This window comes from Okeania sp. SIO2C9 (assembly GCF_010672455.1).
Taxonomy (GTDB): Bacteria; Cyanobacteriota; Cyanobacteriia; order Cyanobacteriales; family Microcoleaceae; genus Okeania.
This window is the reverse complement of record NZ_JAAHGO010000027.1, coordinates 1-87,186: the sequence shown is the minus strand read 5'-3', so window position 1 is coordinate 87,186 and position 87,186 is coordinate 1. Positions and strand designations below refer to the sequence as shown.

Annotated in this window: 74 protein-coding genes and 2 pseudogenes; 26 read left to right on the top strand and 50 right to left on the bottom strand. The window is 35.7% G+C overall.

All coding sequences use genetic code 11. The features are described 5' to 3' along the window. The 9 genes and pseudogenes from F6K23_RS21065 to F6K23_RS21035 all read right to left on the bottom strand — a co-directional run. Positions 1-203 (bottom strand): annotated as a pseudogene (locus F6K23_RS21065) (ribonuclease III); the annotation flags it as partial. 29 nt (positions 204-232) lie between these two features. Further along, positions 233-919, bottom strand: coding sequence for a ribonuclease III (gene rnc, locus F6K23_RS21060; protein WP_293159444.1), 687 nt, complete (start codon positions 917-919; stop codon positions 233-235). Positions 920-1,596: 677 nt separating this feature from the next. Continuing rightward, positions 1,597-1,758 (bottom strand): putative dsRNA-binding protein, encoded by a 162-nt coding sequence (locus F6K23_RS41965; protein ID WP_367267767.1) that lies wholly within the window; start codon positions 1,756-1,758, stop codon positions 1,597-1,599. A gap of 48 nt (positions 1,759-1,806) precedes the next feature. Continuing rightward, entirely contained in the window at positions 1,807-2,211 is a 405-nt protein-coding gene (locus F6K23_RS21055; protein WP_293159468.1) for a ribonuclease III family protein, read from the bottom strand. A 75-nt stretch (positions 2,212-2,286) separates the two neighbouring features. After that, entirely contained in the window at positions 2,287-2,580 is a 294-nt protein-coding gene (locus F6K23_RS41960; RefSeq protein ID WP_367267766.1) for a Swt1 family HEPN domain-containing protein, read from the bottom strand. A gap of 27 nt (positions 2,581-2,607) precedes the next feature. Further along, positions 2,608-2,751: a hypothetical protein gene (locus tag F6K23_RS21050; RefSeq protein WP_293159443.1), complete on the bottom strand. Its 144-nt coding sequence runs from the start codon at positions 2,749-2,751 to the stop codon at positions 2,608-2,610. Between the two features lie 346 nt (positions 2,752-3,097). Next, on the bottom strand, positions 3,098-3,592 hold the full coding sequence (locus F6K23_RS21045) for an NYN domain-containing protein (RefSeq protein WP_293159441.1): 495 nt from the start codon (positions 3,590-3,592) through the stop codon (positions 3,098-3,100). A 994-nt stretch (positions 3,593-4,586) separates the two neighbouring features. Further along, positions 4,587-4,997 (bottom strand): thiol-disulfide oxidoreductase DCC family protein, encoded by a 411-nt coding sequence (locus tag F6K23_RS21040; protein ID WP_293159439.1) that lies wholly within the window; start codon positions 4,995-4,997, stop codon positions 4,587-4,589. Positions 4,998-5,043: 46 nt separating this feature from the next. Further along, positions 5,044-5,946, bottom strand: coding sequence for a DALR anticodon-binding domain-containing protein (locus F6K23_RS21035; RefSeq protein WP_293159437.1), 903 nt, complete (start codon positions 5,944-5,946; stop codon positions 5,044-5,046). Between the two features lie 218 nt (positions 5,947-6,164). Here F6K23_RS21035 and F6K23_RS21030 point away from each other — a divergent pair, with 218 nt between their 5' ends. Together F6K23_RS21030 and F6K23_RS21025 are read left to right on the top strand one after the other, a co-directional pair. Then, positions 6,165-6,881 carry a Crp/Fnr family transcriptional regulator gene (locus tag F6K23_RS21030; RefSeq protein ID WP_293159466.1) on the top strand — a complete coding sequence of 239 codons (717 nt, stop codon included), beginning with the start codon at positions 6,165-6,167 and terminating at the stop codon, positions 6,879-6,881. Between the two features lie 1,683 nt (positions 6,882-8,564). Beyond that, positions 8,565-10,448 carry a diguanylate cyclase gene (locus F6K23_RS21025; protein ID WP_293159435.1) on the top strand — a complete coding sequence of 628 codons (1,884 nt, stop codon included), beginning with the start codon at positions 8,565-8,567 and terminating at the stop codon, positions 10,446-10,448. A gap of 256 nt (positions 10,449-10,704) precedes the next feature. On the opposite strand, the gene F6K23_RS21020 is transcribed toward F6K23_RS21025, so the two are convergent. The 7 genes from F6K23_RS21020 to F6K23_RS20990 all read right to left on the bottom strand — a co-directional run bounded on the left by F6K23_RS21020 (position 10,705) and on the right by F6K23_RS20990 (position 18,413). Next, positions 10,705-10,890, bottom strand: coding sequence for a hypothetical protein (locus F6K23_RS21020; RefSeq protein ID WP_293159434.1), 186 nt, complete (start codon positions 10,888-10,890; stop codon positions 10,705-10,707). A 366-nt stretch (positions 10,891-11,256) separates the two neighbouring features. Further along, positions 11,257-13,938 (bottom strand): ABC transporter substrate-binding protein, encoded by a 2,682-nt coding sequence (locus F6K23_RS21015; RefSeq protein ID WP_293159432.1) that lies wholly within the window; start codon positions 13,936-13,938, stop codon positions 11,257-11,259. Between the two features lie 173 nt (positions 13,939-14,111). Then, positions 14,112-14,327 (bottom strand): hypothetical protein, encoded by a 216-nt coding sequence (locus F6K23_RS21010; RefSeq protein ID WP_293159430.1) that lies wholly within the window; start codon positions 14,325-14,327, stop codon positions 14,112-14,114. A gap of 189 nt (positions 14,328-14,516) precedes the next feature. Continuing rightward, on the bottom strand, positions 14,517-14,783 hold the full coding sequence (locus F6K23_RS21005; protein WP_293159428.1) for a hypothetical protein: 267 nt from the start codon (positions 14,781-14,783) through the stop codon (positions 14,517-14,519). 81 nt (positions 14,784-14,864) lie between these two features. Further along, positions 14,865-16,103 carry a DUF1822 family protein gene (locus F6K23_RS21000; RefSeq protein WP_293159426.1) on the bottom strand — a complete coding sequence of 413 codons (1,239 nt, stop codon included), beginning with the start codon at positions 16,101-16,103 and terminating at the stop codon, positions 14,865-14,867. A gap of 443 nt (positions 16,104-16,546) precedes the next feature. Then, positions 16,547-17,923: a hypothetical protein gene (locus F6K23_RS20995; protein ID WP_293159424.1), complete on the bottom strand. Its 1,377-nt coding sequence runs from the start codon at positions 17,921-17,923 to the stop codon at positions 16,547-16,549. Continuing rightward, complete coding sequence (locus F6K23_RS20990) at positions 17,883-18,413, bottom strand: DUF3592 domain-containing protein (protein WP_293159422.1); 531 nt, start codon at positions 18,411-18,413, stop codon at positions 17,883-17,885. The genes F6K23_RS20995 and F6K23_RS20990 overlap by 41 nt, the downstream gene beginning before the upstream one ends. A 452-nt stretch (positions 18,414-18,865) precedes the next feature. Here F6K23_RS20990 and F6K23_RS20985 point away from each other — a divergent pair, with 452 nt between their 5' ends. The 3 genes from F6K23_RS20985 (at position 18,866) to F6K23_RS20975 (ending at position 24,355) form a co-directional block, all read left to right on the top strand. Beyond that, positions 18,866-22,267, top strand: coding sequence for a tetratricopeptide repeat protein (locus tag F6K23_RS20985; RefSeq protein ID WP_293159420.1), 3,402 nt, complete (start codon positions 18,866-18,868; stop codon positions 22,265-22,267). Positions 22,268-22,552: 285 nt separating this feature from the next. Beyond that, positions 22,553-22,756, top strand: coding sequence for a hypothetical protein (locus tag F6K23_RS20980; RefSeq protein ID WP_293159418.1), 204 nt, complete (start codon positions 22,553-22,555; stop codon positions 22,754-22,756). Positions 22,757-23,227: 471 nt separating this feature from the next. Continuing rightward, positions 23,228-24,355 carry a DUF2207 domain-containing protein gene (locus F6K23_RS20975; RefSeq protein ID WP_293159416.1) on the top strand — a complete coding sequence of 376 codons (1,128 nt, stop codon included), beginning with the start codon at positions 23,228-23,230 and terminating at the stop codon, positions 24,353-24,355. Positions 24,356-24,646: 291 nt separating this feature from the next. On the opposite strand, the gene F6K23_RS20970 is transcribed toward F6K23_RS20975, so the two are convergent. Together F6K23_RS20970 and F6K23_RS20965 are read right to left on the bottom strand one after the other, a co-directional pair. Next, positions 24,647-24,874: a hypothetical protein gene (locus F6K23_RS20970; protein ID WP_293159414.1), complete on the bottom strand. Its 228-nt coding sequence runs from the start codon at positions 24,872-24,874 to the stop codon at positions 24,647-24,649. Between the two features lie 403 nt (positions 24,875-25,277). Continuing rightward, positions 25,278-26,918 carry a Ppx/GppA phosphatase family protein gene (locus F6K23_RS20965; RefSeq protein WP_293159412.1) on the bottom strand — a complete coding sequence of 547 codons (1,641 nt, stop codon included), beginning with the start codon at positions 26,916-26,918 and terminating at the stop codon, positions 25,278-25,280. Positions 26,919-27,137: 219 nt separating this feature from the next. On the opposite strand from F6K23_RS20965, the gene F6K23_RS20960 reads away from it, so the two are divergent. Then, positions 27,138-28,019, top strand: a complete 882-nt coding sequence (locus tag F6K23_RS20960) for a 4-hydroxybenzoate solanesyltransferase (protein WP_293159410.1) — start codon at positions 27,138-27,140, stop codon at positions 28,017-28,019. Positions 28,020-28,331: 312 nt separating this feature from the next. Here the strand turns inward: F6K23_RS20960 and F6K23_RS20955 are convergent, their stop codons facing one another. From F6K23_RS20955 to F6K23_RS20935, 5 genes are all read right to left on the bottom strand, one after another. Then, positions 28,332-29,093 carry an SH3 domain-containing protein gene (locus F6K23_RS20955; protein ID WP_293159408.1) on the bottom strand — a complete coding sequence of 254 codons (762 nt, stop codon included), beginning with the start codon at positions 29,091-29,093 and terminating at the stop codon, positions 28,332-28,334. Positions 29,094-29,343: 250 nt separating this feature from the next. Next, on the bottom strand, positions 29,344-30,369 hold the full coding sequence (locus F6K23_RS20950) for an ABC transporter permease (RefSeq protein WP_293159406.1): 1,026 nt from the start codon (positions 30,367-30,369) through the stop codon (positions 29,344-29,346). 309 nt (positions 30,370-30,678) lie between these two features. Continuing rightward, entirely contained in the window at positions 30,679-31,542 is an 864-nt protein-coding gene (folP, locus tag F6K23_RS20945; RefSeq protein ID WP_293159404.1) for a dihydropteroate synthase, read from the bottom strand. A 558-nt stretch (positions 31,543-32,100) separates the two neighbouring features. Then, positions 32,101-32,826 (bottom strand): triose-phosphate isomerase, encoded by a 726-nt coding sequence (tpiA, locus tag F6K23_RS20940; RefSeq protein WP_293159402.1) that lies wholly within the window; start codon positions 32,824-32,826, stop codon positions 32,101-32,103. Between the two features lie 274 nt (positions 32,827-33,100). Next, positions 33,101-33,286, bottom strand: coding sequence for a PCP reductase family protein (locus F6K23_RS20935; RefSeq protein WP_124145495.1), 186 nt, complete (start codon positions 33,284-33,286; stop codon positions 33,101-33,103). A 737-nt stretch (positions 33,287-34,023) separates the two neighbouring features. Between F6K23_RS20935 and F6K23_RS20930 the strand changes: the two genes are divergently transcribed. Further along, positions 34,024-35,598, top strand: a complete 1,575-nt coding sequence (locus F6K23_RS20930; RefSeq protein ID WP_293159399.1) for a peptide ligase PGM1-related protein — start codon at positions 34,024-34,026, stop codon at positions 35,596-35,598. 373 nt (positions 35,599-35,971) lie between these two features. On the opposite strand, the gene F6K23_RS20925 is transcribed toward F6K23_RS20930, so the two are convergent. Together F6K23_RS20925 and F6K23_RS20920 are read right to left on the bottom strand one after the other, a co-directional pair. After that, a complete protein-coding gene (locus F6K23_RS20925) occupies positions 35,972-36,550 on the bottom strand; it encodes a TIGR04376 family protein (protein ID WP_293159397.1) in 579 nt (192 codons plus the stop codon). A 390-nt stretch (positions 36,551-36,940) separates the two neighbouring features. Then, positions 36,941-38,308: a hypothetical protein gene (locus tag F6K23_RS20920; RefSeq protein ID WP_293159395.1), complete on the bottom strand. Its 1,368-nt coding sequence runs from the start codon at positions 38,306-38,308 to the stop codon at positions 36,941-36,943. A gap of 468 nt (positions 38,309-38,776) precedes the next feature. On the opposite strand from F6K23_RS20920, the gene F6K23_RS20915 reads away from it, so the two are divergent. The 4 genes from F6K23_RS20915 (at position 38,777) to F6K23_RS20900 (ending at position 43,633) form a co-directional block, all read left to right on the top strand. Continuing rightward, positions 38,777-39,892, top strand: a complete 1,116-nt coding sequence (locus tag F6K23_RS20915; protein WP_293159393.1) for a hypothetical protein — start codon at positions 38,777-38,779, stop codon at positions 39,890-39,892. A 47-nt stretch (positions 39,893-39,939) separates the two neighbouring features. After that, positions 39,940-41,835 carry an Hsp70 family protein gene (locus tag F6K23_RS20910; protein WP_293159391.1) on the top strand — a complete coding sequence of 632 codons (1,896 nt, stop codon included), beginning with the start codon at positions 39,940-39,942 and terminating at the stop codon, positions 41,833-41,835. 189 nt (positions 41,836-42,024) lie between these two features. Further along, entirely contained in the window at positions 42,025-43,440 is a 1,416-nt protein-coding gene (locus F6K23_RS20905) for a hypothetical protein (RefSeq protein ID WP_293159389.1), read from the top strand. 16 nt (positions 43,441-43,456) lie between these two features. After that, the gene (locus F6K23_RS20900; RefSeq protein WP_293159387.1) at positions 43,457-43,633 is read left to right on the top strand and encodes a hypothetical protein; all 177 of its coding nucleotides are present in this window, start codon (positions 43,457-43,459) and stop codon (positions 43,631-43,633) included. On the opposite strand, the gene mnmG is transcribed toward F6K23_RS20900, so the two are convergent. After that, a complete protein-coding gene (mnmG, locus tag F6K23_RS20895) occupies positions 43,630-45,534 on the bottom strand; it encodes a tRNA uridine-5-carboxymethylaminomethyl(34) synthesis enzyme MnmG (protein ID WP_293159385.1) in 1,905 nt (634 codons plus the stop codon). The genes F6K23_RS20900 and mnmG overlap by 4 nt on opposite strands. 402 nt (positions 45,535-45,936) lie before the next feature. Here mnmG and F6K23_RS20890 point away from each other — a divergent pair, with 402 nt between their 5' ends. From F6K23_RS20890 to F6K23_RS20870, 5 genes are all read left to right on the top strand, one after another. After that, the gene (locus tag F6K23_RS20890) at positions 45,937-46,146 is read left to right on the top strand and encodes a hypothetical protein (RefSeq protein ID WP_293159383.1); all 210 of its coding nucleotides are present in this window, start codon (positions 45,937-45,939) and stop codon (positions 46,144-46,146) included. A 130-nt stretch (positions 46,147-46,276) separates the two neighbouring features. Beyond that, positions 46,277-46,471 carry a DUF6883 domain-containing protein gene (locus F6K23_RS20885; protein WP_293159381.1) on the top strand — a complete coding sequence of 65 codons (195 nt, stop codon included), beginning with the start codon at positions 46,277-46,279 and terminating at the stop codon, positions 46,469-46,471. A 140-nt stretch (positions 46,472-46,611) separates the two neighbouring features. After that, complete coding sequence (locus F6K23_RS20880; RefSeq protein WP_293159379.1) at positions 46,612-46,863, top strand: DUF4926 domain-containing protein; 252 nt, start codon at positions 46,612-46,614, stop codon at positions 46,861-46,863. Positions 46,864-46,955: 92 nt separating this feature from the next. Further along, positions 46,956-47,867 carry a hypothetical protein gene (locus F6K23_RS20875; protein WP_293159377.1) on the top strand — a complete coding sequence of 304 codons (912 nt, stop codon included), beginning with the start codon at positions 46,956-46,958 and terminating at the stop codon, positions 47,865-47,867. Further along, positions 47,864-48,607: an HIRAN domain-containing protein gene (locus F6K23_RS20870; protein ID WP_293159375.1), complete on the top strand. Its 744-nt coding sequence runs from the start codon at positions 47,864-47,866 to the stop codon at positions 48,605-48,607. The genes F6K23_RS20875 and F6K23_RS20870 overlap by 4 nt, the downstream gene beginning before the upstream one ends. Before the next feature lie 210 nt (positions 48,608-48,817). On the opposite strand, the gene F6K23_RS20865 is transcribed toward F6K23_RS20870, so the two are convergent. From F6K23_RS20865 to F6K23_RS20835, 7 genes are all read right to left on the bottom strand, one after another. Beyond that, the gene (locus F6K23_RS20865) at positions 48,818-50,353 is read right to left on the bottom strand and encodes a hypothetical protein (protein ID WP_293159373.1); all 1,536 of its coding nucleotides are present in this window, start codon (positions 50,351-50,353) and stop codon (positions 48,818-48,820) included. Between the two features lie 87 nt (positions 50,354-50,440). After that, positions 50,441-50,968: a DUF29 family protein gene (locus F6K23_RS20860; protein ID WP_293159371.1), complete on the bottom strand. Its 528-nt coding sequence runs from the start codon at positions 50,966-50,968 to the stop codon at positions 50,441-50,443. Between the two features lie 36 nt (positions 50,969-51,004). Continuing rightward, positions 51,005-51,532 (bottom strand): DUF29 family protein, encoded by a 528-nt coding sequence (locus F6K23_RS20855; protein WP_293159369.1) that lies wholly within the window; start codon positions 51,530-51,532, stop codon positions 51,005-51,007. A 159-nt stretch (positions 51,533-51,691) separates the two neighbouring features. After that, positions 51,692-52,219, bottom strand: coding sequence for a DUF29 family protein (locus F6K23_RS20850; protein ID WP_293159367.1), 528 nt, complete (start codon positions 52,217-52,219; stop codon positions 51,692-51,694). A gap of 36 nt (positions 52,220-52,255) precedes the next feature. Continuing rightward, positions 52,256-52,783: a DUF29 family protein gene (locus F6K23_RS20845; protein ID WP_293159365.1), complete on the bottom strand. Its 528-nt coding sequence runs from the start codon at positions 52,781-52,783 to the stop codon at positions 52,256-52,258. Between the two features lie 176 nt (positions 52,784-52,959). Further along, positions 52,960-53,430 carry a DUF3368 domain-containing protein gene (locus F6K23_RS20840; protein WP_293159363.1) on the bottom strand — a complete coding sequence of 157 codons (471 nt, stop codon included), beginning with the start codon at positions 53,428-53,430 and terminating at the stop codon, positions 52,960-52,962. After that, entirely contained in the window at positions 53,427-53,714 is a 288-nt protein-coding gene (locus F6K23_RS20835; protein ID WP_293159361.1) for a UPF0175 family protein, read from the bottom strand. Before F6K23_RS20835 ends, F6K23_RS20840 begins: the two co-directional genes overlap by 4 nt. A gap of 76 nt (positions 53,715-53,790) precedes the next feature. Between F6K23_RS20835 and F6K23_RS20830 the strand changes: the two genes are divergently transcribed. Then, the gene (locus F6K23_RS20830) at positions 53,791-54,174 is read left to right on the top strand and encodes a hypothetical protein (RefSeq protein ID WP_293159359.1); all 384 of its coding nucleotides are present in this window, start codon (positions 53,791-53,793) and stop codon (positions 54,172-54,174) included. Positions 54,175-54,212: 38 nt separating this feature from the next. On the opposite strand, the gene F6K23_RS20825 is transcribed toward F6K23_RS20830, so the two are convergent. Then, positions 54,213-54,380: a UPF0175 family protein gene (locus tag F6K23_RS20825; RefSeq protein ID WP_293159464.1), complete on the bottom strand. Its 168-nt coding sequence runs from the start codon at positions 54,378-54,380 to the stop codon at positions 54,213-54,215. A gap of 152 nt (positions 54,381-54,532) precedes the next feature. Here F6K23_RS20825 and F6K23_RS20820 point away from each other — a divergent pair. From F6K23_RS20820 to F6K23_RS20800, 5 genes and pseudogenes are all read left to right on the top strand, one after another. Further along, positions 54,533-55,033, top strand: a pseudogene (locus F6K23_RS20820) (element excision factor XisH family protein). After that, positions 55,003-55,338: a XisI protein gene (locus F6K23_RS20815; RefSeq protein WP_293159357.1), complete on the top strand. Its 336-nt coding sequence runs from the start codon at positions 55,003-55,005 to the stop codon at positions 55,336-55,338. Before F6K23_RS20820 ends, F6K23_RS20815 begins: the two are co-directional and overlap by 31 nt. 190 nt (positions 55,339-55,528) lie before the next feature. After that, positions 55,529-58,990 (top strand): phospholipid carrier-dependent glycosyltransferase, encoded by a 3,462-nt coding sequence (locus F6K23_RS20810; RefSeq protein ID WP_293159355.1) that lies wholly within the window; start codon positions 55,529-55,531, stop codon positions 58,988-58,990. Between the two features lie 352 nt (positions 58,991-59,342). Then, entirely contained in the window at positions 59,343-59,582 is a 240-nt protein-coding gene (locus F6K23_RS20805; protein WP_293159353.1) for a photosystem II protein, Psb35-related, read from the top strand. 380 nt (positions 59,583-59,962) lie between these two features. After that, positions 59,963-60,202 carry a photosystem II protein, Psb35-related gene (locus F6K23_RS20800; protein WP_287519238.1) on the top strand — a complete coding sequence of 80 codons (240 nt, stop codon included), beginning with the start codon at positions 59,963-59,965 and terminating at the stop codon, positions 60,200-60,202. A 112-nt stretch (positions 60,203-60,314) separates the two neighbouring features. Here the strand turns inward: F6K23_RS20800 and F6K23_RS20795 are convergent, their stop codons facing one another. The 5 genes from F6K23_RS20795 to tmk form a co-directional block, all read right to left on the bottom strand. Further along, positions 60,315-60,584 (bottom strand): hypothetical protein, encoded by a 270-nt coding sequence (locus F6K23_RS20795; RefSeq protein WP_293159351.1) that lies wholly within the window; start codon positions 60,582-60,584, stop codon positions 60,315-60,317. Then, complete coding sequence (locus F6K23_RS20790; RefSeq protein ID WP_293159349.1) at positions 60,581-61,540, bottom strand: DNA polymerase III subunit delta'; 960 nt, start codon at positions 61,538-61,540, stop codon at positions 60,581-60,583. Before F6K23_RS20790 ends, F6K23_RS20795 begins: the two co-directional genes overlap by 4 nt. Positions 61,541-62,550: 1,010 nt before the next feature. Then, a complete protein-coding gene (locus F6K23_RS20785) occupies positions 62,551-64,017 on the bottom strand; it encodes a family 10 glycosylhydrolase (RefSeq protein ID WP_293159347.1) in 1,467 nt (488 codons plus the stop codon). Positions 64,018-64,554: 537 nt separating this feature from the next. Further along, positions 64,555-65,157, bottom strand: coding sequence for a glutathione S-transferase family protein (locus F6K23_RS20780; protein ID WP_293159345.1), 603 nt, complete (start codon positions 65,155-65,157; stop codon positions 64,555-64,557). Positions 65,158-65,753: 596 nt separating this feature from the next. Continuing rightward, positions 65,754-66,419: a dTMP kinase gene (gene tmk / locus F6K23_RS20775; RefSeq protein ID WP_293159343.1), complete on the bottom strand. Its 666-nt coding sequence runs from the start codon at positions 66,417-66,419 to the stop codon at positions 65,754-65,756. 971 nt (positions 66,420-67,390) lie between these two features. On the opposite strand from tmk, the gene F6K23_RS20770 reads away from it, so the two are divergent. Next, the gene (locus F6K23_RS20770; RefSeq protein WP_293159341.1) at positions 67,391-67,558 is read left to right on the top strand and encodes a hypothetical protein; all 168 of its coding nucleotides are present in this window, start codon (positions 67,391-67,393) and stop codon (positions 67,556-67,558) included. Between the two features lie 278 nt (positions 67,559-67,836). Further along, positions 67,837-68,175, top strand: a complete 339-nt coding sequence (locus tag F6K23_RS20765) for a hypothetical protein (RefSeq protein WP_293159339.1) — start codon at positions 67,837-67,839, stop codon at positions 68,173-68,175. 547 nt (positions 68,176-68,722) lie between these two features. Here the strand turns inward: F6K23_RS20765 and F6K23_RS20760 are convergent. The 8 genes from F6K23_RS20760 to F6K23_RS20725 form a co-directional block, all read right to left on the bottom strand. Beyond that, entirely contained in the window at positions 68,723-68,857 is a 135-nt protein-coding gene (locus F6K23_RS20760) for a hypothetical protein (protein WP_293159337.1), read from the bottom strand. Between the two features lie 19 nt (positions 68,858-68,876). Continuing rightward, positions 68,877-71,207, bottom strand: a complete 2,331-nt coding sequence (locus F6K23_RS20755) for a cation-translocating P-type ATPase (RefSeq protein WP_293159336.1) — start codon at positions 71,205-71,207, stop codon at positions 68,877-68,879. Between the two features lie 1,572 nt (positions 71,208-72,779). Further along, positions 72,780-73,406, bottom strand: coding sequence for a Uma2 family endonuclease (locus F6K23_RS20750; protein WP_293159334.1), 627 nt, complete (start codon positions 73,404-73,406; stop codon positions 72,780-72,782). Positions 73,407-74,235: 829 nt separating this feature from the next. After that, the gene (locus F6K23_RS20745) at positions 74,236-75,012 is read right to left on the bottom strand and encodes an RDD family protein (RefSeq protein WP_293159332.1); all 777 of its coding nucleotides are present in this window, start codon (positions 75,010-75,012) and stop codon (positions 74,236-74,238) included. 49 nt (positions 75,013-75,061) lie between these two features. Further along, positions 75,062-76,171 carry a hypothetical protein gene (locus tag F6K23_RS20740; protein WP_293159330.1) on the bottom strand — a complete coding sequence of 370 codons (1,110 nt, stop codon included), beginning with the start codon at positions 76,169-76,171 and terminating at the stop codon, positions 75,062-75,064. Between the two features lie 227 nt (positions 76,172-76,398). Further along, a complete protein-coding gene (locus tag F6K23_RS20735; RefSeq protein ID WP_293159328.1) occupies positions 76,399-77,349 on the bottom strand; it encodes a hypothetical protein in 951 nt (316 codons plus the stop codon). Between the two features lie 141 nt (positions 77,350-77,490). Beyond that, positions 77,491-78,240, bottom strand: coding sequence for a hypothetical protein (locus F6K23_RS20730; RefSeq protein ID WP_293159326.1), 750 nt, complete (start codon positions 78,238-78,240; stop codon positions 77,491-77,493). A 189-nt stretch (positions 78,241-78,429) separates the two neighbouring features. Continuing rightward, positions 78,430-79,374: a hypothetical protein gene (locus F6K23_RS20725; protein WP_293159324.1), complete on the bottom strand. Its 945-nt coding sequence runs from the start codon at positions 79,372-79,374 to the stop codon at positions 78,430-78,432. Between the two features lie 81 nt (positions 79,375-79,455). Here F6K23_RS20725 and F6K23_RS20720 point away from each other — a divergent pair, with 81 nt between their 5' ends. Then, positions 79,456-80,436, top strand: a complete 981-nt coding sequence (locus tag F6K23_RS20720; RefSeq protein ID WP_293159322.1) for a stage II sporulation protein M — start codon at positions 79,456-79,458, stop codon at positions 80,434-80,436. 917 nt (positions 80,437-81,353) lie between these two features. On the opposite strand, the gene F6K23_RS20715 is transcribed toward F6K23_RS20720, so the two are convergent. From F6K23_RS20715 to F6K23_RS20705, 3 genes are all read right to left on the bottom strand, one after another. Beyond that, positions 81,354-81,623 (bottom strand): cupin domain-containing protein, encoded by a 270-nt coding sequence (locus F6K23_RS20715; protein ID WP_293159320.1) that lies wholly within the window; start codon positions 81,621-81,623, stop codon positions 81,354-81,356. A 542-nt stretch (positions 81,624-82,165) separates the two neighbouring features. Further along, the gene (locus F6K23_RS20710; protein WP_293159318.1) at positions 82,166-82,786 is read right to left on the bottom strand and encodes a PAP/fibrillin family protein; all 621 of its coding nucleotides are present in this window, start codon (positions 82,784-82,786) and stop codon (positions 82,166-82,168) included. A gap of 362 nt (positions 82,787-83,148) precedes the next feature. Further along, a complete protein-coding gene (locus tag F6K23_RS20705) occupies positions 83,149-85,344 on the bottom strand; it encodes a DHH family phosphoesterase (RefSeq protein WP_293159316.1) in 2,196 nt (731 codons plus the stop codon). Here F6K23_RS20705 and F6K23_RS20700 point away from each other — a divergent pair. Then, positions 85,339-85,467, top strand: a complete 129-nt coding sequence (locus F6K23_RS20700) for a hypothetical protein (protein ID WP_293159315.1) — start codon at positions 85,339-85,341, stop codon at positions 85,465-85,467. The genes F6K23_RS20705 and F6K23_RS20700 overlap by 6 nt on opposite strands. The last annotated feature ends 1,719 nt before the right edge of the window (positions 85,468-87,186 follow it).

The following is an 87,186-nucleotide window of genomic DNA, read 5'->3' as shown; positions in this document are numbered from 1 at the left end:
GTAAGTTCTTTAGGTTTTAAATCATATTCTTCTTTATAACGTCTATAGAGTAGTTCTCCTACTAGAAAACCTAACACAGCATCCCCCAGAAATTCGAGACTTTCGTTATCTTCTTCTCCAGAATTTTCGTTTAAAAAAGAGCGGTGGGTTAGAGCTTGTTTTAAAAGTTCAGGATTTTTAAATTCAGGTAGTTTCTTTGTCATTTGCCAATCTTACATTTATTGATATTCGTCTATATTAATCCTTCTTGTTTCAATTTAGCTAGGGCATTTTCAGCAGCAAGTTTTTCTGCATCTTTTTTACTATCTCCTTCACCTTGAGCATACTTTATATTATCCACAAGTACTTCAGACAAAAAAATAGGTTTATCGTCTGAACCACCACATTTATTAGATTCATATCTAGGAATTTTTTTAATTTCTCCTAATGCCCGCTGTTGAAATTTAGCTTTAGTATCTACTAAATCATTCTCTGAAAAAATTATTTCATCTGCAACGGGTTGAAAAATGTTGTTTACAAAAGGGCAAACTTTCGTTAAATTTGAGTCTAGAAAAAAGGCTCCAATTATTGCTTCAAAAGTGTCACTAAGTAAAGCCGGGTTTTGACGACCTTCATCTTTTTCTGCTCCCCTACCAAGCCGCATTAATTCACCTATTTCTAGTTGAGCTGCAAATTTTGCCAATTGTTTTTCATCTACTAAAAGTGAACGGAGACGCGTAAGTTCTTTAGGTTTTAAATCATATTCTTCTTTATAACGTCTATAGAGTAGTTCTCCTACTAGAAAACCTAACACAGCATCCCCCAGAAATTCGAGACTTTCGTTATCTTCTTCTCCAGAATTTTCGTTTAAAAAAGAGCGGTGGGTTAGAGCTTGTTTTAAAAGTTCAGGATTTTTAAATTCAGGTAGTTTCTTTGTCATATTACAAATTTTAATTTCTTGATAAGTTAGGTGAGCATAAATAAATGTTGAAACGAAGAATCTGAAAATTAAGCCAGCAAGAAGTTTTCCATAAATTTTCCAAGTTTTAAATTTCCATCACGATTTTATGGATAATTAAACCCACCTACTTATAGCAGTTTACTACTCTCTAGAAGTACTTATGTTGATGATTTTAGGGAGTAGGGAAGAGCAGATAAGGCAAAAAATATTTGCCGTATCAGTTGTACCAGATTAATTGCCGAATATGCTGTATTTACAGCAAGCAAATTTTAGGATAGTTAGCGACAGTTGAAAATTAATCTATAAATTTTATTCCCTATTTCCATATCTGGTGTTCCCTATTCTCTAAAAGCATAAAAATTTGTACCTCCAAGATTCGAAAACTGCTTTATCTATATTAATCTTCTTTGTCTCAACTTAGATAGTGAATTTTCTGCAGCAAGTTTTTCAGCCTCTTTTTTATATCAAGTCTCATTAATTAGACAAGGGTAAAAATGCTTTTTTCAACAGAATTGAGAATCTCCCAAAATTCTTCCTATTCCTTGCTCTGCTATCCCTGCTTTGATCTCCCTAACAACTTTTTTTTATTTGTGGGTATTTAAAGAGACATTATATTGCTTTCTCCTTGACAACTGATAACTGATAACTGATAACTGTTAACTGAAATGACCTTCGCCATACAGTCTATTAGCTACAAATACCCGAGATATAAAACTTGGTTCATGGTCAGAACCGCCACATTTTTCAGTTTTATATCTTGGCACATCTGTACTATTTTTTAGTACCAATTCTTGAAATAAACCTTTAAAATTTTCAATATTAAGAGATTCATTTTCCGGCTCTAAATCAACAGATTTTTCTAGAGCTTAAGCAAAAATTGGTACTAAAAAATTGCGAACTGCCTCAATACCATAATCAATATAATAAGCACCAATAATTGCTTCAAAAGCATCACTTAATAATGAATTATTTTCACGCCCTCCCTGTGATTCTTCCCCCTTACTTAGTAGAATAAATTGTCCGAGGTTTAAATCTATGGTAAATTTTGCTAATTGTTGATTATCCACTAAACTGGAACGTTTTTGAGTCATTTCACCTTCGGTCATTTTTTGGTATTTACGATATAGATACTCGCCACTAAGAAAATTTAGCAAAGCATCACCAAGAAATTCTAAACGATTATTATCTACACTTACTTCTGTAGGGTTTTCATAAAGATAAGTCCGGTGGATTAAAGCAAGTTGTAAAAGAGAAGCATCTTGGAAAGAAATTTTTTCCAGTAATTCGTTTAATTGCTCTCTAATTTGTCTTTCTTCTTCTTCAGAAACAGAATAACTATGAGGAGTTTAACCACGAAATTGTTGTTGAGATAAAAGTCGTAATACTTCTTGCTTTTCTTTCTCTACTTCCTCCACTTCCTCTGCATTGATAATTTTAAGAATCCGAGTAATATTGTCAAGATATCGATAGGTGTCATCTACAGAGAATGGAGAGCCATGTGCCCAGTCATTTCTGACTTCTATGAGTTCTTCTACTATTAATAAAAATGCTTTATCCAGTTTTATTTTAAATACTTTATCCCACTGCTTCTTGATTAATTTAAGTTGTAGAGATACATCTTCAATTAAAGCCTTTTCGATGCTTTTCTTCCTTTTGAGTTGTCTAATTTAACCCTTTAATGTCTCTTGTACTACTTGCAACCAATTTTCTTGATGAAATTCCTTAATTACATCTTCTATATATGGATATAAATTATTACTCAAAATATTCAAAGCTTTACCAATTATCTCGTGCTTATTATGGATAGTCATCTCAAGTCTACTCCTACATTTTTTATCAAATTATATCAACTAATTTTTTTAATTTTCTCGACTAATCTTTGGTTAATAGTACTTAATTAAAGTTGAAGTATAAACATAATAAATAGATAAATTTTATCGAAAACCCAGTTAATTTCCCTTTTTAATATAGAAAAGAAACTGGGTTTTTATATTTAGACTTTACCTAAAAAAATTTTCCACTTTATCAACCGGGGGAGATAAAGATTATTACCAGGACTCTTATTGTACTTCAAACAACTAAATCGTATATTTTCTGGAATCATAACCTCTCTGAAGTTGATTTACAAATTGCGCCAAATCAAATGGAAAATCCTAATTATGCCATTTGTATAAGCCTAGTTTTTACTTCCAATAATTCTGGTAGTTTTTTGTCTACAAAATAATATTCGTCAGCAACACTAAGTAATTTTTGATTGGCTCTCTTTGAGTGGGCAAAAATGATGACTTTTTTACCTTTAGCTTGCCATTGACGAACAAGATTTTTATAGTCTCCATCTCCAGTAATTAAAATTAATATGTCAGTAGATGGAATAGAATAAAGTTCTCTTTCACAGTCAGCTATTAATTTTCGATCAACACTCTGTTTTTCTGTTGTAGGAATGTCAATACAATCAAAACCTAGTTCGTATAAACGTTGTTCATTACTTTGATTTTCCTCTCGCCAATTGCTATATACTCTTTGGCTAGATAAGCTACCATGTAAGTTGGCAAAAGTTTGAACATATCGCGCAAAATAAGGATTGAAACTGTTATTAATACGAACGTTTTGATAATCCCAATATAGTGAGATAGAGAAAACTTTACTTTTCATTTTTTTGTTCCTCAAACTGAGTTTAAACAACAGCATTGGAACATCAGATATCTATCACTAACAGTGAAATAGTGAGTTACTCAAAAAAAAGTCCTTTATCTTGATAGAAACTCCTCAAAAAATAGGAGTTAATAGTGACAACTAATACCACTTTTGACTCACTAATAATATTGGGATACTTTTTTACAGGGAATTTCATAAAATGAGCATTACTTCAACTAAATAAGCACTATATTAAGTGGTACTAGCTTCAGCTAATGTCTCATAAATGGTAGAGTCCATATATTTACTAACTCGTGTATCTGAAGTTTGTAGTGTAGTAATCTGTAGTAAATCTTGATGCTTGTAGATATTTAGTTCTTTGGGGGTTGGTGATTTGAAGTATGAAATCAGTAATTTAGATAAATTAAGAGTAATTCTTTGAGTGGCAAGATTAGATATTGTCTTTACATTAGATTAACCGAAAAGTACTTTTCTTTCTCCTGACTTCTGACTCCTAAGTAATTCAAATTAATGTTATATACGGGTTTCACCAACGCCGTCTTTTGTACTACTAACTTAGCAAACAGCTATTTATACTAAAGATTAATTACAAATCGAGGTATACGAGTGAGTATATATGTCTACCATCGATGAGACAGCAGCCAACAACAGACCATAGATACTAATATTCTATGTTATTTTCCTGAGTATAGCAAAGACATAAAATTATTGTCAATAGTTTTGATATTTATTTTTTGGACGCTACATATAGCAAGGGCATTTTGCTCCGCAACATATAAAGCGGAGCTTGGCGTTAGCCAATGTTATTTGCTTCGCATAACTATCGTTAACGCCCCTACTTTCGTGAAACAGCATCAGAGACTCCGTTTAGCAAATTCACTTCATTTTCTACTCAGATAAAAGACCTCTAGCAAAAGTTTTAATCAAATCAATTCAAGATATGAAATTAATAACTTCATCTCCCTATTCCCTATTCCCTATTCCCTGACTTCTACAAGTCTAAAGAAGCTTTACAACCAAAAGGATAGGGTGAATTATAAGTAGTAGAACGTTTACCAAATATTGTATAACGATTATCTCGAATCTGCTCATAAAAGCGATCGCCCATCCATTTTGCCCCTGGTAAACCCCGATATGCGGCCACAAACACATCCCCCACAGGCAAAAGTCGCCCTATTTCTTCCGCTGCATCACTACCTTGCCATCGACATTCTGGTGCATTACCATCAATCAAAATCATACCCATTTCGCAATCTTGAGCAGTAATACCAAATTGATTGAGTTTTTCTAAATCTTGCATAGGAATATATTCAAATAGCTCACCTTTATCTATACTTTCCAACACCTGCACCAACGTTACACATAAATTGCAGTTGCCGTCATAAATTACAATATAACTCATACGTTTTAGTTTTATTTTAAACACAATCAAAATTGTAACACCAAAATTAAAGCTCTACAGGTGCTTCCCCACCTAACCTTTCTTCTAATAAAAATCTAAGTACAGACTGAGTAAGCAAAACCAAACCTAATCTAGCTTGTGCTAACTTCGGTTTTTTCACCTTCACCTCACCCCAAATACGACAATCACTGTAAAAATTTTGAAAAGCTACACTCATAGCATCAGCTACTTTTTGCCAATTTATAGGTTTCTTGCTGCTAGAAACACAATAGATACTATCCAGAGTAGAAGCAATTTGAGCAATTAATTGATATTCAGAATTATGTGAAAATTGTAATTGTCCGTTCGGTTCTTGCCAGGATATAGGTTGAGAAATTTGAAACAGCAAAAATTGACCGCTAGTATCTGCATCCGTGGGAGTAAGATTAATTAGGCGATCGCGTATACCCATCCGTAATAACGAACAACAACGAGCATGACTATACTGAATTGGAAACAAATTTGTAGTTTCTAAAGATTTATAGCTACCACCAACCCGTAATTTTTGTTGCTCAAAATTCAGGGGAAAAGAAGTTAGATAATGTAACCAATTAGCGATACTCAAATCAGTCAAATAAAAGTAAATTATCCCAGATGAAATTACCTCAAACTCAAAAAAATCTGTATCTTTCTTAATATCAGTATCGACTATTTCCTGACAATATTTAACTAACTCATTAGCAATATATATAGCTGGTTGTTGACAAACCGAAGCTAATTTCAGAGCGATCGCTGACTTATATACAATTGATCTATTATTTATAGTTTGATTCATGGGAATTTCATCCTTCCTTTCCCAAACTTCTAATGTATTTTCATACCCGCAAAATAATTTCAATTGCTCTTGGTATAAATTGATAGCTTTTTGTAAAATTTGTATAAAACTACACTTAAATGATAATTTTGTCAATATTATTACCACCTCAAATAAATTTTATCTGGAATATTCCGAATTATATGTGTTTTTTGCTACACTGAAACTAAGGATCAAACTGGTATAAGTAGACAGATAAAAATCTGCTTCTATTCCTTTTACCAAAATGATTTGAACTCAAGGCAAACTATTACTATAAGAGAGTACCAATGCAACTATCATCACATCCAGAACTACCAGAAATGTCACTGAATATGCAACCTACCAGCACTTCTACACCTACCAGCAGGCCATTTCTGACTTGGCAACTAATCATAGATTGGGCAGAAGAACACTACCGTAGCAGAGCTTTTAGCAAAGATGAACGTATTCCTGCCCGTCCAGGTTTGCTGTATCTAGTACAAAAAGGGTCAATTCGTTTAGTAGGTAATGCCCACATTAGTGCCAGTCGCAATAAGTCTAGCAAGTCAAAAACGAGTGATATTTCAGATGAAGCTTTCCTCGGATTTGTCGGTGCTGGTCAACCATTTGAACTAATAGCTCAGTCACCATTTACACTTCAAGCTTATGCTCATGCAGATCAAACAACTGTGCTTTGGATGTATTGGCATGACCTAGATAATTGGCCTCACTTTCGCAGAGAAGTCCTAGATGCCTTTAGATACCAACATCAACGGAAGCTTCTGTGGCTAAGTACCCTAGGCCAACGTCGCACTATTGACAGATTATTCGGATTTCTGACGCTATTAATTGAAGAATATGGGGAACCATGGATCGCCCAAGACAAACCAGAAGTAACAAGTGGTTATTATTTGCCTTGGCCTTTGACCCATGCTCAAATTGGCAGTGCTATTGGTTCAACCCGCGTAACTGTGACTCGTCTAATGGGTAAATTACGTCAGCAAGGCTTAATATTTATCCAGAATGATAATCTGATTTGCTTACCAACACAGTCTGAACAGTCACAATAGTTAAATAATTTTTGGGTAGTTAGTTTTGGGCGATTATCAAACTTGGATATTAATACATATCCAACCATAAATTGCTATTTTGCATATTATAATATTATGCATTAAATAGATGATTTTATCTATATAATAATCCTAATTTAGTTAGCCTTTATTATCAGATCAAATGATTTGATTGTCATTGCTTACTACTCTATCCTTCTGATGCTAATTTATGTTAAAGAAGGAATTTTTCTTTTCTTTATTATCTTCCCTTATCTTCCGGCAATTAAGTATTTTGATGCTCGCCTGTAGCCAAATTTATGTATTCACAATGTGGATATAGAGAACGCAAATATTAAGAACTGCAAAAGTAAAGTAAAGAGTTGAAAATTATGGGTAAAGACTTTACTACACCAAAGTTAAGCACATTATCCTAGTATAATTATTAGCTCCAATCAATATATCGATCGCGTTCAAGCAGATGGAATTTTACTTTAAAACGTACTGCTATACATATAGCAGTCGTCATTACTGTATTTGATATATCAAAAGCTTAAAACTAAGACAAAGAAAGATTTTTCCAACTTCGGTTCTTCCTTCTTCCTTCTGCTATATAAAACTCAAAAGCAACAATTTATTGCTAAATAATCACATAAAACTTTACGAACAAAAGGTTGTCATATAGAACCCCTAAGCGTATCTTCATAAATATTAAATTTTTCTAGCTAGGAGACAGGAGACAGGAGACAGGAGACAGGAGACAGGAGACAGGAGACAGGAGACAGGAGACAGGAGACAGGAGACAGGAGGGAAGATGTGGGGAGAAATAATACAAAAAATTCAACACTCCTTTTCAGATTTTTCCTCACTCATTGATGCGCGAAAAGACTTGGCTACCATAATTATATAGATCTCAAATGGGTTCTATAAAATCCGGTTATACAGTTATCGTACTCTCTACTTCCATTCAATGCACACATAAAATGCCGGAATATCCCCAGATAATTCCCACTCTCATCCTTCCTTTCTCCTAACTCCTGAGTTATACGATATATTTCATATCAAAGATAACCGAATATTTTACTTGACACAGAGAAAGTCCCCATAATTTAATATCAAGAATCAAAAAATAAAAAACTAAAAGTCTAGTGCCGCTACGCGGAAGTCAAAAGTCAAAAGTCATGCATCGAGTGTGTAATTCTGAGGTCCCCTCAGAATGTAAGACACACTCAATACAGTCAAAAGTATTGATTGGTAAGGCTTTTAGGATTTTTAACTGGTTAGTTATTTCTGCCATCCTGCACTAGTCAAGATATAGAAGAATATGATACTTATCACAAAAGTTTACTCATCTACTTCACTCGATCTTAGTTGACTAACTCACCTGATCGACGTTCAATGACTCACTTTATCAATATCAAAAAATCACCAGTAACTTCATTCATAAATCACCACAATAACTAGAAAAAAAACAGATAATATAAAGTATAAAGTCCGCAGTTAAAAGTAAAACAATGATTATTAAAGCTCTCAAGCAAATCATATTTGCTCCCACAAAAACCTGCTGAATTGGCCTTGATAGTATCACTAAAACTCAAGCTGCGACTTTTTCCAGTACTTTAGGCAAGATAATATATGATTTTTTATTAACTTTTAAATACTCATATTTAAAAAAAACTTTGTTTGTAAAAACTAATTTATGAGATGAAGAAAGATTTAATTAAAGTCCTTTTAATAGAAGACAATACAGACGATTTTATTCTGATCTATGACTTACTGTCACAGGTAGAATCACCAAAAATCTTACTAGACTGGGAAAATACTTACGAAACAGGATTAACAGTAATGAAAAAAAATCAACATGATATTTGTTTGCTTGACTATAACTTCGGAGAAACAAAAGGGTTAGAAATACTTCAAACAGCAATTAATCTAGGTTGCCAAACGCCAATAGTATTACTCACAGATACAGAAAATCAAGAATTAGAGATGGATTTAATGAATAAAAGAGTAGCAGATTACTTGAATAAATCAGAAATTAACGAATATACATTAAATCGAATAATTCGCTATACACATGAGAAGAATCAAAGTTTAAACGCTTTAAAAGAAAGCAAAGCAAAACTACAAGAAGCACAAAAAATTGCTCATTTAGGGAACTGGGAATATGACTTAAAGACGCAAAAAATAACTTGGTCAGATGAAGTATTTCGCATTTTTGGTCTCAACCCTAGCAGAGGAGAACCAACTTATCTAGAATGGGTTGAAATGTTTACTCTCGAAAGCCAAAAAATATGGGATAAAAATGTAATTTTGATCTTAGAAAAGGCAGAAAGTTGTGAATGTGAATATCAAATCATTCGACCAGATGGTACATTAAGGTATATTTATACTCAGGCTACTTTAATTGTTGATAGTAACTCAGAACCTATAGGCATATTCGGCACAGTTCTGGATATTACAGAGCGTAAAAAAGCAGAATTAGCTGTGGAAGAACTTAGAGAAAAAGAGCGTTTATTAGGACTAACTCTAGACCGGATTCATCGAACTTTAAATTTGGATGAAATATTAGAGACTACAGTAGAGTCAGTACGGTTTTTTTTGGAGTGCGACCGCGTCTTAATTTATCGTTTTTTGGAAGATGGAAAAGGTATCGTAGAAAAAGAATCTGTAGCAGCAGGTAGCAATCCAATTTTAGGTAAAATTATTGACGATCCATGTTTCCCAAATACAGATATTATAGAGCGCTATAAGGAAGGTTATATTAGTATAATAGAAGACGTTGAAAACCCAGATATAAACAAATGCCATGTCGATCTACTCAAACAGTTTCAAGTCAAAGCAAGTATGGTATTGCCAATTTTAATTAATCAAGAAGGGGAAAAACAAGGTTCAGAAACTACTGCATGGGGATTAATAGTAGCTCATCAATGTACTCACAACCGACAATGGCGAATCTCAGACACCGATCTATTGAGACGCTTGGCAACTCAGATAGCGATCGCTATTCAACAAGCTCAACTTTATCATCGTTTAGAAAAACTAAATCAAGAATTAAAGGAAATAGCTTATATTGATGGTTTGACAGGAATTTGTAACCGTCGCCACTTTGAAGAAAAACTAGACCAAGAGTGGAAAAGACTAACACGGGATAATGCTTCTATGTCGATAATTATGGTGGATATAGATTATTTTAAACCCTACAACGATACTTACGGCCATCAACAGGGAGACAAATGTTTGCAACAGGTAGCTCAAACTATTAGTGCTGCAGTGAAACGACCAGGAGATTTTGTTGCTCGATATGGGGGAGAAGAGTTTGTGGTTGTACTGCCAAATACTCCCATAGAAGGAGCACTGAAGGTTGCAGAAAATATTAGAACACAAATTGAAGCTTTAAGAATTCCCCACAGCGCTTCGGCAGTCAGTCAGTTTGTAACAAGTAGTTTAGGAGTAGCAAATAGCAGCTGCCTTACTGACTCTAATCCTAAAATATTGCTAGAAGCAGCAGATATAGCTCTATACAATGCTAAAAACGCTGGTAGAAATCAAGTTTATATTGATGATTCATGTATAAAAAATTTGTAGTAGCAAAAGCAAGAAATTCATTTAGTCATACAACTATATAAATCTGGTTTCTCGGTAACCTTGATCGAGTGCTGATTAAATCTAAAAGTATTTACAGATAAAGGTATTGGCCTTTTTGGGGTCGAATTGCAGTGCCTGGTATCACGTCTAAAACCCTCAAAAAGTGAGTATTTTAGGCGCATAGTTGGGCAGAAAAATCATTCTTACAATTGTTATATCAAATCCGTTTAATTCGGTATACAAAAATGTTCCATCTTCAACCATTACCAAATATTTCTCTCACTCCCAATCTCCCAATCTCCCCATCTCCCCATCTCCCCATCTCCCAATCTCCCAATCTCCCAATCTCCCAATCTCCCAATCTCCCAATCTCCCAATCTCCCAATCTCCCCATCTCCCCATCTCCCCATCTCCCCATCTCCCCATCTCCCCATCTCCCCATCTAATTACACCGATGCTACCGGATTTGATATTACTCCTACCTCCTCGCTCGTTCCCATTTCTCCTGTCTCCTGTCTCCTACCCTCACCCATAAGACTAGTGAAGCGCAAACCCTAATTATTCCTTCTACTATACAAATTGTCTGAATAACTCATTGTTGATCGTCTTTTTGATCTAGTAAGCTTTTTTCCCACCATACGTCGCTCTATTCTCGATTCCCGACTCCCCACATTTAGCACTATAGCGCTACGCGCAAGTCAAACGCAAGACTTTTCCTTCTCTCCTAAAAAACTAAACGTCTTCTTCCTTCTTCCTTCTTCCTTCTTCCTTCTTCCTTCTTCCTTCTTCCTTCTTCCTTCTGCGATACTTATTTAAACGAACATTTCAAACCTGCCGCTTCAGGAGTTGAATATTTCATAGGGAGAAATGTGAGACCGAACACCTCATTTTCACAAGGAACAACCCTAACCAAATCAATGTATTCTTCTTGGCGATCGCCAGTCTCAGGTATAAACTCAATTCTTCCTGTCACCCCGTCAATGCTAAAATTTTTATCTGCCAGAGTCTTCTGAATTCCCCTCCGAGTAGGTTGTTGGCGAATCCCTTGGAATAGTACCTGAGTGGCATCATAGGTCGAAACTGTGCGACTACTGACCGCTCCTCCCCAAAGCTGCTTAGTGGTCTGAGAAAAATAAGATTTTGGATTGCTTAGAGGATGCCAAGGAACAGTCAAAATTAGTTTTTCCAAAAGTTCTGGTTGAGCAATATTCAGAGTTTTAGGACTATAAACCGACCAATTACCAACTATCCAGTTTTGACCACCATTTTCTTTAATGATTTTCAGAGCATTAACTAAAGCATTACTCACTTGACCATCTGGAATTAAAACAATTGCGAATTCCCCAGAGTTTCTAATTTGTTGCATGGTACTTTTAGCATTAAAATTAGAGTCAGAAATATCAAATGAATCAATGATATATCCTCCTTTTGCTAAGAATTTTTCTTTAAATCGTTTTTTGTAATCACTGGAATACGCACTGCCAGGGTTATCAAAAATCGCAACTCTGTTTTGATTAACTTGATTCAAAGCATCAACCACTGCACCCGTCCGCACATAATTACTTGTGGTAGTTCGGAAGAAAAATGATCGAGGTTCTCGAGTGAGTTCAGTCGTGGTTGTACCTGGAGAAACTAATACTAATTTTTCTCGGTTATAGATATCTACAGTTTCCATAGTCATCTCACTTGCCCAATGACCAATAATTCCTAAAATATCTGACCGTTTGACCAGGGTTTCAGCAACCTTCTTTGCCTGACTCTTTGAGTTGGCATCATTAGCAACGATCACTTTCAAGCCTTTTCCATTCAGGTTCTTATGGTCTAGAAAATCTGAACCCGGTAAAGTAACATTGGGGAATTTATCATCATTGAATACACTCAAATTAACTTCTGTTTGAGCTTGAGCAACTCCCCGCAAAATTTCTTGGGCGAGTTCTGCATCTTTTTCTAAAATGGGTACTATGACTGCAATAGTATAATAATCTACTCCTGTCGCTGCCAAAAGTGCATTATTGAGATAAATTAAAGTTTCTGGGTCTCTTCGTTCTTCCTGCCAGCTTTTCTGAAGATTTTCAACGGCCAGTTGATAACTTTTCTTGGTGACAAAACAATCAACCCACTGTTGTCGAATATGACCATTCCAAATAGCGAGAAAATAATTCAAAGGTTTCTGGCATTCGGTAACTGACCTCACACCGTTTTGTTTGTCTCGTGGTGAAGACTGTGTTACCAAAATCTCTTCACCTGCACTAATATTATCTTCAAGTGCTTCAGGTTGAGGATAAAACCAACGGCAAATTCCGGAAACACCAATTATCATCAACAAAAACGAAATTATGTGCCAGGGTTTTATTGGAGGTATAGATTTACGATCTGGTTCGGGTAGAGGTGGGGGTGAAGGCCAATAAAGTTCAGGTGTAGCTGGGTTTTGGATTAGTACAGGCAGTCTAGATGCTCTTGGATAAAACAATTCATTGGGAATCGGAATTTCCAGTTGTTGCAAATGTTTGCGTGCTTCTCTAACAGCAGTGTGGAGAGGTTTTCCTTGGGTAAATTCTTCGAGGAAAAAATGCAAAAAACGCCGTGCTACTAAATCGGGAACTCGTTCTCGCATCACAATCAAATGTGGAATATCAAAATCAGCTAAATATTCTGCAATACCAAGTCCATCACAGGAATTAAAGATTGCCAGCTTTATTCTTGGGGCAGCTCTGTTTAGAGCTTCTTTTAAAACACTAATTGATAAATTTAAGGCATTATTAACATGAATAGTTTTATCGGAACTGTGTCCAGCATAAAAAAGAATATCCCACTTTTTGATCCAGAGAGTATCAAATAGTTCTTGAGGAGTCAGAAAATCTCCTTTCTTGGGAATAGAAGTAATTTTTGCTCCATGTTTTTTTAAATTTTCAATCAGTTCCCGATCCTCTTGCAGTTGTAATCCCCCTTTATCGCTCCCAAAGATTGCCAAAATATTAATTGGTTTCTTTAGCTCTTCTGTGGGTTTAGCGTATTGAGACAAAAGAGCAAATTCAGCTTGGGGTAAAAAAAATGATTTCTCAAATAAATCCCAACAATCCCAGGATAACTTACGCAGATAATCATTTGATGTGTCAATGATAACTCGTACTGATTCATTTGGATTTCCATCTCTGAGTGGTCCTATAATTTGCCCGATAATTGCTCCAAAGGCAAGTTGTCCCAACCAATTTCTTACATTAGATTCCAGAGTTTGAGTGACATTTTGACAGTCTTCCAAAATCGAGGAATTAGTAATTTGTGCTTCTGGGAAATCGAACCCTCGTCCTCCTAATTTGATATAAATCTCTTTCCATTCGTCATAAATTCTAGGAAAATTTGGGTTAGCTGGCAGTTGAGGACAATTCTGCTCAATTGCAATAATTCTACCGTCTTGCCAAAATTCTAGGGAAACAGCAAAACCAAATTCAAAACTTCCTTCTTCTATTTTGATAACAACTTGTTTTGTCATTTTAACGTATAATTTTTTTATTGTAATATCATATCAAATCCGGTTAAACAGCCATAGAATGGTTAAGTTAAGAGGAGTCAGGAGTCAGGAGTCAGGAGGAGAAAGAATTACAAAGATGAGCGTAGTTATGACGATTGAAGAATTTTTTTATGTCCAATTAAACGGATTTGATATCATACTATTTTGTTAAATTTATTCAAAAATGAAGCTTTGTAGTGGACTGACACAGCTAAAACTGTGCAATAGATTTTTGTATTATAGATATCTTTTTCTCCCCACCCTCCCCACACTTCCCACCCTCCCCACACTCCCGATCTAATGCACCATTTAAGGTGTGTCAGTCCAGTAGGTTGGGTTGAGGAACCAAAACCCAACAGCAGTTTTTTCAATCTATGGTTGTTGGGTTGCGCAGTTAGCTTAACCCAACCTAATAGACATCTCCAGAAAAGAGGCAACAGGGGGAAATAATTGATAATTTATGGATAATAATTGATTCTATTTTTGATTTTTGGAGATGTCTAATAGACTGATATCAAATCCGGTAGCATCGGTGTTATTCAGTCTTTAAAGATAAGAGTCTATACTGTAGGGGCGAATGGCCATTTGCGTTCCGCAAAGCTGCCGAATCGCGCCCTTACCGATTGTATGACTATCAACAGAATTATATTACTCCGAAGCCAACGGATTTGATATGACACATCTAAAACTATGCAATAGATTTTTGTTTCTAGGTGTCTTGATCTCCCCATCCCCCCATCCCCCAATCTCCCAATCTCCCCATCCCCCCATCTCCCCATCCCCCAATCTCCCAATCTCCCCATCCCCCCATCCCCCCATCCCCCCATCTCCTATCTAATGCACCATTTAAGCTGTGTCAGTCCACTACAGTATTATAACTGCCATCTAAAACCTACAATATTCTTCAATCAAATAATGAAGTGCTTTGTCACCATAGCAGAATTGAGACCAACTTGAAGACTAAAGCGATCGCCTGAATCTGCGGTAAATTTGAACTGAATATAATCATCTCTTTCTCTAGCACGAATTTCGAATAAAGATTGCCCCATTTCATCTAAACCAATTAGTTTTAAATTAGCTGGTAAAAAACATTGGTCTTGTAGAGGATAAACTCTGGAAAGAATGGCAAATCTCTGATTTGGTTTCGGTAAAATTGCTACTATTAATGCCACAGAAACTCCTGCTAATTGCATTCCTAAATCAATGCCTCGTCGCACACCTGTAGCTGGATGATTAGGGTCAATTTCCCACAACAATTCTGCAGCTTGCCAGCGTGTTTCTTCATCTTCTGTTGTTTGTAAAATTTTCACCAGAGCGTTATTTATTTCTGTTTGTGAGAGTTCAGGTTGAGATAAATCTATCTGTATTTTATCTCTTGCTTTTTGAGTCATTTGGAATTGTCTAAGAAATGTCTGAGCTACTTTGAGAGATAATGTTTCTGTTGTTTCATTCACATTAGCCATTTGCACAATAGGTCTGCGATTTCTCAAAAGTTCTTCAACAGGTTGCCAACTTTCTGTAAAAATACACTCTAACCAGCTTGTTAATTTTTCTGTTAAGGTATTTTCTGGCAGTTTAATAGCTGCTGGGCTCAAATATTTTAGATTCAAAATTAAGTGACTGGGGTCAGATTTAAATTCTGCAAAAGAAAGTTTGTATTTTTCTTTTTTTATCTGTTTCAAAGACTTATTTATTAATTGATCGTAACGTAAAAATCCAATCAAAATAGCCTCTTTTTCTTCTTCTAATACTTGTATTAATGTATAGAAATGGGCTGCTAATTCTGGGGAATAAATTATTTCTTCGGGAATTTCAATCCCTTGTTCTACTATACTTTCATTGGTTAGCAAACAGAGTTTAAAACCACCGACTTGGAGAGGGCTTATTGCTCCGGAATTTATCATTTGAGTAGGTAGCAGAGAATCAATTTTATCCTTTAATATTAAATGGCGATCGCCCAACCATTTTTTTAGGGCAAATAGAGCCAATATATTTAAATAAGCTTGCCATTGTTGGGCTTCATTACTAAAGTGATTACTCAAGAGAGTTGCTTGTTCAAAAAAACTAGGTTCTAAATCAATTGTTTCTAACTGTAATTGTCGATAGTCTTGCCTATTTTTTTGTTCGCGGTCGGAATTAATATTCATATCAATTTTTCTGGTTAATATTATGGATTTAATTTTTTTTTGTTAGATTCAGACTAATTAGTTATAGTCAAAAATGTTATTTTTTCTATTAATATTTCAATTTACAGGAAATTTCAATAAGCGTGAGGTACAGTTTAAGACTAATCTATAATTTTTATTCATTCCCTGTTCCCTAAAAGCATAAAACTTTGTACCTTATCAACTATAAAACTGCTGTATATCCCACATTCCGCACCACAAAATGTAGCAACCGAAGAAGGAGTTAGGAGACAGCTATACTGGAGACAGAATTGTAGAAGAAAATTATAGCTGCCGTGATTGAGTCATCATCAGAGCAAGTATTTATGCGTAAATTATTTACTAGGAATTTGATGAACGAAAAAAGTATTGAGATGATTTGCATAGTATAAATACCTGCCAAGCTACAGATTCATATACTACTTTTAATGATACAAATTGAAGTGCAAAATGTGGGGTATATGACTAGAATTAAGATAATTACACATTTTTTTTGCAAACAAACTTGTCATATTTCGGTGTATTTTTGCTGTGGAAATTTCCCGAGCTGCTTCTATAAAAACAGTTTCATCTAAATACTGACTCAATAGTTGAATTAGAGAATCAAAAACATTCGTATCTACAACTCCTTGAGTTGAATTTAATTCCATTTTCTCCAATAAAATCTGAAGCAATTGCTCCATTACTTGTTCTCTAATTTGGTTGAGCATTTGCTTGAGTTTTAACACTCGACTAACTTGAGATTGATTACTCATATTCAATCGTCGAGCTACTTCAGTTTGAGATTTATTTTCACAATAAATTAGTCGTAAACTCGGTAAAAAATGAGCAGCAAATTCAGCATACCAAGCACTGTTTTTTAGTTTCTCCAGACGTTGAGAAAGCACCCGCTCAATTGCATCCATAATAGCTCGATCGCGATGTCGGTCTAGAAAATCTAGTTCCATTTTTGAAGGAGTAGAGGAAGGTGAAACTGGAGTAGAAGTCAATACTTGTTCCTGTAGAAACTGAGCAATAGTTTTTAATCTCTCAAGTAGTTCCACCGAAGAATAATATACATTTCCTTTTTGACGAAGGCGATCGCCCATTTCCTGAAGTTGAGACTTAGACGGTTCTGGACATTTGCCCCTTGCCCCTTGTTTTCGCCGATCGCGCCGATATACCCCATGAAAGACTTCGACCACATCGCGTTCGTGGGGTGAAAGAGTTTCCCATTGGTAAGCTTTAATATCATTTAGTTTTGCCCAGGGGGTAGCAAGTGACAAACCAAATTCTACCCATAATGTTCGAGTCAACTCTGGGTGGCGACGGGTGAGTAAAACAGTCCAATTCCAGAGTCCTGCTTTCTCAGGATTAAACTTTCTGAGAATCTTCATCCAGAAATAGGGATAAGAAAGTTGAGATTTTGCCCGAACATCTTGAATACTCTGAGTTTTACCATCATCAGTAAGTACCAGGTGCAACAAATCTAAGTGAGAAAAACCATAGCGATCGCCAAATTGTTGAGCCAGTTTTTGACAAGCAGAAACAATGGCATGGGAAATATAGCAACGCAAAGAAAGTCCTGCCGTTATTCCCTGAGCGGAATGTTGTTCTAGAAACTGAGATAGCAAGGTTTCTTGAATTCTTCGCTCATCTTCGGAGGATAATGTCTGAGTTTCAGCAAGAGAAGGGAAACAGACTTGAAACTGTTTTTGAACAGATGATAGTTCTATTTCTCGATATCCCTTCTGAGAACTAGACACATCATAACTGGTTAAATCAATTCTGCGTAGTGTCCAGTAGTTCCTGCTGAGAATCATTTTTTACCTCCCTTGAAAACCTCATTAAAACATAACTGACACTAACTGCGATCAACACAATAACTACAAACGGTAATGTAAAAATTCCCAACATAATTACACCAAAATAAAGGTCATTAACCGAATCAATACGAACCTTGTCAGAATTTTCTCGGTCAATTAGGATAGTAACTGTATCCCCCTCATTGTAAGGTTTAGGGTAACTAGAAACGTTTGAAGTATATGTTTTAATCTCTCCTTTATACTTATATTGTACTACAGGTGTATACATAATACCATTCGTTTCATTTTCGACTTCTAATAATTCTTTAACTTTCCCGTCTACTCTTTTTGCCGAGTCTACCCATGATTTAGTTTTATAGTACCAATAACCTCCGCCAACTGAACAGGATGCTGGAAATATTGAGATTATAAGTGATATCAGAAATATTAGTTTAAAAGTATGTTTCATGCTTAAACCTCTAAAAATATATTTTTGGGTAAAAATCATACTCTGTCTTCACCTTATATAGAATCCGGTTATATAGTATATGTTCATTATTCAATCTCCCCATCTCCCCATCTCCCCCAACAATACAATTAAGTATTCAACTGGATTTGATATTACTCGTTACTCGTTACTCGTTACTCGTTACTCGTTACTCGTTACTCCTTACTCCTTACTCCTTACTCCTCAGTAATACGATAACTAATTACCCGGATTCTATATTAGTAGTAACTAAGACAGTAAACATTTAAAAACCAAACATTTTTGCATAAATCTGGTTGATTAATCCAACTGGATATCAAAATTTATCCTCTTCAAGGTTCTATTTCACTATAGTCTCTGATGAATTTAACTTATGCAGCTTTGAGAAATAATTGGCAGAAACTGCATAAGTTCCTTGAAACTGGAAATATAATGATCTTAAGATTTCTAGTTGTGAGGAAAGGGTCAAATTTATGGTTTCTCCTAAGAGATACTTGTCTATTCTCAGTGTTAATAGTCTGATGTTATTTAATGTCAGTTTTCCTGTATTAATGTTGCCCAATATTATCAATGGGGGAGAAGTTATTGCTCAGACAGACAAGAGTGCTAAAGCAGATAGATTATATAAGCAAGGAGTTGAACTATATAAGCAAGGTACAGCAGAATCTAGGAGAGGAGCTATTGCTAAATGGGAAGAGGCACTATTACTATTTAGAAAGACGGGCAACCTTAGTGGGGAAGTAAGCACACTGGTTTGGCTTGGTTATGTCTACGATAGCTTAGGAGAAAAACAAACAACACTCAATTACTACCAGCAAGCTTTACCTTTATTTCAGCAAGTAGGTGCTCGAGGTAGGGAAGCAACTACACTCATTCGTATTGGCCGTGTTTACGATAGCTTAGGAGAAAAACAAACAGCACTCAATTACTACCAGCAAGCTTTATCTCTAAGACAACAAATAGGCGATCGGAGTGAGGAAGCAAGCACTCTCAATAATATTGGCAGTGTCTACGATAGCTTAGGAGAAAAACAAACAGCACTCAATTTCTATCAGCAAGCTTTATCTCTAAGACAGCAAGTAGGCGATCAGAGTGGGGAAGCAACCACTCTTAATAATATTGGCGCTGTTTATAGCGACTTAGGAGAAAAACAAACAGCACTCAATTTCTTCAATCAAGCTTTATCTTTAAGACTAAAAGTAGGAGACCAGAGTGGGGAAGCAACCACTCTCAATAATATTGGCGGTGTCTATAGTGACTTAGGAGAAAAACAAACAGCACTCAATTACTACCAGCAAGCTTTACCTCTATCCCAGCAAATAGGCGATCGGGGTGGGGAAGCAATCACTCTCAATAATATTGGCGGTGTCTATAGTGACTTAGGAGAAAAACAAACAGCACTCAATTTCTATCAGCAAGCTTTACCTATACTTCAGCAAGTAGGCGATCGGGCTACGAAAGCAAGCACTCTCAATAATATCGGCAGTGTTTACGATAGCTTAGGAGAAAAACAAACAGCACTCAATTACTACCAGCAAGCTTTAACTCTATCCCAGCAAGTAGGAGACCGGAGTGGGGAAGCAACCACTCTCAATAATATTGGCCTTGTCTATAGTAGCTCAGGAGAAAAGCAAACAGCACTCAATTTTTTCGAGCGGACTTTACTTATAGTTCGGCAAGTAGGAGACCGGAGTAGGGAAGCAACCACTCTCAATAATATTGGCGCTGTCTACTATAGCTTAGGAGAAAAACAAACAGCACTCAATTACTACCAGCAAGCTTTACCTCTATCCCAGCAAGTAGGCGCTCCAGGTAGGGAAGCACTCATTCTCAATAATATGGGCCTTGTCTATAGTAGCTTAGGAGAAAAACAAACAGCACTCAATTACTACCAGCAAGCTTTATCTCTATTTCAGCAAGTAGGAGACCGGAGTGGAGAAGCAACCACTCTCAATAATATGGGCCTTGTCTACGATAGCTTAGAAGAAAAACAAACAGCACTCAATTACTACCAGCAAGCTTTACCTCTATTTCAGCAAGTAGGCGATCGGAGTGGGGAAGCACTTATTCTCAATAATATTGGAGTTGTCTATAGTAGCTTAGGAGAAAAACAGACAGCACTCAGTTTCTATCAGCAAGCTTTACCTATACTTCAGCAAGTAGGCGATCGGGGTACGGAAGCAACCACTCTCTCTAATCTCGCTGGACTCAAACGAGACCAAGGCCACCTCATCGAAAGTTTAACATTCATAGAAAAATCCCTAGAAATAATTGAAGACCTCCGCACCAAAATAGTTGCTCAAGACCTCCGTACATCCTACTTTGCCACAGTTCAAGATTACTATCAATTCTACATCGACCTCTTAATGCAACTCCACAAACAAAACCCCAACCAAGGTTATGACCGCAAAGCATTAAACGCCAGCGAACGCAGTCGTGCCAGAAGCTTACTAGACATCCTAGCAGAATCAGGAGCAGACATCAAAACCGGAGTAGACCCCGAACTCCTCGCCCAAGAAAAACAACTACTGCAACAACTCAACACATTAGACCAAGCACGACAACTCAACACCCCTGGATACAACCTGGACGAACTCAAACAACAAATCGAAACCCTCAGCAACGAACTCCAACAATTAGAAGTAAAAATCAAACAAAGCAGTCCTCGTTACGCTAACCTCAAATATCCAGACCCCCTAACTGCCTCAGAAATTCAACAACAAGTTATCGACAAAGAAAGCATACTTTTACAATATTCTCTGGGAAAAGACGCCAGTTATTTATGGTTAGTAACTCCCACAGAAATTAGTAGTTATGAACTACCTCCAAGAGCAGAAATAGAAAAATTAGCTAAACAATTTAGAGAAGAAATAATCTCCCTTTCCCCAGTACCAGAAACCGGAAATAAATTAAGTGAAATATTATTGTCGCCTGTAGCAAATAAATTAGAAAATAAACGACTATTAATAGTAGGAGATGGAATATTACAGACCATTCCCTTTGCAGCATTACCACTACCACAAAATCTCAATCAAACCAACTATCAACCCTTAATTGTCAACCATGAAATAGTCACCTTACCTTCAGCTTCAAGTATTGATATCCTCAGAGAACAAGTTAAAGGTCGCAGCCTCGCTCCGAAAAAAGTAGCAGTTATTGCTGACCCAGTATTTCAGGATAACGACCCCAGATTTCAAACAGTTTCTCTACCAAAAAAAGAAAGGGAAACCGAAAATAATAATTTAACCAGAATGGCATTAAAACGTTCCCTAGAAGATTTTCTGGGTTCATCATTCTCTCGCTTAAAAGGAACTCGTCAAGAAGCAGAAGCAATATTAGCATTAGTTCCAGATAATTTTTCTAAATTATCATTAGGCTTTCAAGCAAATCGAAAAACTGCAATAAATCCCGATTTATCCCAATATCAAATAGTACATTTAGCCACCCACGGATTATTAAATGAAACTCAACCAGAATTATCAGGATTAGTACTTTCCTTGTATGATAAAACAGGCAAAGAAACACCAGGTTTTTTACAATTAAACGATATTTTCAGCTTAGAAATTCCAGCAGAATTAGTAGTATTAAGTGCTTGTGAAACAGGAATAGGAGAAGAAATAAGAGGAGAAGGGTTAGTCAGTTTAACCAGAGGATTTATGTATGCGGGAGCTAAACGATTAGTAGTAAGTTTATGGAGTGTCGCAGATAATTCCACTTCAGAATTAATGCAAAATTATTATCATAAAATGTTAGAAACAGGTAAAAATCCAGTAGAGGCGATGAGAGAAACACAGTTAGAAATGTTGAGTTCAGAAAATTGGAATGCGCCTTATTATTGGGCACCTTTTATTGTGCAGGGTGAGTGGAATGATTAGTTTTTGTAGTGGACTGACACAGCTAAAACTGTGCAATAGATTTTTGTCTTCTATAGATGTCTTTTTCTCCCCACCCTCCCCACGCTCCCCACACTCCCCATTTAATGCACCATTTAAAGTGTGTCGGTCCAGTAGGTTTTGTTAGACCCTTCGAGGATCTGTTATTTCTTCAAGATATTGTTATTATGCAGCTTTGATAAATAATTGGCAGAAACTGCATAAGTTCCCCCCGATAGAAATTAGTAGGAAATGAGAATACCACATCAATTAAGGTAAAACACAATCTTGAAAATAGGCGAAATTTTAATCCGAAGACAATTAATTTCCTCAGCTCAACTAAAGGAAGTAATAGAAATTCAGACTGCCTCTAGTCAAAAATTGGGAGAACTGATGATGTTTAAAGACTGGATTTGGATTGAAAAAAAGGATTTAGAAGCAGCTTTAAAGAAACAATATTGGCGAAAAAATGGTTATTGGATAATTGATTAAGTATAAATTTCAGGTAAAAAGCTGAGAATAAATTGTTTTTACCGAATTATTAATAATTAGTAATTAAATAATTCTGGTTTAAAGCCTCCCCTTTTAAGGGGAAAAAAGCGGTCGAGGGATGGCGAGGTCCCGGAGCCATATCCAATCGACCAAGACAGCGGTCGATCTTCGCAGCTTCCCCGTTGGGTGGGATGGCGAGGTCTCGGAGCCATATCCAATCGACCAAGAAAAGAAATAATATTTCCTTATATTCAATACTCTCGGTTTTAACCAGAGGTAATTATCAATTATCCATTATCAATTAATGAATAATTTATACTTCTCCAAGGATTAGTATGAGGCTTGAGTAGCAAAAAATTTATTGAGAATATTATATTTCTCTACAAATATTTAGGAAATAAATACAATTTAATCTTAGCTCTGTATTTGTTGAAAACAAAATTATTAAACTATACGGTGGACAAGAAAAATATGAACTATTTACCAAGTTTAATCAAACCATACTCCCGGATAAAAATCCGAATAAAACTGCGAAAAATATTGACATTTTTTGTGGCTATATTGATTGGTTTATCTCCAGCATTACAAACTATTGCTCAGGGAACCTCTCCTTTTTACTGGGATTTTATCAATGTGGAAATAGATGTTCAAAAAAATGGAGATATGCTGGTAAGCGAAACCCAGAAATATGTCTTTACGCAATCTCATACAAACCAACGATATCGATATATTCCACTAGACAAAGTAGATAAGATTACCGATGTCACAGTTTGGGAAAATCAGGAACAGATTCCTAGCCAAACTGGAATAAAAAATAACCAGATATGGATTAAATGGCAACATCAACTCAATGCACCTGAAGCCCATACTTTTGTCTTAAAATATCGCGTAATAGGTGGTTTACATATTAATGAAAATGGAGATAAGGTTTATTGGAAAGCAATATTTGCCAACCGTAATGCTCCTATACAAAATGCCAAAATCATAGTCCGACTACCGGAAATTTTATCAGAAAAAATCCAAACTTTTAAAAGTTTTGGCACACCAACTAACCCTAGAAAAATAAATTCCACTGTTGTTGAATTTGTCGCTAAAAAAGCAATTCCACCGCAACAAGAAATAGAAGTTATGGTGCAGTTTCCCCATAATATTCTTGATGTTTCAACACCTAATTGGCAGCGCATTCAAGCAGTTAGTTCTATTTCGCAACAAGAAATAGAAGTTATGGCGATGTTTTTCCATAATGTTCTTGATGTTTCAACAGCTATTTTGCACCTCACTCAAGCAGTTAGTTCTCTTTTTTCAGGACTATTAGAGCTAATCTCTTCGTATCCAATAATGTTTATAGTGCTTTTATACATCGCCTTATTTGTTGTTAGTAGTTGTAGCAGCAGTGGCCGTGGCCGTGGCCGTGGCCGTGGTCGTGGCCGTGGTGGCCGTGGTGGCCGTGGTGGCGGTTGGGATGGTTACGGTGGTTACGGTGGTTACGGTTGCGGTGGTGGCGGCGGTGACGGTGGTGGTGGTGGCGACGGTGGCAGTTGGGGCGGCGGTGACGGTGGTGGCGGTGGCGACGGTGGTGGCGGCGGTGACGGTGGATAGTATCAATTTAACAATTAGATATCTCCAGAAAAGAGGGAGTAGGCAGTAGGCAGTAGGCAATAGGGAGAAATAATTGATAATTTATGTGTGAGAATTGATTTTATTTTTGGGCGTTGGTGATTTGAGATATGATATCATGTCCGGAAAAGTCTTTCATTATTTTACCTCCTGAGATATTCTGGGGATAGGGAACTAATACCGTTTAACGGAAGTCAGAAGTCAAAAGTCAGATTTGAATGGCTTAAAAGTTCAATTATACAGAAATTTCTGGTTATTATTTAACATTATCAGTTACCAACTATTTGTGACATTGGCGTTGGTGATTTGAAGTATGATATCATGTCCGGATAAGAGCGCGAACAAACAACTTTCTTCTTCTACTACTCTTTCTTCTTCTTTCTTCCCTCCTGACTCCTGAATGCCCCTCCTGAGAGGGGTTAGGGGTGGGTTGACTCCTAAATAATTAAGATTAATATCATACACTAATTCGACATTTTTAAAGTGAATTGGTATAAGCATTTTATTTGTTCATTAACTTTAATATATTACACAATTGTTTGATAAAAATGTAGAGACATTCGATGAAACGCCTCTACTTTGACATCCTCCCGACGTTGCGCATGGCGCGACAACGCGGGATTCCTAAACCTCGCGGTTCAGGACTTTCTGCTTCCTCTTGACAGAGGAGCTGCGCTAACGTAGCACCTGCCTCCGAGGCCAAACCTCTTTTTGGTCTAAAGGCGCGCTTCACAGACTGACACTGCTAGCCCAGCAGCCTAATTGTGTTTAGTATAGCATACCCTTGTAAAAACCGCAATATTGATTGGTTTTTCCTGCGGAATGCGCTCGCATTCATCCCGACGCTCCCCTTCGGGAGAGCGCGGGTCTTCAACCAACCTTGAGATCAAAATATCAAACTTACCTAAAACGATACAGAGACCATCACAGGTTCCAACTTTGCTATCAACTTCAAAGCAAACTCTTCTTCAAACGCCTCCTTCTTGTAGTCTAAATTCCACAACTCCAAAGCACAGTCATCTTCAGGGTTAGCTGGTCGTAACCACATATAAAATTCCTGTTTATTTTGACTGAAATCACATTTCACATCAGCGATCGCTCCTTTTTGTCGTCGGTCTAAAGCGATCGCTAACCGCAACAACGCACTCAACTGAGATACCATATGCTGATATTTTTTTGGTAAATTTTGATAATTTTCGTGCTTTTTCTTCGGTAAACTTTTGCGGTGATAGCGAGCCAAATTAGCAATTACTTCAATCTCAATCTCGCTATAACCCAATAATTCTCCATTCCTAATCAAATAATAAGAATGTTTATGGTGGGATGCATGACTCACATATAAACCACAGTTATGCAAAATTCCGGCTGCCCATAATAACTCTCGTTCATCATTCCCCCACTCATGTAGCACTCCTTGAGTTTGGTCAAATAAATGTAACCCCCAAGAAGCAACCCGCTCGCTACATTCCAAATTTACTTGGTATTTTTGAGCAATTTTTAGGGTATTACGCTGACGAATGGAACTTTGGAAACGGAGGCGGTCGTATATCAAACTATGATTCAACATCCAGTCAACTATTACTCCCTCCCGCAAACTACGTTCGCAAACAGTTATTGACTCCATTCCCAATAAACTCATTGCCTCTTGTAATACTAAAGCACCTGCCAAAATAATTTCCGAGCGCTTCTGTGACATTCCCGGTAACTCTTGTCGTTCGGAGACTGACATTTTTTTCAGCTTATTAACTAACCCTTCCAATTCAGCTAAACTAAACTGATAACCTGCGAGGGAAGTCGGTGCATTCCCGAATTGTTCATAAGCATGAATAGTCGCTAATGCTTCAATAGTGCCAGAAGTACCAACTAACTTTGGTTTTTCGCCTTCCTGGATATTAGCTAATAACTCCTCTGTCGGACGTTCCAATAAACCCCTAATATAAGCTCGCAGATAGGCAAATTCTATTTTGCTAATGGGGTCAGTAGTGACAAATTCTTTGGTCAAACGTACTGCACCTACCTTGGTACTGCTTAGAGTCCGCGCTGCATTACCGTCACCTAATATTAACTCTGTGGAACCCCCACCAATATCAATAATTACATGGGGTTTGTTGTTAAACTCCATTGCTGAGAGCACTCCTAGATAAATTCGGCGTGCTTCTTCTTGACCAGAAATTAAGTTAACGTATAAGTCTAACTCATCAGCAATTTTATTCAGAAATTTTGTGCCATTGGGTGCTTCTCGTACAGCACTGGTAGCGACAGTAATAATTTGCTCGGCATTGGCACTTTTAGCAATTTTTTGGAAGCGGTCTAAGGTAGCGATCGCTCTATTCATTACTTCTGCTTTCAAATTACCATTCGCTTCACAGTCTCCGAGTCTTACCGTTTCTTTGTCTCGGTCAATAATTGTAAAAGCAGGTAAAGTGGGGTCTATTTTCACTACTACCAAATGTAGAGAGTTAGTACCCATATCTATTGCTGCTAATATCTGTTCTCGGTTATCCGATATCAAAGGTATTTTTACTAAAGGAACAGATGTAACCATATTTTATAAATGTGTTTAAATTTACAAGTTGCATAAATTTTAAATTAAATAATGTCATCTTTTTGATTATGATTGAAAATTAGTAATATGGCCTTTAACCCTTGACAAAATACCATTATTTAAGGTAATAAAGGAAATAAAAAAATAAACTTCAGTATTTCAAGTTTATGGCTGAAGCTAGAGGTACTGATAACTGATAACTGATAACTGATAACTGAAATGACCCAATCTCATGCTCCTCAATCAGAATCAACTTTGATGAAAGTAATCAGGCTTCTAAGATGGGATAAACCTGCCGGACGCTTCATTTTAATGATTCCTGCCCTATGGGCTATATTTTTGGCTACTCATGCAACGCCACCCTTACCATTAGTCGGAGTAATTATTGTCGGGACTTTGGCCACCAGTGCAGCAGGTTGTGTAATTAACGATTTGTGGGACCGAGATATTGACCCAGAAGTGGAGAGAACTCGCGATCGCCCTCTGGCGTCCCGTGCCTTGACTATTAAAACAGGTATTGTTATTGCCATTATTGCTTTTGCCTGTGCTGGAGTTATAGCACTTTATCTCAACCGACTTAGTTTTTGGCTCTCCGTAGCAGCAATTCCGGTAATTATTTGTTATCCCCTGGCCAAACGATTTTTTCCAGTACCTCAGTTAGTATTATCTATTGCTTGGGGTTTTGCTGTATTAATTAGTTGGAGTGCTGCAGTAGCTGAGTTGGACACTGCTACCTGGATTTTGTGGGGCGCTACTATTGTTTGGACTTTGGGTTTTGATACGGTTTATGCCATGAGCGATCGGGAAGATGACCGAGTTTTAGGGGTTAATTCGAGCGCTCTATTTTTTGGTGAATATGCAGCTAATGCTGTAGCTATATTTTTCTTTTTGACTGCCGTTTTATTGGGAGTATTAGGAATAGAAATGGAGCTACATTTTGGCTTTTGGATAGCTCTTGGTATTGCTACAGTTTTCTGGTCTATTCAATATGGAAAATTACGGCAAGAAGAAGTTTTAAAACCCTACGGTCAGATATTCAGACAAAATGTTTGGATTGGTTTTATATTATTGGCTGGTATGATTACGGGGTTAATTTTTTAAGGAAGAGGGAAGAGGGAAGAAGGAAGAAGGAAGAAGAAAGAAGGCAGAAGGAAAAATCCCCTCTTGCCCCCCGATGATGCGAGGGGAGGAAGAAGGAAGTTGATATTTTATATTAGTATCTACCAAATTAAATCTTTGTTTGTTTTATCCGGCGTTGCATAATCATGGGATGATATGAATAATATCAGATTTTGTATTATATAGAATCCGGTTACATAACATAAGTTGATAATTCTATAGTTTATTCAATCTCCCCCACTCCCCCACTCCCACACTCCCAACTACAGAATAAGTATTTAACCGGATTTGATATTAATCCCCTGCCACAAAAAAAACCATTTTCCATGTATCATTCTTCTTTTTAAAACCAACACGATAATCTAATAGTTGGCGGAGATATTTTCCATAAACATATCCTTGAATACCTTCTGCTGTTTGTACTTTTAACCAAGGATATGTTTCTCCATCTATTGTTTCTAACGGCGGGTTTGTTTGGCGTGTTTCTATATCAGACTGTGTCGGAGAAATCAAACTCACAACATCATAACTAAGTAAGCCCAAAATTTCTCCTTCTGATGAAGGAATATTTCTCATCGCAACATCTGTGTCGGTGACAATTATTTTAGAATAAAAATCGCTAATTCCTGGAGTAAAAAAAGTATAAGGAGCAATAAAAAAATTGAAATTATTATCTTGAAATTTTCCCCCCAATTTAATCGTATCTTCTAAAGTTTTCCATAGCCTGGACTGTTGTGGCTGTTTATCAAGTTCCCAAAAATTCATAAAAGTGTCTATTCCTTGGTAGGTTCCAAAAAGTTGAATATTTTCATCTGTATGTTTGATTAAAAAACCCAAATCTTTATTAGTTATAGCCTGCTCTAATTCTTGCCGAAATTTTAAAAAATCTGGGTTTTTACTAGCTTCATCAACTGGATAAACTTTGATTCCTCCTTCGTTGAGGTATGTCGGAATATTTACCTCAGTTTGAGCATTCACCCTGTGGTCAGTTACATAAAAATGACTAACCTGAATTAGACAAATAGCAGCTATAAGATAAGTAAAAAATTTCTGCATTTTTTAACCTTCAACTCCTTCAAAATGTTTGATTTTTTGTAAGCATTTCCTGCGGAATGCTGCGCAAACAGCACCTCAGCTATCAGCTTTATAGAATTAAAAGTATGAGTAAAAGCCTATTATTTAACCTTATAGGACATAGATTGATAATTAACCTTGGACAGAGAAATGCTTTTCCCACTGTTCCCTATTCCCTATTCCCTATTCCCTGCTTTTCTTAATCAAACAGCAAAAAATTTTTCCAATAACTTTAGTACCTAATTCTCGGATCGATATAAGCATTTAAAATATCAATAAAAATACTAACTACCACAACAATTCCGGCAAAAAATACCACAATTCCCTGTACTGTAGGATAATCTCGCGAACTAATTGCCTCATATAATCTATTCGCTAAACCAGGCCAAGAAAAAGTTACTTCAGTTAATATTGCTCCTCCTAATAAAGCAGCAAAAGTCAATCCTAAAATTGTAATTACTGGAATCATGGCATTTTTGAAAGCATGAGCAAATAGTATTTTCAATTCGGGAATACCTCTAGCTCTAGCAGCTTCTACATAATCAGATTTTAGTGTTTGTTTGAGATTAATTCTGACTATTCTTTCAAAAATACCACTAAGCAAAATTCCTAATGTTAAACTCGGCAAAGCTAAATAATATATAGAGGTGAAAAAATGATTTATATTACCATTAAAAATACTATCAATTGTATATAAACCTGTAATGGTTGGAGGCGGATTTTCAGTAATAGGAAAACGAGTACCTAAAGGAAACCATTTTAACTGTACTGCAAAAATTAATTGTAAAATCATCCCAGCCCAGAAAGGTGGAACTGCATAAGTAATAATTCCGAATAAACGCCCACCAATATCTAACTTCGTATCAGGGTTAGAAGCAGCAATAGAACCAACAGTAATACCAACAATTAGAGCGATCGCCATACTAAATACTGCTAATTCTACAGTGGCAGGAAAATAATTTTGAATAATTTGCCAGACTGACTCCCCGCGAGTAGTCATTGATGTACCAAGGTCAAAACTGAGTAATTTTCCTAGATAATTAAGATACTGTTCTAGTAGTGAGCCATCTAAACCAAGTTCTACTCGCAGAGCTTCTTTCGTTGCAGTTGATACTTTTGGTCCAAGAATAGCATCTACGGGGTCTCCCGGTGTTGCTCTTAATAACAAGAAAACTAATGTGCTAATAGTCCATAACATCAGTGGGGCTAATAGCAAACGTATTAATATATAAGAATATAGGGCTTTAGAGCGAGACATTATTTAAAGTTATATAGTTCGGGATAATTAGTTATCATATTGCTAAGGAGTCAGGAGTCAGGAGTCAGGAGTCAGGAGTCAGGAATCAGGAGGTACGAAGAAAGAAAGGATTTGAACTATTAAATTTTTAAATTCATATTCAACAGAACATCTGTACTAAGAGGAAATAATTTTGCGATTACTGTATACCGGATTTTATATTAAAAGTTAATTGATAATAGTTAAACTGTACAGGCGTTAACGATAGTTATGTGAAGCAAACGGCCGTTTGCCCCTACTCCTGACTTCTAAATTCTGAATTCTGAATTCTTAATTGTTTAATCCTTTTTCTTCCTTCCTAAAAATAACATCTGCAACTCGAGAAACTTCAGACATTTCTTTCACATCGTGAACTCGTAAAATATCTACAGATTCAGCTATTGCTGCCACACAACCTGCAGCAGTTCCCCAAACTCTTTGTTTAGCATCAGGTTGATTTAAAATTTTACCAATAAAACTTTTACGAGATAATCCTACTAAAATCGGACAATTTAAACTTCTAAATTTTGATAAATTACGGATAATTTCTAAATTTTGTTCGTAATTTTTAGCAAAGCCAAGACCAGGGTCAATAATAATTTTATCCCGTTCAATTCCCGCTGTTATAGCCGCCTCTATTCGACTCTCTAAAAATTGATATATTTCCCCAATTAAATCTTGATAATCTGTCAATTGTTGCATTGTTTTTGGCGTACCCTTAATGTGCATTAATACAATGGGTACTTTAAGAGTAGCAACCACCGAAAACATATCTTGGTCATAAGTACCCCCAGAAATATCATTAATTAAATTAGCACCAACCTCCACAGCTTTTTGTGCAACTACTGCCCTAGTTGTATCAACAGAAATTGGGATTTCAGCACAAATATTTTGCTGATTTCTTAATAACTTAATTATTGGTAAAACCCGATTAAATTCCTCCTCCAGAGACACAACTTCAGCCCCTGGTCGAGTAGATTGACCGCCAATATCAATCATATCAGCGCCAGATTCTACCATTTTTTTTGCTTGTCTTAAAGATGTTTCTAATGTATTAAAATCACCACCATCACTAAAACTATCTGGCGTTACATTCAAAATACCCATAATATAGGTACGTTTTCCCCAAGCAAAATTTTGATAGTAATTGTGCATTTTAATGATGTTTAATAATTAATGCAGTAACAGTTAAATAATTTATCTTTTCTGTGGCGGTTTTATAGCAGTCGAAGGAAAGGTTAGGACAGTTCAAAAGTTTAAAACTCAGACAAAGTAAGACTTTTCCTTCTTCCTTCTTTGTTCTTCCTTCTGCTAAAATACCGCACCGTCTACACAGTACTGAAAATTGTTTGGGGTTATGAGACACAAAGTGGCCGATTGTTGACTATTCATAAGAATTAGACCTTTTGCCTTCAGCATAGCTGCCTTCTTCAAGAGAATTGATTTTAGGATAATTTAAGCAAAAGGGAAGAAAAAAATTGTCAACTATAACTGTTAGTAGAGCAAAAACTAGGTCGAATTATTAAACCAAATCTATAGATGATAGTGAGGTTTGATTATCCATAATTATTGCCACCAATTTATAGTTATGTTATAGTGCAAATTGTTTAGGAAATTTGTAAATTTATATTTCTATTTTGCTGTAACATACTCTTTTTTCCTCCCTTTTTTAATTTCTCAAAGAAGTCTAATTAATTATCAAAAATCCTTAAATTATTTATAATTAATCAGACGAGAAAAACTATCTGGCATTAAACTTGCTCCCCCAACTAAAGCACCATCAATTTCTGGTTGAGCCATAATTTCATCAACATTATTAGGTTTAACAGACCCACCGTATTGAATAGTGACATTAGAATTAGTTAACTTACTCCGAATTAAACCAATAACACGGTTAGCTTCTGTAGCTTCACAAGTATCGCCAGTACCAATTGCCCAGATAGGTTCATAAGCAATTACTAGATTTTCCTGATCCACATCAATTAAATCTGTGGCCAATTGAGAAAAGATATGTGATTCTGTTTCACCAGCCGCTCTTTGCTCCTTAGATTCTCCCACACAAAGAATAGGGGTTAAACCATTCTTCTGAGCAGCTTGTAAGCGTAAATTAACTGTTTCGTCAGTTTCACCAAAATATTGACGACGCTCACTGTGGCCAACAATTACATAACTAACTCCAATTTCCTTGAGCATTGGACCAGAAATTTCTCCTGTATATGCTCCCTCCTCTTCCCAATGAACATTTTGGGCACCCAACTTTATCCGACTCCCATGCAAATTTTTTGACATAAAATCTAGTGCAGTAAAGGGAGTGCAGAGAACTACTTCAGGTTTTTCAGGGATTTCTGTGAGTTGAGACATTAAACCCTGGAGAAACTCTTTAGCTTCTGCTTGGGTTTTGTACATTTTCCAGTTCCCAGCAATTATAATTTTTCTCACTGTTGATTTTGTAGACCTCAAACTTGACTATCTGCAACACTCCAGTCTAAGGCTTTATGAGTCCTTTTTCTAGACTTCAAAGAATAATTGTTTTCCTCATCACAATTGTGTTGATGGGGATGGTGTTATCAAACAGGATTGGGTCGCGCCACCCCGCCAAGAAATGGCGAAATATTTTTGGAGCGGAGCTCAAATCCCCTACTTCCCCTCCACCAGAGGGGTTAGGGGTGGTTTGACTTTTAACTTTTGACTTTTGACTTTTGACTTGATTATCCTACTGGCCAAATTCTAATCGAGCTTGCTCAACTATTTCTGCTGTGACGACTTCTTGCTCTGCTTCTCTGGCCAAATCTTCAATTCGCTTTCTGGCCTGAGTTCGCACAAAATAGGGAATGTTTTTTAATTTAATTTGAGCTTCTGCGGTCCATTGTAATTCGTTATTAAAATTAGAATCAGTCATATTAAATCTTCCAGCATCGGTATTATCTGCCAGGGATTAAAATCTCTAGCTAATTAAGGAAAGTTCTCTTAGATTAGAACTCATATTACTTTATTATTTTTATTAGTCCATTTTAACTTAACTTTGTATTCTCAGAAATTCCAAACTAACTATCAGGAAAATTTTAGGGAACTGGAAATATAAAATTTACAGCACTTTTTAAGATGGTGAGGTACAGTTCAATATTCATCTCTATTCCCGACTTCCAATTTTGTACCTTTCTCCTGCCTTATTATACCAATTCAAAAAAAGAATGTTACGAATAATAAGTGCGATCTAAATACTTTACAGAAAATGTCCCTTTGAGAAAAAAGAGAATTTACTAGCTCAAAACTGGTATTGAAGCTATTCGTTCTGTAAGTCGCCAATCCGACTGCTCCCCTACCTGACTCCTAAGAAATACCCTAGTTATTTGTAGCAAAAATTGATAAAATTGACATGACTCAGACTTTCTCTAGAAAAATTGCGATCTAAGTACAGAGGAATTTGAGCATGAGAATGCGATCGCATACCATGGAAAACCATTGCCCTCAATGCCTTCCCCAAAAGCTTGTCTGTTACCTGCTATAGTTATATATAGTATGTTTCATATCAGTGAGGTACATCTGGCGGGCAAGATGCCCGCATTTTATCGTTAATATTTGTAGATCATATACCACCGAATCTCTTGTAAAACTTAAGAATAATGTATAAATGTGATGACAAAACTACATATTTATGAAGCAAAACAAGCCTCAAGATTTCGAGAGCTACAAAATTCTTTACGCGATCGCTGGGAAAGTATAGATTTATGTGACCATGGTGACTCCGATATTTTGATTATTCCTTCTGTGACACTGGACCAACGGGAATTGCAAAAGATAGAGGGCAGTCATAATTATGAAGAACGATATCTATTTTCTTTAATTCGTCTGCGTAACCCCCGAACTAGATTAATTTACATTACTTCCGAACCTCTACATCCGAGCATCATTGACTATTACTTACAACTATTACCAGGAATCCCATTTTCCCATGCTCGCGAGCGACTACTCCTATTTGCCACCTATGATACTTCTGCAAGACCTCTAACAGAAAAAATTTTAGAACGTCCCCGTCTCATTGAGCGTATTCGTTTAGCATTGCGCCGGGATAAGTCCTACATGGTTTGTTATAACTCCACTTCACTTGAGCGAGAGCTATCCCTACAGTTAGGTATTCCTCTATTAGCATCAGACCCAGATTTGAATTGTTGGGGAACTAAAAGTGGCAGCAGGCAGATATTTGCTGAATGCGATATACCTCATCCTGATGGGAGTGAGTTAGTCTGGAATGTTGATGATTTGGCATTAGTAACAGCGCAGTTGTGGGAGCGTCAACCTCACCTACAACGAATTGTGATTAAGTTGAATGAGGGTTTTTCTGGCGAAGGTAATGCGTTATTAGACTTACAACCATTACATAGAAAAGTTAACAGTGACAGAGTGACAGCAATATGCGATAGTTTTAGCACACTGCGCTTTCAGTCTGGTGATGAGACTTGGGAAAATTTTAGTCAGCGTATTTTTGAGTTAGGAGCGATCGCAGAAGCTTTTATAGAAGGAGATGTGAAGCGATCGCCAAGCGTACAAGGTCTGATTAATCCCAAAGGAAAAGTTGAAATAATTTCTACCCATGACCAAATTTTAGGCGGGCCTGATGGGCAAATTTTTCTTGGTTGTCGTTTTCCTGCTGATGAAGCTTACCGACTGCAGTTACAAGAGTTAGGAATGAAAGTGGGAAAAAGTTTAGCTGAAAAAGGTGCTTTAGATAGATTTGGCGTGGATTTTATTGCTGTATATCGAGGTGAAAATGCTACCCCAAAATGGGATTTATCAGCGATTGAAATTAACTTGCGTCGTGGTGGTACAACTCATCCATTTATGACATTAAAATTATTAACAAATGGACGTTACGACCGTACTACTGCTTTATTTTATAGTCAGCAGGGGCGGGCAAAATTTTACAAAGCTACTGATAATTTACAAAAAAGTTCTTATCGGGGTTTATTACCTAATGATTTGATGGATATTATTGCCTTTAATCAATTACATTTTGATAGTTGTACTGAGACCGGAACTGTATTTCACATGATGGGTTGTTTATCACAATTTGGCAAATTAGGTATAACAAGTATTGGTAACTCTCCCGAACAAGCGGAGGAAATTTATCAAAAAGTTGTTAAGAACCTAGATGTTTCTTGTCAAACTTCCAGTAAGTTTGGCGTTCAGCATTTCGGGTTTAGTTCTTTCTAGAGAAAAATTATTGAAGAAGAAGTCAGAACTCAGAACTCAGAACTCAGGAGGGAAGATTGCATGGGGATTCTAACCCCAAACAATGAGGTAATAATTAATTGGCTTGCGCTCAAAAGTCTTTTAGTAGGGGTAGGAGACAGGAGTCAGGAGTCAGGTGGAACGGGGAATTATAGAGGAGGTAGGAAGAAAAGTTATCCCAAGATTGTTCTGCCATAATCGTCCCAAAATACTAGCATGCATGAGCTTTTTACACCAAAAAGCTTGCACTTTTTTCGACCAAAAAAAGCCAATACCAATATCAATCAATGGTTTGAAATTTAATCAGCAAGCCCTAATTATTAATTATTAATTATTAATTATTAATTAATGAATACTACTTTCCCATATCCCGCTTCATTTTTTCTAATTCTTCATCTGTTTCCAAACTTTTAAACTGTGCTTCCAAAGGGTCTAATGAATTAGCAAAATTATAGGAATTGGTTTGATTCCAGCCATCGGTTTCCCAACGTCTTTCATTCTTAGCAGTATAACGATTAGCTTCAGCTTGAACAGCTTTTGCTCGTACTTCCTCCCGACGTTGTTTAATTTGACGATAGAGTTCTTTCGCTTGTTGGATGCGCTGCTTACATCCTTGCATCTGTCCCCACTGTTGATTACCTTGGCGTAAGAAAAATGCTTCCCTTTCTTGAGCCGCGTGAGTTAGATCGGGTCTATTAGCTGTTCGTGCTTTTTCCACTCGGTTATGCCAACGCTTCACTTCTTGCGCTGTTGAAAGAATATCTTGCTCTGATTTTTTTTCTTGGCGCTGGAGTTGCACTATCAGACGCAAGGTGTCTTCTTCTTGTTTGCGTAGTTGCTCTTCGAGTGCCTGAAGTTCTAAATGAGGATTATTCCGCAGAAACTCTTCAAGCCTATTTTCTAGAAATTCGCTGAAATCGTCAAATAAACCCATAGTTATTTCAGTTATCAGTTATCAGTTATCAGTTATCAGTTATCAGTACCTCTGTGCCTGTTTGCGCAGCATGACCGAGGAAAGTCAGAGGCTTGAAACCTGATTTTTTGGTCAAGATGATATAAAATTAGGAGGATTAGGCAGTGGAAAATTAGACATCTCCACCAAAAGAGGGAGTAGGGAGGTTGCATGCAACGTCCGTACAGAGTAGGGGGAAAGAATTGATAATTTCTGTACGATAGTTGATTTGATTTTTTATTACCACCAGATGTCTATTTAACTTGATAGCTTATATAGCAAAGAATAGGTTGGTTAGGACTTATGCCGATCGCAAACCGTAAGATAGGGAAATATTTTTCCCACAGATAAGCTGTTCCCTGTTCCCTTAAACTAAAACTGTTGCCCTACAAAAACAGAACGAACTTCACCATTACGGCGAATCACAGCTTCTTGGTTTGCCACATTAACAAGAGTCCAACCACTACCACCAATATTCTCGCCTACATATATCCGACGAGCTACACCCTCTACTTCAAATAAAGCCGCCGAACGTTCCCCTAACTCCAAAATACCTACCAAGGTATTAATAGGAATCTGAACTTGACTTTCTGTCACTGTATTCGTTGCAGGTATTTCTGCTGGCGGTGGAGGTAATTGTACTGGTTGTGTTGGCGTTTGTGACTCTTCTGATTTTGCTTCTGTTTCAGATTGAGTTTCTGCTTCTGGTTTAGTTTCAGCTTGGGACTGGGATGATGCTTCCTGTTGGCTTGTTGCTTCTGGTTTTGTTGCTACTTCTTGTGTTGGTTTAGGTTTCTCCTCTACTTTTGCGGTTTCTGCTTTTGCCGTTTCTGGTTTAGGTTTCTCCTCTACTTTTGCCGTTTCTAGTTTTGCAGTTTTTGTTGCTTCCGACCTTTCTGTAACGTTTTCAGCAGCATCTGCGGAGGCAGAAGCATTAGATGCAGATGCTGCTGATGGCTTTGGGGAAGATTCGGCAGGTTTTGGTGCTACTGCTACTGCTGAAGGTACAACAGTTGGCACTGGAGGAATTACCACCACTTTAGTTTCTGGAATAGTTATAGGTTCTTTTGCTACTTGTGCCTCCATGAGATCGACCAGTCGGTTGAGCGGTAATAGTAAGCTAGTGTTTGTCGGTTGGTTTGCAGGTACTGGTACTGTTGGTAAGTTGTTGCTTGCTGGAGCGGGTGGTATACCAGGAATTTGTTGTTGTTGTTTGCGAACTGCTTCTTTTTGTTCAATCATCTGGAGCGATCGCTCTATATATTCAGCAAATTCTTTATCTGCTACTGCTCTTGGACTTAAAGTTTCTGATGATTCACTTGGCTTTTCTACATAACCTAAATAACCCAAAATTTTATTGAGACCTCCTCTATTTACTAACCATAAAGAAAGGGTGACTAATATAGAGGCAAAAGCTGCTCCTAAAAGTAGTTTATCTAATGATTGACTTTGTTTTTTTTCTGCTTCTGCTTTGGCTAATTTTGCCTTTTCTTCTTTGTCTATTTCTTGAGGTTGAGTCTTCTTTTGAGGCAGAACAATTTCAGGAACTTTAATCTGTGTTAAAGAGACAATTTCTGGTCTAGTTGCTTGAGTCGGCAAACGAGTACCACCATCCAATACTCGGTCAATATCACGGAACATATCTTCCATCAAATTGTCGGCAAGATTTTCTACCGAAATAGGCTCTTGAAATCTTGTTTTTTCTGAACTTTCTTTAGTTTTTTGGTAGTTCGTGGTCATACTCTTTTTTTACTCCCTATCCTCAATTATTTTTGATTTAAGAGTTTGTTTAATTTTGATTCGGATATTTTAGTTTACCAAGATTATCTAGTAACTGTGTCTCATAATGAGAATAATTATAGACATTTTAACTATAGTTTATAAGTTGTTCAGCATTTAAGCTATATATCTTAAATTTTGGAAAGGGGAACATGGAATACAGGAGCTGGCAACCGGGAATATAAAATATAAATGAGTTTTAGCTAACTACATAACTCTATTATCATTTTTTTGAGTTTTTGTCAATGATTGTTTAACCTTTTGGCAAAATTTCAGATTTGCTCGTAGCAGTCTTAAGTTGTTTAGAAATTTGGTACAGCAATCTTTGTCAGTTATTTATAATGTTAAATAGTGCAGAATATTCAATATCGCCCTTTGGTGTTGGGATAACCTCAGTCACCCTTAAAAAATTTAATCTCACCTAAGCTTATGAAGAGACTATTAGAATATCTTGATGAAAACAGAAAAAAACAACTCAAAGCTCAATTTAGTCAAAATAATAGCCCAAATTACATAATTGATAAAATCCAAAATGATATTAAGATTCTGAGAAACATTAGGGGAGAATATATTCCAGAATTAACGCGATCGCAAGCTCGTATTGCTTTGAAAGGGTTAGCAGATATAGAGCGATCGTTGAGCTTGATGAAAGCAGCCATACCACCTGATTTTCCCTTAGACTCTGATGTGGAAGACTCCATAAAATTACCATCAAAGAAAAGTTCTAAAGCTATGATAACTATTGCCACTCTCAGTGGTGGTATAGGAGGAATTATTGGCAGTTTTGTTGGGTACTTGGAGATTCAAAAACAGGTTCCAAAGATTTCAGCGGAATTAATTGAAAATATTCGTAAAATTGCCGATAAATCTCCTAATGTTCTTAAAAATGGTATAGAGGAATATCCTGATTTTCAGAAGAAGCTTAGTTACTATCCTGATTTTCAGAAGAATCTTCTTGACTTAAGTGAGTATAAAGAGCAACTTGATAAATTATCAGATATTAATCAAATTAATCCTTTAATGGCTATTGCTATAGGATTTTTGATTGGCTTTTTGATAGCAGGAATAATAGCATTTTTTGTGTATCAACGTGATAGAAAACAGCTACAACCTCAACAGAAGACTAATTTAGCAAAACCCCAACTAAATAAAGTTAAATTTATGGAGGACATCCTTGATTTTTTACATGAAAAATTTGAAGATATTGATAATCAAGTGGCAAAAGAAATTAATGAACTACAGGAAAAACCTAAACCTTCAATTCCCAAGTTAGAAGACCATGAAGACATACTAAACTTTTTTCAAAATTTCTTTGGAGAGGTTTCTGATGAACAGACTCACCTGAGTCAACAACTTCTTAATCTTTTAAAGAACAATGGTATTGATGTAGTATTTTATCAGCCAGGGATAGAGGACACATCTAAATTTGATTTTGTGAAAAATATAGATCCAAAAGTTAGAGAATACATAGCTCTTACCCCAGCTTTGATTAAAGATAATGAAGTAATTAGAACTGGTCGTGTTGTGAAGCCAGTATCTTTTTAATCAAAAATTATCGGCACAAATATTGTAGTTTTATTGAGGTCAAAATTATGAATAGTAATTCTGAAAATTATCAAATTATTGGTTTTGATTTGGGACATAGCAAAACAGCCTTGGCATCTGTTTCAAGTGGGGGAAAAGAATCGCCAGAAATTATTGAAATTCAAAAGAAGAGATTTGTAATGACTGCACTTGCCTACAATCGACGAAATTTGCCTATCATTGGTTATGATGCATATACAAACCTAGAAACGTCTCAAGCAAAAGAATTTGAAATATCTTTTAAGAAATCCCCCTCTGATGAGGATTTTTCACCAAAACTTATAAAGAAGTTCGTCACAGCAGTCTATGACATTGTAAAAAAATCCAAACAACTCGACCCTGTAATTGAAAAACGTTTTTTTATTGGTCATCCATCGGGATGGTTACAAGAAGATGTAGATAGATATAAACAACTGATGTATGATGCTGGCTTGTCTAATATTAAGGTTGTCCCAGAGTCAAGGGCAGCTTTTATACACGCTTATGAAAGCAAGAAAGTGACAATTGAACAAATAAGAAAAGGATTTCTTATAATTGATATTGGTTCATCTACTACAGATATTACATTTGCGAGTGAGAAAAAAGTTGAAGATTTTGGAGAACATCGTTACGCTCTGGGGGCATCACTAATAGACAAAGAAATTTTTAAACATTGTTGTGAAAATCATAAGAACAAAGATAAAATAGATAATCATTTTCAGGTTAATCCAAAAGACATCAAGAAGTTTGAAATTATATGCCGCAAAGTTAAAGAAGAGTATTTTAGTAAGAGTGGACTGTATGACAGTGGATGTTTTCCTTTACAAGAAGATCTTTACTTTTGCCCGAAAGTAAATTCTGAAATTATGGAATCAATTCTAAACACAAAATTACCAGATTTAAAGAATCGGAGTTGGAAAGAAGCCTTCCATGAGCAATTAATAAGAGCAAAACAAAAATTTGAGGCAAAAAAGATATTACCAAGCAAAATACTTGTGACTGGTGGTGGAGCTAGGATGGATTTTATTGAAGAAATATGCCAAAAAGTTTTTCCAGATTCACATTCACTATATCAAATGGATACCGAACCAGAAGTTTGTGTTGCTACAGGATTAGCTCGTTGGGGAAGACTAGATGTTAAAACAGTCGATTTCAAGGAGGAAATAGATAACTTTCTTCAATATAATTTAGAAAATATTGTCGAAAACAATTTTAATAATTTCTTGGATGAATTAGTGGATTTCATGGTAAAGAAGATTCTACCTGAAATTATAAAACCTTCTCTCATAGATTTTCGGAACAGGAAAATAAAAACTAAGGAAGAACTTGAAGATGTAATACAAGCAAGATTGAAAGAATGGTTTTATAGTCGTGATTTATATGAAGAAGTAACCGTTCTATTAGACAAGTATTTGACAGATATTGAGGGTCAACTTACACAAGAGCTAAACGAAATTTGTCAAGCATATCGTCTTCAACCTGGTACCCTTTCTCTTGAAAAAAATCAACAATCTAGAATTTTAGATAAAGATGTACTTGACCAAATAAAAAATTATATTAATCCAGAAGATTCAGTCAAAGTTGCAGAAAACTTTCCGATAGTAGCACTGGTGGTTAGCGGTGCTTTGACTGCTGTTATGGTCATCCTTGAGATTGCATTACCAATATTTTTGGATGTAATTACAGGTGGATTATCTTTTGTATTAAGTGGATTTTTGATTAATTATGTCCTTAATAGGTTTCCCATTTACACCCTTTCAGATGATAAAATTTCATCAATTCTGAAAGAAAAGGAAGAAGAATTAAGGAATAAAATCAAAGATGAGTTTAGTAAACAGCAGGAAAATATTACTTCAGTCACTAGAATAGCGATACGTAAAGCCATAGACGAGAAAGTTGATGATGCTAGAATCCTAGTTGATTAGCTTCAGGACTTACGCAGAATCATCGTATCTAGTAGGGGTGAACGGCCTCCTTACAGATAGTGTATGATTTATATTTTGCGTAAGTTCTGAGCTTTTAAAATCCTATTCAGCTAACCCTTAAACGCTATTAAACTAAATCCAAATTCTTTCAAAACAAACTCAACTATTCAGGCGCAAAAATTTAACAAAATGACAGATCGACTTCAACCCCAGGAACTGCAACAGATAAACCTCGCAATCCAAGTAGCCAATGTCATGTCCCATTCTTTACTCTTGAGTTTAGGAAGGGAATATTTAGGTCAATCCTTTAAAAAGTCAGAATATATTAATTATTTTCCACCAACAGTTGGAGCAGTAGGAAATCCATATTTCTTGCATCTAAAATCGATAGATGATTCAAAAGTTAATTCTCTAGAGGAACAATTAACAGCATTGCAACTCAGCTTTTCTGCTTGTCACAATTTAGGAGGCGATAACCTAGTTTTTATGATTAACAGCGACGGCAGCAATAACCATGTATATTTAGGGACGCGCAGCAGAAATACAGATTTTGTGGATAACCTGCAAGCAATGTTAAAGGGAAATTTGCCAGGTACAGAGCTAGAGCTTTACTTACCTAATGATTCCCAATTTAAAACTCAGATTGAGGAACCCTTAAAGCAGTTTAACTATCCCACAGCTATCACCGGGATTCCTTCCGTTAACCTTGGTTATTCTCAAATCGATCGCTTATTGCGCAGCTTGGAGGGTTCACCATTCAGCTACATGGTGATTGCAGAACCAATGGTGGAAACAGAAGTCAACCAAATTATCTATAACCTGCGTGAATTACTGGGGCAAGTGTCTTCTTTAAGCAAAGTGACACTAGATGAAAACTTTACTAAGACCATATCTGAAGAATTACAGCGTACAGTTACCAATAGTCGAAGCATTAGCAGCAGCACAGGTGGTGGGAAATCCAGTGATATTGCTCAATATATGGGAACACTCATAAAGTTCGCATCTTTAGGTCTAGAAATAGCTTACCCACAACACTTGTTAGCAGTAAAAATAGGAGCGATCGCTGCTGAACATATAATTCCTGACATAGCCAAAAAATGGTCAGAGACATTACCACAATCCTCTACCGCAGAAACAGCTAGTACAAGTGATAGTCAAACAACAGGACTTAGCAAAACTACAGGGCAAACTTTAAAGCGAGAATACATCAATGCTCATGCTCAAGGAGCAGAAATACACATTAAAGAGTATATCAAAAGATTTGAACAGGCCCGATCTCTAGGTTCTTGGAATGTTGGTGTTTATTTTCTAGGTGAAGATGAAAAGATTGCTCAACGAGGTGCAAACTGTTTAAAAGGAATGTTTAGTGGTGAAAAAAGTACCCTTGAACCTCTACGAGTTCACAAGTTATATGAATACCACAAGGATTCATCGAATGGAACTCTATACGACCTGCGTGATTTTCAACAACCAAGTTGGGAACTAATCGATCCCCAAAATCCCCAACAACCTCTTGACCACCCTCTGGGTTCTGCTTTTAATCGTCTCACTACTCCTTTAAATACTAAAGAGTTGAGCGCTTTAACTAATATTGGCTATTCCTAAACCACTGCACATGACTGTGCTTTCAACCTCACAGTGGATTATCTTTCTTTTGGGTAAGGATGAAATGGCGATCGCCTCTTTATTAAGCTGGAATATCAAGAAAGGGTTTGGAGACCAAACCCCTACAAAATTGCAAATTATCGACAGATACCGAAAACTAAGTCAAAGATTACTTTTGAATTTTAACCTCTAACTTTTAACTCCCACAAGTCGATATTGCACTTCCAAATAAACCAACAAAGCATTAATATCCGCCGGATTTACTCCCCCAATCCTAGAAGCCTGCCCAATAGTTAAAGGCTGAACCTTTGACAATTTTTCCCGCGCCTCTAGCGACAAAGTAGAAATAGCAAAATAATCTAAATTAGCTGGTAATTTTCGATTTTCTTGCCGACTAATTTGGTCGATTTGATTTTGTTGTCTTTGCAAATAACCGGAATATTTTATATCTATTTCTGCTCCCTCTTTTTCAACTAATTTCAAATCTAAATTTCCCAAATTATACTTTTCTAAATCCACATAATGGAAACCAGGTCGGCGCAAAAGTTCCGCCAAAGTAATCGAACCTTTAATTTTTGTCTGAGTATCAGCAACTATATTAATAGCTACCTCTTCTAATTCTTTAATTCGAGTTGAATTTAACCGAGCTTTTTCAGCAATAATATTAGCTTGCTTACTCTCAAATAACTCCCACCGACGGTCATCTATTAAACCAATTTCTCGACCCAAAGGAGTTAGTCTTTGGTCAGCATTATCCGACCGTAAAATCAAACGATATTCCGAACGACTGGTTAACATTCGATAGGGTTCTCGCAAATCTTTTGTACATAAATCATCCATCAAAGTACCAATATAACTTTGTTCCCTGGGGAAAATAATCATCTCTTGATTCTTAACAAATTTAACCGCATTTATTCCCGCTACCAAACCTTGAGCTGCCGCCTCCTCATATCCAGTGGTACCATTAATTTGACCAGCACAAAATAGCCCCTCAATTTTCTTAGTCATCAATGTCGGATAACATTGAGTTGCAGGCAAATAATCATATTCCACAGCATAAGCAGGTCGCAACATCACACAATTTTCTAAACCAGGCAAACTGCGCAACATTTGTAATTGCAATTTCTCAGGCAAACCAGTAGAAAACCCCTGAATATAAAGTTCAGGAATATCACGACCTTCCGGTTCAATAAATATTTGATGACTACTTTTATCAGCAAAGCGAACAATTTTATCCTCAATACTCGGACAATAACGGGGACCCTTCGCATCCACCCACCCACCATAAACAGGAGACAAGTGCAAATTATCGCGAATTAGTTTGTGAGTTTCTTCAGTAGTGCGGGTCAGATAACAACACATTTGTTCCCGTTCCACCCACACTTCCGGGTCGAAACTAAACCAACGCACTTTTTCATCCCCTGGTTGCTCTTCCAGGTCAGTGTAGTCAACAGAACGTTTGTCAACTCTGGCGGGAGTTCCAGTTTTCAGTCGCCCGGTTTCAAAGCCAAGTTTATTGAGGGTTTCGGTGAGACCGATGGCAGGAAATTCACCCGCGCGACCTGCTGGCATTGATTTGTTGCCTACCCAAATGACTCCACCAAGGAATGTTCCGGTGGTCAGGATGACAGCTTTACATTTGAAAGCGACACCGAAGTAGGTTTCTACTCCGATAATTTCGTCGTTGTCTCCCAGAACTAAGTCTGTCACCATGCTTTCCCGGACTCGGAGGTTTTCTTGGTTTTCCACAATGTTACGCATAACGGCAGCGTATTCCCGTTTGTCAGTTTGAGCGCGCAACGCCCATACAGCAGGCCCACGAGATGAGTTAAGGATGCGTTTTTGGAGATAAGTGCGATCGCTCATTTTGCCAATTTCTCCACCCAAAGCATCAACCTCGTGGGTAAGTTGAGATTTTGCGGGGCCGCCAACAGCAGGGTTGCATGGTTGCCAAGCTATTTTGTCGAGGTTGAGAGTGAGTAGGAGGGTGCAGCAACCGAGGCGCGCAGTTGCGAGAGCTGCTTCACATCCGGAGTGGCCAGCACCTACTACAATGATGTCGTATTCGTCTTGGAAATCGAAAGTTGTGGTCATGTTATGGTTTTGGTTTAATGTACTTCTTTTTATAATAGCGACAAGTATAGTAATTATAGCAATTCCCAAAAAGCGTGAGGTACAAAATTTTAGGCTTGAGGGAACAGCGAACAGGGAATAAAAAGACAAAAATATAACTGCACCTCATGACCTTGGGAAACGCTATATAATATTTTTTTTCTGAGTCATAAAAAATACAGATTTTTAATGTTTTTTACCGAAAAATTGTGGCTTAAAGCCTCCCATTTTAAGGGGATAATAAGCGGTCGAGGGATGGCGAGGTCTCCTCGCCATATCCAATCGACTCCTGTGAAGAAAAATTTTCATCTCTTTGTCAATCCTCTTATTTTCAAGGAGAGGTAATTATTAATTATTCATTATTCATTATTAATTGTTGAAAATATGTTTGTTTGGCTTAAATATTTTCTCACATCTCAAGCGATCGATAGATTAAAAATATGTGATAATAAAAAAGAAGGAAAAAGTAATTTTACTAGCATGAAAATTCCTAATCAATCTCAAGCAATTATCGAACAATCAAAAATAACTGAATATTTACCGAGAAATTGTGGTCTAAAGCCTCGCATTTTAAGGGGATTTTTTTTTCTTTGAGTCAATCCTCTTTTTTTCAAGGAGAGGTAATTATTAATTATTCATTATTCATTATTCATTATTAATTGTTGAATAAATATCCAACATCCAAAAGGAGGTCATAAAGCACGAATATTGAATGAAATAATAATTGGTAGAAGCGGATATTCGGCAAAATCATCTCAATGCCGAACCAGAAATAGTCAAGGAAACAGCCTATGGAATTAGCTATGAAATTAGTGCAGAAATACTAACTCCAAGCGGTAAACTTCTAAATTTAAAAACTGTTTGGCAAATTGACAAAGGCAAAGAAATACCAAGATTGATTACAGCATATCCCAATTAACTAAATCAATAATATTGGTTTGTAAATTGTTTCCAAAGAGTGAATAAAAAGAGAATAGTTGTGTCTGATAATGATAGGTATAATATAATTGTTTATATATAAAATAAAATGACAGTAAATTTGATACATAAGGAGAAATTATGGATTTTCAACTTTATACAGATGTAATTCTTTTAGAAGATGCACCAGAAGAAAACCTTCAAGCAGGAGATATTGGCACAATAGTTGAACGTCATAACATTCCAGGGTTAGAAACAGGTTACAGTGTCGAATTTTTTGATATGCTCGGAAATACACTAGCAGTTTTGACTTTGCCTGGGAGTTTATTACGAGTACCCACGAATAATGATAGACCTACTGTGCGTTCGGAAACTACTACAGTTAAGTTCTAAACAACATTTTAATAAATTTAAAAAATTAAGGCGATCGCTCTATTAAAACTCAACAGCAGAAGTTAATTTAGATTAAAAATTAATAGCTAATAATGTGCAATTTATTTGAAATTATTGAAGTTTCAGAAGATTCAATCTCAGAACCTGAACAACTTGGAACTAAGAAAAAAAATTGGTATTATCACGATGAACTTAACTATTTATACAAAAAAGCTAGACCTGATACTGGGGAAGCTTGGTCAGAAAAAATAGCATCAGAATTATGTGAGTTACTAGACCTACCTCATGCACATTATGAACTAGCAATTTTTCAAGGTAATTTAGGAATAATTTCTCCTTCTTTCGTACCACAAAATAAGACTCTTATTCTTGGTAACCAAATTTTAGTAAAAATAGACAAAAGTTATCCCAAATTTAGTCCTAATAATTATAGAATTTCTGAACATACTCTTGATATTGTAGTTGAGGCGATCGCCAATAATCCTATGCCTATTAAATTACCTTTAAACTGGAAACCTCCTCAAGGTATTGAAACAGCAATAGAAACTTTTGTTGGTTACTTATTATTAGATGCTTGGATAGGTAACACCGATAGGCATCACGAAAATTGGGGATTTATTATGAATAATTCAGTACATTTAGCACCAACATTTGACCACGCATCTAGTCTAGGTAGAGAATTACTAGATTCCAAAAAGAAGAATATAATCAATAGTAAAGCTGTTAAAAATTATTTAGCAAAATCAAAATCGGCAATGTATGATAAAATAGGAGATAACAAACCTATGTTGACACTAGATGTATTTAAAAATGCAGCACAAATATATCCCAAAGCTGCTCTAATTTGGCTCCAAAATTTAGCCAATATATCAGCAGAAAATACTTTGTCTTTATTTAAACGTATACCTAAAAATTATATTTCTGAAATTTCTATTGAATTTGCTCAAGAAATTCTGACAATTAATCAAAATAGACTTCTACAAATAAGAAAAAATTTGCTATGAAAAAATTATTCCTAGCTTGGCAAGACTCCAATAGTCGTAAGTGGTTTCCCGTAGGTTCTTTAACTTATAAAAACAATTGGTATGAGTTTGTTTATCTTAGAGGTGCAGAAGAAGCAAAAAAAATTGGTTTTTCTGGTGTTTGGTCTTTAAATGACTTTGATAAAGTTTATCGCTCTCAGGAATTATTGCCTGTATTTTCTCATAGAATTATGAAGAAAACCAGACCAGATTATCCAGATTTTATTAGCTGGCAAAATCTCTCAAAAACAGAAGATGACTCTATGGTTTTATTGTCTCGTAGCGGAGGTAAAAAAGTAACAGATAATTATGAAATTTTTCCTTACCCAGAACAAGATAAAAATGGTGCTTATCATCTATATTTCTTTACTCATGGTTTCCGATATATGGCATCTGAAACTATTGACAGAATCAAAAAATTAGAGGTAGGAGAAACTTTGTATTTAATGCACGATGCGCAAAATGATTTTGACTCAAATGCTTTAATGCTACGCACCAAAGATTTTTACCTTTTAGGTTTTTGCCCTCGATATTTATTAAATGATGTTTTTCCCCTACTCAAAAAGTATCCTGATGCAGTTAAAGTAACATTAGAACGGGTAAATCTACCACCAGCGCCATTACAAATGAGATTGCTTTGTCATTTAATAGTCGAACATGATGATTTTCAACCTTTTTCTAGTGAAATGTATGAGTCTTTAGCTGTACCAATTTTGAGTTAAATTTAAGTTGGCTATGTCATGGTCATAATTGGTTATGATTTTTTGAGAGAAGTATATATTAAATGTGTTATGCAAGTTAGCTAAGAAGCTGATAGTAAAGTTAACTGGACTACAAAAGATAAGATGTTGCAGCAGTTGATTAATTATTGGGTTCAGGAAATATTAAGTAACAACAGGATATATTTTCAAGAAATATTTGAAATGTTAGATTTAATCCTCTGAACTTTTCGGAAAATTTCCCTGCTGATAAGCAGTAATTTGCTCGTCACTCAACAGATCCATAAAATCTGCTAACTCGCTATAAGTAATACATCGAACTTCTGGTAAACCACAGACAGACTCAGCAAACCGAAACATTGCTCTCCAGTAAGCACCGTTATTCCAAGCTGAAAAATGATGCCCAATATCTATAGGAGCGCGGTTGCCATTGTAGTTCTTCTGGAAATATTTCATGTAAGTTTTCAGAGTATCCTCCTCATAACGTTTCGCATTACGAGGATTTGGTTTTGCCTTAGAATGCAAATAATAAAAGTTATAATCCATTGACAGTACATTTTTTCCACGAGAGTTAGTCAGACTAGCTAACGGAAAGTTCCAAATACCATTTTCCTTTCGCGGCCAATAGTTAGATAATGCTACTTTGCTAGTGTCATAGCGGAAACCATTTTTGGCTAAAACTTTATACAAACCAGGACTTCGAGCTAATAGTGGTGCGCGAAAACCTTCGATCGCACTGCCATCGAATACTAGAGACCCTGGTAAATTATTAATTTTATGCGCTCCAAAGAAAAATTGCTCAAAATATTTAAACTCTTTGCTCCAGTCTTTCTCACTCCATTTACTACCATCAAAATGACCCACTGCATGAGACCCGATCTCGTGACCTTCTTGATAAGCGAGGTTAACCTGTTCCAGTCTGAGAGCAATATCTTCCGCAGTACCACCCCAACCAATATCCGACCGACCTTTTCCTTTCCCACCGGGAGCATCGTAAAGTTTTCGTTTGTCTTTGCTGAGAAAATATACTGCACTGACAAAATAAGTGAACCGTAGGTTAATGCCTTTTTTCTCCATTTCTTGGGCAAAGTTGCGCGATCTTTTCCAAGCGTCTAGGGAACTGGAACCATCAAATGCTAACATCACAAACTGGGGCGGTTTATCTATTTTGCTCACGATACCTTCATCTTGCATCAATTTGTAGAGAAAACGTGCATTCCAAAGGTTCAACTGACAGCTATTTCCACCGTTAGCTTTGACACAAGCAGTGATTAATTCTTGAGGAAAAGGACCCATGACTTGGTTATTTTCGACGCAATAACCGATAATTTTGTTGAGAGTAGCTCCCTCCGGACATCTTGTGTTTCCATAAGCTTGGAGAAATAATTTTTCTGACCATTGGTTACTATTGCAACTGCCTCCACCTCCCCATTCTTGGCATTTTTTTATCATTGTTGGAGTGAATGGTCCAAGAGCGTATTCACCGTTAGTATAGAAGTATCCACCTTTGTCGTTAATGGGCTTTTTTTCAAATTTTAATGTCTCTAATTTAGAACTTTTATTGTTAGTGAGTGTAGGGTTTTCGGAAATATTTGATGTGTTGCTACAGGCAGATATTAAGATTAAAATACTGTAGATAAAAAGGCTATGATATGATTTTAGTTTTTTTAGCACTTTGATATTTTTCACTCCTCTAATTATTAACTCATCATCAGGACAGACACTATATCGAGTGAGGGCGAATGCCATTCGCCCCTACAGATGGTGTATAACTTGATATTTTGCGTAAGTCCCGATCGTATTATAATGGAAGCGATCGCTTTTTTAATAGATCTCCTACTTATTCTTCCTACCAAATTTCCAATCTTCTCCACCGGGTAACAATGCAAAATTATCGTTAATAACTACTGACAAATCTTTAGCAGAATAACTGTAAGTTAAGGCTAAAAAACTCTTAGCAGTTGTGATTATAGAATTTTTATCCACCATTTCCTTCAGTTGAAACGGAGTGTAAGCGCCATTTTCAACCTCCGCACTTGCATCGTCAATAGCAAACTCAATCGCCTCTTCTAATATCTCATCCCATTCTTCTTCTTTAATGTAATAATAAGTTTTATTTTCCTTTAAATTTAAGCTTTTAATTTTTCTAATTGAAGCCCGAATTGATGCTGCCCAGGAATTAGTTAATCGCCCTTCTACCTGATTTTTTATTAAGTGAATTAACACCACAGTCAAATAAGAATCTATCTTGAAAAGCGTGTCTTTTTTACTCATGGCATCCAGTTCGTCAATAATTGCTAAGGCATCGCGATCTCTACCTTCCATAATGCAAGTCCTTAAGTCGATTAATTCTTGAGTTGTCATTAGTTATTTTCCTCCTAAAATTAACAATTAAAAATGCTATTTATTTCTTCTACCAAACTTCCAATCTTCTCCACCGGGTAATAATGCTAAATTATCGTCAATAACAGCTAACAAATCATTAGAAGAATAACTATAAGTTAAGGCTAAAAAACTCTTAGCAGTTGTGAACACAGAAGTTTTATCCACCATTTCCTTCAATTGAAAGGAACTATAAGCGCCATTTTTAACCTCTGTACTTGCATCACGAATAGCAAACTCAATCGCCTCTTCTAATATCTCATCCCATTCTTCTTCTTTAATGTAATAAGAAATTTTATTTTCCTTTAAATTTAAGCCTTTAATTTTTCTAATTGAAGCCCGAATTGATGCTGCCCAGGAATTAGTTAATCGCCCTTCCACCTGATTTTTTATTAAGTGAATTAACACCACAGTTAAATAAGAATCTATCTTGAAAAGCGTATCTTTTTTACTCATGGCATCCAGTTCGTCAATAATTGCTAAGGCATCGCGATTTCTACCTTCCATAATACAAGTCCTTAAGTCGATTAATTCTTGAGTTGTCATTAGTTTTTTCCCTCCTGAAATCAACAATTAACTAGCTATCAGCTTTTAGCAGCTCTGAGTTAAAATCCCAGGCTTTTATAGATTGGAACTTTCTCCTCAATTTCCCAAAAAATTATGCTGATTGCTGATTGCTGACTGCTGATTGCTTAGTTAACAATGCTATTTATTTCTCCTACCAAACTTCCAATCTTCCCCACCGGGTAATAATGCCAAATTATCGTCAATAATTGCGGCTATAATCTCCGGTTGATGTGCGTAAATTAAGGACAATAAACTCAAAGCATTTTCGGTAACTTGAGTTGTTTCCACCATTTCTTTGAGTTGAAACGGACTGCAATTGCCATCTAATGCTTCTACGCTTGCATCTCGAATAGCTGCTTCTATAACTTGCGCGATCGCCTTTCCCCATTCATCTTCTTTGATGTAATAAGAAATTTTATTTTCCTTTAAATTTAAGCTTTTAATTTTTCTAATCGAAGTCCGAATTGATGCAGCCCAGGAATTAGTTAATCGTTTTTCCACCTGATTTTTTATTAAGTTAATTAACACCACAGTTAAATAAGAATCTATCTTGAAAAGGGTGTCTTTTTTACTCATGGCATCCAGTTCGTCAATAATTGCTAAAGCATCGTGATTTATACCTTCCATAATGCAAGTCCTTAAGTCGATTAATTCTTGAGTTGTCATTAGTTATTTTTCTCCTGAAATTAACAATTAAAAATACTACTTATTTCTCCTGCCAAATTTCCAATCTTCCCCACCGGGTAATAAAGTCAAATTATCGTCAATAACAGCTAACAAATCTTTAGCAGAATCAGCGTAAGTTAAAGCTAAAAAATTCTTAGCAGTTGCGATTACAGAATTTTTATCTACCATTTCCTCCAGTTTAAATGGACTGTAAGCGCCATTTTTAACCTCCACGCTGGCATCGCCAATAGCAAACTCTATCGCCACTTCTAGCATCTCATCCAATTCATTTTCTTTGATGAAATAAGAGGTATTATTTGGCTGCAAATTTAAGTCTTGAATTTCAAGAGTTGCGTTGTGGATGAATACTGCCCAGGAATTAGTTAAACGTCTTTCCACCTGATTTTTAATTAAGTGAGTTAACATCACAATTAAATAGGATTTGATTTTTCTGATGATGTCTTTTTTACTCATGGCATCCAATTCGTCAATAATTACCAAAGCATCCCCGGTTCGCCCTTGGAGAATGCAAGTTCTTAAATCAATTAATTCTTGAGTTGTCATCAGTTATTTTCCTATAAATTAATCGTATGGTATATTGTATTCAATCCCGTTTTTCTACAAATACAACCCTGTTTTTTCCAGACTTAACTTAAACTTCATTTCCTATCATACCTTGACCTCCGATCAAAACAAGAGATCTGGCCAGGTATCAAATCATAATTAGTCCGGACATGATATTAATACTGACTTAAAAGAGATTTAATTAACTTTGACGAAGCACGAAAAGTAGTTTTTTCCAAAGCAGCAATAGCTTGGGAAAAATCTACTAGATTTTGTTGAGCAGCTCGATCCAGAATACCAAGTAATCCAGTTACTTTCAGTCCTTTCTTGCGGGCAACTTTTCTGCCTAAAGCTTCATCAATAATAATCAAATTTGCTTCTTGCTGAATGGCTAAAATCATAGCTGCTTTTTGCCCGGCATTTAAGACCTCTAAATCCTTGTCTACAGGAACGGTAACTTCTTTAATTATTAACCATTTTGGGGGAGTTTTAATCCAATTTTTGACCACAATAGGCGATCGCTCATCGGATAATTCTTGTTGCACTATTCGAGGAATTAAAACTTGACCGTACAGTTGAGGCAGCAGTTGAATTTGCTTAATTAGAAGTAAATAACAAATCGGCGAAGTATCCGAAACAACTATCATAACCTCTTTAATTTTCCCTCTTTTTCTAGTTGTTCGTGGGTTTGGCGATCGGCGATGAAATCTTCTTCGTCATAGTCTAAGTCAACTCCTTTAGACTTAAGAAATTTATCTGCTTCTAAAGGGGTTGAAAAACCCAATAATTCTCGCAATTTACCGCTACTAATAGAACCTTCGCGATAAGCTTCTACCACAATTATTTCTATTAGCTTACTTTCTAAATTTCCCCATTTTTCCTTTAGGAAAGAGGCAAGCTCATCTGGTAAGACAATCTGAATTTGCTGCATGAGTATTTCTTCTAGTTATTAACTTATCATATCATAAAGGTGTAGTAAAATTCAGTAAGTAAATTAGAATAACTCTATGATGAAACTTACACTAGAACAGATTGAAAACTTACGTTCCGAACTGGCAAATAATGCAGAAGCTCTAGAAGCTCTTGAAGTAATTGAAGAGTGGGATGGGGATCTCGCTGATGCTGCTGAATCTATAGCTACCCGCAATGAAATTGAAGGAGTGGAAGATAATGCTGATTTGCGTTGGTTTACAGAGAAGCTTAGGCAATGTCATGGTTTTATTTATCAGCCAAAGTATGAAAATTTGAGAGAAAAACACTTGCCTGCACTTTTACCACCTATAGCTGAGTTATTTGCAGGATTACTGGGATGCCTACCTGGAGTAGCGCAAGAACCAGCAATTTTGACTAAAAAGAGTAAGGTTGGCGATCGCTCTCCCGCAGGAAAGTAGTAGTAAATAAAAAATCGGCGAAGTATCCGAAACAACTATCATAACCTCTTTAACTTTCCCTCTTTTTCTAGTTGTTCGTGGGTTTGGCGATCGCTCATAAAATCCTCTTTATCGTAATCTAAATCTACTCCTTTAGACTTAAGAAATTTATCTGCCTCTAAAGGAGTTGAAAAACCTAATAATTCTCGCAATTTACCGCTACTAATAGAACCTTAACGATAAGCTTATATCACAATTATTTCTATTAGCTTACGTTCTAAATTTCCCCATTTTTTCCTTTAGGAAAGAGGCAAGTTTACCTGGTAAGACAATTCAATAAACCCGGTTTCTATATAAAAACTACCCTCAGTATTTCTTTATGCCAGCTAGAGATGCTTACCATAACAACTTAATTAATGCTTTAATCAAAGATAATTGGAGCATAACTGATGACCCTTACGTTATCAAGTGGGGTTCCATTTCAGTTATCAGTTATCAGTTATCAGTTATCAGTATCTTTGGCACTCAGCATCGGGATTGAAAGACTAAAGCTGATTTTTTTCATTCCCTTGAAAGGAGAAACTTTAGACCTTGTTTTTTAGGAAAAATAGCAGTAGAATTGAAAAGTTTTGCAAGTCCTTCCCCAATGAACGATCTAGAAAATGCGGTTGGTCAGTATATCGTTTACCATGATGTACTCAAAAAAACAAATCCAGAAAGAATCCTCTATTTAGCAGTAGATGTAAAACCTTATAATGGCATATTCAGCGAACCCATTGGTGAATTAATGCTAGAAAACCAACGCTTAAATTTATTAGTTTTCCACAAATCAGAGGAGATAATTATTAAATGGATACCATCAGTAAATATCAACAAATAATCGAGAAAATAATCAGCGAATACGCTAAGTTGCGATATTCTGATAGCGAAGTAGAAAGAAAAACGGTTTTTGACCGAGAACAAAACCATTATCTATTAATGATTGTGGGAGTAGAAGGTCATAAAATGGTTCATGGTTGCATACTTCATCTAGAAATTATAGATGATAAAATTTGGATTCATCGGGATGGAATGGAAGATGGTATAGCAGGAGAATTGTTAGCAGAAGGAGTTCCTAAAGACAAAATTGTTTTAGGATTTTATCACCCAGAAACACGCAAGATCGGCGATTTTGCAGTTTGTTAATTTGAGGATCGTTTTCGCTGGTGCAAATTCCGGTAGTAGACTGATACAACTAATGGGTGTACATTAGGGCGGGTTTATATAAATCTTAGAGTAAGCATTAAAATTCTAGCTAAAACCCGCCCCTACTATTACACCGTTTTAGATGTGTCAGTCCATTACAATTTTTGCTGATAACTGATAACTGACATTTATGATTGCCCAAGAAAAAAAACAACACAAAACTAATCATATCCTTACCTTAACTATCTTATGGTTATTCGCAGCGGTGAGCGATCGCCTCTGGTTTGCTTTTGATAAGTCTGTTCCTGCTTGGGATCAAGCTGACTATCTCACGGGTTCCCTGACTTACTGGCGTGCTTTTCAAAATGTGCATCTGTTTTCTGGGGAATGGTGGCAGCATTTTTGGGAGCTTTCGCCGAAGGTTCCGCCGTTGACTTATATTCTTACTGTTCCATTTCAAGTTATTTTTGGTAGGGGTGCTGACCAAGCAACTTTAGTACATCTATTTTTTAGTGCTATTTTACTTAGTTCAGTTTATTGTTTGGGTAAAAAATTATTTAATCAAAAAGTTGGTTTTTGGGCAGCAGTTTTATGTATATTATTTCCAGGTTTATATAGATATCGTTTACAGTATTTACTCGACTATCCTCTCACGGCAATGGTGACTTTAAGTTTCTGTTGTTTAACGTTTTGGTATTTTTCAATAGGCAACAGGCAACAGGCAACAGGCAACAGGGAAAGTAAAACGGGAAAAATTGACAAAGAAAATTTTAATTTTAATAGGCAACAGGCAACAGGCAATAGGGAAAATAAAACGGGAAAAATTGACCAAGAAAATTTTAATTTTAATTCTGAAAAAACGTCTATTTTCGATAAATTGCTGTCAAAAATATCTGCTATAGGGAATAGGCAACAGGCAACAGGGAACAGGGAACAGGGAATGGGGAAAGTTGACAAAACAAAGTTTAATGTTAATTCTGAAAAAACGTCTATTTTCGATAAATTACTGTCAAAAATATCTCCTATAGAGAACAGGGAAAATAAAGCGGGAAAAATTGACCAAGAAAATTTTAATTTTAATTCTGAAAAAACCTCTATTTTCGATAAATTACTGTCAAAAATATCTCCTATAGGGAACAGGGAAAATAAAGCGGGAAAAATTGACCAAGAAAATTTTAATTTTAATTCTGAAAAAACCTCTATTTTCGATAAATTACTGTCAAAAATATCTCCTATAGGGAACAGGGAACAGGGAACAGGGAACAGGGAAAATAAAACGGGAAAAATTGACCAAGAAAATTTTAATTTTAATTCTGAAAAAACCTCTATCTTCGATAAATTACTGTCAAGAATATCTACTCTAGCAAATACAGCGTATTTCATATTAGTGAGGTACACCAGTCGCGGGCAAGATGCCCGCACTACAAAAACTTTACGATTTATATTTGTACCTCATATACCTGCAATTTGCTGTAATTTACTTATATCTTTAAATCTAAAAGATTGGCTTTGGGCGATTGCTTTTGGTTTGGCTTTTGGTGCTGCAATTTTAGTTAAACAAACTACCATATTTTTTCTATTCATTCCGTTACTTTCGATAGGAGTAAATATTCTCAGAAAACGGCAGTGGCAAAAGTTAATTCAACTAATTTTTTCTCTGTGTTTATCTGTAGCAACTTTTTACCCTTGGGCGAGAAAAAATTGGCTATTAATGTTAACTGCTGGTAAACGGGCAACTGTAGATTCTGCTATTGCTGAAGGCGACCCCAATTTATTGAGTTTGGATGCTTGGCTTTATTATTGGAAACTGCTGCCTTATCATATTTCTTTACCCCTATTAATTATTCCCATTGGCGGATTATTTTTTTACCTAATTCGGTCGTTCAAAAAACAGGATAAATTATCATCAAATTACCTCCGCTCTTGCCGATGGTTAGCTATATTTTTAATTGGCGGTTATCTCATTTGCTCTCTCAATATCAACAAAGATTTTCGCTACACTTTGCCATTATTGCCAGTTTTATCAATTTTATTAGCCTTTGGTTTAATGCAATTTCCGATAAAAGTAGGAAAACAAATTCGCTGGTTTACTATTGGTTTAGCCATTATTTTAATGCTGTTAAATATCTGGCCTGTAGGTGGAATTTTCTTCAGAAAAATTTCTGCCTGGTTGAGTCCTGGCGGTGTTTATTATGCTCATTTAGGTAAAGAATGGCCTCACCAAAAAGTAATTGCTGAAATTATCAAAACTGACCCCTATTTACGGTCAACTTTAGGAGTTTTACCTTCCACTCCAGAAATTAATCAACATAACTTAAATTATTACGGTGCTTTGCAAAATTTACAGGTTTACGGTAGACAAGTAGGAACTAATTTAAAACAAGTACCTCAAGATGTGCGATCGCTCTCTTGGTTTGTCACGAAAACTAATGACCAAGGTTCGGTAAAAAGAATTAAAAAAGCTCAATCTGCTATTGTTAATATCATCGAACAAAACCCTAATTTTCAATTACAAAAAACTTGGCAGTTGCCAGATAATAGCAACTTAAATCTTTATCATAATCAGTTTTTACCTGTAGAGGTTCATCCTCTGAATAAACCACAAGAAAAAGTCAAATTAGACTATGTTATTTTATCGCCAAAAATTAGACCGGGAGTACCAATACCTATTACCTATAAATGGTCTGGTTCTTGGCAAGAATTACAGTCCGGTTTAGTGTTGTTAACTTATCGCCGAGAAAATATAGCAATTCCCACAGTTACGAAGTACATTTATAATCCCCCTAAATCCCCCTTAGAAAGGGGGACTTTGAACGTTCCACCCTTACAAAGGGGGGCAAAGGGGGGATATAAAACTGTACTTCATAGATTAAAGAACTGCTGTATTAATCAACCACAATTTCAGCAATTAGTTTCTGACAATATCTCAGAAAAATCTATTACAAGTTTCATTCACGATCGCGCTATTGGAATGGGGAGTTTATACCCTGGTCTGTCTCCAACAAAAAAGTCTGAAGTCGGGTTTGAAATTATTGAAAGAATAGGAATGTTACCTCCTGCCAATATTTCATCGGGAAATTACATATTAGAAGCAACTTACCTTAACCGGAAAACTGGAGAAACTTATCCTATTCCCATACAACCCCCCGTGCGTGTCGAAGTAGACCCCCAGGCGGAAATATTACCAGCACCAGAATTAGATTTGGTGACACAGTTGCGGATGTGGGGGCAAAAGTTGCCTCTGGGGATAAAAGGTTTAGAAACCGTATTTGAGGAAGTGGGGCGAGTTAACCAGTACGATCCAGTCCAAGATTATACCAAACAAGCAGAAAAAACTTTGGCATATCGTTTGCAGCAAGACCCCAATAATTTAGAGTGGCTTTATGGGTTGAGTTTGGCCAGAGTTTTACAACAGGATGCGGATGGAGCGATCGCTGCTTTGACTAGGGTGACAGAATTAGATTCCCAAAACCCCTTTGCCTATGCTTATTTGGCTTTTGTTTATCTATATAACTTAAATCCAGGGGCGGCAGAAATAGCTTTGAAGTCTGCTTTGGAGCTGGACCCCACTCAGCCAGAAATTAGAGCTTTAAATGGAGTTGCTGCTTTGATGCAAGGAAATTTAATCAAGGCGTGGCGTTATCTTAAATAGGGAGTAGGGTAGTGGGGGAGTAGGGGAGTGGGGGAGTGGGGGAAATATTTGGCAATGGCACTCAGATAGAACATTTTTTTATACCGAATTAAACGGACTTGATGTTATCTCAAATATCCAGGTAGAGAGTTGGGAAAAGTGGGAAAAACATTTCTCTATCTAAGCTTTAGCGTCAGTACTAAGTACTAAGTACCTCATTCTTGACAATAAGTCAAGACTCAAGAAGTGTGGATTTCTATATTTTTTTACCCACAATACCGTAATTTATCCCAGCTTGACACTTACCGCAATAAATTGTTACATTTGTTTACATAAAAGTAAATAAATGTAAAGAAAAAAAAGGAAAAAAATTATGGTTATTTTAATCTCACTATTCGTTATCGGTTGGGTAGCTGCAGCAGTAATTGGAAGCCAAGCTTATTTATTGGGCGAACAAACTAAGCCTATCCACGAGCGCAACTGGAATTCTAAGTCTTTTGAAAATTTGTCTGAATCTTTAACTGGCAATAGATTGGACTACAATCAGCGAATTCCGGCCTATAGTATGGACGCCTATGCTAGCCAGCGCCTTGCTGATGGTTCAAATGTATAGGCAAAGATTTTTGATTTGATTTTTCCCTAACTCCTCTCTCTTCTCTGAAACTTAATTGAAGTATTTTCATCCCAAGTAGATATTCTGCTGGGGTGATTTTTTTTTGATCCAGGGACTGTTTTTAACGAAGTCAGAAGTCAGAAGTTATTTTTGTAACGGGGATGCGTGAGCAACTCTCCAAAAATATTTCGCCTTAAAAGGTGGGGTGGCGCGACCCAACGATTTTGATTTATCAAAATGTCAATACTTAATAGATACGGATTTCCACATCTTTTTATCTGGTTTGCCGTAAATTATCCTAACTTGACACTTACCGCAATAAATTGTTACATTTGTTTACATAAAGGTAAATAAATATAAAGAAAAAAAAGAAAAAAATTATGGTTATTTTAATCTCACTATTCGTTATCGGTTGGGTAGCTGCAGCAGTAATTGGAAGCCAAGCTTATTTATTGGGCGAACAAACTAAGCCTATCCACGAGCGCAACTGGAATTCTAAGTCTTTTGAAAATTTGTCTGAATCTTTAACTGGCAATAGATTGGACTACAATCAGCGAATTCCGGCCTATAGTATGGACGCCTATGCTAGCCAGAACCTTGCTGATGGTTCAAATGTATAGGTATAGCAGAAGGAAGAAGGAAGAAGGAAGAAGGAAGAAGGAAAAATATTGCTTTGTCTAATTTTTAAGCTTTTGATCTGTCCTCACCTTATCCTTCAACTGCTGTAAAGATTTATGGTTTGATTTTTCGTTGACTCCTCTCTTTGAAACTTAACTGAACTATTTTCATCCCAAGTAGATATTCTGCTGGGGTGATTTTTTTTGATTCAATCTTGAGATGGTGACCCACCCCTAACCCCTCCCAGGAGGGGAATGTGGGGAGATGGCGAGATGGAAGAATTTTTCTACCTTGTTCCCCTATTCTATTTCTGAATTTCCTAACTACTTCTTCCCTCTTCCCTCTTCCCTCTTCCTTCTTCCCTCTTCCTTCTTCCTTCTTCAAAAAGAACACATCGCCATGAAAGTACATTCCCAAACTAATCTAGGTTGGACATAGGAGAGTAAATATTTTCTCGCTGTCTCCAGATGTTTGAGACATTCCACTTTGTCAAGGTGCTGTTGTGGTTTTGCCCAATAACTATGCTGTAGATAATCTATCAACCATAACTGCGCCTCCATATCCAAATTTTTACTAATATCTCGCCCTACTTCTAGTGCTTGACGAATAGTCTTAATACCCTGAGTTACCCTTTCCAAAATATCCGCAGGAATTTCTTGTAGTTGTTGCCAAGCAGCGATCGCCTCTCCTGGACTACCTTGAGCCATCATCATCACTTCTTTATGCCTCAAAATTTCTTCATGGCCAGCTTTTTCCAATACGAGCTTCATATTCTCGTTGGCCAAGCGATAAAAAGGAATGCGCTGGCATCGGGACACCAAGGTGGGCAATAATGAATCAACTCCCGGAGCAATTAAGATTAAAGTTGCCCGTTTACCTGGTTCTTCCAAAGTTTTCAACAAACCATTTGCGGCACTTTCTCTCATTGTTTCAGCTTGTTGCAAGACTACTACTGATCTTGCAGTTTCTAGGGGGGGGCGGCCAAGAAATTCACTAATTTCCCGTACCTGTTCGAGACGAATTTGAGGTGGTGACTTGCGTTTGACTCCTGCTTCTGTTGCTTCTTTTGCTGAGAGTAGTTTTCCTTGATGTAGATAGGTGGGTTCTACCCATAATAGGTCTGGATGGTTCCTTTTATGAATGCGATTTTTTAGGGATGGGTTAGCGGGGGAGTGGTTATTGGAGAATAGGAGTTCAATAAAACATTGGGCAGTTAAACCCCTTCCTATTCCTGGAGTGCCTACAAATAAATAGGCAGGGGCAATACGTTGGCGAGTAACTGCTTGAGTTAATAATTCTATGGCTTGGTTTTGTCCGATAATTGAGGTAAATAAATTCAAAAGTTAAAAGTTAAAAGTCAAAAGTTAGAAGAATACGGGAGATGAGGTTTTCATCCCCTACCTATCAACCTAATTCAAAAGTTAAAAGTTAAAAGTTAAAAGTCAAAAGTTAGAAGAATACGGGAGATGAGGTTTTCATCCCCTACCTATCAACCTAATTCAAAAGTTAAAAGTTAAAAGTCAAAAGTTAGAAGAATACGGGAGATGAGGTTTTCATCCCCTACCTATCAACCTAATTCAAAAGTTAAAAGTTAAAAGTCAAAAGTTAGAAGAATACGGGAGATGAGATTTTCATCCCCTACCTATCAACCTAATTCAAAAGTTAAAAGTTAAAAGTCAAAAGTTAGAAGAATACGGGAGATGAGATTTTTATCCCTTACCTATAACCTAATTCAAAAGTCAAAAGTTAAAAGTTAAAAGTCAAAAGTTAGAAGAATACGGGAGATGAGATTTTTATCCCTTACCTATAACCTAATTCAAAAGTCAAAAGTTAAAAGTTAAAAGTCAAAAGTTAGAAGAATACGGGAGATGAGATTTTTATCCCTTACCTATAACCTAATTCAAAAGTCAAAAGTTAAAAGTTAAAAGTCAAAAGTTAGAAGAATACGGGAGATGAGATTTTTATCCCTTACCTATAACCTAATTCAAAAGTCAAAAGTTAAAAGTTAAAAGTCAAAAGTTAGAAGAATACGGGAGATGAGATTTTTATCCCCTACCTATAACCTAATTCAAAAGTCAAAAGTTAAAAGTTAAAAGTTAAAAGTTAGAAGAATACGGAACATGAGATTTTTATCCCCTACCTATAACCTAATTCAAAAGTCAAAAGTTAAAAGTTAAAAGTTAAAAGTTAGAAGAATACGGAACATGAGATTTTCATCCCCTACCTACAACCTAAAAGAAGGAGTCAGGAGGGAACAAGGAGGAAGAGGAGAATAAAGTTTTTCCTGAATGCTATGAAAAGGAGTCAGGAATCAGAATGAATATGTTTAATACAATTTTTAAAATTAAATCTAAAAAGATGATTTAACTCTGTTTGCTGCTTTTTCTGGTTCTCCAGAAAGTGGGAAGACTAATACGCTCTTAATATTAGAATTATTAACTAATTCGTCAAGGCGGTGTAATTGTTTATCGGTAATACCAATACCGTCATATTGTTTGGCATAATTCAATTCTTCCTGAAAGTTATCTTCATTATAAGCTTGAATAAAGACTCGATCTACTAACCATTTTTCCCAGTCTGCAGCAAAATATTTTTTTGCCCAGTAAGGGTTATGATGACTAAGATCAAAACTAACTGAATTATTGGCTTTTTTCATTTCTGTTACCATCTGCTTGGTAAAGCTTGTTAATTTCGCTGTCCGGTCTACTTTTCCTGGCAATTCTGCATGATATCCTAGATAATCATCCCATTGAACGGCATCAATTGTTGGATATTTTTTGACAAATTCAACTAAAATATTAGTAAAAAAGTTAGCCACTTCTTCTTCTTCTACATCCAAGACATAATGCTCAATTCCATCGTAGGTTTTATCCACTCCGGGAACTATCCATTTTTTAGCAATTGCTAAGTCAAAAATCGGACTATTTTTATCAATTTTAATGCCTTTCTCGAAGTAAGCATGAACTTCTATTCCTTGTTTATGTGCTTCATCAATTAACCAAACTAACCATTGTTCATTAAATTCATTAGGACAACTATTTGCTCCTAGTATTTCTTGCATTACTTCACTTTTGTACATAGTACAACCATTTCCCCAAACCCCATGAATTATGGCATTAAATCCTTGTTTTTTATAATAACGAACCCTTTCACGAATTGTTTTTTCATCTGCATTATTAGTTATATAATAACGACTTAAGTAAATTCCTCTAATTTCTTTTTTCTCCCAAGGAGTTAAAACTTTATCGTTGAGGGAATTATTATTAGGCTTAACTGGATTAACAATCTTTTTGTCGGCAGGAGTAGGTGATGGTGATTCTATTTTAGGTAAATCTGGTGTATTTTTGACGGTTTCTGATGAAGATGATTCGGTTTGATTTGGGTCAGTTTCTTTTGATTTTAAAACAGTTTCTTTTTCAAGGGAATTATTATTAGGCTTAACTGGATTCACAATCTTTTCTTCGGCAGGAATAGGTGATGGTGATTCTTTTTTAGGTAAATCTGGTGTATTTTTGGAAATTTCTGGTGAAGATGATTGAGATGATTCGGTTGGAGTTGAGTCAGTTTCTTTTGATTTTAAAACAGTTTCTTTTTCGGTTGATGTATCTTCTGATTTTACAGTGGGAATAGGAAGATTTGGAAATTTATCTTGGAGCCAAGAAACCACTGAATTATTAGATACGAATTTAGATAAATCGATCTGATTTCTCTGGATAAACCACCAGTAACTTCCACCTAAAAGCATCAAAAAAATTAGAATTTCTACCAAACAACCTGAATCAAAAAGACGAGAAGAATTATCCTTTTTTTTAGACATATTCAAGAATTTAGAATTTAGAATTTAGAATTTAGAATTACCTCTTCTTATAAATAAGAGGATTGGATCAAAGAACTTTTTTTCTTTTTTCTCCATTAATGGAGAGGCTTTAAACCTTAATTATTCGGTAAAATATTAATAAATTTAGATGAGATTTTTTGATTTCGTTAATCTCAATCTAATTTAATCTCCCAGAATAATTACGTTATTACTAAATACATACAACTTCTGGTTGAAGAATTTCGGAAATGTCTATTTAACTTAATATGTAAGCATTCAGCTATAGCATTCAGCGGTCAGCTTTTCCTGTAAAATGCACTCAAGTTCAGCTTTTTAATTAAGGAATTGCTCTTTGAACTTCTACTACATTTTTAACTCATAAATTGAAGCACTAGAACTAGAAGTCTGAGTTATTAATATAAGCAATTTTGTAGTAGGAAATATATTAGATATGACTTAAAGCTGATAGCTGATAACGCAGTTCCTCCGATAGGAGGCTAGCTGACTGCTGTTTGCGCAGCATGACCTAGGAAATGCTTACCTTAATATAGAACGATAAAGGGGCTGATTTTTTACTCTTTCTATCCAATTTTGGATTGCTGGAAATTGGCTTAAATTAAATCCTCCTTCATCGGCAACATGGGTATAAGCAAATAAACAAATATCCGCAATAGTGTAACTATTACCTACAAAAAATTGATGATTTTCTAAATGTTTTTCCATGACATTTAAAGCTGCATAACCTCCTGGTTGTTTTTGCTTAATTTCTGCTTGATATTCTTTTGCTTTTCCTAAAATACTTATCCAATAACGAGAGGTTGCAATATAAGGTTCATGGCTATATTGTTCAAAGAATAACCATTGCATAACTTGAGCTTTTTCCCATTTATCGGTCGGTAAAAATTTTGTTCCTTCACTGAGATAAAAAAGAACTGCATTAGATTCAGATAAACATTTTTCTGGTTCTATTTCTAAGACAGGTATTTTGCCATTAGGATTTTTTTGTAAAAATTCTGGAGTACGACTTTCTCCTTTTGTAATATCAATTTCCATTCTTTCAAAAGGGATTTCTAACTGAGTTAACAGTAAACGGATTTTATAGCAGTTACCAGAAGTAGAAAATTCGTATAGTTTTAACATATAGCAATTCCCATGATTGTGAAGTACAAAATTACTGAATAATTAATAATTAATAATGAATAATTAATAATTAAGAGTTGATAGTTAATAATTATTCATTCAACAATTCAGGTTTAAAGCCTCCCCTTTTAAGGAGATAAAATCAAAAAAAATCCTTTTAGTCAATCCTCTTCTTTTAAGAAGAGGTAATTATTAATTGTTAATTATTAATTGTTAATTGCTGAATTTTTTTTAGGGAGTAGGAGCTAGGGATTAACGAACTCAGAAGTCACAAGTCAGAAGTTAACCCACCCCTAACCCCTCCCAGGAGGGGAAGTAGGGGATGTGTGAGCAACTATCCAAAAACCCGATCGCCTTAAAAGGTGGGGTTTTAGAACCATATTATTTTGATAAAAAATAAGAAAAACAACAATGCCTTAGTAACTTGAGAAACGCTATTTTAATATAAATACTTAAAAAAAATCTCTTTCCCTTTATGAGTTTTATACCTTACCGTCTACACGGTGTTGACAATTGGTTGGGGTTTGAGTCCTCATCCATTTTTTCTTCCTTCTTCCTTCTTCCTTCTTCCTTCTTCCTTCTTCCTTCTTCCTTCTTCAAGCCCATTCTATTAATTTTTTCATCAGAACTTCTTGAATTTGTTCTTGAATTTTATCTATGGTCAGATTAGCATCTATTCGTACTATCAAAGGATTACTTTTAGCTAATTCTTGATAGCCTTGTTGTACCCTTTTATGAAATTGAATATCTGCTTGTTCCATCCTATCAATTTTTCCCCGATTTTTAGCTCTAGTTAAACCAATTTCAACATCAATATCTAACCAAAAAGTTAAATCGCTTTTTAACCCACCTGTAGCAATATGATTGAGTTTTTGAATTAAATCTAAATCTAAACCACGACCATATCCTTGATAAGTAATAGTCGAGTCAATAAAGCGATCGCACAATACTATAGCCCCTTTTTTTAAATAGGGTTTAATCAAGTTTTCTATATGTTGAGACCTATCTGCTGCATATAGTAATAATTCGGCTCTTTCTTGAATTTGTTCTCCAGATATATCTGTATTTAATAGTAATTCTCGTAAAGCTTGACCTAATTTTGTTCCTCCTGGTTCTCGTGTGACAATTACTTCTAAATCTATAAACTTTGAGAAAAGTTTGCTCGATTGTTTTTTTTCTAATAGCCAATTTCGTAAAAGTTGAATTTGAGTGGTTTTTCCACCTCCTTCTACGCCTTCAAAGACAATTAATTTACCTATCATTTTGCATTTGTTTATCTATGTTTAACTGATTTTTTACAATTTGCTAATAATTACTAATTTATTTATAGGAGCAATTTTATTTGAGTTGTGTTCTTCGACTTTTAGGGAAGAAGGAATGGCAGACATCGAAGTAATAAAATTCTTACTAATTATCCAGGGTTGTTTCATTCTAAACTGCGCCATTTTATTTCTTGACGAAACCATGTTATTTCAAGCTTTATTCATTAATGGATAATGGATAATTGATAATTACCTGTGGTTAAAACCGTTACGGAATTGAACATAAGGAAATACTATTTCTTTTTTTTCCCCTTAAAAGGGGAGGCTTCAAGGGGCGGATTATTTAATTATGAATAATTAATAATTAATAATTCGGTAAATTTATCTTTACCCTGCTTGAAAATCAATAAACTCATTGTCAAAATCTATAATGAAATAACCATGCTCACTATCTAGGATTCCTATCAACCAAATTATCATTAATATTTGTACCTCATATACCAACGAATCTGCTGTATATTATCACCTATAGGCAGTATATAGAATATTAGTTTATTACGACTTATATCATGTCCGGTTGAATAGTGATAAATAAATGACGGAGGAGTCAGGAGTCAGGAGTCAGGAGGAAAGAAGGAAGAAGCAAGAAAAAAAGAGGAGGAAAAGGAGAAAGTTTTTTTTGATCGCTAATTATCCGGACATAATATTACCGAAAAATTGTGGTTTAAAGCCTCCCCTTTTAAGGGTATAATAAAGAAAAATTTTCTTTATTAGTCAATCCTCTTCTTTCAAGGAGAGGTAATTATTCATTATTCATTATTCATTATTAATTGTTGAAGCACCTGCAATGTATTTTCGTCATTACTACCCATAGGGAAGTAATCTCAAATCCTAGTTTTTCCTACCTCATGCGTAAGTCCTGTTTATATTTTATTTTTTTCTTTTGGGTTTAATACCAATTTGAAAAAAGAATGTTACTAATAATAAGTGTGATAAAAAGATTTTACACAAAATGTCCCTTTGACAAAGCGGTGCGACCCCGCGACGACGCCAGTCGCAAGCGGTCGGACCCCGCGCCGCCGACAGGCGCAAGGGAACGCCGACCAAGAGAGGGAACGCGCACCAAGAGAAAAAGATAATTTACACCCTAAAAAATGGTATTAAAGCCATTCCCATACGACTCCTGACTCTTGACTTCCCCTCCAGGGAGGGGGAGGGGCGAGGGGTGGATTGAATCCTAAGAAATAGCCTAACTATTTGTAGTAAATATTTATCAAAATTAATTATTAATTATTAATTGTTGAAAAGCTTGTTTGGGTTTGAGTCCCCATCCACTTTTTCCTTTTTCTCTCTTCCTTCTTCCCTCTTCCTTCTTCCTTCTTAAATTCAAATAATTTTTCTGTGATTGGAGTTTTTTATGGCTCGCTATACTGGTGTATTTACTGTAGCTGTTGATGTAGAAAATCTACAGTTAATTTTGACAGATATTCTGAGTTATTGTGGTTTTGAAGTTGTCTATATTCGAGGCAATTATTTAATGGCTAGTGAAGTGGATAGTCAAGTTATTTTCTCTCAACTTGTTACTATAGAAATCAATGTTGGCATTGCAACTACTGCTGAAAAAACACGCATAAATATAGTTGTTAGAAATGAAGAAATCCCTTTAAAATCAGATAATCATTGTCGTCAAAAATTTGATTTGTTAACTCAGTCCATAATAGAAAACCCTAATTGGGAATTTATCGACAGCATTTGAATTTCAGTTATCAGTTATCAGTTATCAGTTATCAGTCAGGAGTTAGATAGGGCGATGTGCAGGAGGAAAAAAGAAAGAACAGAAGAAGAAAGTTTTTGGGTAGTACCTGCATGGTAATGTTCATTAATTGATAATTACCTCTGGTTAAAACCGTTACGGAATTGAATAGTAAGAAGATATTATTTCTTTTTTTTCCCTTAAAAGGGGAGGCTTTAAACCAGAATAATTTAATTATTAATTATTAATTTAGGACTTACGCAGATATGCTATATATAGTACTCATAACTATTGTCCAATAGTTACTGGACTCTATACACAGTTTCTTTGCGTAAGTCCTGATTAAGATAGTAGGGGAGTAGGGGAGTGGGGGAGTAGGGGAGTAGGGGAGTAGGGAAAATAGAAAGATTTACTGTTGAAGCACTCATTATAAGTTTTTTCATCACGCTCTTATCCGGACATTATATTAGACGAGGATGCGGAGATTGGATAATTGAGTAATTAATTCAATCTATTTTCTCTATTTATTAAAGAAAACCCTCGTGTCCATCTATCTGCGCGTCTTCCCCTCTCCGTGTCTCCGCGTCTCCGTGTCTCCCCCTCCCCGCGTCCTCAAGAACTCTCCCCATCTCCCCATCTCCCCATCTCCTAATCTCCCCATCTCCCCATCTCCCCATCTCCCCATCTCCCATCTGACTCCTAATTCAATGAAATGTACTACGCAACAATAAAGAGTTTGTCACAACACTTACAGAACTAAATGCCATAAAAGCACCAGCCGCCGCAGGGTTGAGAATAATACCAAAAGTCGGCAACAACACTCCCGCAGCTACAGGAATGCCTACAATATTATAGGCAAAAGCCCAAAATAAGTTTTGACGAATTTTGTTGAAAGTAGTACGACTGAGTTTAATTGACTGCACCACATCCATCAATTTATCCTGCATCAACACAATATCAGCAGCTTCCACTGCCACATCTGTACCAGCTTGCATCCCAATACCCACATTTGCTTGAGCTAGAGCAGGAGCATCATTAATACCATCTCCCACCATTGCCACTTTTCCAGCATTTGACTGCAAAGAAGCGATCGCTTCTGCTTTTCCAGATGGTACTACCTCTGCCAAAATATCTTTTGAGTTGATATTTAACTGTTGTCCAATAGTTTCGGCAACAGAAGAGCGATCGCCTGTTAATAACATCACTCTTAAACCCATACTTTGTAAACGCTGCACTGTTGCTTTAGCGTCATCTCGAAGCACATCGCTAACTCCGATAACTCCAGCTAATATTCCATCCACAGCAATATAAACTGTTGTTTTGCCGTTTAAAGTGGGGATATTTTCAGCATTGACAACAATTTTATGGCTTTTCAACCATTCCAAATTTCCCACTAAAGCAGGTTTACCATCTACAACAGCAGATATTCCTAAACCAGCTTCGGTGTGAAAGTCTGTTGCTGTGAGTAATGAGATATTCTCTTGTTCAGCTTTTTGTAAAATTGCTTTTGCCAAGGGATGACTCGCACCACTTTCCACCGTCGCTGCAATTTGTAATAACCATTGTGGGTTATCCCCGACAATATCGGTAACGGTGGGATGACCTGTGGTTAATGTTCCGGTTTTGTCAAAGACAATAGTATCTAATTCATGTACCTTTTCCAGTACATCCCCACCTTTTATTAATAAACCTCTTTCTGCACCAACACCCGAACCTACTAATATTGCTGTGGGTGTTGCTAAACCTAATGCACAAGGACAAGCAATAACTAAAACGGCGATAGTTAATTTCAAACTTAATAATAGTGGGGAAGTGGAAGTGGAATGTGCCATCATCATCCCTTCATGGTCGGTCATCTGCAACACATTCGGCCAGATATTAGTACCTGCTAAATACCAAAAGAGGAAGGTTGCGGAAGCTATAGTCATTACGCCATAGGTAAAATAACCTGCCACAGTATCTGCTAAATTTTGAATAGGTGCTTTGCGGGTTTGAGCGGTTTCGACTAATTTAACTATTTGAGCTAATGTAGTTTCCGAACCTGTGTGAGTTGCCTGGATAACTATAGCGCCTGAGTTATTGATAGTTCCCGCAGTAACTTTAGCGCCACATTCTTTTGTTACAGGTATAGACTCCCCAGTCAGCATCGACTCATCTATTGTTGTTTTGCCATTACATATTTCTCCATCCACAGGAATTTTTTCTCCAGGCAATACTTGGAGATATTCTCCAACTTTGACTCGTGAAGCTGGAATTTCTACAGACTCAAAATTATTCTCCCCGTTTGGTGGTGGGACTAAACGTGCGGTGGCAGGTTGGAGTGCTATTAATGACTGGAGGGTAGATGCTGCTCGATATCTTGCTTGTTGTTCGAGGGTTTTACCAAGAAGGATAAAACCAAGGATCATTACTGGTTCGTCAAAAAAGCATTCCCAACCTAATTCGGGAAATAGTAGAGCAACAATACTGGCAATGTAAGCGGTCATGGCGCCGAGACCAACTAGGGTGTTCATGTTGGGGGAGTTTCGCCAAAGACTTTGAACACCGTCGATGATAATTTCGCGACCTGGTAGTAATAAAGCTAAGGTTGCTAATGCTGCATGAAACCAAATATTACTCAAAATGGGAATTTCTAGACCAATGAAGTGACCCAAATGTCCCATACCTGAGAGAATAATGAGGAAAGCAGCGATCGCTATCCGTCTAATTTGTTGTTTAATTTCTTGGTTATGGCGTTCGGTTTGTTTTTTGGTTGCGTCTATTTCGGAGGTATCGAGACGTGGTTGAGTAGGGAAACCGTTATTTGTGAGTTTTTCGGCGAGGGTGTTTGGGTCGATCGCCCCTGTTTCGCATTGGACGGTTGCTACTTCGGTTGCTAGGTTGACTAGAGCGGAGATAACACCTGTTTGTTGGGTGAGTTGGCGTTCGACTGCTTTGACACATCCAGCGCATTTCATCCCACTAACATCAAGGGTGATGGTTTCTGATGGGGAGCGATCGATATTTGTTGTTTCTGGTTTGGAGGCAACTTGCATAAAATTTTCTCTACTAATTAAACTATTGAAGAAGGAGTTATTTCAGTTATCAGTTATCAGTACCTCCTATTCAGTAGGAGGCTTGAAATACTGAGTCAGGAGAATGGAGTTAGGGGAATTATAGAGGAGATAGTAGGAAGAATCATCCCTTGATTTTTCTGCCCAATTCTTGACCAAAATCCTAAATTTTTGAATCATTAGCACCTAAAACCTCGCATTTTTTGATACTTAGAAAGGCACTTACCTTTATCTATAAAGACTTTTATATTTAATCGGTAAGCCCTAATTAGGATGGGATAAATAACATAAAATGGATTTAAACTTGAGGTAAGTATTCAGCTATTAGCAATAAGACTCTCTCATATAGGAGAGTGTTTAAATTAACAACTGACTTTAAGTGCAAAGGAGGCAACTTTTGTAGCAAGACAATTAAATATTGCTTTTATCCTAAACTAAAAGTAATAGCTGATGGCTGACGGCTGAATACTTACAACTTTAGTAACCGAGTATTCAAACTTTTAATGTTAAATAACTTCCGTAAATTACTGTAACATCAAAGTTTTGAACTGATAAAATCTTACTTTTGACTTTTGGATTTTCAATTTTAATTAAGGATAAGATTTACCTGTTCAAAAAAGATTCATCCCTTGATTCAGCAACGCCCAAACTATAAAGTTTTGAGCGGATAAAATCTTACTTTTTACTTCTGAATGCATGACTTTTAATTAAGGATAAGATTTACCTGTTCAAAAAAGATTCATCCCTTGATTCAGCAACGCCCAAACTATAAAGTTTTGAGCGGATAAAATCTTACTTTTTACTTTTGAATGCATGACTTTTAATTAAGGATAAGATTTATAGCAATGTGCGCTGGCATATTTACAAATTACAAGAACTGTCCAATAGCTAAAAGCCTTATATTATCGGTTTTTTATTCCCCCTGTTGCCTGTTGCCTGTTGCCTGTTGCCTGCGCACAGCGCTATACCTGTTCAAAAAAGATTCATCCCTTGATTCAGCAAAGCCCAAACTATAAAGTTTTGAGCGGATAAAATCTTACTTTTGACTTTTGAATTTTGAATTTTAATTAAGGATAAGATTTACCTGTTCAAAAAAGATTCATCCCTTGATTCAGCAAAGCCCAAACTTTAAAGTTTTGAGCGGATAAAATCTTACTTTTTACTTTTGATTTTTGCCTTTTAATTAAGGATAAGATTTACCTGTTCAAAAAAGATTCATCCCTTGATTCAGCAAAGCCCAAACTTTAAAGTTTTGAGCGGATAAAATCTTACTTTTTACTTTTGATTTTTGCCTTTTAATTAAGGATAAGATTTACCTGTTCAAAAAAGATTCATCCCTTGATTCAGCAACGCCCAAACTCTAAAGTTTTGAGCGGATAAAATCTTACTTTTTACTTTTGATTTTTGCCTTTTAATTAAGGATAAGATTTACCTGTTCAAAAAAGATTCATCCCTTGATTCAGCAAAGCCCAAACTTTAAAGTTTTGAGCGGATAAAATCTTACTTTTGACTTTTGACTTTTGAATTTTGACTTTTAACTTCCGCGCAGCGACACTACTGTCCGACTTGAAATATTTGTTCTGCGGTCAAATTGAGTTCTGGAAAAGTCGGGGAACTAAGCACATCTTGACCTCTAAATAAATTAATCGCATATTCACTTTCAACTAAATTACAAACCGAAATAGTTGGTTGTTTAGGGTCTCCAATATATCGGCGACCTCCTAAACCTAAATAATCAACTATCCAATACTCGTTTATGCCTAATCTTTCATATTCTCCAAGCTTACTTAAATAATCATCTTGCCAATTGGTACTTACTACTTCTATGGCTAATTTAACACTTTTACCTTGAGTAATAGTCGATCGTTTTTTCCACATTGGTTCGTTTTCCATAGCATTATCATCTAATACCATTACATCAGGAATATAAGCTGATTTATCCGAATCTATAGCTTTAATTAGTCCCTGTCGAGGGATAAAAAAAGGTAAATTCAGGCGTTTAATTTCCACACCTAATTCCAAAGCTAGAAAACCAGCTACTTTTTCATGAGTTCCAGTAGGTTGCACTTCAACAATCTCTCCATTATGTAGTTCAAATCGACCATAACCATCAGGATACCAGTCCCAAAACTCCTCTAAATTCATTAACTTAATATCCGGTTTTTCTGTTGAAATAAGCATCTTATAATACTCCTAAGAATTTCGGTTTTGAAGAAGGCAGAAGGCAGAAGGGAAAATCGTATGGGGATAACCCCAAACAATTTTAAGCACTCCCGTTGACGGTGGGGTATTAAACCCATAAGGGAAAAGATACATCTATTTAGTTCTCAGGAAAAATTCACAGAGAAAAAGCAGTAAGAAAGTTAGATTATTTCTGTGGCTTTAACTTGCTTTTTAAAGTTATTTCCCAACAACTCTAATATAGGAAAAAAAATAGCGATCGCTCAGTAGTTAACTTAATTTTTTAACATTTGCTTCAGGCAACTTTTATTTATTAGACATCTCCTCCAAAAGAGGGAAGAGGGAAATAGGGAATAGGGAATAAGGGGGAAATAATTGATTATTTCTGCGCCATGATTGATTCTATTTTTTATTTTTAGAGATGTCTATTAGACATAGGCGTGAAAAAGAGACTTTTTGCTCATATTAGGGAACAGGAAATAGGGAACAGGGAGTAGATTTTCACAAAGATACGAAAAATTATTTTTTCAGTGACTGTTACAACTCTAGCTTATGTTAAATAAAGAGCAAGTTTATTTTTTGGAGATATCTATTAATTTCAACCCAATAAGATTTTATCTACTATCTAGCACTTTCTTATTTTACTTTTTTTAATATCGAAATAAAAATAACGATCGCTCAATCGGCATCTCCATAAAAGAGGGAAATAGTTAACTTAATTTTTTAATATTTGCTTCCGGCAACTTTTATTAATTAAACCCCAATAAGATTTTACCTAAAATCTAAAAGCTACCACCTAAAAACTATCACCTAAAACCTAAAACCTGCTTCATTTTTGCTGATAAGCTAAATAAACAGCTTCTAAAAATTCTGTAGCAGAAACTTTTTGTGGAGTTTGTGTCAATCCAATAATTTCTTTTGCTTGAGATGCTAATTTTTTACTCAACTCTATTTTTGCTTGTTTAGTCATTAACTTAGAACGTTGTAAATATTCCCGAATTACAGCAAAATCTTCAGGCAATAATTGAGAAATATCTGCTTCTTCTAGTAAATAATTTGCCAATTTTTTTGCTGTTTCGGAAGTCGAAATTATATCGGCAACTGCCTTAACTTCTTGAATAACAATTGTACCTGCTATCCAGTCTCCTAAACGTTTTTCTTTTTTACTAAACAAAATTAATAACATTCCGATAAATAAAGTATCATCTACCGGACGGAATAAAGCTCTCAGAGTTGTTTGTTGCAATCTAACTGGTCTACCATCATCACGAATAACCCTAATTTTCACATAACGTTTTCCCGGAGTTTGCCCTTGCCAGATAGTTTCAAAAATCACAAAATATCCGACATAGATAACAAATAAAATTAATAATTGAATTGAAGCTATCCATAACGATGCCTGCTCATCATCACCTCCAAAAGCTTTCCATATATCTAAAAGTTGAATAGAAAAAAAGATGCCAAATATCAGGACAAAAAGTAAAATCAAACTCCAAATAATGTAATCAATTAACAAAGCATAAGCACGGTTGCCCACTCCAGCTAAATTAAAATCTAATTCCACACTTTCTGGAGTTTCTAGAGAGATTCGATTAAAAAATTTCATTGTTAATATTGATGAGATTTTCTGCTTACCTTCTTTGCTGCTAATAAAATTAAATATCTTGTTTTCTTAACTGTAAATCCATACCTTCTCTACGAGTCCGGAGGTCATAATAAATCACAGCTTTAATTGTTTGCCAGAATGGTAATAAAAGTATATTGCTTAAGGAAAAAATAGCATAACTTTGTACTAAAAATGCTAGTAAATAGTTTGGGTTGCTTAGTCCATTTTCTAACATAATTCCTATAATGACAAACGGTAATGCAATTGTCATACTAAACGGCCATACAAATATTATTCCTTCTATAAATGTACTAAGTAAATTATTAAGTGAAAGATCAAAAGATGGTGTTTTTAGGATTAAAAATTTTGAAAATATTTCTGAAATAATATACAATACCGTGCCAATAGGTAAAGCAACTAAAATTGCGACTAGCAGTATCACAAAAATTCGCCCTACATACCCTTTTGTTAATTCCCAACTTCGTCCTAAACTTTTAGTTGCTGTCATATTTTCTTCAACTGCTAAAGGCATATCAAGAATAAAAAAACGAGTCAATAGTCGAATTATTAAGTAGTACCAAATCACTAGAAATGTTATACCTATCAATCCAGAGATTATGATAACCACTATATTATTTTGCATCATATCTGGCTGAATATTTAGCTCAATATTCGCTATAGCAGCAATAACACTTACAGGAATAAGAATAATAAAACTAATAATTACTACCGCTACAGGAAAACCTATATAAATGCCAATTACAATTAAAAATAATAGAAAAAATGCCCAGAAAAAAGACCGTATTTTCGGTGCTAAATTTCGCCTAACTTTACGAACAGTTTCTGGTTGATTTGCTAATAGTCGGAATACTAACCTACCAATTATTGCACTATTAACAATTGATTTTGCCGTACAAAAAGCAAACAATAATAACCAAACAGGAATTAATAATAAAAAACTGGAGCTATTGCCTTGTTGACCATAAATCAAAACTATAGGTATTGGAATTAAAGCTAAAAATGGCAAAAAATACCATAAAGTTGCTCTAATAGCTACACCAAAATAAGACTTAAAATTATCTCGATAAATTCGGATACTAGCACTAACAACATTCCCCACGCTTAAAAGTTTAATTAGTGTTATTGGATTTTCAGACATAACTAAATTTATCCTATTACAACAAAATTAAATATCTTGTTTTCTTAACTGTAGACCCATACCTTCTCGACGAATTCGGAGGTCTTTTCAGCTATCAGTTATCAGTTATCAGTTAACAGTACCAAGCGCTGAAGTATTGGAATTGAAATACTGAAGTTTACTTTTAGAAGTTTAATTAGTGTTATTGGATTTTCAGACATAACTAAATTTATCCTATTACAACAAAATTAAATATCTTGTTTTCTTAACTGTAGACTCATACCTTCTCGACGAGTTCGGAGGTCATAATAAACTACAGCTTTTATGGCTTGCCAGAATGGTAATAAAAAGACATTACTTAATAATCCAATGCTATATCCCATGAGAAATAATAGTAATTGAAACCTTGGATCTGTTGGATTAGCAGGAATAGTTGCTGTCAAAATATTTTCGAGTATTCTAGCAATAACTTGTACCATTATCAGAATTGGTAATGTCACTAAAGTTGCGATGAACAATACCACAAAAATTCGCCCTACATATCCTTTTGTTAATTCCCAGCTACGTCCTAAAGTTTGAGTCGCTGTGATATTTTCTTCCACAGCTAAAGGCATATCGAAAACAAAAAAACGAATTAATAATCGAACTATAAAAACTAAGGCAATAATAAAAATAACAATTCCAATTAAAGCTAAAACAACTATAGTCCCCACATTTTGCTGACTAGCATTTGCAATTCCAGCAATAATACCAGCCAAAATTTCAATAACCACAGAAAGAATCAGCAAAATTCCAATTCCAATTAAAAAAAATAGAAAAAATGCTAGGAAAAAAGTCCACATTTTAGGTTTGAAAATACGCCTAGCTTCACGAACAGTTTCTGGTTGATTAGCTAACTCTCCGAATACTAATCTAGCAATTATGGCATTATTAATAATTGACTTTGCCGAACAATAAATAAACAATAATAACCAGACAGGAATTAATAATAAAAAAATTGACATTGAGATATCGCCTTGACTATAAATCAAAATTAAAGGTATGGGAATTAAAGCTAAAAAAGGCCAAAAAGACCATAAAGTTGCTCGAATAGCTACACCCAAATAAGACTTAAAATTATCTCGATAAATTCGGATACTCGCACTAACAACATTCCCCACGCTTAAAAGTTTAATTAGTGTTATTGGATTTTCAGACATGGCTAAATTTTCAACTGATAACTGATAACTGATAACTGATAACTGGAATAACCCTATTACAACAAAATTAAATATCTTGTTTTCTTAACTGTAGACCCATACCTTCTCGACGAGTTCGGAGGTCATAATAAACTACAGCTTTTATGGCTTGCCAGAATGGTAATAAAAAACATTACTTAATAATCCAATGCTATATCCCATGAGAAATAATAGTAATTGAAACCTTGGATCTGTTGGATTAGCAGGAATAGTTGCTGTCAAAATATTTTCGAGTATTCTAGCAATAACTTGTACCATTATCAGAATTGGTAATGTCACTAAAGTTGCGATAAACGATACGACAAAAATTAGTCCTATATATCCTTTTGTTAATTCCCAACTACGGCCTAAAGTTTGAGCTGCTGTGATGTTTTCTTCCACAGCTAAAGGCAGATCGAAAATAAAAAAACGAGTCAATAATCGAACTATAAAAATTAAGGTAATAATAAAAATAACAATTCCAATTAAAACTAAAATTGCTCTAGTTCCCATATTTTGCTGACCAGCATTTGTAATTTCAGCAATAATACCAGCCAAAATTCCAATAACAATAGAAAGAATCAGCAAAATTACAATAACAATTAAAGACAATAGAAAAAATTCTAGGAAAAAAGTCCACATTTTAGGTTTTAAAATACGCCTAGTTTCAAGTACAGTTTCTGGTTGATTAGCTAACTCTCCAAATACTAATCTCGCAATTATGGCATCATTAACAACTGACTTTGCCGAACAATAACCAAATAATAATAACCATACAGGAATCAATAATAAAAAGCTTGAAGTATTGGCTTGTTGACTATAAATCAAAATTAAAGGTATGGGAAATAAAGATAGAAGTGGCAAAAAAACCATAAAGTTGATCGAATAGCTACACCAAAATAAGACTTAAAATTATCTCGATAAATTCGGATACTTGCACTAACAATATTCCCCACGCTGAGAAGTTTAGTTACTGTTATTGGACTTTGATACATGGCTAAATTTGCAACTGATAACTGATAACTGATAACTGATAACTGGAATAACCCTATTACAACAAAATTAAATATCTTGTTTTCTTAACTGTAAACCCATACCTTCTCGACGAGTTCGGAGGTCATAATAAACTACAGCTTTTATAGCTTGCCAAAATGGTAATAAGAAGACATTACTTAATAATCCAATACTATATCCCATGATAAATAATAGTAATTGAAAGCTTGCATCTGTTGGGTTAGCAGGAATAGTTGCTTTCAGAATATTTTCGAGTATTCCAGCAATAATTTGTACAATTATCCCAATTGGTATTGTCACTAAAGTTGCGATGAACAATACCACAAAAATTCGCCATACATATCCTTTTGTTAATTCCCAACTACGTCCTAAAGTTTTAGTTGCTGTGATATTTTCTTCCACAGCTAAAGGCAGATCGAAAACAAAAAAACGAATTAATAATCGAATTATAAAAACTAAGGCAATAATAAAAATAACAATTCCAATTAAAGCTAAAACAACTATAGTTCCCACATTTTGCTGACCAGCATTTGCCATTCCAGCAATAATACCACCCAAAATTCCCATAAAAATAGAAAGAATCAGCCAAATTCCAATTCCAATTAAAGACAATAGAAAAAATGCTAGGAAAAAAGTCCACATTTTAGGTTTTAAAATACGGCTAGCTTCACGAACAGTTTCTGGTTGATTAGCTAACTCTCCGAATACTAACCTAGCAATTATGGCATTATTAACAATTGACTTTGCCGAACAATAAATAAACAATAATAACCATACAGGAATTAATAATAAAAAACTTGAAGTATTGGCTTGACTATAAATCAAAATTAAAGGTATGGGAATTAAAGCAAAAAATGGCAAAAAAGACCATAAAGTTGCTCGAATAGCTACACCAAAATAAGGCTGGAAATGGTCTCGATAAATTCTCATACCAGCACTAACAATATTCCCAACAGTCAGGAGTTCAATTGGTGTTGTTGAATTTTCAGACATAACTAAATTTATTTCAATTATTTGCAGTGAAAATTTTATATTTATCTTAAGCTAGCTATAGGTAGCTATTAGGAAAACTTAATGAATATTAACCGTTGGATTAGACGTAGAGAAAAAAATTGGCAACATTTAGACTCTTTATTAAAGCAAGTAGAAAAAAAGGGATTAAAATCATTGCCAGCAGCTCAAATCAGAGAAATGGCCAGTTTGTATCGTTCTGTATCGGCAGATTTTGCCCGTGCTAAAACTCACCAAGTGGGCAATATTCTGGAGCAAGATTTACAGAGGTTGACCACTCGTGGTTACACTCAAATTTATCAGGGAAACCAGAAGCAGGAATGGCAAGCAGTTTGGGAGTTTTGTCGTTGGGGGTTTCCAGCAGTGGTGCAAAAAACTTGGGCTTATACGGCAGTGGCGACGGCATTTTTTTTGGTTGGTGGGTTGGTGGCCTGGTGGTATAGTTGGCAAGACCCAGTGTTTATGTCGTTGATAGTGCCAGAATCTTTGATTTCTCAGGTACGCGATCGTCAAGAGTTATGGATGGGGTCAATAGTAGGAGTTGAACCTATGGCTTCTACTAATATTATGATTAATAATTTACGGGTTTCTTTTTCTGCAGTAGCTGGTGGTATTAGTGGGGGTATTTATACAGTTTATTTGTTGGTATTTAATGGATTATTAATTGGGGCAATTGGCGCTCTAGTTGGTCAGCATAATTTGGCTGTTCCTTTTTGGGCTTTTGTATTTCCTCATGGTGCTTTAGAATTACCTGCAATATTTTTGGCTGGTGGGGCGGGTTTATTAATAGCAAGAGCTATTTTATTTCCGGGTAAATATGCTCGAATTGATGCTTTAAAGTTTTATGGTTTTCAAGCTGCACAGTTGGTTCTTGGTGTTGTGGTGTTGTTAGTTATTGCTGGAATTATTGAGGGGTTTTTCTCGCCTAGTCCGTTAGTACCTGATATTTTTAAGTATATTGTTGGAATGGGATTATTTTTGTTTTTATGTATTTATTGTAGTCAAAAGAAGGGAACAGGGAACAGGGAACAGGGAATAGAATAGAATAGAATAGAATAGAAATAAAGATAGGTGTACCTTATTAGTTTGAGAAACGCTATCATATATTCTTGGGAGTAGGGGTTAGGGAGGAGGGAAATATAGCATATTCCTCCCATAAGAAGTATAAAGTATTAACAATTAAATATTTGTAGTGCGGGCATCTTGCCCGCGATAGGTGTATCTCACGCTTGGTGGAATCTGCTGTAATGAATAAAATATCTTTATTTAATGGAAATAAATTGCTAAAAATATTCCTGAACCTTGCTGATTACTTAATAACTGAAATGTTCAATAAGTATCGCATTATTTTGAGGAATTGCTATCAGACAGAAAAAATGCAGAATGACTCAATTATTCAATTATGAAGTACAAATAGCTCCTCCATTACTTCCGAGTAAAGTGTGAAAAATATTTTTTTTAGAGTTTAATTAAACATAGCATTTTTTTGAGAATAGGTATTATATTCTGTCCGGATAATTAGCGATATAACTCAGTTCCGCACTCTGCAAACAAAAAACTTATCCAGAGCAAAATTCCCTATTCTCTCTACTCCCTTATTTAGGGTTTGCGTATGGAAAGTCTTTTTGCTGGAGTAGGAGACAGGAGGAACGGGGAATTTAGAGGAAGTAGGAGTCAGAATTGTAAGAGTGATTTTTCTGCCCAACTCTTGCCTAGAATACTAACTTTTTGAGCGTTTTAGACTGAAAACCAGGCACTTTTTTCGACAAAAAAAGGCTAAAGTATTTATATGTCAATGCTTTTATAATTAATCAGTAAGCCCTATTTATCAGAGATGATATTTGATATTAGAAATATAGCAGTCGAAGGAAAGGTTAATACATATCAAAAGCTTAAAACTCAGACAACCAAAAATTTTTCCTTATTTCTTCTTCCTTCTTCCTTCTTCCTTCTTCCTTCTGCTAATAAATATGAATAGCAAGCCAAATTGTTTCTATATTTGGATCTGTTGAAATAATTTTATGTGGGGTTTTAGCGGGGATAAAAATATGACTATCTTTGACTAATTTTGTGTTTTTTTGATTGATTTCTAATATGGCGGAACCTTGAAGTAATGTTACCCATTCATCTTCATCTTGAATAAATTCTTCACTGACGAAATTAGGGGGTGAAATTATTTTATTAATTTTGACATTTTTATGTGATAGTAAATTTTTTAATATCTCTTCCATGATTTTTAATTAAGATGGTAGGTGCTAGGTTTTAGGTTTTAGGTGGTAGGTGCTAGGTTTTAGATTTTAGGTCCTATAGCAGTCGCCATTACTGTTAGGAAATATCATCAAGTTTAAAACTCAGATATAGCGCTGTGCGCAGGCAACAGCTCCGGAAAGCAACAGCTCCGGAAGGGGGAATAAATTGCCGATAATATAAGACTTTTAGCTATTTGGCCTTTCTTGCAATTTGTAAATATACCAGCGCTCATTGCTATAATTCTAGATTTTTCCTTCTGTCCAAGAGAATTAAACGCATTCTTACTTCTGTCCAAGATAACTAGGGTTTGCTGAAAAAGTCTTTTAGTAGGGGTAGGAGACAGGAGACAGGAGAAATAGGAATTATAGAGGAGGTAGTCGGAAAAATTGTCAGAACATTCTTTTTTCAAATTGGTATAAGGAGATAAAAAAAATAGAATATTCCATATTTCAAACCTCCTTATTGCAGCGGTACTGATAACTGATAACTGATAACTGATAACTGAAATACCTTCTTTCTTCCCCTATACAACTTTATTCAAAATAAATAAACTTTCATCCCCTCCACGTCCAATTCTTAAAGTTTCGTCTAAATAAGTAATATCTAATGTAGCAACTCTACCTTGAGGATTATTAGCTGCTACAACTTTAAAAGGATTTAGTTTGGGAGTATTAATACCCACAATTTTCTCAATTGCCAAATAACGTTTATCAAAATAAACATTGATGCGTTTATCTGCTAAACCAGATTTATCTATAGCTAGTTCAAAACTAGCAGTTACTTTTACATTTCCTGAGATTAACTTCAGAGGATGTTGTACTTCAGCTTGATTAAAAAATACTTTATTAGTAACATCAATTACTTGATAAACTTTACCTACTTGTAAACCCAATGGTAGGGAATCTAAAGAACGAATTTCTCTAGCTGTAGAGTATTGCAATTGCCAAGTTCCATCTAATAAATTAGTAGCATTTCGGAGAGGTTGAGGATGAGGATTAAGATTTTCTAAGTCTATTGTTAACTGTTCAATTTCTGCAACTAAAGTTTTATCTAACTTCAAATTCGTTACAGGAGAACCATCATTCTTAGTTTGAATATTTTTGATTGTTGCTTGTAATTTTTCTTTCAATAGTTGATTATTCATTTGATTAAATAGTTGTAAAATTTCAGGAGTCAGGAGTCATATCAAATTCTGTTGAACACTTATTATATAGTTCGGGGGAGTAGGGGAGTCGGGGAGTAGGGGAGTAGGGGAGATTTAAGGCTTAAAGTATAGTTATAAACATATACTATATAACCGGATTATATATCAGGAGTCAGGAGAAAGGAAGAATGATAGTGGAAATTACAGCGGGTTCGAGTTCCACCTTGGTGAGGTACAACCCGAAGCGAGCAAGATGCTCGCACTGGGAAAATTTAATTTTTCATATTTGTATTTCATATACTTGGAATTTGCTGTATCTAGTTTCTTCCTTCTTCCTTCTTCCCTCTTCCGTCTTCCTTCTTTTATAACTTTAAAGCACTCATAGCTGCTTTAACTAAATTAAAAAAACGAGCATCCGTAACATTTACTTGCTTGGCATTATTACGAGTTTTACCTAACAAACCTATTTTTTGTCCCTGTTGAATTGCTAATACTTCTCCACGGGAATTTCTAATTCTTAACTCCTTCACATCTCCCATTTGATAAAGACTGCAAGTATAAGGACGATTATTATAATAAAATTCTACTTTTTGAGGAAAATTTTGAGGTGAAGTTTGTGAATTCCTAGAAACTTCCATTGGCAAACGTACTCCTAATAATTCCAACTCAATATTACTCTGACCATTCCAAGTATTTTCCCGCATTTTATAAGCAATATCTACCACCGAAGGTAAAGGAAAATAATCGCCCCAACGCCAAGCGATCGCCTGAATTATTTCCCCCTCAATTAAAGTTAATTTAATATGCCCCTTACCCACAATTCTTTGTTCAGAAATTTTGACATTCCGACTCCAAAACACAGGGTCTTTATTTTCAATTCCGCAGGGATGAAGTAAATCTATTTGACGATAAAGGTCAAAATTTAATTCCTTAATTTCTGCCTCCGCATCAATACTAATTAACGGTTTTAGATGCTGAATTTCTAAACATTGATGAGCAAACTCACTCAGACAAGAACGAAACTTATCCAAATTTTCTGCCGAAAAAGAAAAACCACCAGCCGCTCTATGACCACCATACTTTCCTAATAGCTCATCGCAAAATTGTAACGCCTCAAAAACATGAAACTCAGGAATGCCACGAGCAGAACCACGAATTATTTCTTCCCCCTCCTCCTCATAAGTGCCAATAAAAACAGGCACCCCATAACGCTCCACCAACCGAGAAGCAACAATACCAATAACACCATGATGCCATCCCGGTTGCACCACCACTAAAACCCTTTCCTCCTGTAAATTTATCTGACTTGACTCGCACCAAGCGATCGCCTCTTGTTCAATTTCCTCACATAACAGTTGTCGTTGCTGATTAATTTCTTCACATTGCATCGCCCTTTCCAAAGCTATTCCCATATCATCAGTCGTCAAAAGTTCAATCACAATTTGTGGGTCAGCAATACGTCCCACTGCATTGATGCGGGGACCAAGGCGAAAACCAATATCATCAGGTTTAAGAGATTTTTGATTATCTTTTGATTTTGTGTTTAATACCCCGCCATCTATAGGGTGTTGAAAATTGATTGGCGTTTGAGTTCCCTCTTCCCTCTTCTCTCTTCCCTCTTCCTTCTTCCCTCTTCCTTCTTGATAAGTTCCCTCTTCCCTCTTCCCTCTTCCTTCTTCCTTCTTCCCTCTTCCTTCTTCCCTCGCTTTAACACCAGATACCTGAATTAATGCTTGCACTCCTGCTAACTGAGAGTGAGGCAAATATTGTAACCCCCGTTTCACCAGGCGACGGTTTACTCCAGTTAAAGGTGCCAAGTCAGCAATAGTACCCAAGGTGAATAATTCCAAAAGTGGCTTAATTAAACCTTGGTGTTTTCCCAAACGTTGCGCAAGAGATACTGCCAAAATGTAAGCAACCCCCACTCCTGCCACACCGCGATAAGGAGAAGTTTCCGAAATAAGTTTGGGATTGAGGATAGCGTGAGCTGGTGGTAGTTGCGGTGGAATGTCGTGGTGGTCAGTGATAATGACATTTACACCTAATTCCCTTGCTCTAGCAATAGGTTCATAAGCAGCAATACCATTATCTACAGTCAGGATGAGACTTACTCCTTCCTGATGAAACTCCTCAACAATACGTTGATTGATGCCATAACCTTCCTGCATTCGACTAGGAATAGCATAGTCAACTTTTGCCCCTAGATGTTTGAGAGCGCGCAACAATAAAGCAGTGCTGGTCATGCCATCTGCGTCATAGTCACCACAAATAGCAATTTTTTGTTGTTGAGAAATTGTAGCTTGTAATAAGTTGAGACTAATATCTAAGTCAGGAAATTCTTGTATTGGTAGAGGTAGTTTTATTGACTCAGGGTCCAAAAATGCTTGTGCTTGCTCTATAGTAGAAATATCCCGGTTAATTAATGTCTGGGCAATTAGGGGTGATATTTCTAGAGTTTTGGCTAGTCCTTTAGTTATTTCTGGTTGTTCTGGATATATTAGCCATCTTTGGTTAGGTAGGTTTTGCTGTTTTGGTGGAAGGGAGAAATTATTTTGCATATTGAAGAAGGAAGAGGGAAGAAGGAAGAAGGAAGAAGGCATCCCCCCTTGCCTTTGAAAGGAGGGGAGGAAGAAGGAAGAAGGAAAAAGTGGACGGGGAGTCAAACCCCAACAAGTTTGTAAACACCGTGTAGACGGCAGAGTATTAAACCAAAAATCAAAAGATGAATAAGTTGATTTATTAAATTGTTGATATTCAGAGTCATAATTATTAGGAGGAAAAATGTTCGACAATCTAATCAGACAACAATATTGAATATTGTAATAGTAGGGGCAGGTTCGGCGTTAAATTAATTGCTCAACATTAAATTGAGATGAACCCACCCCATCTAAACAGAAACTATATTATAGGAGGAAAAATTTTCAAAACTTTAATCAGACAAAAATATTTAAGACCAATACTGTTCCGGAACACTTATAACAAATACTTGCTTCATTCATTAAAAAGCTGAAATTCTCAGATTCTAAAATGCTCATAGCTTATGATTAGGAGAAAAAATGTTCAAAACTTTAATCAGACAAAAATATTTAAGACCAATACTGTTCCGGAACACTTATAACCAATGCTTGCTTCACTCATTAAAAAGCTCAAATTCTCAATTGCTCAAATGCTCATAGCTGATGATTAGGAGGAAAAATGTTCAAAATTTTAATCAGACAAAAATATTTAAGACCAATACTGTTCCGGAACACTTATAACCAATGCTTGCTTCATTGATTAAAAAGCTCAAATTCTCAGATTCTAAAATGCTCATAACTTATGATTAGGAGGAAAAATTTTCAACACTTTAATCAGACAAAAATATTTAAGACCAATACTGTTCCGGAACACTTATAACAAATACTTGCTTCATTCATTAAAAAGCTGAAATTATCAAATTCTCAGATTCTAAAATGCTCATAGCTTATGATTAGGAGAAAAAATGTTCAAAACTTTAATCAGACAAAAATATTTAAGACCAATACTGTTCCGGAACACTTATAACAAATACTTGCTTCATTCATTAAAAAGCTGAAATTATCAAATTCTCAGATTCTAAAATGCTCATAGCTTATGATTAGGAGAAAAAATGTTCAAAACTTTAATCAGACAAAAATATTTAAGACCAATACTGTTCCGGAACACTTATAACCAATACTTGCTTCATTGATTAAAAAGCTCAAATTCTCAATTGCTCAAATGCTCATAGCTGATGATTAGGAGGAAAAATGTTCAACACTTTAATCAGACAAAAATATTTAAGACCAATACTGTTCCGGAACACTTATAACCAATGCTTGCTTCACTCATTAAAAAGCTCAAATTCTCAAATTCTCAAATGCTCATAGCTGATGATTAGGAGGAAAAATTTTCAACACTTTAATCAGACAAAAATATTTAAGACCAATACTGTTCCGGAACACTTATAACAAATACTTGCTTCATTCATTAAAAAGCTCAAATTCTCAATTGCTCAAATGCTCATAGCTGATGATTAGGAGGAAAAATTTTCAACACTTTAATCAGACAAAAATATTTAAGACCAATACTGTTCCGGAACACTTATAACAAATACTTGCTTCATTCATTAAAAAGCTCAAATTCTCAAATGCTCATAGCTGATGATTAGGAGGAAAAATGTTCAAAACTTTAATCAGACAAAAATATTTAAGACCAATACTGTTCCGGAACACTTATAACAAATACTTGCTTCATTCATTAAAAAGCTCAAATTCTCAAATTCTCAAATGCTCATAGCTGATGATTAGGAGGAAAAATGTTCAAAACTTTAATCAGACAAAAATATTTAAGACCAATACTGTTCCGGAACACTTATAACAAATACTTGCTTCATTCATTAA

Coding starts and splice junctions, on each gene's coding strand:
- F6K23_RS20845 (WP_293159365.1), bottom strand. CDS start 52,783: ATGACAACTCAAGAATTAATTGATTTAAGAACTTGCATTCTCCAAGGG.
- F6K23_RS20860 (WP_293159371.1), bottom strand. CDS start 50,968: ATGACAACTCAAGAATTAATCGACTTAAGGACTTGCATTATGGAAGGT.
- F6K23_RS20745 (WP_293159332.1), bottom strand. CDS start 75,012: ATGAAATTTTTTAATCGAATCTCTCTAGAAACTCCAGAAAGTGTGGAA.
- F6K23_RS21020 (WP_293159434.1), bottom strand. CDS start 10,890: ATGGGGAGATGGGGAGATGGGGAGATGGGGAGATGGGGAGATGGGGAG.
- F6K23_RS21015 (WP_293159432.1), bottom strand. CDS start 13,938: ATGACAAAACAAGTTGTTATCAAAATAGAAGAAGGAAGTTTTGAATTT.
- F6K23_RS21000 (WP_293159426.1), bottom strand. CDS start 16,103: ATGAATATTAATTCCGACCGCGAACAAAAAAATAGGCAAGACTATCGA.
- F6K23_RS20890 (WP_293159383.1), top strand. CDS start 45,937: ATGTTTGTTTGGCTTAAATATTTTCTCACATCTCAAGCGATCGATAGA.
- F6K23_RS20755 (WP_293159336.1), bottom strand. CDS start 71,207: ATGCAAGTTGCCTCCAAACCAGAAACAACAAATATCGATCGCTCCCCA.
- F6K23_RS21005 (WP_293159428.1), bottom strand. CDS start 14,783: ATGGGGGGATGGGGGGATGGGGGGATGGGGAGATTGGGAGATTGGGGG.
- F6K23_RS20810 (WP_293159355.1), top strand. CDS start 55,529: ATGATTGCCCAAGAAAAAAAACAACACAAAACTAATCATATCCTTACC.
- F6K23_RS20750 (WP_293159334.1), bottom strand. CDS start 73,406: ATGCTTATTTCAACAGAAAAACCGGATATTAAGTTAATGAATTTAGAG.
- F6K23_RS20835 (WP_293159361.1), bottom strand. CDS start 53,714: ATGCAGCAAATTCAGATTGTCTTACCAGATGAGCTTGCCTCTTTCCTA.
- F6K23_RS20935 (WP_124145495.1), bottom strand. CDS start 33,286: ATGACTGATTCTAATTTTAATAACGAATTACAATGGACCGCAGAAGCT.
- F6K23_RS20815 (WP_293159357.1), top strand. CDS start 55,003: ATGGATACCATCAGTAAATATCAACAAATAATCGAGAAAATAATCAGC.
- F6K23_RS21025 (WP_293159435.1), top strand. CDS start 8,565: ATGAAGAAAGATTTAATTAAAGTCCTTTTAATAGAAGACAATACAGAC.
- F6K23_RS21040 (WP_293159439.1), bottom strand. CDS start 4,997: ATGAGTTATATTGTAATTTATGACGGCAACTGCAATTTATGTGTAACG.
- F6K23_RS20910 (WP_293159391.1), top strand. CDS start 39,940: ATGAATAGTAATTCTGAAAATTATCAAATTATTGGTTTTGATTTGGGA.
- F6K23_RS20995 (WP_293159424.1), bottom strand. CDS start 17,923: ATGATTCTCAGCAGGAACTACTGGACACTACGCAGAATTGATTTAACC.
- F6K23_RS20715 (WP_293159320.1), bottom strand. CDS start 81,623: ATGGAAGAGATATTAAAAAATTTACTATCACATAAAAATGTCAAAATT.
- F6K23_RS20785 (WP_293159347.1), bottom strand. CDS start 64,017: ATGTCTAAAAAAAAGGATAATTCTTCTCGTCTTTTTGATTCAGGTTGT.
- F6K23_RS20925 (WP_293159397.1), bottom strand. CDS start 36,550: ATGGGTTTATTTGACGATTTCAGCGAATTTCTAGAAAATAGGCTTGAA.
- F6K23_RS20735 (WP_293159328.1), bottom strand. CDS start 77,349: ATGTCTGAAAATCCAATAACACTAATTAAACTTTTAAGCGTGGGGAAT.
- F6K23_RS20760 (WP_293159337.1), bottom strand. CDS start 68,857: ATGGGGAGATGGGGAGATGGGGAGATGGGGAGATTAGGAGATGGGGAG.
- F6K23_RS20970 (WP_293159414.1), bottom strand. CDS start 24,874: ATGCTTATACCAATTCACTTTAAAAATGTCGAATTAGTGTATGATATT.
- F6K23_RS20950 (WP_293159406.1), bottom strand. CDS start 30,369: ATGTCTCGCTCTAAAGCCCTATATTCTTATATATTAATACGTTTGCTA.
- F6K23_RS21030 (WP_293159466.1), top strand. CDS start 6,165: ATGCAACCTACCAGCACTTCTACACCTACCAGCAGGCCATTTCTGACT.
- F6K23_RS20730 (WP_293159326.1), bottom strand. CDS start 78,240: ATGGTTTTTTTGCCACTTCTATCTTTATTTCCCATACCTTTAATTTTG.
- F6K23_RS21045 (WP_293159441.1), bottom strand. CDS start 3,592: ATGAAAAGTAAAGTTTTCTCTATCTCACTATATTGGGATTATCAAAAC.
- folP (WP_293159404.1), bottom strand. CDS start 31,542: ATGCACAATTACTATCAAAATTTTGCTTGGGGAAAACGTACCTATATT.
- F6K23_RS20770 (WP_293159341.1), top strand. CDS start 67,391: ATGTTACTAATAATAAGTGTGATAAAAAGATTTTACACAAAATGTCCC.
- F6K23_RS20955 (WP_293159408.1), bottom strand. CDS start 29,093: ATGCAGAAATTTTTTACTTATCTTATAGCTGCTATTTGTCTAATTCAG.
- F6K23_RS20725 (WP_293159324.1), bottom strand. CDS start 79,374: ATGTCTGAAAATTCAACAACACCAATTGAACTCCTGACTGTTGGGAAT.
- F6K23_RS20800 (WP_287519238.1), top strand. CDS start 59,963: ATGGTTATTTTAATCTCACTATTCGTTATCGGTTGGGTAGCTGCAGCA.
- F6K23_RS20875 (WP_293159377.1), top strand. CDS start 46,956: ATGTGCAATTTATTTGAAATTATTGAAGTTTCAGAAGATTCAATCTCA.
- F6K23_RS20830 (WP_293159359.1), top strand. CDS start 53,791: ATGATGAAACTTACACTAGAACAGATTGAAAACTTACGTTCCGAACTG.
- F6K23_RS20930 (WP_293159399.1), top strand. CDS start 34,024: ATGACAAAACTACATATTTATGAAGCAAAACAAGCCTCAAGATTTCGA.
- F6K23_RS20850 (WP_293159367.1), bottom strand. CDS start 52,219: ATGACAACTCAAGAATTAATCGACTTAAGGACTTGCATTATGGAAGGT.
- F6K23_RS20865 (WP_293159373.1), bottom strand. CDS start 50,353: ATGGCATTCGCCCTCACTCGATATAGTGTCTGTCCTGATGATGAGTTA.
- rnc (WP_293159444.1), bottom strand. CDS start 919: ATGACAAAGAAACTACCTGAATTTAAAAATCCTGAACTTTTAAAACAA.
- F6K23_RS20705 (WP_293159316.1), bottom strand. CDS start 85,344: ATGCAAAATAATTTCTCCCTTCCACCAAAACAGCAAAACCTACCTAAC.
- F6K23_RS21050 (WP_293159443.1), bottom strand. CDS start 2,751: ATGACTATCCATAATAAGCACGAGATAATTGGTAAAGCTTTGAATATT.
- F6K23_RS20855 (WP_293159369.1), bottom strand. CDS start 51,532: ATGACAACTCAAGAATTAATCGACTTAAGGACTTGTATTATGGAAGGT.
- F6K23_RS20920 (WP_293159395.1), bottom strand. CDS start 38,308: ATGACCACGAACTACCAAAAAACTAAAGAAAGTTCAGAAAAAACAAGA.
- F6K23_RS20840 (WP_293159363.1), bottom strand. CDS start 53,430: ATGATAGTTGTTTCGGATACTTCGCCGATTTGTTATTTACTTCTAATT.
- F6K23_RS20985 (WP_293159420.1), top strand. CDS start 18,866: ATGGTTTCTCCTAAGAGATACTTGTCTATTCTCAGTGTTAATAGTCTG.
- F6K23_RS20720 (WP_293159322.1), top strand. CDS start 79,456: ATGAATATTAACCGTTGGATTAGACGTAGAGAAAAAAATTGGCAACAT.
- F6K23_RS20960 (WP_293159410.1), top strand. CDS start 27,138: ATGACCCAATCTCATGCTCCTCAATCAGAATCAACTTTGATGAAAGTA.
- F6K23_RS20880 (WP_293159379.1), top strand. CDS start 46,612: ATGGATTTTCAACTTTATACAGATGTAATTCTTTTAGAAGATGCACCA.
- F6K23_RS20740 (WP_293159330.1), bottom strand. CDS start 76,171: ATGTCTGAAAATCCAATAACACTAATTAAACTTTTAAGCGTGGGGAAT.
- F6K23_RS20915 (WP_293159393.1), top strand. CDS start 38,777: ATGAAGAGACTATTAGAATATCTTGATGAAAACAGAAAAAAACAACTC.
- tmk (WP_293159343.1), bottom strand. CDS start 66,419: ATGATAGGTAAATTAATTGTCTTTGAAGGCGTAGAAGGAGGTGGAAAA.
- F6K23_RS20710 (WP_293159318.1), bottom strand. CDS start 82,786: ATGAATAATCAACTATTGAAAGAAAAATTACAAGCAACAATCAAAAAT.
- F6K23_RS20990 (WP_293159422.1), bottom strand. CDS start 18,413: ATGATTTTTACCCAAAAATATATTTTTAGAGGTTTAAGCATGAAACAT.
- F6K23_RS20780 (WP_293159345.1), bottom strand. CDS start 65,157: ATGTTAAAACTATACGAATTTTCTACTTCTGGTAACTGCTATAAAATC.
- mnmG (WP_293159385.1), bottom strand. CDS start 45,534: ATGACCACAACTTTCGATTTCCAAGACGAATACGACATCATTGTAGTA.
- F6K23_RS20965 (WP_293159412.1), bottom strand. CDS start 26,918: ATGGTTACATCTGTTCCTTTAGTAAAAATACCTTTGATATCGGATAAC.
- F6K23_RS20905 (WP_293159389.1), top strand. CDS start 42,025: ATGACAGATCGACTTCAACCCCAGGAACTGCAACAGATAAACCTCGCA.
- F6K23_RS20975 (WP_293159416.1), top strand. CDS start 23,228: ATGAACTATTTACCAAGTTTAATCAAACCATACTCCCGGATAAAAATC.
- F6K23_RS20870 (WP_293159375.1), top strand. CDS start 47,864: ATGAAAAAATTATTCCTAGCTTGGCAAGACTCCAATAGTCGTAAGTGG.
- F6K23_RS20765 (WP_293159339.1), top strand. CDS start 67,837: ATGGCTCGCTATACTGGTGTATTTACTGTAGCTGTTGATGTAGAAAAT.
- F6K23_RS20805 (WP_293159353.1), top strand. CDS start 59,343: ATGGTTATTTTAATCTCACTATTCGTTATCGGTTGGGTAGCTGCAGCA.